The following is a 115,013-nucleotide window of genomic DNA, read 5'->3' on the forward strand; positions in this document are numbered from 1 at the left end:
CTTGGTAAGGACGACACCACGCGTGATCTCGTCCTCGAAGTTCCAGACAAACTCCCCTTTGGGAGCGAGGTGCTCGAGCAGCGCGGCGACATTGCGCGCGTACATCTGGCTCGCCGTGTAGGCCATCTCGCTCGGCAAGTTGAGCGGCCCCATGATGGTGACACCGTGCCGAACCACCGTCTCGCCTGGCACGGTCAGCTCACAGTTTCCGCCCATCTCAGCGGCGAGGTCGACGATCACCGCGCGCGGTCGCATCTGCCGCACGGTCTCCTCACGGATCAAGAGGGGTGCCCGGCGGCCTGGAACCAGTGCTGTCGTGATGACCACATCGGCTTCGACGCAATGGTTGTGGATGAGTTCCTGCTCACGCCGGAGATGCTCTTCGGCGAGCTCTTTCGCGTACCCTCCGACTTCCTCCGTCGTCACACCGAGTTCGAGGAATTTGGCGCCGAGGCTCTCGACCTGCTCCTTGACCACTGGCCGCGTGTCGAACGCCTCGACGATCGCACCCAGTCGACGCGCCGTCGCGATCGCCTGCAGGCCGGCGACCCCGGCACCGAGCACCAGAACTTTCGCCGGGCGAATCGTCCCGGCTGCGGTCATCATCAGCGGGAAGAACTTGGGCAATTCGTTGGCTGCCAGCAAGACCGCCTTGTAGCCAGCCACCGTACTCATCGAGGAGAGCGCATCCATCGGCTGGGCACGCGTGATCCGCGGGATCGTATCCATGCTGACTGCGATCACCCCACGTGCAGCCAGCGCCGCGACCAACTCCGGCGCGATGAGGGGCTGGAGGAAACCGATCAGCACCTGTCCCTCGTGGAGCAACTCGAGTTCCTCAGGTAGCGGGCGTTGCACCTTGATGATCACGTCGGAACGACCGTACAGTTCCGCCACGTCGTCGAGGAGTGCTGCACCAGCTGCCTCGTACTCCTCGTCCGGGAACCCAGCCGCCAGCCCGGCCTCCCGCTCGACGACGACGCGGAAACCGAGACGACCGTACCGGCGTACCGTCTCTGGCGTCGCCGCCACCCGCCGCTCACGTGGCGCCCGTTCCCGCGGTACACCGAGCGTCCGCACCGGTGCTTCGCTACCTTGGTGCTGCACCGTCGCCGCCCCTTTCGTTTGGTTGTACGACTCCCTGCCGAACTGCTCTTCTGTTCCGCTGACTGACGGTATCTCCGCGGTAACTCTAGTCGCCGGCTACTCCCTCGGTCAAGCACCTTTCGGTCGAAACCGAAGAACCCTGAAGCTGGTCGCCGGATTCTGGCCCAGTCCGAACCAGCTGCTGTCAACGACCGCACGCCGGACGATCGAAGATCGAACAGCGCAACCCGAGTTTCGTCGCATGCCTTGCGGGCACTCTCCCGCCCAGCTAGCATAACGCACGAGTCGCATGCCGACATACCGTCTCGTCGGCTTGACTGTTCGCATGAATCGAGCGAGAGGAAGGCGAACGGAATGAGCGAGTGGCTCTGGGCGACGATCCGCTGGTTGCATCTCGTCGCGCTCAGTTTCTGGCTCGGTGGTCAGCTGTTCCTGGTCCTCGTCGTCCAGCCGGTTTTGCGCCTGACCGTTCCCGATCGCGCCCAGCGTCTTGCGTTGACGGCAACGCTCGGTCGCCGGTACTCGCCACTCGCGTGGGTCAGTTTGGGCATCATGATCGTGACGGGTCTCTTGCTCGGTACCCACCGCGGCGTGCAATGGACTGCGCTACTCAGCTGGAATCCAGGCTACGGGCGGACGCTCGCGATCAAAATGCTCTTGGTCGGGATCGTGCTCGTCTTGACGGTTCTGCATGGCCGTCTGATCGGCCCACGCCTGGCCGTGGCAGCTCGTGCACCGCACAACCCGCACGATCGCGGCTATCGACAGCTCGCTCGGTGGTCGCGGGTTGTCTCCAGCCTCAATCTCATGCTGACCCTCGTGATCGTCCTGCTCGCCGCTCGTCTGGTTCCCTAACCCCAGGGAGCCGGCTGAATGCGCAGCATCATGCCATCGAAATAGCCCCAGGAGCGCAGAAAATCGCTCCAGGCGAACGACCGGTATTGCCCGTCACCCGGATCGGCAACGTAGACGCGTTCAGCGTCATACCCATAGACAACCACGGCATGTTCCTGAGGTACGAGCACGAACCGCTCGCCATTCGCCTCTCCCACGAACCGTGGTTGGACCGAGGCCATGTTCGTCATCCAGACGACCACCGGGCGGCCAGCCTGGAGCTCCCGCTTGAGGACATCCGCATCGCCATGTGCGTACACGGCCTCGGCCCGGAAACCGTACCGTTCCAGCAGCGGTACGAGCGGCTCGGCATAGACGCCATAATCGTCGGTACTGCCGAACGCACCGTTCATGTCGCCGCGGAAGCCACGATGCGGATTCGGGTCGTACGGCATATTCTCGATGAACACCCACTCCGAAACCGGCCGTCCCCAGTATGCCGTCACCACACTCAGCGCTGCCGCCTCGCAGCTCAACGGGAGAGACTGCCGAGAGGCCGGTACTCCCTCCAAGCGGATCGCCGCGACAGGGGCGCTTGGCGGAATCACCAGAACTTGCCCGACGAGAAGCCGATCGGGATCCGTGAGGTTGTTCGCTTCGGCGAGCGCGCTGACTGCGACACCGAAACGGTTGGCGATCGCTGTCAGCGTATCACCCGGTTGGACGACGTAGCGCTGGGGTCCGAGTGCTTCCCACGACGCGAGTGCTCCGCGCGGGACGACGAGCGCTTGGCCCACGTAGATTCGGTGTGGATCGGTCAGCCGGTTGGCTGCCACGAGCGCCTCGACTGTGACACCGTAGTGTCGAGCGATGGCAGTCAGCGTCTCCCCCGGCTGGACATGATGCACGACCGCGTCCTGCGCACGCTCCGGAATGACGAGCCGCATACCGGCGAAAATCACGTCAGGGTCCGCGAGTCCATTCGCCCGCACCAGTGCCTCGACTGGAACACCGTAGCGTGCCGCGATACCGCTCATCGTTTCTCCTGCATGCACCACGTGCATCGTCTCGGCCGCGGCGCGTTGGGCAGTCATGACGGTTGCCGCTGCAGCCAGAACACCGATCGCGAGCGTACGCCGAACACGTCGCTCATGACCTGGCAAGCCACGGCCGAACCGACGCGGTGGCCCCGGGTCGGGCACTACGACGAGCTCCAGTTGCTGCCGCCGTCGTAGTCGCTCACGCGCGGCATACCGTTCCACCAGGCTCCCCATGCCTCAGCCCCTCCAGCGAGCACGCCCCTCGTGTGTACGTACACTATACCCGATCCTGGACGGGGAGCCAAGGGGGTGTACGGACACGCTCCCGGTGCAGCGTCGCAGTGCGGTTCTCTTCCTGCGCGCCACGCTCGACGCGAGGCGCCCTATTTGGAGGCAGCGGAGAGCAATCGTACTGCGCTCGGTGAACCGACGACGACGAGATCTGCGAGATCCAGGAACAACCCATGGTCGACGACACCGGGCAGTCGCTTCACCGCCTCGGCGAGCTGCTGCGGTTCAGCGATCGGCCCGAACCACGCGTCGAGAATCACGTTCCCGTTGTCCGACCGAAATGGTCGGCCGTCTTCGCGACGACGCAATACGACGTGCCCACCCATCTCCTCCAACCAGCGCGCGCACCAGCTCCAGCCGAACGGGACAACTTCGACTGGGACCGGATGCCGGGTACCGAGCTGCGGGACGAGTTTCGTCTCGTCGACGACGATCACGACACGGGCCGCGAGCCGTGCCACCAGTTTCTCGCGCACCAACGCGCCACCGCGCCCTTTGAGGAGGGCCAGCGACCGCTCTTCGACCTCATCGGCCCCGTCGATCGCGAGGTCGATCCGTTCGACCTCCTCTGGCTCACGGAGCTCGAGCCCGACGCGCCGAGCCAGCCGTGCCGTACGCCGCGAAGTCGCCACGGTAACGATACGGAGCCCCGACCGTACTCGCTCCGCGAGCGCTCGAACGGCCAGTTCCGCGGTCGATCCGGATCCCAGCCCGACGGTCATCCCGGGCTCGACGAGCGATGCGGCATACCGTGCTGCCTGCTCTTTGCTCCGCTGCGCCCGCATGTCATTGCCGCTCCAGGAGAGCGAGCGCAGCCGCGACGATCCGCTGGCTGGTCAACCCATACTTTTCCAGGAGATCCTCCGGTGCACCCGACTCCGCATAGGTATCGTCGAGATCCACGAACGCCATGGGACACGGCTGCCGCTCGGCTACAGTCATCGCGACCACGCTTCCCAGACCGCCGAAATGCAGGTGCTCCTCGGCCACGACGATGCCGCGTGTTTCACGGGCAGCAGCGACGACGGCCTCCACGTCGAGCGGTCGCACCGTCGCCATGTCGATCACCCGCGCGCTGATTCCCCGCGCTGCCAGTTCCTCCGCTGCGTCGAGCGTCGCGGCGACCATCAAGCCGTTCGCCATGAGCGTGACATCGCTCCCGTCGCGTAGCCGGAAAGCTCGACCGATCACGAACTCGACATCGGGTTCGTAGATCACTGGTACCGGAGGCCTGCCGAGTCGCAGATAGGTCGGTCCCTCCCATTCCAACATCGCCCGTGTCGCTGCTCGCGTCGCGTGCTCGTCGGCTGGAACGAGTACCGCTACTCCCGGCAAGGCGAGCGCGAGAGCGACATCCTCGATACCCATCTGAGACGGCCCGTCTTCGCCGATGCTAATGCCAGCGTGGCTACCGACCAGCTTCACATTGAGATGGGGGAAAGCGACGCTCATCCGGATTTGGTCGAACGCGTTGCAGAGCAGAAAGCACGCGAAACTCGCTGCGACGACCCGCTTGCCGCTCGCTGCCAGCCCCGAGGCCACCCCGACGAGATTCGACTCAGCGATTCCGACATTGAAGAACCGTTCGGGAAACGCGTGTGCGAAGTACTCGGTCCGCGTCGAATTGCTCACGTCACCGTCGACGACAACGAGGTCGGGGTAGACATGCCCAAGATCGCGCAGCGCTTCCCCGAACGCATCGCGTGTCGCTTTCCCCATGCGTAAACCTGCTCGCGTGCCCAGATTCATGCCAGCTCCTCCAGTGCTGCTTGGAGACGATCACGGGGTACGGCTCGGCCGTGCCAGGTGAAATCGCGTTCGAGAAACGACACCCCCTTGCCCTTCACCGTATGGGCGATGATGCAGGCGGGCCCATCACGGTAGGCTTTCGCGAAACGGAGCACCTCATGCACAGCGGCGAGGTCATGGCCGTTCACCTCGCTCACGTGCCAACCGAACGCTCGCCATTTCTCGACATAGGCCCGCGGATCGGTTACGGCCGAGACCGGACTGGTTTGCTGATAGCCGTTGTGATCGACGATGGCGACGAGGTTGTGCACACGCCACTGCGCAGCAGCCATCGCCGCTTCCCACACTTGCCCTTCCTCGATCTCACCGTCACCCAGCAGGACGAAGACATGGTAGTCTCGACCGTCCAACCGGGCTGCGAGCGCATGACCGAGACCGATCGAGAGCCCCTGCCCCAGGCTTCCTGTCGAGGCCTCCACCCCCGGCAGCCGCCGCATGTTCGGGTGTCCCTCCAGCGGGCTGCCGATCCGACGCAAGGTCCGCAAGAGATCTTTCGGGAAGTATCCTGCCTCGGCGAGTACGGCATAGAGAATCGGTGCAGCATGCCCCTTCGAGAGAATGAAGCGGTCGCGGTCCGGCCATGAGGGTTGCGCCGGATCGTAGCGGAGAATACCCCCGAAGTACAGCGCGACCATGATCTCGACGGCAGACATGGAGCTGGTCGGGTGCCCGGATCCAGCCTCGCTCGTCATCATCAACACTTCTCGGCGGAGTTCTTGCGCGAGCGCTTCGAGGCGTTCCAATTCAGCTGGTGCGAGTCCTCGTTCCCGTCCCGTCACAGGTCCCTCCTGCTCGCTCGGCTCCACACACGGACGATTGTAGCCGCACGCGCATCGCAGAGGATCGCCCATCGCTCCGGAATCGCGCTCACTGTTCGAGCACCTGCTGCGCTCTCGCAGCACCTGAAACCGAGTAGCCATGCATGGGACGAATCGACCCTGGCTGTTCGTCATTTCACAACGATACAGTTGTGCGATGCTACTGAGACGGTCACGGACGCAGAGGAGCCGCATGAGTTCATCATCGCGAGATCCAAGAGGGCGAAGAGATTCCGAGATCCGAGCGTGACGTACCGGGCTTGCTCTCTGCGAACTGTTCTGCTAGATTGGGAACGACCATCGGAGGGCGCGTTCGAACGCGGAATCGAAAGGAGTACGCGAACGAATGCGAGTTTTCGTCCGAGGCTGTGCGATCCTCGCTCTCCTGCTCGCGCTCCTCTCACCGACAGCGGTGCAGGCGGAGACGGCGGTTCCCGTCGGAGGAGCGGCTGTGGTCGCGGGGACCAACGGTGACGGCCTCAACCTCAGGTCGGGGCCAGGATACGATCACTCCGTCCTGACCGTGATCCCAGAAGGCTCCTCCGTGCAAGTCGTCGGCGGCCCCGAGCAGGATCGCGACGGCAACCACTGGTGGAACGTTCAGTGGGCTGGTCTGACCGGCTGGGCCTTGGCCGACTACCTGCGACCAGCCGGTGGGGAGACCGGTTCCTCGGCGAGTTTGCAGATGCGTGCGACCTTCCGGATCTACGCCCACCGGCTCGGTCTGGTGGGCCAACGCACTGCGAACGGTCACGTGATCCAGCCCAACGATTCCTTCGTCACCCTGCCCTGCTCGTGTGCACTCTCGAGTAACGGCGGTACCGAGTTTCAGGTCCTCGTCGAGTACCGCGGCCGCAGTCTGGTTCTCCCGGTCTGGGACGTCGGCCCGTGGAACGTGGACGACGACTACTGGAATCCACCTGAGGTCCGAAAGTGGAAAGGGCTCCCCCAGGGCGTACCAGCTGCCCAAGCTGCCTACTTCGACGGGTACAACGACGGCAAGGACGGCTGGGGCCGGAAGGTCCGCAGTCCGGCCGGTATGGACATTGCCGACGGTGCGTTCGCCGCGTTGGGGATGACGCAATCGGACTGGGTCACGGTGACCTTCCTGTGGCTCGTGAAGGACCCGCCCGCTACCCTCCCCACTGCACCGGGGGGATACGAGGGCATTCCGACTGTGCGACCCGGCGAGCGGCCTCCGCTGGATCCGACCCAGCCGCGCGATCCGGCACGCTACGCCTACTTTCCCGAAACCGGGCATAACATGCCGCTCTTTCTGCTGTCGGCCTGGCAGCGTGGTGGTTGGGAACGCTACGGTCTTCCGGTCAGCGAGTTCTTCCGCGAGATTCAGGTCGACGGCTCGGTTCGTTTCGTGCAGTATTTCGAGCGCGCCGTTCTCGTCTATGACCCCAACACCGGTGACGTCGATCGCGTTCGGATCGGCTATTACGCTGCTGCCCCAGCATCGGCCTGGCGACCGATCGACCCGTTTCCTGATTCGGACGAACGTTGGTTCTTCGAAGAAACCGGGCACTCCTTGAGCCACGGCTTCAAAGCCTACTGGCAAGCCAATGGCGGGCGCGACACCTTCGGTCTGCCCATCACGGAGGAATTTCGTGTCGATTTGCCGGACGGACGCTGGTACGTCGCCCAGCTGTTCGAGTATGCTCGGCTGGAGTGGTGGCCCGGTCGCATCGGTCAACCGGACGAAATCACCCGTGGTCGTATCGTCGCCGACCTGATCGCTGCGAGCGGCTGGTGAGACGCGAATCGTACTCCCGCCACTGTCGGGATTGCCGGACGCGACCGATTCTTGTAGACTGAGGGCGTAGTCCTTCGCCTCGGGCTCACGATACCGTCTTCACTGTTCCGGACTCGGCTGCAACTCCTCGGGATGCCCAGGCGGACGACGCCGCGCGGAGAGCGTCGCCCCAGCGGGGGTGTACTGGCTTCGTGGAGCTTTCGATGCGACGTGTCGTGATCGTCACCATTGTCGCGCTCGGTTGCGGGATCGCGTTCTGGAGCTTCGCTGATCCGAGTCTGATCACTGCGACGCTCGATGGTCTTTCGGTCGAGATCGTCCTCGCCCTCCTCGCACTCTTGGGTGTCAACGAACTCGTCAAAGGTCTGCGCTGGGCCTGGTATCTGCGGGCAGCTCAGCTCCCGATCCGTGTCGTGGATGGTCTCACGAGCTACCTGGCATCGCAGGCGGCCTGTTCCCTCCCTGGCGGAGCCTTGCTCTCCGCTCGCCTCGCCGAGGAACACGGTGGCGGGAGGATTCGCCTGCGCCACACCACACCCCCGCTGCTGGTGCAGGGGTTCGGTGATCTCTTTGCCGTCTCGCTTCTCGCGCTCGGGGGCATTGTCCTCACCGGACAAGCCTCGTACCAGCTCGCCGCTCCTGCCGCCGGAGGAGCGATCGTGCTCCTGTTCGTCACTGGTGCACGGAGCGATCGTTTCGGTACAGCCCTGACCGGTCTGCTCGAGCGTTCTCGTTACACTCGTCGCCTCGTTCCCGCCGAGCGAGATGCCCGGATGACGCTCGCGACCCTCTGTACCCCGCGGGCGCTCGCTCCTGGAGTGCTCGCCAGCCTCGTCTCCTCGCTCGTTATCGCGGCCATCCTCGTCGTGCTGGCTGAAGCACTGACACTGCGTGGTCTGCACCTGCACGAAGCAATCTATGTCCATGGCATGACGATGCTCGCGCACTTTTTGGTGCCGATCCCGAACGGGTTCGGTACCAACGAACTGAGCGTTATCGGCCTTCTGAACATCGTCGGCATTGGATTCGGGCGAGCCACCGCCATCGCGGTCACGTACCGTGCCTTCGGTCTGGCCTTCCGTACGGTCATCGGTCTCGCAGTCCTCCTCATCCGGTACCACCGTATCCTTTTCGCGCTGCGGCGCCCGATGCTCCCACAGACTCCGCCAGCACTCCAGCTCGAACTCGCAGCCGAGCGGCGGGAATGAGGCCGGTTCGATTCGTAGCGCTCGTGCACGTCGTGCTACGCTCGTTCCACGACGTGCGAGGTGCGGTCGACCATGCGTCCCTTGATCGTCGTGTTGCACGAGCGGTCGGAACGGGTACTCGCGGGCGCCGCGCGGTTCTGGGACCTTCCCAACGCAGGAGATGCAGCCGAACTCGTCGGGATTCTCTATCCGATCCTGACCGATGCCTGGCAACTCGCGCTCGGTATCGAGCGTATCGGACCCCTCGCCCACCCCATCCTGACGACGCTGGCACATCACCGAACGCCCCTCGATCCGGATACGCTCGCTGGGGTACTCGGCGCGGATGAGTCGTCTGTTCTCGCCACAGCCCGCCAACTGTACATCGCTGGCATTCTGGCGTCGGAATCCTCGGAGCATGGCATACGACTGTTCCTCGCGAACGAACTGATTCGCCTGGTGCTTCGCCTCGAGCATGAGCGAAGCGAGCCACTGCCGTCCGATACACCGCTCTCGACGCTGCTCGAGCGCCTGACCGACCATGAGCTTCTGGAGCTGGCCGAACGGTACGGCATGCCGGTCGTCCCGACAGTGACCACGCGGCAGGAAGCCCTCACCTTCTTGCTGACCCGCATGAGTCGCCCGGACGTTCTGAGCGGAGTGCGAGGACAACTCTCCCCGTCTGCTCAGGTTCTCCTCCACACGCTCCTCCAGGAACGACACCCCGTTCCTCTTCAAGAACTCGTGGAACGGTCACGCGGATCATTCGCCGAACTCCGGTCGACCGTGAGCGAACTCGCTCGGTGGGGATGGATCTGGCGCACTGCATTCCGGGACAAGCTCGCTATCCTCCTGCCGAGCATGCTCACGACACCACAAGACACACGAGATCTTCGACCTGCACCCGTCTCCGACGCGGTCGAGCCGCTTCCGGCAACAGCACCGCCAGCGACGCTGGCTGATCTCCTGCTCCTGCTCGCCCGCTCGCTCGCGTACCGGTCGGGGCCGATGCAGGCGGAAACGAGCGTGACACCGTCGCCCAGCCGGGCCACTTCGTGGTACTGGATCGATCCGCTTGACCGAGAAGCGTATATCGCGTATCTCGAGCGCGCCGCGCGCTCCCTCAGCTTGCTGCGTGCCGACGGAACCGTCGATCTGCCACGCTTGCGTAGTTGGCTGCAGCTGGGTTTCGCCGAGCAAGCTCGCCGCCTGCTCCGAATCTGGCGATCGGTGCCAGATCCCCGGGAGCGCGCGAGGAGACATCGTGTACTCGAACGACTCCAAGCGCTCGAGAAGAATACCTGGTACGAGTGGTCGAGCCTGGACAGCGAGCACCCTCTCGTCACTGATCGTTCTCTCGATCGTCTGGCGCAGGAATTGGCCTGGCTCGGACTGATCTCTCTCGGCTGGACACGTGCGCGAAGCCTTGTCATCCGGACGACACCCTGGATCACCTGGATCCTCGGCCAGGGCGACGAGACACCACCACTACGGTTCCCGCTGCACCTGCGGCTTACCGGCTATCCCGAGGTGACTTTGGAACGTCCGTCTCCGTTTGCGGTCTGGTTGGCAGCACGGCTCGGTGAGCCGTTGCCGCTCGGATCGGGTATCGCCTGGCACCTGACTCCCGAGCGTATCGCGCACTATGTGCTGCAATCCGCGCAATTGGATGGTACCCCGCCTGAACCGGAGAAACTGGCCCGCGCTATTCTCCGACACTTCGAGCAGGCGACCGATCGCTCCCTCCCACCCGGCTGGCCCGAGAGCTTCGTCGCGCTCTTCACCCAGAGTCACCCTGCAGTCGTACATCACGCGGTCGTCATCGCGTTCAGCAGCCAAACGGACCGCGATCGAGCTCGGGATGTGCTGGAGCGTGCACACTGGACAGTATTTCCGATCGGATCCCGCGAACTCGTCGTCACACGATGCGAACCCGAACGGCGATCGCAACTCGTCACGACCCTGCGCCGCGCTGGCTTCGTCGTCGATTGGTCCGGCTCGACACGGGCACGGGCCAAAAGGAAACGAACGAGCACGCAGCAGCGACCGCTCTAGTGTTTCTCTCCCTTTTCTTCCGTTGTCTGCGCAGCACGCTCGGCGCGAATGAACACCAGCGCCTGTGCCAGGGCCGCTGCCGGGTCGCCCGCGACGACGTTGGCGAGTGTTCGTCCCTGTTCGTCGAAGGCGACGCACGCGTACTCGCCCGAGCTGTAGTCGAGTACGAATGCCGCGCACTCCCGTGACAGATCCGTCAGCAAGCGCTCCAACCGTGGCACGACGACTTCTGCATTCCCGACAACGACCGGCTCCGTCACCACTCGAGCTGCCTGCGGCAACGCACCGCGTGCGACGACCCAGTCACCCGGTTCGGCACGACGATCGCTCGTGAGCCAGCGAGCGAAGCGCTGGCAGAGCGTGACATAGGCTTCACTCGGTCCCGACACCGCATCGCTCCCTTCACGTACCCGACTGTCCGACATCGTGCCCATTTCCCCTTGACACAGGATGCCGTGCCGAGCATCCTACGTGTGGTTGTGAAGGCGCTCACAGAAGGAGCGCCGCGCGCCACCCGCCCGTGACGGGAGAGCCAGGGGCGTCACGGTGCGACGGACGGGAAGGGATGGGCCGAGCTCCCCGCTCGGTGTCGTGGAGGAATGGAGATGACACCGGCAAATGTCACCCCCGCGCAGTGGGAACAGATCCACCAGGCACTGATCTGGTTCTGGGCATTCCTCGCCTGTGTCGTCGCCTTCGCGGCGAATATGCTCGTCGCGTACGCCATTATCCCGTCGCTCGTCTCGACGCGTGATCTTCCCGCGAAGGTCAGCGCGATTCGCCCGATCCTCTTCGTGCTCGCTGCCGTCTTCCTGCTCGCTGCCCTCTATGCCTTCGTTAATATCGTGAACGGCATCCAGGTGCTCTACGAGATCTGGCCGCGTCGCTGGATCTAAGCCCGGGAATACCGAGCGCTCGGCGTGCGGGAGCAGGGAAAGGGAACGGAGTTCGGGGATGCGTTACGCGCGGCTCCTAGTGTTCGTACTCGTCGTGCTCGTCATCATGGCGATTCCGCTCGCGCTCGTGTTGGCACGGAGTTACTTCCTGTCGCCGACCGCGCAACCGGTCAAGGCCCAGCCGATTCAGTTCCCGCACCAGGTGCATGTGCAGGCGATCGGGCTCGACTGCACCTACTGCCACCGCAACGCGACGACCTCGGCGCAGGCGACGCTTCCACCCATCGAGCTCTGCATGCAGTGTCACAAGATCATCCCCGCGCAGGGGCGCCCGGAACTCGAGAAGCTCGTCTCCGCCTTCGAGCAGAACCAGCCGATCCTCTGGAACAAAGTCCACCAGCTTCCCGATCACAGCCACTTTGTGCACTCCGTGCATCTGAGCTTCGGTTTCCAGTGCTCGACCTGCCATGGTAATGTCGGTGCGATGGGGAAGCCTGGCGTGCAGCAGGTTCGCGACTTGCGCATGGGTGACTGCATCACCTGTCATCAGCAGAACGGAGCCCGCGTCGACTGTTCTGTTTGCCACTACTAGTCCGAGGTGACCCGCGAAGAGATTGTGGGGAGGCGGACGTTGGAGAAGGGCATGCGACGACGTGAGTTCCTCAAGGTCGCGGCGACGTCGGCAACCGGTGCCGTGCTCTTCGCTGGGTGCGGCCGGATCGGTGACGGCGTTCCCGAGACCGAGTTCAAGATCGCGCAGCCGGTCCATACGCCGAACGATTGGGTTTACGGTCGGGATGCCTGGTTCGCGACAGCAGCCCCTCCCGACCAGGGAGGTTACGGCCTGATCGTCCGCGTGTTCGAGGGCCGAGCGAAGAAAGTGGACGGAAACCCCGATTTTCCAGGCATCGCCGGGAAGAGCGACGCGCGCGCCCAGGCACTGGTCCAAGAGCTGTACCATCCCGACCGGATCGCGGGACCACAGCGCGCGGCTTCCCGCGGCAGTGGGCAATTCCAGCAGATTTCGTGGGACAGCGCGCTCCAGGAAGTCGCACAGGTCCTCCGCGAGAACGGTGGGGATCGTGCCGTCCTCATAACCGGCCGTCCGTCCAGCTCTCAGGCAGCCATCATCAATGCGTTCCGGCAGGCGACCGGTATCCGTCATGCCATTCTCGAACCGGACGAGTTCGTCGTTCTGCGCACAGCGATGCAGCGCCTGTTCGGCACGAGCATGCTGCCGTATCCGGATCTCGGGAATGCGCCCTTCCTCCTGAACTTCAGTGCCGACTTCTTACACGGCTGGATCGCACCGGTCGCTTTGGCCCGGGCCTACGGCGAATTTCGTCAGGGTCGGCCGGGCAAGCGCGGCCTCTACTATCATGTTGGCCCCCGCCTTTCGGCGACGGCAGCCAACGCCGACCGCTGGTTCCCCATCACACCGGGGACCGAAGGGTTGGTCGCGCTCGCGATCGCCAACGTCTTGCTGACCGAGGGGAGTATCCCGGCTGACACGTTCCGTCCCTACCTCACGGCTCTCGGCATCGACGAGACACGCTTGACCAGCGAGTTCACTCCCGAGCGAGCAGCCGAGACGAGCGGCCTGAACGCTGAGCAGATCCGCGAAATCGCCCACGCGCTGGTCGAGCACCAACCGGCCGTCGTGATCGCGGGTACCAGTGCGGCAGCTGCCACGAACGGCTTCTTCAACCTGGTCGCCTGCTTCGGCTTGAACCTGCTCTTGAGTAACCTCAATCAACCGGGCGGGCTGCTGCTCAACCCGGATCCGCCGCTCGCCGAGTTGCGCGTTCCCCAGGACGCGGTCCTCAGTGAGCGCCAGTGGGCTGAGCTGTTCGAGCAGGTTCGTGCAGGCTCGATCTCGACGGTTCTCGTCTACCGTGCGAATCCGGTCTACAGCTTGCCACCCGCGGTCGGCGCAACCGATGCACTGCGCGCGGCGCAGCATGTCGTGAGCTTCTCACCGTTCTTCGACGAAACCACCCAGCTTGCAGATTTCGTCCTTCCCGACCTGGCCTGGCTGGAGCAGTGGGGCCTCCAGGTTCCCGACCCAGGTCCGGGATATGCGACCGTTGCGATCCAGCAGCCGGTCGTCCAACCGTTCGTCGACGGGCGTGCCTTCGGCGACGTGCTCATCCAGCTCGCGCAGCAGCTGGGGCATGCACTCCCGTGGGGCTCGCAGGAGGAGGCAACCAAAGCTCTGGCGGTGCAGCTGCGCCGACTCAGCGGTGGCAGCGTGCCTGGAGCCAACGACAAGGAGTTTCTCGTTCATCTTCAGGCCCAGGGAGGGTGGTGGAGCGAACAGCTCCGTGGCTCAGCGACGACACCAGCAACCAGGATCACCAGTCCGCGCGGACCGGAATTCATTGGTGACACCAGCCAATACCCATCCGTTCTCCTGCCGTACCCATCGCACACCCTCGGATACGGTGAACTCGCTCACCTCCCGTGGCTGCAAGGGCTGCCCGAACCGATCAGCACCAATGTCTGGCAGACGTGGCTCGAAGTCGCACCGCGAACGGCTGACGAGCTCGGGCTGACGACCGAAGATGTCGTGCGCCTCACGACGCCGCAGGGAACCGTCGAGTTGCCCGTCTACGTCAATCCGGCTGCGCAACCAGGTGTGATCGCGATTCCCTTCGGACAGGGCCACACTGCTTACGGTCGGTACGCCGAAGGGCGCGGGGTCAATCCCTTGACGGTCGTCGCGCCGCAGACCGATCCCGATACGGGCACGTTGGCATGGAGTGCGACGCGCTGTCGGATCGAAAAGACCGGTCGCCGGATGCGTCTCGCCCGCTTCGAGGGGAACGTCCCGGCGTTCCAGCTGGAGGAGTTCCCGATCGTGCGCGTCATGGCGCCATCGGCGTGAGCGGGAAGAGGGGAAAAGGACGGACATCATGCCACGCTGGGGAATGGTGATCGATCTGGATCGCTGCATCGGTTGCGAGGCGTGCGTCGTCGCCTGCCAGGCGGAAAACAACGTGCCGATCAATACGGAGGATGTTTACCACCAGCGCCGCGCTATCGCCTGGATCCGCGTCGAGCGGTACTGGGAGGGCGAATATCCCAACATCAAGGCACGCTACATTCCCGTACCGTGTATGCAATGCACGAACGCGCCCTGCGAGCCGGTCTGCCCGGTTTACGCCACCTACCACACGACCGAGGGCATCAACATGCAGGTCTATAACCGCTGCATCGGCACCCGCTACTGCGCGGTGAACTGCCACTGGCACGTCCGGTTCTTCAACTTCTGGGAACCGAAGTGGCCTGACTCGTTGAAGAACCAGCTCAATCCTGATGTGACGGTGCGCAGTCGCGGAGTGATGGAGAAGTGCAATTTCTGCGTCCACCGTATCGTCAAAGCCGAGCAGAAAGCCAAGGTCGAGAAACGGGCACTCCGCACGGATGAAGTGACGACCGCCTGCGCGCAAGCCTGCCCGACGAACGCGATCGTCTTCGGCGATCTGGACGACCCGAACAGCGCTGTCAGCAAGTTGCTCGCGCAAGCCGAGCAGGAGGGGCGCGTCTATCGCCTGCTCGAGGATCTGGGCACCGACCCGAAGGTCTATTACTTGAAGAAGATCGACGTCGCGGCCGCAGCAGAGCCGGCCGCGACGCACTGATCGGTGGTCGAGAGAAACGGGGTGAGGGCACATGGCGACGCACGGTCACGCACACGGGCACGAACTCCAACGAACCTGGGAGCTCGCTCCGTCCGACGTCCTCAACGCTGCCCTTGGCTGGATCCGCTCGATCGGCGCTGGACGGCGTACGCTCTTCCTCGTCAGTGCGGCACTTTTCGTCCTGGGTATTCTGGCTCTGCTCGCATTCCCGCTGCGTCAGGGTTTCGCTGATCGCCAGGCCTGGACGTATGTCGCGGTCGCCTTTTTGTATCTCATGTCGACTGCAGCCGCAGCACCTGCACTCTCCACCGCACTCCGGGTCGCCCGGAGCCACTGGCGACGACCGGTCAACCGCGCGTCGGAGATCTGGGGCGTGACACTCATCATTCCGCTCATTCTCTACCTCTTGCTCCTCCCGACCTTTCCCGGAACCGAGGACCGTCTGTCCATCTGGTTCGGCTGGCCGCTCTCCCCATGGCTGTGGGGAGCCATCCTGATGCTGGCGCTGACGGGCGCTGGCTATCTCTTCGCCTGGTTCAGCAGTCTGCCGGACCTGGCGATCGTCCGCGACCACGGCTCACCGGCGCAGCGCGGGCTGGCAGCCTGGCTCAGCCGTGGCTGGATCGGGTCGCACCGCCAGTGGCGCATGTACGAGAAGGTCGTCAACAACATCGGCGTCCTCTACGTCCTCATCTACGTGCCGGTCATGACGGTCCTCGCCTCGGACTTCATCATCGCGCTGATACCCGGTTACTTCACCGCCGTGTTCCCGGCGTACTTCACCATCACCTCGTTCCAGGCTGGGATCGCCCTCACGATCGTTACCATGGCGGTACTCCGACGCTGGGGCGGCCAAGCAGACTACCTCGGTCGCGAGCAGTTCTGGGCACTCGGGAAACTCCTCCTGGCATTCTCGTTGCTCTGGTTCTACTTCTGGTGGTCGGAGTTCATCATCTTCTGGTACGGTCGAACGCCCCGTGAGATCAACGTCCTCAAGCTCATCATGGCCGAGACCTACCGCTGGCCCTTCATCCTGTCCTTCGCGATGAATTTCGCGCTTCCGCTCCTGACCCTCATGTGGAACCCCATTCGGCGCAGCATTACCGGCCCCACTGTCGTGGCCTGCATCGTCCTCGTCGGCAATCTGATCGATCGTATCCGGCTCACCTCCGCTGCCTTCTCGCAACCGGATAGTGCCCTCTTGGGACACGCACACGAGCTGCATGAGGTTCCAGCTGCGTACATCCCCGGCATCTCGGACATCGTCATTGTGGTCGGCATGGTCGCTGGCGCCCTCATGCTGGTGCTCTGGGCGACACGCTATCTGCCGTTCCCCTCGGTCGCGGAGGTCGTCGGCGGTCTCTGGTTGCGGGCGCACAAGCCGTTCAAGCACGCCCGCCTGATCGTCATCGGTAAACCGGAGTGAGACGGATCGACACGGAACTGTCGAGAAGAGCGAGGCTGGGGGACAGCGATGCAAGAGCGACACCGGCTCGGTGAAGAAGAAATCACGCGCGAACTCTTCCGGCCGCTGGTCACCACCACACCGATGATGTGGGTCGGCTTCATCGGTCTGGGGGCGGTACTGGCGATCTTCGTGTTCGCGGTCAGCTGGATGTTCTACTGGGGTCTGGGTGTCACCGGACTCAGTCGCCCCAATATGTGGGGCTTCATGATCGTCAACTTCGTCTTCTGGATCGGTATCAGTCACGCGGGCGTGATGATCTCGGCCATCCTGCGCCTCACCCAGGCTGAATGGCGACGCCCGGTCACGCGCGCGGCCGAGGTAATGACCATCTTCAGCCTCATGACCGCGATGCTCCACCCGGTCATCCACACCGGTCGCCCCTGGCGCACGCTCTACTGGGTCTTCCCGTACGACTTCTGGCGAAACCTGTGGCCGGACGTCCGCGGTCCGCTCGTCTGGGACCCGAGCGCGATCCTCACCTACCTCACCGGGAGTACGCTCTTTCTCTACACGACCATGATTCCGGATATGGCGCTCGCGCGCGACCGCACCACCGGCTGGCGGCGGGTCCTCTACACGATCCTCGCACTCGGCTGGCGCGGGAACGAGCGCCAGTGGAAGATGCAGACGATCGCTGGGTTCCTTCTCTCCGGTCTCATCTTGCCGGTCTTCGTCTCCGTCCACTCCATCGTCTCCTGGGACTTCGCGGTCTCGCTCGTGCCGACCTGGCATGCAACCGTCTTCGCGCCCTACTTCGTCATCGGAGCGATTCACTCCGGTGTCTCCGCCGTCGTGACGCTGATGGCACTGATGCGCTGGTTGTTCCGTTTCGACCACTACATCCGACTGGAACATTTCGATGCCATCGGCCGTCTGCTCATCGCGGTCGGTACTGGCTGGCTGTGGTTCTTCCTGCTCGACATCTTCTTCGCGATCTATCCGCAGGAAGCCCGTGAGCTCGAGATCATGCAGTTCCGCCTCTTCCAGTGGCCTTTCAACGTGCTGACGGCGTTGATCTTCATCTTCGGGTACTTCATTCCGGTTCCCATCTGGATCTTTCAGCGCTTCCGCCGCAACGTGAAGATCATGTTCTGGACGTCGATCCTGGTGAACGTCGGCATGTGGGCCGAGCGGTACTGGCTCATCAAGCCTGGTCTCATGCGGAAGTACGAATTTACCTTCGACTGGAACTGGTACCGACCGTCGATCGTCGAGCTCAGCATCGTCCTCGGTTCCTTCGCGCTCGTTGGATTCCTGTTGCTCGTCTTCTCCAAGATCTTCCCGCCCATCTCGGTCTGGGAAGAGAAGGAGGGTCAGCACTTCGCACAGCAGCTGCAGGTCGGTAAGCGTGTCGTCAACGCGATCGTGCGCGAGTTCTAGGCGGACGGGCAGGCAAGGGAAAGCGAGGCAACTATGGCGATCCGTGAAGTACTCGGTCTCTACCGCGATCTCGACTCTGCTGTCGCCGCGGCCGACGCGCTGCGCGAGGCGGGCTTCAGTCGGAGCGAGTTCGAAGTGCTCTCCAATGCCCCCTACCCGGAGGGAACGTTCGGAGAGGAATCGGGTATCCACCGGCTGTTCGTCTTCCCGCTCATCGGTGCTGCCTGTGGCTTTGCAGCAGGTCTGCTGATCACGGGCGGGACACAGCTTTCCTTCCCGCTCCTCACGGGCGGAAAACCTCTCCTTTCCATTCCACCGATGATCATCATCATGTACGAGGGCACGATGCTCGGTGCCCTGATCTTCACGGTGCTTGGAGTTCTTTTCGAATCGCGACTCCCCTGGATCGGTCGTGCACTGTATGATCCTCGCATTACTGCGGGATACATCGGCATCCTGGTGCGAACCGCCCCGGAGCGCGAGGCCAAGGCCATCGAAGCGCTTCGCAAGGCGAACCCGGAGGATATCCTGACCGAGAACGGGACTGTCGGGAAGCAGCCGGCACGGAGCTAGCGCGGCCGAGAGAGAGGGACTGGTACGATGGCTCGATACCGTGTGTACGTGCACAAGGCACGACGCCTCGTGCTCGGCCTGCTGGTCGGAACGGCTCTCGCCGTGGTCGCGAGCGCGTGTGCCTCGACGAACACCTATCCGATCGACTTCTTCAGCGAGATGCACTATCAGAAGTCGTTCCGCGCTCAGGAGCCACCACGACTCGATATCCCGGCTGGGGTGGTTCCCACCTCAGGCGGCGAGCCACAGTACACACTCGAGGAAGCCCGTAACCTGCAAAACCCGTTCGCGAACGATCCGCAAGCAGCAGCTCGTGGTCAACAGCTCTATCAAGTGAACTGCGTTGCTTGTCATGGGCCGAACGGTCAAGGCAACGGCCCGCTCTCTGCCTACTGGAAAGCTGCCCAGGGCGCTGTTCCACCAGCGAATCTCAAGGATCCTGCCATCGTCTCCCGCACAGACGGTGAACTGTACTGGATCCTGACTAACGGCTACACCTCACCGCAGAATCAAGTGCAATATCCTGGTGGACTCACGAACATGCCGGCATTCGGGAAGGTACTCACACCCGAGCAACGCTGGGAGCTCGTTTCGTACATCCGGCAACTGCAGCAACAACCATAGGTTCGAACACGAACCGGTTGCACCTCCGCAGACTGCCCGGTCGTAATGGACCGGGCAGCCTGTTCTGCTCGGTCTCGTCCGGTCGAGAAGCCGGGCACGATTCCGCTGTGTCGAACCGAACCTGGCATCCTCGCACCGGAGCGCCGTGCACGGGCCCACGGATGGTGCGGCCTGTTCTTCCCCTATCACCGGATACGACTCTTGCACGCGCGCGCGAGCGGTGCGACAATCCCCCGCGCTGCGTGCAGGAACGAGTGGGGGGCGCACAGTGAGCGAGACGATGTACGATGCGATCGTCATCGGTGCTGGACACAACGGACTGATCGCCGCGGGGTACCTCGCGCGCGCTGGCAGGCGCGTCCTCGTGCTCGAACGTCGTCCCATCATCGGTGGCGCGACCGTGACCGAGGAACACTTTCCCGGTTACCGACTCTCGACCTGTTCTTATGTCTGCAGTTTGCTTCTCCCCGAGGTCGTGCAGGATCTCCACCTCACCGAGTACGGCTACCACGTCCGGCCGTTCGATCCGCAATACTTCGTCCCCTTCCCGGACGGCCAGCATCTGCTGGTCTTTCTTGACGAGCGGCGCACCTACGAGGAACTCGCGAAGTTCTCTCGCCGAGATGCCGACCGGTGGTCGGACTACTGGGCCATGTGGAACCGCATCATCGCTCGCTTCCGCCCCTTCGTCCTCCGGCCTGCACCGACTCTCGCTGAGCTGGAGACAGCCTTTTCGGGACCAGTGGGCCGCGATGACCTGCGAACGCTGCTCGTTCGGAGTATCGCAGACGTACTCGATACTTTCTTCGAAAGCGAGTACATCAAGGCACCGCTCTGTACCGGCGGTGTCATCGGTGTCAACCTCGGACCGCGAACGCCCGGTAGTGCCTATGTGAAGCTCCACCACCTCCTCGGTAATCTGAACGGTCACCAGGGTGCCTGGGGTTTCGTGCGCGGCGGCATGGGAGCGATCGCGGAAGCACTCGCTGGCTACTGCCGCGATCACGGTGTGACGATTCTCACTCATGCTGAGGTCGTCGAGATCGAAGTCGAGAACGGTGTCGCTCGTGCTGTCCGACTCGCCGACGGACGGCGCTTCACTGCCCGTGCCATCCTCTCCAACGCCGATCCCCAGCGGACATTCCTGCAGCTGGTGCCGTCCAGCGTGCTCCCTCCATCGTTCCGGGATGCCATCGCTCGCTTGAAGGTCAAGGGGTCCGTCGTCAAGGTCCTCCTGGCGCTCAACCAGCTCCCGGATTTCCGCTGCTTACCTGGAACGCAGGTCGGTCCGCAGCACACCGGCGGTATCGTGATCAACCCATCGATCGACTACCTCGAGCGCGCCTGGGAAGATTGCAAGCACGGACGCCCATCAGCTCGGCCGTTCATGGACTGCTACATCCAGTCAGCGACCGAGGACGGGCTCGCACCTCCTGGGAAACACGTCATGTCGCTCTACGTCCAGTACGCTCCCTACGACCTCGCCGACGGCACCTGGGAAGAACGGAAGGACGAGATCGGGCGGAACATCATCGATACCTTCGCCGAGTACGCCCCGAACATCTGGGACGCGATCGAGCACATGCTCGTTCTCGGTCCACGCGATATCGAAGAGACGATCGGCATAACCGGCGGCAACATCTTCCACGGTGAGATCACGCCCGATCAGATGTTCTTCGGGCGTCCGACCCCTGACTTCAACGGCTACGAATCGCCGATCGAACGCTTGTACCTCTGTGGGTCAGGCGCCTGGCCGGGCGGCGCCGTCTTCGGCGCGCCGGGTCGTAACTGCGCGCTCCAGGTACTCGCCGATCTCGAAAAGGACGGGAGGTGACGAGACTCAGCAGTCGGCCACTGCCGGCACGACCTCCCGCGCGATCGACTCCAGGGCGTCGCTGTCGTCCAAGTCGAACGTCTGCAGCATGACCCGCTGCACGCCGATCGCCGCGCGTGCCCGGAGTTGCTCGACTATCTCGTCGACCGTGCCAACGAGCCAGGAGCGCTTTCTGGCCTCGACGATGACCTGATCGGCGGGCATTTCCTGCCAGAGCGGGAACCAGTGCTTGAGGCGCTCAGCGCGTTCACGCAATTCGCTCGCATCACGGCCGATCAGATGCGCGACCATCCACGACCGCAGGATCGTGTGCGGATCGCGGCCCAGGACTCGGCAATGTTCGTCGAGCACTTCCATCTTCCGGCGGTGCTCGTCGAGATCGACATTGGTGACGTTCCACTCGGCTGCATACCGTGCGACCATCCGCAGGGTTCGCTGTTCGCCGCGCCCGCCGATCACGATCGGCACGCCGCTCTCGCGGAGCGGGCGCGGCCGAAGCACCGCATCGCGCAATCGGTAGAACCGCCCGTCGAAGGACACGCGTTCCCCGCTCCAGAGCAGGCGAATCACTTCGAGCGCTTCCTCCATACGGTCCATTCGCTCGCGCAGTGAGAGCAAGGGAAAGCCGAACGCCGCATGCTCACGCTCGTACCAACCCGCACCCACGCCCAGCACATAGCGCCCACCCGAGAGGTGGTCGAGCGCGACAGCGTGCTGGGCCAGTTCGACCGGATGCCGGAAGCTGACCGGCGAAACGAGTTGACCGAACGTGATACGTTGAGTCTGAAGCGCCACCGCCGTCAGCGACGGCCAGAGCGCGAGTGTTTCTCGCTGGATCACTCCGAGCACTGAGAACAGATGGTCGGACCGCCAGAGCGAATCGAACCCGACTTCCTCGGCCAACGCCGTGACGCGCTGCCAACGCTCCCACGTCACAGCCTCTTGCCCTTCGACCATGATGCCGATGCGCATGTGTCCCCCTTCGGACTGGACCGAGCGGTGATCTGGCCTGGATACCAGTTTGGCTCACTCCGTGACGAGAGGCACGACCTCGCGCGCGAGCAAATCCAGCCCATCCAGGTCGTCGAGATCGAACATATGGAGCTGGATGCGTTCGACGCCGAGGGCACCCCAATTCCGGATCTGGGCAGCGATCTCCCGAGGTGTCCCCACGAGCATCCAGCGTCGCCGCGACTCCCCGAGGATTCGATCGGGATCGACTGCGCCCGGATCGAGGCCGCGCCAGGCAGCCATCTTGCGTGCCTTCTCGCGGAGTTCGACCTGATTCCGCCCGATGAGGTACGTCAACATCAGCGTCCGCTCGATCATTCGCGGGTCGCGACCGATCGCTCGGCAATAGTCCTCCAGCAAGCGATTCTTGCGAACGAAGCCGTCTGGGTCGGTGAAACCGGGATTCCACTCATCGGCGAACTCAGCCACGATCCGGAGCGTCTTCTGCTCACCCCCGCCGCCGATCAGGATCGGTACTCCCTCGGGGCGCAGCGGTGGCGGCCGCAACACCGCACCATCCAACCGGAAGAAGCGGCCCGAGTACGTGACCGGCTCTCCGGTCCACAACTGCCGGATAATTTCCAAGGCCTCACGAAGGCGAGCCAGCCGCTGGCCCGGGGGCGCTAAGACGAAACCGAAGGCCTCGTGCTCCCGCTGCTGCCAGCCTGCTCCGACTCCGAGGATATACCGTCCCCCGGAGAGGTGATCGAGCGCCACGGCATTCTGTGCGAGCTCGACTGGATGCCGGTACGTCGTCGGCGAGACGAGCTGCCCCAAGCGGACCCGCGACGTCTTCAGCGCTGCTGCCGTCAGTGCCGGCCACATCGCGAGTGACTCCTTGACGAGCCCCGGAATGACGGTCCACACGTGATCCGAGGTCCAAATCGACTCGAATCCGACTCGTTCCGCAAAGTCCACGACACGTAACCAGCCGTCCCAGGTGACGTCCTCCTGGATGGCCACCATCACCCCGAGCTGCATCGCTTCACGCCCTACCCTTCCCGCACCACGACGATCGCATGATATTCAGTATCGAATTACCAGGCGACACGAAGCACCACCAGCATATTAGTCGTCGCCTCGCTTCCTCACGTCACACGTACGGGAGAACGTCTTCGGCCAGTAACTCGATCTGCTCCGTATCGTCGAGGTCAAGCGTCTGCAGCATCACGAGGTCAACTCCGAGCGATCCCCAGTATCGGAGCTGGTCGACGATCTCCGCCGGTCGCCCCACGAACCACCAGCGTCGGCGTAGTTCGGCGAGGAATTCGTCCGGCTCGTATCGCCTCGTGAAGTACAGCGGCTGCTCACCCGTCAAGTAGTCCTGCAGCCGCATGGCGCGCCGCCGGAGCTCGTCATGCGTCCGGCCGATCACATACCCGGCCATCAACGTCCGGCGAATCGTGCTCGGGTCGCGACCGAGTGCCTCACAATACTCTCGCAGGCGCTCGTCCTTCCGTCGGAATCCGTCCGGATCCGTAAAACCCGGATTCCATTCGGTCGCGAATTCGGCCACGAGGCGCAGGGTTTTCCGCTCTCCTCCACCCCCGATCATGATCGGCACGCCGTCCGGTCGACTCGGTCGAGGACGAAGCACAGCGTCCCCGAGCTGGAAGTGCTTGCCCGAAAAATGGACGCGTTCCCCACTCCATAGGAGACGCACGATGCACAGCGCTTCTTCGAGCCGTTCCAACCGTTCCGCTACCGGAGGCAGCCGAAAACCGAAAGCACGATGCTCGCGCTCGAACCAACCAGCGCCGATACCCAGAACATACCGCCCGCCGGAGAGATGGTCGAGTGCCACCGCATTCTGAGCCAGCTCCACCGGGTGTCGGAAGGTCACGGGCGAGACCAGTTGCCCGAAACGGATCCGCCGCGTCCGCAGCGCAACCGCGGTCAGTGATGGCCAGAGCGCCAGCGATCCGCGATCGGCCGCACCGACGACCGAGAAGAGATGATCTGACCGCCAGAGCGAATCGAAACCGAGCGACTCAGCCAGATCGACGATCCGCAACCACCGATCCCAGGTAACGTCCTCCTGCCCTTCGACCATGATGCCGAGCCGCATCGTCCCCCCTTACATTCCACCTGGGAAAGGAAGCCCGAGGCCACCCGCGAGTGCTCCCACTTTCGCGTTCACCTGCTCTTCGACGCGGCGGAGCGCATCATTGATCGCTGCAGCGATCAGATCTTCCAGCATTTCGACATCGCCAGCCTCGACGACACTCGGGTCGAGATGCACACGCTGGACCTGACGAAGTCCGTTCACCTCCACGCGGACTGCTCCACCACCCGCTGACCCTTGCACGACGAGTTCAGCCAGTTCGGCCTGGAGTTTCGCGAGTTGTTCCTGTACCTGTTTCAACAACCGCATATTGGGCTGCACGCATCACCTCCGAACGCTACGCTCTGATCGTACCGATGACCGCACCGGTGCACCCACACCTGTAAGCACCGCCTTCCGTTGCTCGACCCGCTCGATCATCGCGCGGGCATTCGCCAGCGACTCGGGAGTCACTGGGGTACCGTCGAGCATCGCTGCCAACTCCTCCAGCCGCTCCTCACCGTGCAGCAGGTGAACGCGCGTTTCGGTCGTCCCATCCACGACGTGTTTGGTGATCTTGAAGTGCCGATCCGCGAACGCGGCGATTTGCGGTAGATGACTGATCACGATCACCTGGTGCTGGCGCGCCAATTGCCACAAACGCTCCCCGACCACTTGCGCACTCCGGCTTCCGATCCCGACATCGATCTCGTCGAACACGAGTGTCGGTGTGTCATCGACCTCCGACAGAATCGACTTCAAAGCCAGCATCAGGCGTGCCAGTTCCCCACCCGAAGCGATCCGCGCCAAGGATCGCGGCTCCTGTCCCGGATTCGGTGCCATCACGAACTCGATGCGATCCCAGCCGGCTTCGGTACACCGATCGGCTGCAGCGAGTGGATCCGAGATCGCGGGCCCATCTCCAAACGAGACGATGAACACGCCCTGTCCCAGGCGCAGAGCACGCATCGCCTCGCTCATCGCCTCCTCGAGAGCTCGTGCCGCTTCGCGACGACGCTCGCTGAGTTCCTTCGCCAACCGAACCACGGTCGCAGCAAGCTCGGCGATTTGCGCTTCCAGTTGAGAAATCCGTTCTCCGCTCGATTCGAGCGACGCGAGTTCACAGCGCGCTCGCTCGGCATAGTCGAGAATCACCTCGATCGTGTCGCCGTACTTGCGCTTGAGGCGGCGGATCGTATCGATCCGATCCTCGACCGCTGTCAAGCGTTCCGGATCAGCGTTGATCCCTACTACGTACGCACCGATCGTACGCGCAACATCCTGGAGCACGTAGAGCGCGTCGCGCAACTGCTCAGCGAGTGTCTGTTGCCCAGGATCCAGGCGGCCGAGTTCATCGAGGCGAACACTCGCGCGCCGGAGGCCATCGAGTAGTCCGAGCTCCTCCCCCTCGAGAAGCGCCAACACCTCCGTAGCCAGCTGCGCCAACCGCTCGGCATTCTGCAGCCGCGCCCGTTCAGCGAGAAGCTCGTCTTCTTCACCCGGGCGCAAGCGAGCGGACTCGATCTCCTGGATCTGGTACCGTAGAAGGTCCGCTCGATGCTCGCGCTCTCGCTCCTCCGCCCGCAGTTGTTCGAGCTGGCGTCGCACGGAGCGATATTCCTGCACCGTACGCGCGAGTTCCTCGCGGAGACCGAGCAGTCCTGCATACCGATCGAGGAGTTCCAGTTGCCGCTCCGTCTTCAGGAGCGAGAGATGATCGCTCTGGCCGTGAATATCGACGAGCGCGCTGCCGATCGTGCTCAGCACACTCGCTGGTACAGCCTGACCGTTGATGCGGGCTAGACTCCGGCCACTCGCCTGAAGTTCACGCGTCACGATCAACTGGCCGTCCTCGGGCTCGACGCCGTACTCGGCGAGCTGGGAGAGCAGTGCTCCACCTGCCGGCGAATCGGACAGGTCGAAAATGGCCTCCGCCCAGGCACGTGCCGCACCGGACCGTACCAGGTCACTCGATGCGCGAGCACCCAGTACGAGTCCCAGTGCATCGATCAGAATCGATTTCCCTGCGCCGGTCTCCCCGGTGAGTGCCGTCAGTCCGGGTCCGAACTCGAGTTGGACGTCCCGGATGATCGCCAGGTTGCGCACACTCAGCTGCACCAGCATGGGCATAACGATTCGTTCAACCCCTCCGGGCCGAATCACGTCGGCTGTTCGCTTAATTGTACGGCACGCGGCCTCACTGACCGTCGGTTACACTCTCAGCGAATCGAACGCGTACGTGGACGGGGAGGGACAACGTGGTGAACGATCGGATGACCCAGGATGTCTGGCGAGTCGCCCTCGCCCAGGTCGACCCGACAGTTGGCGATTTCGCGGGCAACCTCCGACTCGTCCGTGACTACGCTCGGCAGGCTGCGGAGCTGGGAGCACAGATCATCGCTTTTCCTGAATTGGTCATTACGGGATATCCACCGGAAGATCTTCTCCTGAAGGTCAGCTTCATCGAAGCAGCACGGAGAGCGCTGTTCCAGCTCGTCGACACGGTGCCGGATCGCGTGCTGATCGTCGGCGTACCGTGGGCCCAAGGCGGCATGCTTTTCAACAGTGCAGCTGTGCTCGCCCGTGGCGATCTCGTCGCCGTCGTACCGAAGCACCACCTGCCGACCTACGGCGTCTTCGACGAAGACCGCTATTTTGCGCGCGGCACCGAGACGTTTCGCTTCCTCTGGGGGAATCTCCGCTTCGGTGTGACGATCTGTGAGGATATCTGGTATCCGATCGGACCAGCCAGCAGTCTGGCAACGCACGGTATCGATCTCCTCGTGAACATCAATGGCTCTCCGTATCACCGTGGGAAGTGGCACCAGCGCCAGACCATGCTCCAGACACGGGCCTCCGACTATGGCTGTTACCTGGCGTACGTCAACATGGTCGGGGGGCAGGACGAACTCGTCTTCGACGGGAATAGCCTCGTCCTCGATCCGAACGGCAATGTTCTCTTTCGCGGAGCATCGTTCGAGGAAGATCTGATTGTCGTCGATATCCCGGTTACTCGTGTCCTTTCCAGCTGGCTGCATGACCCGCGCCGGCGCTGGCTGGCTCGCCTCGAGTCCCACGCTCACCTCCCAGTGAGCGACCACCCGATTCCCTTACCGGTTCCCGAGCATCCACTTCCGCCACTGCCGGACCATCTGCGGCGCCCGCGTGTGCCCTTGGACGGAGTAGCCGAAGTCTATCGAGCGCTCGTCACCGGCGTTCGCGACTATGTCCGCAAGACCGGCTTCCGCACAGCGGTGATCGGCTTATCAGGGGGGATCGACTCTTCTCTGACTGCCTGTATCGCGGCTGACGCACTGGGCCCGGAGAACGTCACTGGCCTCTCGATGCCGAGCCGCTATTCCTCGCGCCACAGCATCGATGACGCCGAAGCACTCGCCCGCAATTTGGGTATCCATTTCCATATCGTTCCAATCGAGACGGTGCACCACGCCTTCCGCGAGATCCTGGCTCCGCTCGGCAACCAGCCGGAGGAACCTGACGTCGCGGACGAGAACCTGCAGGCGCGCATCCGTGGCACGATCCTCATGACATACTCCAATCGCTTCGGCCCGATCGTCCTGACCACGGGCAATAAATCGGAGATGGCATGTGGGTACTCGACATTGTACGGTGATATGGCAGGCGGTTTCGGCGTTCTCAAAGACGTACCGAAGTTGCTGGTCTACGAACTGGCACGGTACCGCAACTCGATTTCGCCCGTCATACCAGAGCGAGTCTTCACGAAGCCACCCTCCGCTGAACTACGGCCGAACCAGAAGGACGTCGACACCCTACCGCCGTTCGAAATTTTGGATCCGTTGCTGGAACTGTATGTCGAACACGACATGAGTCGCGAGGAACTGATCCGTCAGGGCTTCGACCCTGCGATCGTCGATCGCGTCATCGCGATGGTCGACCGAGCCGAGTACAAACGTCGGCAGGCACCGCCCGGCGTGAAACTCTCGCCCCGTGCATTCGGCCGCGATCGGCGGCTGCCCATCGCCAACTGGTTCCGGGGCTGAGCCCGGATTTGCACGAAACGACGCGATACTGTACAGTTGCCGCGCACGACGCATTGCAACGCTCGCGTGTATCCGGAACGAACATGAACGGGGGCACAGCAGCGGTGCGCAACGGCGCGGTACCTGACGTCGTCATCCGACGACTTCCACTGTATTTGCGAACCTTGCGCCAGCTCCGGCGAGATGGTTGGCAAGCGATCTCTTCGGAGGAGCTGGCGAAGTTCCTCGGTACGACGGCTGCCCAGGTTCGTCGCGATTTCTCGTACTTCGGTCGATTCGGAAAACAAGGCTACGGCTACGATGTCGAGACGCTCATCCGTGAACTCGAAGCCATCCTGAACCTCGACCGAACCTGGAACATTGCCCTGGTGGGCTACGGCAACCTCGGGCAGGCCATCGCTCACCACCGCGGGTTCGAACCGAACGGGTTCCGGATCGCTGCGATATTCGCGAAGAGCCCTGAGCACGTTGGGCAAGTCGTGAACGGCATCGTCGTCCGGCCTGAGACGGAGATCGAGCGTGTCGTGCGCGAACTCGCGATTCGGATCGGTATCCTCGCTGTACCAGCCGAGGCAGCGCAGGAAGTCGCGGACAAGCTGATCGCGGGGGGAGTGCGTGCTCTCCTCAACTATGCGCCCGTCACCCTCCACGTGCCACCCGGCATTGTCGTCCGCGATATCGACCCGATCGGTGCACTGCAGAGCATGACGTACTATCTCGCATCGCGGGAACCGGGCTTCGACACGGACGGGACACCAGCACCCGAAAGTCTCGACCTCACGACAGTAGTTGCCGAAGTGAAACGTCAGGCATCGCGCTGAGGAACGCGATCAGTAACAAGAGATCGGCGAGGAGAACGATCGCCGAAACAGCGAGTGGGAAGGTGAAACCCAGGCTCTGAACATACTCTTCCAGTCCGCCGATCTGGCTCACGAGTACGAGATAGACCAGCCAACCGATCGCGATCAACACCGCGCCGAGGACGAGTACCGGAGAAGCTGACAAGTCACGCCACGCAAGCAACGCGAGATTCAGTAGCAGCAGGACGATTCCAGGAAATACCAAGCTACCGACCACCATCCAGAGAAGGCGCAGCCCTTCCGAGGACGCCCAACCAGCGGCTGGCCGATGAAGCCGTGGCGACACTCGTTCGAGGAAATCCTCTGTCAGTTCGATCGTGACGAGAAGGAGGGCACTGATGAGAACCAGTAACCATACTCTGAGATCGAGAGACACCTCTCGTCCCTATCCTCGATCCAACGTATCACCCCGCTCCGGCGCCGGATCTCCTCGCTGCCCAGTACCCTACCACGCGCTTGACACACCGGCAATCGTGTCCGTACGACTGGAAACAGCTCTCGGCAGAGTCCTCGATGGGAGCCACGATCACCGGCTCACCGGAAGGGCACCGATACAGAACTGCGCTCCTCACTGGCCATGCTCAACGACCAGCTTCGCCGGGTCCAAATCTCATCCCGAACCTGCCTCGACGTCGCCCCGGGTTGTTTCCCCCTGCGCGTCGACCGGACGTCCCGCCGCGCGGGCGCGTGCGAGTGTCCGCTCCGCCATCCGCAGACTCGCGGCATCCAGCATCGTCGTGCCGATCGCCGTGGCTCCCTGCCCACCCCGCTCCGCTTCTCGATAGCGCTGCACCACACGCCACGCCCACGCGACCTCTTCATCGGTCGGCGTGAACACCTCGTTCACGACTGCGATCTGCGCTGGATGGATACACCACTTCCCATCGTAGCCCAGCGCGCGCGCCCGCAGCGCAGCGCGCCGCAGCCCTTCCGGATCGCGGAAATCCGCATAGGGGCCATCGATTGCCAGCAGTCCAAAAGCACGCGCTGCGACGAGCAAGCGGTGCATGGGGTAATCCAGGCGGGAACCCTCGTACAGCTCGTCCCACTGGTCGAAAGCACCGATCGCGGTCATCGGCATCCCGACCGACGCGGCGTAATCGCCAGGCCCGAAGACGAGCGCACGCAAGCGGTCCGTCGTCCGGGCGATCGCCTCCACCTCGATCAACCCCTTCGCTGTCTCTACCTGTACCTCGAGCGCGATACGCCCCACTCGTCCGCACGCCGCTTCGAGCGTGTCGAGGACCCTTGCAACCGCTTCGACATCAGCCGGGCTGTTCACCTTCGGGACGATGAGGATGTCGACCGACCCATTCGTTCCAGCAACCAGCTCCACCAGATCGCGATACCAATACGGTGAATCGACCGGGTTGATGCGCACCGCCCGCGGCCGTCCTCGCCAGTCGAGCTCCAGTAACGCGCGACAGACTGCTCGACGCGCATCGTCCTTGGCTGTGTCCGCGACCGAGTCCTCCAGGTCCAGAAAGACCAGATCAGCTTCCGACCGGAGCCCCTTCTCGAAGAGCTCAGGACGCGATCCCGGTACTGAGAGGACGCTGCGTTCCGCGCTCACGATTCCCTACTCCTTCATGCTGCACGATTCCTCACGCGCCACCCGTATCGAGCATCCTACTTTCGACGCAGTCCTCGCGTCGGTCTGTACCATGACCACGCAGAGACCGTTCGTCTCGCACTCCAGCCTGAAGTCCGACTACCATCCTCGGAGGGAACGATGGGAACCGACTGGGCGGCTCTGGCAGCAATGTTCCGGGAACGAGTCCGAGAAGCTACCGGTCACGATCTCGACTTCTCGCTCGAGTCGCTCGCTGTCCTCGATGACCTCCTGGACGAGTGGCTTTATCTCGCTCAAGTGTATGGCAGCGAGCGTCCGCATGACTTGAGCGAGCTGGAGCAACCGCTGATCGCGTACGTCGGCGAGACGTTGCGCCAGAACTTCGGAGGCCAGTGGGTCGAGCGACCGACCGGTTCGGTTTTACGTATTTCCCACGCGATCGATCTGGATCTTCGCCCACTCGTACAGGCGACACTCGTACACCAGCATCCACCCAGTTTCGCTCGCCTCGCCAGCGCACTGGAACGTGAACTGGAAGAGCGTGCTTGGAAGTGATCGTCTTCGAGTCTCTGATTGGCATCGACTTCTCCGCAGCGAAAGATGCGAGCAAACGTATCTGGATCGCTCGCGCAACACCGCGCGGAGAGCGACTCCACATCGACGCAGTCCATTCGGCGGCCGAACGCTTCGGTCGGACTCGCCCGCACGCGATCGACGGGCTCGTCTCGTTCCTGGCTACGAGCGCTGGAAGCCTCGTCGCGTGCGATGCCTGCTTCGGCCTGCCTCTTCCACTCGTCGAGCAGCCGTGGAAAGAATGGATCCACACCTATCCCTCCCGGTTCCCGACGGCGGAAACGCTCCGGGCAGCTGGTCGCACGGCCGACGGGCATGAACGCCGTCGCCTTACCGACCGAGTGGCAGGTGCACCGTTCGCTCCGACTAACCTCCGATTGTATCGACAGACCGATTTGTGGCTCCGTTGCATCCTCGGTGAACTCGTCCGGCGAGAGGTGGCCACGATCGCACCGTTCCAGGAACCTGAGCCACCCAAGCCACATCTGATCGAAGTCTGTCCTGCAGTATCGTTACGGACCTGGGGCTTGCCGTACCGCGGCTACAAGGGGAGGGAGCTCGTGCAGCGAGCGATGCGCTCTCGGATCGCTCGGGCCCTCCTCGAGTTCGGCATCGACTGCTCACCCGATGTGCTCGCACGCCTCGTCGAGCAGCCGGGTGGTGATGCGCTCGACGCGGTCCTCGCAGTCGTCACCGCTTGGCTCGTCTCGCGAGACGGATCACTTCAGGTTGTCTTGCCACCCGAAGCCTACCGTGAAGGCTGGATCTTCACCGGTCATCGACCGCCTCCTGCTGCAAGCTCGCGATAGACAGCAAGCAGTTTCTCGCCGACCCGTGGCCAAGCGTATTCCCTCTCCACGAGTTCCCGCGCTGCACGCGCGAGCGACCACCGCTGCTCTCGGTCAGCCAGCAGCTGGATCACTGCTTCAGCGAACGAGACCGGATCGTCAGCGAGAAGAAGGTGTATCCCGTGCTCCACGGCCAAGCCTTCGGCACCGATCCGCGTGGAGACCACCGGTCGTCCCGCGGCGAAAGCTTCCAGGATCTTGAGGCGAGTTCCGCTTCCCGAACGCAAGGGGACGACGACGACGGTCGCGCGAGCGAGCCAGGGTTGCACGTCCGGTACCGTGCCAACCACATCGACGCCAGGCACATCAGCCAAACTGCACACCGATGCAGGCGGATCCATCCCCACCAGACTGCACCGTGCAGCGGGTCGAGCCGCACGGATTCGTGGCCAGATCTCGCGCACGAACCAGTGCACTGCGTCCACGTTCGGAAAATACCGGTAGGTTCCGACGAACACCACGTGATCGGGCTCAGCCGAATCGACGTCCGGGAATGGAAAGCGATCGACATCGACTCCGTTGGGAACGACCACTACTGGCCGCTGCGACGTGCGAGCGATTTCCTCAGCATCCACCTGCGAGGTGGCCAAGCAGAAAGTAGCATGCCGCCAAGCAGTTTCCTCGTCTCGCCGCAAGCGACGCGCCTCCCAGCGCAACCAGGTACGTCGCCACGGGGACACGTGCGCCGCTGTCCGCAGCAGGACTCGATACTCGACGTTGTGCGCATCGAGCACGAGGGGGAGCTGCTCGGCAATCGGCAAGAGCCCGAGCACGCTGTACTCCACCTGGACGACATCGTACACTGCCAAGTCTTCAGGCTGCACCGCGCGCTGCAGCGCCCTCGTGAAGGTCCAGTACTGTGCGGACTGACGGGTGAAGAGCGAACGCACCTGCAGCCACCGCTTCGACCATGACGGTGGTTCGCCCGGAACCCAACCAGCTCTCACGACCTTGACCGTCACAGGAGCCAACGCCTCGCAGGCGCGGCCGATCGCAGTCCCCCGTGGTGCGGCTGCGACCAGCGTTACCTCATGTTCCCTCGCCAGCGCCCGGACAAGATAGGCGATACGCAGTGCACCCCCAGTGTACGGCGGAATAGGCAAGAGCGGGGAAATGACGAGAATGCGCATCACAGTCCTTTCGGAACTCCCATCGGATAAAACAGAAGATGCTGACCCTGAGTAGGCAGGAACTGCTCACTGGTCGAACGGTGCCATCGGCCAGTACCCTTCCAGGAATGAGCACCGCGGCCCCTCGAGGAGGTCACGATGTCAACACCCATTCCGTCAGGCAGCGGGCTACTCCGGCAGGCGCTCGCCCAACTGTACCCGCGTGGAGAAGTCTCGCTGAGCGTCGCCACGCCAGTACCAGCGCTCCAACAGCGAGCTTGGACGATTACCGTCCAGCGAAAGATCTCCGGCACCGTTCGTGAGCACCACTTTCTCGCTTTGCTGCTCTCCTCCTCGAACGGCGTCGACCCAGCGTCAGCGTATGACCGGGCAGCACAGTGCGGCTTGCCCACCCCAACCATTCTCGCGCGTGCGGACGATGCGGAGCATGTTCTGCTCCTCTGTGCACCGCCTCCCGGCGTGACGATCGAGTACATTCTGCGCCACGCGACTGCCCCCTGGAAGGTGAGCGCCGCAGCAGTCAGTGTGGCCCGTTTTCTCGTGGAACTGCACCAATGTTCTCCCGATGCGCTGGGTTTGGCTTCCTCGATGCCGGACGCGACGGAACACCGGCTCGGACAGCTCCGTGTCGATGCAGCGGACTACCCCGCACCGATACGGTCGATACTCGACCGGATGCTCGATTGGATCGACCGGCAGCTCGTGCGTGATGCACCGCTCGCACCGACCCTCAACCCAGTTCGTCTCGCTGCACTTTTCACGACAGGCGGCGACATCGACTGTGTGCTCGGTTGGGAGCATCTTGCCCTGCGCTCCCCGGCTGACGACATCGCCGACCTGGTGTCGGGAATGCAGCACTTCGATCAGGCTGTCCGCGAACAGTTCGTTTCGGTGGTGACAGCAGCGTATGTGCAGCGGTCCACTGCGCCGCTGCAGGATACTCCAGCGCGAGTGCTTCTCGCCCATCTCGAGCGGATGGTGATCGTCACCTCGGCGCGCGCCTCGCGCGCCGCGGAAACCACGTCGATGCCGAACGAAGGAATGACCGTTGCGCTGCAGCGAGCATTCCGTGCAGCGCAAAACGGCCTTACCGCCTTGGCTCGTCACGACTTCACACCGTGACGGGCTCCTCGATGGCATCGCGGACGGAACGTATGCGCCGTACGACGTCGGCGAGCGTCGTCGGGTCGATCGACTGCCGACCGTCCACCAGTGCTGCCTCCGGCTCGATATGGACTTCGACGATCAGTCCATGGGCTCCCGCCGCGATCGCTGCGAGCGACATGGCTGGCACCAGTTCGCGCAAACCGGTGCCGTGGCTCGGATCGACGATCACCGGCAGGTGACTGAGCTGGCGCACGAGCGGCACAGCGTTGAGGTCCAGCATGAAACGAGTCGCCGGATCGAAACCGCGCACGCCCCGCTCGCACAACACCACCTGGTCGTTGCCACCAGCCAGTAAGTACTCGGCAGCCAGGAGCCATTCCTCGACGGTCGCAGCGAAGCCGCGCTTGAGCAGCACCGGCTTTCCCGTCGCCGCTACTTTGCGCAGCAAGGCGAAATTCATCATGTTCCGACTGCCGATCTGCAACACGTCGGCATACTGTGCCACGAGCTCGACGTGCTCGGTATCGAGCACCTCGGTCACGATCGGTAAGCCGGTACGTTCGCGCGCCTCGGCCAGGAGTTCCAGGCCGCGTTCACCGAGCCCCTGAAAACTGTACGGGGAGGTGCGCGGCTTGAACGCACCTCCCCGGAGAAGCGTCGCCCCGGCTTCGCGTACCGCCTCGGCCGTGCGGATGAGCTGCTCCCGCGACTCGACCGTGCAGGGGCCTGCGATGACGACCGGGTCTCGTCCCCCGATGCGGACTGAACCCACCTGCACGACCGTTCCCTCCGGCCGCACAGCGCGCGCAGCGAGCCGATACGCTTTCCCGCTCGCCACAACCGCCTCGACGATCGGCAAGCGAGCGAGATCGTCGGCGAACGCCTCCGGGAGCCCGCGGCCGTTGATCCCGATCACCGGCACCCCACCATCCGTCAGCACCGTGACCTCGAGCCCGTAGTCCCGGAGCACCGTGACCAGCCTCTGCCGCTCATGGGGATCCGCATCGGAGCGAAGCCGGAGAATCATCGCCATTGCCTCCCTTCCCGTGTTCCCATTGACCTTCCCACAAAACGAAGCGAGCAGAGGCTCGTACCCCTGCTCGCCGGCGTCACTGGCTTGTCGGGCTACGGGTTCAGCGCTTCAGCACCCAGCGCCCCGCCAGCAACGCCGGCGGGCTAAAGTAGTACGCAAACCAGACCTGGTGCTGAAGCAGACAACTACCCATAGCAATTGCCACTATAAGCAGCTTCACTGTGCTTGTCAAGAGTCAAGAAGCGCGTGACTTTGTCCTCTCGATCCGACTGAAGACGAGGCGCCGAGACGCACCTACGCGCCCGCTACCAGCAACCACATACCACCTACTGAACTTCCTACCAACCGTACAGTGCAACTCAATCGAAGACGAGTACACCGCGGATCAAACGTCCCTCTTCGAGATCGATGAATGCCTGATTGATCTCATCCAGCCGGTAGCGCTTCGTCACGAGTTCGTCCAGCTTGAGCTTGCCCTCCCGGTACAAACCGAGGAGCTTGGGAATGTCCACACGCGGCACATTATGTCCGAAGATGGTGCCAACGATCTCCTTCGCGAGCAGCATGAAATCGTACGGCGTGATATTCATTCGCTCGATCCGCCGATCCGAGGCCCCGACGATAACTGTCCGACCAGCCTTGCGCGTGGCCCGCACGCCTTGACCGATGATCTCGGCGGTGACAAGCGAGACTGTCAGAAGGACAGCGTCGGCTCCTACCCCATGGGTGATGTCCAGTACCCGCTGGACCGGATCCTCACGCGATGCATTGATCATGTGCGTGGCACCGAACTCCTTGGCCTTCTCCAGCTTCCAGTCCACGAGATCGATGGCGATCACCTTCTCGGCACCCGCCATCGCTGCCCCTTGCACCGCGTTCATCCCCACGCCACCGGTGCCGAAGATGGCGACCGTCTCGCCGGGACGCACCCGTGCCCGGTTGACCGCCGCACCCCACCCGGTCGGGACGGCGCAGCCGACCAGACAGGCTCGGTCGAGCGGCAGATCGGGGTCGATCTTGATCACCGAGTCGACCGGGCAGACCGTGTACTCGCTGAACGCCGACACCAGCGCGAACTGGGCGATGTCCTCACCGCGCTGGTTGTGCATGCGGAACGTTCCGTCGAGCTGCGTCCCCTGCCCGATGAGGATCCCGCGATCGCAAATCGCGCCCAACCCGCTCAAGCACCAGCGGCACTTGCCGCAGGCAGGAATGTAGCAGAGCACGACATGGTCGCCCGGCTTGACTTCGCTGACGCCGGGGCCGACCTTCTCGATGATCCCAGCCCCCTCGTGGCCGACGACCATCGGATAGCGAACCGGCGCCTCACCCTTGGCGAAGTGCCAATCGGAGTGACAGAGGCCGGTCGCCACCAGCTTCACGAGGACTTCGCCCTCTTTCGGCTCGTCGAGCTCCAACTCCTCGATGGTGAACGATCGTGTCGGACCGTAGAGCACTGCCGCCCGCGTCTTCATCCCGACACCTTCCCGATACTCAACCTTTAGACATGAAAAGAACGTATCCGAATCGTACGCTAGCATGCGGCATACGGATAGTCAACGACAGCGTTCGACAATTCTGAACCCGAGAACCCGCCGTCTAAGCGGCTCGCTGCGCGTGGACAGTTGTTGGGTCCTCCCCCCTGGACACTCGCTCCGTGTAGACTGCGGTACACCGCGCTCTTCGGCGGTGTTCGGTTCTGTTCAGTCCCGGCACCGTTCGGTTATGCTTGGAGCGAATGCGAGCCGGGTGCCGAACGCGGCAGCAGCTGAAAGGATGGGGGAACCGGTGTACTACCGCAGTGATGTCGTCGGGAGCCTGCTCAGGCCAGCGTATCTCACCGAGGCGCGTCAGAAGTACGAGGCTGGCGAAATGAGTGCTGCCGAGTTCAAACGGATCGAAGACCGAGCGGTCGATGAGGCGATCAAGCTCCAAGAAGACGCCGGGCTAGAAGTCGTCACCGACGGTGAGCAACGTCGGTACGCGTTCTTTGGTCACCTCGTCGAAGCGATGGAGGGTTTCGACAAGTTCGGCGGGTGGGCCATTCCCTTCCGCGACGAGCAGGGGAACGAGAACATCGTCCGTCGCCCGATCGTCGTCGAGAAGCTCCGCTGGAAGCGCAATATGTGCGCTGAGGAATTCACCTACCTCCGCGCTCGCACCAATCGGATCGGGAAGGTGACGCTTATCAGCACGATGCAAGCGGCCGTCTACTGGGACAAGAACAAGTCAACGGGCGCGTACCCGACGATCGAGAGTTACCTCGCCGATATCGTCGATATCACGCGGCGCGAGATCGAGGAGCTTATCCGGCTGGGCTGCACCTACATCCAGATCGATGCCCCGCAGTACGCTGCACTGCTCGATCCCAAGATCCGCGAGGGCTACCGCTTGCGTGGCATCGATCCGGACACGATCGTCGACCAGACGATCGAACTCGATAACGCGGTCCTCGACGGGTTCGACAAACAGGGAATCGTCTTCGGCCTGCATATCTGCCGTGGTAACAACCAGAGCATGTTCTACGCATCGGGTGGCTACGATCCGATTGCCGAAAAGGTCTTCCGCAAGACGAAGTTCCATCGCTTCCTCCTCGAGTACGATGACGAGCGCTCAGGAACCTTCGAGCCGCTTCGCTTCGTCCCCGAAGACCGCGTGGTGGTGCTGGGACTGGTGACGACCAAGAAGATGCGGGTGGAAAGCGAGGACGAAATCATACAGCGGATCAAGGAAGCGACCAAGTACATCCCGCTCGAGCGACTCGCCCTCAGTCCGCAGTGCGGTTTCGCCTCCACTTGGGAAGGGAACCGCATCACACCGGTGGTTCAGCAGCAGAAGCTGGAACTCGTCGCACGGGTCGCCAAGGCCGTCTGGGGTTGATCGCTGGCTACACGATGATGCGACCCACGGAGCGCGTGCTCCGTGGGTCATCGCTCATCGTCGCTGGAGAACGCCGTCCTGGTGTTCGCCATCGAAGAGTGCACTGCCGGTCCGCATCGGTGACACGATGCGCCGGAGCAGCCAGCCAGCTACCGTGAAAAGCAGCGCAGCCGGAGCAGCGACCCCCAACCAACGTCCACCGAATCGAGCCAGCGCGACCAGTTCCTGTAGGCCCGCCTGCCATCCCTCACCGAAGGCTGCCACGACTCGTCGCCACACGGACGTCTCAGCGCCCTGGAACGCGATCGTGACGCGAGCCATCCGCCGCCGGTCAGCCAACCAGCGCTGCTGTCCTTCCAGACGCTCGATCTCCGAACGGATCCGTCTCAACTCTTCCTCGATGCGCAGCACGTCATGCACGTGCTCAGCACGTTCCAAGAGTGCGAGGTACCGCTCTTCGCTCCTGCGGGCTGCCGAGAGCCTCGCTTCGAGGTCGAGCACCTCACCGGTGACATCTCGTTCCCGGTAGGAAGAACCGATGACAGTACGCACAACCGGTAGCGACCGGATCCGTTCGATGACTGCCGTCACACGCTCGGCCGGGACCGCGAGAACGGCTTGCCCGAACGGGAGCGAACGCTCGAGGGCGAGTTCGAGCGTCAGCACGAACCCTCCGGCTTCCCGGGCGAGCCGTTCGATCTGTGCCGCCGTCTCGGTGATATCGGACACGATCAACCGGACCGTCGCCTCTGCGATCACGGCCCGGTCATGGCTCTCCGGGGCCAGCCCTTCGAGCGACGCGGGACGGCTCTCGGCTGGAGCGCTCAACCGCACCGCACCGACCTCGTACGGGTCATCCTCCAGTGCGAGCCGCGCCCGTCCTTCGCTGTCTACGTCGAACAACCGATCCGTTTTGTCCCGGCGAGGGAGCCTGTTCGTCCATCCCTGACCGTGGATGCGACGGGACAGAAAACCCAAAACCACAGCGAGACAGGTGGCGACGACCCACCCGAGCGTGTTGACGAGGCTCGATCGCGGCATCACACACTCCGTGCTGCGCAACGTGCGAACGGGATTCGACCGACCCTGACTATACCGAACGATCAACGGCGAAACAAGAGGTTGAGGATGATCGTCAGGATGAGACTGAGAAGGAGCATGGTCATGAGGGGGATATAGAGGGTGAAGTTGCCACGCTGGTAGACGATGTCGCCAGGGAGCCGGCCGAGAAATGGCACGCGGCCAGCGAGCAGCAGCAGCACACCGATGCCGACGATGAGGAGCCCCATCAGGACGAGCATACGGCCGAGCGTCTGCAAGGCATCCATGGTTCTCCCTCGCTCGTCAGGAGCGACGCTGTCCGAACAGTTCCCCGAGATGTGCCGCAAGGTCGAAGATCAGCATGAACAGAAACGGTACGAGAAAGACCAACACGGCAAGCAGGACGAGCTTTGCAATTTCCGCAATGGTCTCCATCGCCCTCTCCCCGCGAGAAGAGTGCGGGGGAGCCCGCCATGGGCCCCCCGATCCGCCTCACGCGACCACTTCCGCCTCGGCCAGCATCGACCGGATGCTCAAGTGACCCTGTTCGTCGACGTCGACGATGACCGTATCACCGTCGCGTACCTCGCCACGCAGGATCTTGTTCGCCAGCTGATCGAGCAGCTCCCGCTGGATGACCCGCTTGAGCGGGCGTGCCCCGTACACCGGGTCGTAACCGCGCTCGGCCAGCCACTCCTTCGCACGCAACGTCACCTGCAGCGTGATGTTGCGCTGCTTGAGGCGCTGCCGGACTTGCCGCAGCTGGATGTCGACGATCTGCGACAGCTGCTCGCGCGTGAGCGGCCGGAACATGATGATCTCGTCGATCCGGTTCAAGAACTCCGGCCGGAAGTGCGCCCGCACCGCCTCCATCACGCGCTGGTATGCCTCTTCTTCGCGGTACGGGAGCAACGCCTGGATGTACTCCGACCCGAGGTTGCTCGTCATGATGATCACCGTGTTCCGGAAGTCGACGGTACGGCCCTGACCATCGGTCAAGCGCCCATCGTCGAGTACCTGGAGCAGAACGTTGAAGACTTCCGGATGCGCCTTCTCGATCTCGTCGAACAGCACCACCGAGTACGGCCGGCGCCGCACCGCCTCGGTCAACTGGCCACCCTCCTCGTACCCGACGTACCCCGGCGGAGCGCCGATCAGGCGCGAAACGGTGTGCCGCTCCTGGTACTCCGACATGTCGATCCGCACCATCGCTCGCTCGTCGTCGAACAGGAACTCAGCCAGCGCGCGTGCCAGCTCGGTCTTCCCGACGCCCGTCGGCCCCAGGAAGATGAAGCTCCCGAGCGGCCGATTGGGATCCTGCAGCCCAGCCCGCGCACGGCGGATCGCGTTCGAGACTGCCCGCACCGCCTCGTCCTGGCCGACGACCCGCTCGTGCAGACGCTCCTCCATGTGGACGAGCTTCTCCATCTCGCTCTCCATGAGCTTCGCCACGGGAATGCCCGTCCACTTGCTGACGATCTCGGCGATATCGTCGGCGTCGACCTCTTCCTTGAGCAGGCGCCCTTGGCGCTGTATCTCAGCCAGCCGACGCTCCTCCTCGCGGAGCTGGCGCTCGAGTTCGACCAGCCGTCCGTACTGGAGCTCCGACGCGCGCGTGTAGTCAGCGACGCGCAATGCCTGCTCGATTTCGATGCGCGTCTGCTCGATCTGTTCCTTGAGCGCATTGATCCGCTCGAGCGCCTGGCGTTCCTGCTCCCACTGCGAGCGTAGCACTTGTTCCTGCTCGCGCAGGTTCGCCAGCTCGCGTTCCAGCTCGGCCAGCCGCTGTCGCGAAGCCTCGTCGCGCTCCTTGCGCAAGGCTTCCCGCTCGATCTCGAGCTGCGTGATCCGCCGCGTCAACTCGTCCAGTTCAGCCGGCATGCTGGTGATCTCCATCCGCAAGCGCGCCGCAGCCTCGTCGACGAGGTCGATCGCCTTGTCGGGCAAGAACCGGTTGGTGATGTACCGGTGCGACAAGACCGCCGCAGCGACGAGTGCCGAGTCGAGAATCCGCACCTTGTGGTGCAGCTCGTACCGCTCGCGCAGACCGCGCAGGATGCTGATCGTATCCTCGACCGACGGCTCGTCGACGTAGACCGGCTGGAACCGACGCTCGAGAGCCGGATCCTTCTCGATGTGCTTCCGGTACTCGTCGAGCGTGGTCGCACCGATGGCGTGCAACTCGCCCCGCGCGAGCATCGGCTTGAGCATGTTCGCAGCGTCCATCGCCCCTTCGGCGGCACCGGCACCGACGACCGTGTGCACCTCGTCGATGAAGACGATGATTTCGCCTTCCGAGGCTCGAATCTCGTCGAGAACCGCCTTCAGACGCTCTTCGAACTCACCGCGGTACTTGGCACCGGCGAGCATCGCTGCCAAGTCGAGCTGGACGATACGCTTGTCGCGCAGCCCTTCCGGCACGTCGCCCCGGACGATCCGCTGGGCAAGCCCCTCGACGATCGCCGTCTTCCCGACACCCGGCTCGCCGATCAGGACCGGGTTGTTCTTGGTACGCCGCAGCAGCACTTGGATCACGCGGCGGATTTCTTCGTCCCGGCCGATCACCGGGTCGAGCTTGCCTTGACGAGCCAGTGCCGTGAGATCGCGCCCGTACCGCTCGAGCGCCTGGTAGGTCGACTCGGGGTTCGGCGACGTCACCCGTTGCGCACCGCGGATCTGGCTCAAGGCGCTCAGCACGCGCTCACGCTGTACACCGAGCCGCTGCAACGCCTGCACGGCCGGAGAACGCGGTGCAGCTTCCAGGGCAGCCAGAAGCAGATGCTCCGTGCTGATGTACTCGTCACTGAAGCCCTGGGCCTCCACCTGGGCCCGCTCGAGCACACGCCGCAGCGTGGGTGCGACCGTCGGTTCGGCCGCATACTGCAGGCGTGGCAACGTGTCGAGCACACGTTCGAGTTCCTGTGCCACCCGCCGTGGATCGAGTTGGAGGCGCAGGAGCACCTGCGGCACCACACCGTCAGACTGGGTGACCAGAGCGTAAAGGAGATGTTCCACATCGAGCTGGCTATGGTTTCGTTCTGTCGCGAGCCCTTGCGCTGCGACCAGTGCTTCTTGAGCCTTTTCCGTAAACTGTGGTCGTCCCATGACCCTACCTCACCAGTGCGTGATCTGTTCTCGCAGGAGGAGCGGTATCACTCTATGACTCGGTTTCACTCGACGCACCGAGCAGGTTCAGCATCGCGTCGATATCAGCAACAACCGAGTCGAAGATACGGTCGTACTGCTCGGAGATCGCCAGACAGCGCTCGCGCAGGCGACGCAGCTGCTGCGTCAACGAGAGCGCGAGCTGCACGCCTGCCAGGTTCACCCCACGCTCTTCGACGAGGTACTTGACCTGCCGCAAACGCTCCAGGTCTTCCGCCGAATAGAGACGCAGGTTCCCGCGCGTTCGCGAGGGCGTGACAAACCCCTCACGCTCGTACTTTCGGAGCGTCTGCGGGTGCAATTCGAGCAACCGCGCTGCCACACTGATCACATAGAGCGGCTCGGACCGGCGCATCGTCGCCTCCCGTACCTCTCCTCCTGCACTCGACCGCAGTATAGCAGCTGATACGGATCGTATCAAGATCGAGGCAAACGGGGTACTGTGAGGACGGCGACCGGCACCTCGTTCCACTGTCGCGGTAGGCTCGCGAGTTCCTCTCGGATGACTGGCACGGCGCCGAAGCTGATCTGTGCGACAGTCAGTAATGTCCGGGCATCGCGCACTCGGCCGACTCGGCGATAGGCCCGCGCGGCTGCAACGACCCCAACTGGCGACATCGTCCAGAATTCCGGTGTCCGAGTGAGGTCAAATGCTGGGTTCGCGCGTAACGCTTCGACGAAGTGTGCCTCGGCCACGGCGGCATCTCCACGCCGGCCAGCCCGCACCGCGCGTTGCGCCACCGCGGTTGCCGGGTCGAACGCGATGATTCCCGATTGCCGAATCGCCTCAGGTCGTCGAGGAGTGACCGATGCTCCACGCGCTCCTCCGAGACTCCTCGGTGTCGGTTGTGCTCCGACATTGTGCCGCCTTACAGATCGCCGTACCGCATTCCCATGCCGCGAGCGCCGAGCGGCTCGTTGACGACGAGTCACGACCACCGCCATCACCAGAGGGAGGCCAGTCAGGATGACGCCACTCGCCACGACAGCCGTCATCGCAGACATCGGCCAGAACCATGCTCGCTCGACCTGCGGATCAGTCGCGGGAACCTGGAGGACGAGCGCACGTGGCTCTGTCGTCGCGGTTGCGACCGCCACCTGCATCGCGGTCACGCTGATCGCTCCGGTCGCCGGCCGGTCGAGCGGCCCGAACATCGCGAGCTTCTCGAATCCGTAGTCCAGGAGCTTCACCGCATCGTCGTACCAGGCCTCGTGCGTGCTACCGAGGACGACTACGATCACCGTGTGCCCATCCCGTTGCGCCGCCTCGATCAACGAGTAACCAGCCGCATCCGTGATACCGGTCTTGCCGCCGATGAGCCCGGGATAGTTTCCGAGCAACCGGTTCGTCGTCCTGACACTGAACGCTCCATCCGAGTACGCCGGTGTCTCCAGAATTCGGCGGAGTTCCGGCCGCTGCAGGACTGCACGCGTGAGTCGTGCGAGGTCATGAGCGGTCGTGAGGTGCCCTGGTTCGTCCAACCCATGCGGGTTGCGGAACGTCGTGTGCTCGAGTCCCAACCGCTGGGCCACGAGGTTCATCTGCCGGACGAAACGGGCGACTGCTACTTCGGGAGTATCGCCCGGCAAGGCGCTCAAATTGCGAGCGATCACCATCGCTGCATCGTTCCCGGAAGCGAGCAGGAGTCCGTAGAGCGCCGCCTCGAGCGTGAGCTCGTCTCCCGGGTGCAGGCCCATCGATGCCTCGCCGACGAGATCAGCGCTCGATACCCGCAGAACCGTGTCGAGCGGCGCGAGGTCGATCGCCGTCAGCGCTGTCGCGAGCTTCGTGAGGCTCGCTGGAGCACGCGGCTCGTCCGCGTTCTTGTCGAACAGGACGGTTCCCGTCGTGGCGTCCAGGACGATCGCTGCACTGGCGACGATCGTTGGCTCGGCAAGCGGTGCGGCATGGATGCTCGTGCCTGATTGGATAACCCAGCTCACGAGTACGACGACCACAAGGCACGCACGTACCCCTGCTCGTACCACAGCCCCTCCTCGACATACCGGCGGCCACTCGTCGCTCTGACTGTCAGGCACATCCTAGCAGTCCAGCGGGTGTACGGACAAGGCCTGTTCTGTCGACCGGGACGAATGGGCGACCCTGTGCTAGCATCGAACCGGACATGACCAGGAGGCGAGCGATGAGCGCATTCCCGGGCAAAGGAAAAGTCGCTGTCGTCCGTACGACACCGCAGACGGTTCTGGCCGATATCGGCCGCGCCATGCTGATGGCCGGCTATCGCGAGGCACTGCCGCGCGACCGCGATACGATCCTCAAGATCAACATCACCTGGGACACGTGGTACCCTGGCTGCTCGACGACGCCGTGGCAACTCGAAGGCGTGATCCGTCGGCTGAAAGCCGACGGCTATGGGCATCTGATCGCAGCGCACAACCGCACGGTCGTCGTCGACGCCTACAAGGGCGAGCGGAACAACAAGCACAAGTACGTCGTCGACAAGTACGGCGTGGAGAACGTCCATCTCTACGAGCCGCACGTCGAGTGGGTTCCTTATGAGCCGAAGGGGGAACTCCTCGTTCTCCACAAGATCTTTCCGGAGGGGATCCGCATACCGAAACTCTTCATCGGTCGGAACATCATCCATCTGCCCACGGTCAAGACGCACGTCTTCACGACGATCACCGGCGCCATGAAGAACGCCTTCGGAGGGCTTCTCAACGAGCGCCGTCACTGGACGCACGCAGTCATCCACGAGACACTGGTCGATCTCCTGACGATCCAGCAGGAGATCCATCCAGGCGTCTTCGCCGTCATGGACGGCACGTTCGCCGGTGACGGACCAGGCCCGCGCGCCATGCGTCCGCACGAGAAAGACATCATCCTCGCGAGCGCCGATCAGGTGGCGATCGATGCGATCAGTGCCAAGCTCCAGGGCTTCGACCCGCTTTCCATCCCGTTCATCCGCATCGCGCACGAGCGTGGGCTCGGGGTGGGCGATCCGCGCGAGATCGAGATCGTCGGCGAAGATATCTCCAACGAGTCCTGGGGCTTCATCGCCGGCGACACCTTCGCGAGCCGTGGCCAGAAACTGATCTACCACGGCCCACTCAAGCCGTTCGAGAACCTGCTCCTGCGATCGCCGCTCGTCCCCTGGTCGTACGTCGCCTCGAACGTCTATCACAACGTCTACTGGTATCCGGTTCACGGACGACGCCGAGTGAAGGAGGCGCTCCGCACCAAGTGGGGACAGCTCTTCCTCAGCTACGACGACGGGAAGGTCGTCCTGCCTGGACCGGACCCAGTGGGCACAGCGATCGTCGCGGGCAGCCTCGCAGCACTCCTGGCCGGCACACTCACCGCAGCACGCTGGTGGCGCCGCCATCGCTAGGCACTCGAACGACCGGCAAACCGAGCAGACGGGCTGCCGCAGCGACCCGATCGTCCGGCCCATCCGGTACCACTGCGAGCGTTCCCTCGGGAAGCCGGACGATGTGGACGACGATCCGAAACCCCGCCTTGGCGATACCGCGAGCCGAGGCGACATTGGGGGGCGTCGTAGCCGATCCAGAAACGCTCTCCATCCCCCTCGAGTCGTAGGATGGCCTGGAGGAGACGCAGGTAGATACCCCGGCCTCGCCACTCCGGCACGGTGAAGAGGTCGCAAAGGTAGCGCTCGCCTGGAGGCACCCGGAACGACAGCCCGAGCGCACCGATTTCGGGTTCCCGCGTCGCGACCCAACCGAGAGCCACCGGCTCGCTCCCGAGGCGTGCGACGTACGGGCGATATCCCGCGCGCCGTCGTCGGGCCAGCTCCTCGGGCTCGTACCCACCGACACGCTCCAGCCATACGTCGCGTCCCGGCTCGACCCGCATGGCCGCGAGCGGTGGAAGAGGTAGCAAGGGATCACCACACCACCGAGCACACGAAAGACCGAGAACGACCGTCGATACTCCCAGGTTGGGCCGTCATCAGGAAGGCAGACCAGCGTGGGAAGTGGGTGCAACGGGCTCCTTCCGAGACGCGCAACGCTCCCGGTACAAGCCGCGATACGGTTCGGGGAGAAGCCGGGCGATCGCGAGCATGACGTCGTCGGCCAGTTCCTCCGGGGTTCGCTCGCGCCCCTCGGCGTCCCGCACGGTAACCTGAATCGGTGCCCCGATCCGCACGGTAACGCGTGGCCAGCCCCGCAACGGCTTACGTCCCTTGGCCCCGTTGAACGGCAACACCTCCGTACCCCAGATCGCGACTGGGATGACCGGTACGTCGGGGTTTCGGCGGATCAGCAAGCCGACGCCAGGATGCGGCGCTTGCAGTGTCCCGGTTCGGCTGCGCGTTCCTTCCGGGAAGATGCCGACCAGCATCCCCTCACGGAGCAGCTTCTCGGCATGCCGCAAAGCCTGGCGATCCGGACGCCCGCGATCGACCGGGAAAGCACCCGACTGGCGCACGAACCAGCGTATCACCGGGATACTGAACAGTTCCTTCTTGGCCATGAACAGGACCGGCCGTGTGAACGCCGCGATGATCAGCACCGGATCGGCATTGTGCAGGTGATTCGCTGCGACGATCGCCGGACCGATCCGCGGGACATGCTCGAGCCCCTCGATCCGGAAGCGGATCAGCAGACGCAACAGCGGCACCACGAAGACGCGTGCCGTCAAGAAAATCAACGTTTTGAGCTTACGGCGACGGGACAGTCGCCACGCGAGAGGAATCGGCTCCATGGTCCGCACACTCGCATCGCTCGCGCACGATCGCGAGCACCGACTCCACAACGTCTTCGATCGATCGTCCATCCGTTTCGACGATCACCGCGTCCTCGGCTGGACGCATCGGCGCGACGGCTCGGGTCGCATCGCGGAGGTCACGTTCAGCCAGCTCGGCGATGATGGCCTCGAGTGGTTGCACGATCCCCCGACGAGCGAGTTCACGCTGACGACGCCGGGCCCGTTCCTCGAGCGAGGCATGCAACCAGATCTTGACGGGAGCATCCGGCATCACCACCGTACCGATATCCCGTCCGGCCATCACCACGCGCCCGTCCCGAGCGATCTCGCGTTGGATCCGGAGCAGTGCCCGGCGGACCTCCGGATGCGCTGAGACAACCGATGCGAGACGATCGATTTCCGGCGTCCGAATCGCCCAGGTGATGTCCCGGCCATCGAGCCGGACGTCGTACAGGCGTCCATCCGCGACGGACGGCGGGCCGACGCGAAGCGAAAGGGATCGAGCCAGTTCGACCAAGCGATCGGCGTCATCCGGCGACACACCACGCTCGGAAGCGACGAGTGCGAGCGTTCGGTAGACGACGCCGGTATCGAAGTAGAGTGCCCCGAGCCGCCGTGCGACCTCAGCGCCGACGGTACTTTTGCCCGAGCCGGCCGGGCCGTCGATCGCGACCACGAAGCTGCACGGTTCTGCCACGGTCAAGCTCCCGCTCCTTCGTCTTCACCCCAGCAGGAGTTTCCGACAATCCGACTGCCCGCCGCAAGGCCGCCAGCTCTTCCGGCGTCAAATCGCGCCATTGTCCGGGAGGAAGGTTCCCGAGCCGGAGTGGACCGACCCGGACGCGATGCAAGCGCAGCACCGGGTAGCCGACCCGCTCGAAGACGCGTCGGATGATCCGGTTGCGCCCTTCGTGAATCACCACGCGGTAGACTGTGCCTTCCGGCTCGGTTCGGATCGCTTCGAGCCGTCGGATCTGAACCGGTCGACCGTCGACCGGCACACCGCGCCGCAGAGCCTCTTCGACCTCCGGGGGCGGGAAGCCGTCCACGAGAACCTCGTATTCTTTCTCGAGTTCGTACCGCGGGTGCGTGATCCGATAGATGAGATCACCGTCGTTCGTCAGCAGGAGAAGCCCGGACGAATCACGGTCGAGACGACCGACAGGGACGACGCGCTCGGGCACCTGCACGAGGTCGAGCACCGTCCTGCGTCCGTACTCGTCGACAGTCGTCGTGATGTACCCGACCGGCTTGTGCAGCATGATGTACCGCAGCGGCTCCGGGCGCACCGGTTCACCGTCGACGCGGATCTCCTGCCGTTCCGGGTCGACTTTCGTCCCGAGTTCGCGAACCACGACCCCATCCACGGTCACGCGACCAGCGAGGATCAACTGCTCGGCCTTGCGGCGCGAGGCGATTCCGTATGCTGCAAGAACCCGCTGCAAGCGCTGCTCGGCCATCGCCCACTCACCCGCGTACTCGCCCCTCGGTCTGGTATCGCAGGTCGATCAGCGGCGACACGACCAGATCGACGGTTCCGAAACGCAATCGTACCCTACCTCGCACCCGCGCCGCTGATGGTGCTTCCGCGATCTCGAGCTGCAGGTGATCGAGTTGGTCAGCCGGTGCGAGAACCGTCGGTGCGAGCGCCGGCACGATTCCCCGTTCAGCCAGTGCTGCTAGTTGGGGAAACGATGCGCCATCCAGCGTTATCCAGCGGAAACGTGCATCCATCCAGTCGAGGATCGCCTGTACGTCACCATACCGGTCGACACTCCCCAGCACCACGACTAGGACCGTATCGTGACCGCGCCGCACACCCAAGACGAGACATTGGCCGGCTGCTGGACTCGTGCCGGTCTTGACACCGACCACGTCCGGCGTACCAGCCAGCTGGTTCGTGTTCAGCAGAACTAGCTGCCGGGCATTCGGTCCCTCGACAGTGATCTCCCACGTTGTGGCAGCCACGATCGAGGCCAGCGCCGGATCGGCGAGCAGGTGGGCAGCTGCGATCGCCAGGTCGCGTGCCGTCGTAACCTGCCCAGGAACATCTCGGCCATCTGGAGTGAGGAAGTGGGAATGCCGGAGGCCGAGGCGCACCGCCTCCTGGTTCATCGCCGTCACGAAGGCATCGAGCGGGGAATCGGAAGCTGGGGAGACTCGTTCCCCAGTGACGCGGGCGAGCGCCTGGGCAGCATCGCCTGCTGAAGCGACGAGCAGTGCCGCCAAGAGATCGTGCACAGTCAGTCGATCACCCGGTAGCAACCCCGCGTGGCTGTAGATCGCCGGATCGACTAGATCCTGTTCGCGAATGGTCACCCACTCGTCCAGGGCGAGAAAGCGCCGCACGGTCAACGCCGTGATGATCTTCGTCGTGCTCGCTGGTGGCAACGGATCGTCTGCATCGACACTCAAGAGTTCCGCGCCGGCAGTGATATCGACGACCAAGACGGCGCGCGCCGAAATTGCAGGAAGCGTCGCGACCTCGCTGTCCGCTGGCTCGCCGATGGAGCGTTCCGACCACACGACAGCACGGGCCGGGGCGCTCGACAGGACGACGAATATCAGCAACACGACGAGGAGCGGCAGTTGCCTGCAACACACTTGGCACACCGATCGTCACTCACGGTACGCTTTTCGCCAGGCACGATGACACCGCAGGGGGTGATCGTGGAAACGCAGAGGAGACTTCGTGCGACCGTCGAGAACACCATCGAGTATCTTCCCGTCGAAAGTTTGGAAACGATCGCTGAGCGATTGGGCGTCCCACCGGAACAGGTCGCGAAGCTCGATGCGAACGAGAACCCGTACGGCCCTCCGCCAACAGTCATCGCCGCACTCGCGACACTGAGCGATCTGCATCTCTACCCCGACCCCGATCAGCGACGAGCACGCCGCGCCCTGGCTGAGTACACCGGCGCTCCGTTCGACCGGATCCTCCTCGGCAACGGTTCCGATGAGCTGATCGATCTCCTCCTGCTCGCTGTCGTGGAACCAGGCGACGACGTCATCGTTCCCGTTCCCAGCTTCGGTGTCTACCTGTCCCGGCCACCGCTCTTCGGTGCTCGTGTGGTCACCGTACCACGAACCGAGACGTTCACACTGGATCTCGCAGCGATCGAACAGGCCATCACACCCCGCACGAAACTCATCTTCCTCGCCTCGCCGAACAATCCGACCGGGAACCTCGTCACCCCCCATGAACTCGAGCGCTTGGTCCGAACTGGCGTCCTCCTCGTCGTCGACGAAGCCTACTATGAGTTCGCAGGCACGACACTGCAAGCCTTCACCGATCGGTACGACAACGTGATCGTGCTCCGGACATTCAGCAAGTGGGCTGGACTCGCCGGCCTCCGCATCGGGTACGGCATTTTCCCACCGCACATCGCACGCGCGCTGTGGCGCGTCAAGCAACCGTTCAACGTGAGCGTCGCCGCGCAAGCAGCTGTCGAGGCCGCTCTGGCGGACCGCGAGTGGCTGATGGAGCGCGTCGAACGGATCCGGCGCGAGCGCGAGCGTCTCTACGCTGCCCTCCTGCGGTATCCGTTCCTCCGCCCCTATCCTTCGGAAGCGAACTTCATTCTCTGCCGCGTGCACGATGGTCGCGCCCACGAGTTGCATGCGCACTTCCTGCGGGCAGCGATCGTCGTGCGACGGTACGACGATGAATGGCTCCGCGATGATCTCCGGATCACGGTCGGCACGCCGGAACACGTGAATCGCATTCTGGAAGCACTGGATACCTTTCCCGCATGACGTCGGAGGACGAGCGATGAACGGGGCGCGTGTCGCGAAAATCGAACGCACGACCGCCGAGACAACAGTGACTGTCGAAATCGCGCTCGATGGCTCGGGGCAAGCCAGCGTCGACACTGGTATCGGTGCGCTCGATCACTTTCTCACCCTCTTCGCGCGCCACGGGTGCTTCGACCTAACCGTCCGGGCCCGCGGTGACTTGCACGTCGACGGACACCACACGGTCGAAGACGTTGCGATCTGCCTGGGCCAGGCGGTGCGCCGGGCTCTCGGCGACTGGCGTGGCATCCGCCGCATGGCCGATGCAGCGGTACCGATGGACGAGGCGCTCGCACACGTCGCGCTCGACTGTAGTGGGCGCGGCCTCTTCATTCACCGTGATCCGTTCCCACCGGGATCGGTCGGCCAGCTCGAATGCGACCTCGCGCGCCACTTCCTCGAAACGCTCGCCCGCGAGGCACGCATCACGATCCATCTCGTGACCCTGTACGGGCAGAATGCTCACCACCAGCTCGAGGCGATCTTCAAGGCCCTCGGCCGGGCACTCGACCGGGCAACACAACTCGACCCCCGTATCGCTGATCGGTTACCGAGCACGAAAGAGCATCTGGAGGTCGAAAGCTGACTCGCGTTACGGAAGCTGAAGCGCGCGCCGCTGAGCGACCATCAGCTCGCTGATGCCGCGTTCAGCCAGTTCGAGTAAGCGATCGAGGATGTCCCGGCCGAAGGGCTGTCCCTCAGCAGTTCCCTGGAGTTCGACGAATTCGCCGCGGTCGGTCATCACGACGTTCATATCGACCTCGGCCCGGCTATCTTCGGCGTATTCGAGATCGAGCCGCGGCTCGCCCGCGACGATGCCGACGCTCACCGCCGCGACTTGCCGCACGATCGGCAGCGCCGGCAGTTGTTCGGCTTCCACGAGCCGACGGACAGCCAGATAGAGCGCGACCCATCCACCGGTGACCGCTGCTGTACGGGTACCGCCATCAGCACGGATCACGTCACAGTCGATGATGATCGTCCGCTCACCAAGCGCAGTGAGGTCGGCGGCAGCGCGCAAGGAGCGGCCGATCAATCGTTGGACTTCCGCCGTTCGGCCTCCTGGACCGGCACGCTCGCGCGGGATCCGCTCCCGGCCGCTCCGGGGAAGCATGCCGTACTCGGCGGTGATCCACCCCTGTCCGGTGCCGGCGAGGAAACCTGGCACGCGTTCCTCGACGGTCGCCGCGCACAGGACGTGCGTGTTGCCGAGCATGATCAGCGCCGAGCCTTCGGCATACGGAATGTAATCGGGAACGATTTCCACTGGCCGGAGCTCGTCGTTCGCCCGATTCTGCCGGACCGGCACCTCGATCGTATTCACGGTCGCTCCTCATCCGCTCCAGATCGTTCCCCTGGCTCGTTCCGTCGCGCCCGGATCGCCGCCAAACGCTCCCGCACGCGCGCCTCCCAACCGCGCTCCGTCGGCTCATAGTATCGCCGGCCACGCAAGCGCGGTGGCAGATATTCCTGTCGCCCGATCCCATCTGGCTCATCGTGCGGGTACCGGTAACCGGCACCCCAGCCCAGCTGGCGCAACAGCGCAGTCGGCGCATTGCGGAGGTGCAACGGCACTGGATCGTTGCGCGTCTCGGCTACGTCCCGCCGTGCCGCCTCGTAGGCGCGATAGAGCGCGTTCGACTTGGGTGCGAGAGCGAGGTAGACGGCTGCCTGCGCGAGAGCCAGTGCACCTTCCGGTAGACCGACCACATGGACTGCCTGTTGCGCAGCGACGGCGACGACGAGCGCATGCGGATCGGCCAATCCGATGTCTTCGCTCGCCGCGCGAACCAATCGCCGGGCGATGAACAACGGATCCTCCCCGTTCTCGAGCATCCGGGCGAGCCAGTAGAGTGCTGCATCCGGGTCGGATCCACGAATCGCCTTGTGCAGTGCTGAAATCGTATCGTAGTGGACATCACCAACACGGTCATAGACCGTTGCGCGACGCATCGCTGCCTGGCGAACAATATCCACTGTGACTCGTCCTCGGCGCGCGCCGGTCACAGCGAGCTCGAGCGTGTTCAAGGCCATGCGCGCGTCACCGTTCGCCAGGTTCACGATCGCTTCGAGTGCTTCGGGTTCGACTTCGACTGCGAGCCCACCGAGACCGCGCTCGGTGTCAGTCAACGCTCGCTCGAGCAGCGACCGGATCGCCTCGTCGGAGAGCGGCTCAAGCACCACCACGCGGCAACGCGAGAGGAGCGGCGCGTTTACCTCGAACGACGGATTCTCGGTCGTCGCGCCGATCAATACGATCGTCCCGTCCTCGACGGCCGGAAGCAACGCATCCTGTTGGGCACGGTTGAACCGATGGATCTCGTCGATGAAGACGATCGTACGCTGCCCGAGCTGACCCAGGCGCTCCCGAGCCTCGTGTACTGCGCGGCGGACGTCCGCGACGGTCGCCGTGACAGCTGAGAGGGGAACGAACGCAGCCCGGGTCTGTTCGGCGATAACCCGAGCGATCGTCGTCTTCCCACAGCCCGGAGGTCCCCAGAGGATGAGCGAGACGAGGCGATCCTCTTCGATCATCCCGCGGAGCAATGCCCCGGGCCCGAGCAGGTGCGTTTGCCCGACGATCTCGTCCAGTGTCCGGGGACGCATCCGCTCGGCGAGCGGTGCGAAACGCTGTTGGAGCTCGCGCTCACGAGCCGAGAAGAGGCTTTCCATAGGCATCCGTCGTCAGTTTGGACCAAGCCATCCGGTATCCGGGGCGCCTGGTTCGTCGATGTGGCGTTCCAGCATCTCGAGTTCTCGCTGGACATCCTCAGTAGTTCGAACACCGCGCCGCAAGAGTTCGCCGACGATTTCTCGGAGTTCCTCGGTGCCGGGCTCCGTCGCGAGGGCGGCCTGCAACGCGTCGAGCGTCTCGAGACTGCGCTCCTTGAGTTCCTCGAGCACCTCCTCGAGGGCGTCCAGCCGCAACAGCAGTTCGTACAGGTCGCCTTCCTGGGAATCGTTCACGGCCCACCTCGCGTGCGCAGCATACCCCAAATGATAACCGCCAGCGCCAGACAGGCCATCGCCCCGTACTCCAGCACGGTACGCCAGCTCGAGGTGCGCTCGATTCTGGCGAGTATCAGCCCAGCGACGACATGGAAGACCGCGAGGAGCGCTGCACCACCGAGCCATCCCGTTGCGGGCCAGTAGTTCAGAACCCAGGTCGCTTCCGCGAGGACGAGCCCACCGACCATCGCATACAGAACGCGACGATCGAGCTGCACGTCAGCCGCCTCGGTCAGCTGCAGGAACAGGACACCTGCGATCAGGAACATCGCTGTCGCCGAATACAAGCTGCGAAGTTTGTGGATATAAATCATCGCGAACGCAATGAACGCCAATCCGTACAGCAACAACGTATGCGTCACCCGCCCGAAGATCCGCACACGTTGCTCCACGCTGTACAGCGCCAGACGCGCCAGTTCCCCGACCAAGAGCGCGATGAAACCGAACAGCACCACGACGAGTCCGGCGAGCGCGGAATGGTAGGCACTCAGGATGAGCGCTCCCGCCGCTAGCGTCGCGAACGGTAATCCCCAGCTCGTCGGCCATTCTGGAACCGGCTCGTAGCGGACCCCCCGGCGGGGAGCAGTCATGGTCGCGATCTGCGGCATCGGATCGAGCACCTGAAAGACGACTGCACCGACGAGACACACGATGATCGCTGCGACCCAGAACAGCCTCCCCTGTTCCGTCAAAAGTGGAACCAGGCCGACCGGAGGCTGGAGACGATAGGCGAGCACAGCGAGGAGCGCGAGCAAACCGGCAACCAGTAGACTCGCGAGTGTGAGACGCGTGGCGATGGGCCGCATCATCGCACGTGTCGCCTTGCCTCAGCTGTTCTGCTCCGGCTGTCCCGTGAACATGACCGCACCTCGCGCACACTCAGCTGCCTCGGGTCTCGCCAGGAGCGACACGATCGCGTGCGCTGCCGGTACTGCATTCGCCTCGACGCACGGTTGCGCGAGCCGAACACGTCCGGCAGCCGCGTCCTGGAGTACCTGCCGCAACTCGCCCGCGTCGCGGATCCAACGCGCCGCGTGCGCTCGCTCCATAGTGCGGGCATTCAGGACTCCATGTCCAGCGATCGGGCGATAGATCAGAATCGGCAAACCTCGCGCGATGGCTTCCAGGCACGTCAGTCCACCGGCATTCTGCACTAAGCAATCAGCCGCAGCCATGAGTTGCGGCAAGGTATCGGTCCAGCCAAGTACGCGCACCTTCGGATTACCGCTGTACTGTCGTTGCAGACGACGCGCCAGGTGCTCGTTCTTGCCACACACGACGATCGTGCGCACGTCGCACACAGCGACATCGTGCACGATGGCTTCGACATAGCCGATACCCCAGGCCCCTGCCACGATCAGCGTGACGAACTCGTCCGGCTGCAAACCCAAACGCTCACGGGCTTGCAGCCGGTCGATCGGTTCTCGAAAAGCAGGACGGGCGAGCGGTTCCATCACCAGAACCGAGCCAGTCGCATCCTCAACTTGCGCAGCAGAGACTGACGACGGCACGAGGTGTAGGTCGATACCAGGAGCCGTCCAGAGCCGATGAACACCGAAGTCGGTGACGACCGCTACGGTCGGAACAGTGAGCCGCCGCTGTTCCCGGAGGGTACCGAGTGCCTGCGTCACGAGCGGATAGGTTGAGACAACAACATCCGGCCTGAGCTCTATGCACAGCCGCTCGAACGCATCAGCAGCCAGTATGCTGTAGAGGCTGCGCCAGAACCGTGTCCACTCGCGGCGGTGCGACAAGCTGAACTGCCAATCGTAGAGCCACGGAGCGTAACGCAGCTGGAGAGGATACGACCAGGCGAAGTACCGGCTCACGAGCGGCGTGGCGAACGCAAAACCATCCAGGACCGTCACGCGGCACCCGAGTGCCTCGAGATCCTGGCGGAGAACAGCCGCAGCAGCATTATGTCCCCCACCGATCGAAGCCGAGAGAATCAACACGTGGGGTCGTTCCCTCGGAAAATGGAACGACCGCATCAGGTGCTGAAGCCGCCGAGACTGGCGCTGTCGCTGGGTCAGTCCACCCGCCGCGAGCGCTCCTGCCGCACCGATCAACAGCCACTCTCCCAACACCGGTTCGTACCGCCCGTCCTCATTCGATACGTAACCACCGCCGAGAGTGTCCTCTCTGAATGCACAACACGTCAATGCTGCCGAACCGCTCCGAGCACCGGCAGCGTGACAACTCGTCACGATTCACGGAGAGCCTGCTCGATGAGCGCCGGGTCCAGTACCCCCCGACGCAAGACGCAGATCTTCCCGCCTTCCAGCGCAACGACAGTGGACGGAATGCCACCCGGTGTTCTCCCTCCGTCCACGTACAAGTCGACCGCCTCGCCGAGCGCAGCGATCGCTTCCTCGACCGTACATGCTTCACGCTCACCGGAGCGATTCGCCGACGTCGTCGCCACCGCTCCTCCTGCCGCCCGGATGATCGCGAGCGCCACCGGGTGGTCCGGCATACGCAACCCAACTGCGCCGGTATCGCGGACGATCTCGACCGGGAGCCAGGGCTGGGCTGGCACGACGACCGTCAGCGCGCCCGGCCAGAACCGGCGGGCCAGTCGCCAGACCGCCTCGTTCACCTCGCTGGCCAACCGCTCGAGCTGATCGAGATCGGCAATCAACACCGGTATCGGCCGGTCCAACGGTCGACCCTTCGCGACGTACAAGCGGGCGACCGCATCGGGCCGGTCGACAGCCGCCCCGACGCCGTAGACCGTATCGGTCGGGAAAACGACCAATCCTCCCTCGCGCAGCACGCGAGCAGCTTCGTCGATCGCGATCGCATCGTGGGCCGCGATCACTCGCACCGTTCATGCCCCTCCCAGTTCCATTTTGATCCGCTCCGCGAGCGTCCGACTGATACCGGGCACAGCTGCGATCTCCTCGACGCTCGCTTGCCGGATACCCTCGACCGAGCCGAAGCGACGGAGCAGCTCCCGCCGCCGGCGCGGTCCCACGCCGGGGATGTCGTCCAGGAGCGAGTGCAGGGTCGATCGCGTTCGCCGCGAGCGATGGAAGGTCACCGCGAACCGGTGCGCCTCGTCTCGGATACGCTGGACCAGGAAGAGCGCTTGCGAATCCCGCGGCAACACGATCGGCTCGCTCCGGCCAGGCACGTACAGCTCCTCGTGTTCCTTGGCCAGCGCCGCGATCGGGAGATCCAGTCCCAGTGCGGTGAGCGCCTCGCGCGCTGCGTTGAGCTGCCCCTTCCCACCGTCGATCAAGACTAGATCGGGAAGTGTCTGCCAGGCTTCGGTCTGCTCGGTAGCCAGCGCACGCCGGTACCGCCGCAGCACTACCTCCCGAATGGCTGCGAAGTCGTCTTGCCCTTCGACCGTCTTGATCTGGAACTTCCGATAGTCGCTCTTCTTCGGCTTGCCGTGCTCGAAGACGACCATGCTGGCGACCACGTTCGTGCCCTGCAGCTGCGAGACATCGAAGCACTCGATACGCCGGGGCAGGCGATCGAGACCGAGCGCATCCGCCAGTTCCTCGAGCGCGAGCGTCGTCCGCTGCTCGTCGTTCAGCCAGCGAACACGGTATTGCTCGAGGTTCTGCTGGGCACTCTTCGCGATCATGTCCACGAGTTCGCGGCGGAGTCCTTCGACCGCGACGCTCAATCGTACTGGCTCACCTCGCCGCTCGGTCAGGAACGCGACGATCGTATCGGACTCGTCGAGTGGGTGCTGCAGAACCAGTTCCGGCGGAACGCTCGAAGCTTGTGCGTAGTACTGCTGCACGAACGAGGTCAGAATCGCACTCGGCGGATCATCGACCCGTGCACCGGCCATGAGATAGTGCTCCGAGCCGAGCAGCTTCCCGTTGCGCACGAAGCCGATCTGGACGCAAGCATCGCCACCAGCACTCTGCGCCACGGCCAGCACATCGAACGATTCGTCGCTCCCGGTCACGATCTTCTGCTGCTGGAGGACCTGTTCGATCGCTCGCAACTCGTCGCGCAGACGGGCAGCCCGCTCGAATTCCAGGCGCTCCGCCGCTGCTTCCATCTCGGTTCGCAGACGCGCGACCACGTCATCAGCACGCCCCTCCAGGAAGAGCACAACATTGTCGATGACTTGGCGGTACTCTTCCCCCGAGACTGCACCGATACAGGGACCGACGCAGCGGCCGATGTGGTAGTAGAGGCAGGGACGCGCGGCGTTCCCGGTGATCTCGATATCGCAGGCCCGGTAGGGGAAGAGTCGCTTCAGGAGATCGAGCGTGCGATGGACCGCTCCCGCGCTCGGGTACGGACCGAAGTATCGGCTCCCATCCTGAACCACGCGACGCGTCGCAATGACTCGGGGGAACGGTTCGTTGGTGATCCGGATGAACGGGTACGTTTTGTCGTCCCGCAACATGATGTTGTAGCGCGGCCGATACCGCTTGATCAGCTCGTTTTCGAGGATGAGCGCTTCGGTCGGCGTATCGGTCCGGATCACTTCGAAATCCGCGATGTGCTGGACGAGCTCGCGCGTCTTGGCATCCATCCCAGTCTGCGAGCCGAAGTACGAGCGCAGCCGGTTCCGGAGGGAACTCGCCTTCCCGACGTAGATCACCTTCCCCTGAGCATCCTTCATGAGATACACGCCCGGAGCTGGCTCGATCGCTGCCAGGCGGGCCCGGAGCATGTCCAGCCGGTGGGTTGTCGCTCGCTGTCCGCTCATGAGCCGTACCAGTCTCGATCAGTCGAAATCGAGGAGCTCCTCCAGGAAGTGACGCAGCTTTTTCTTTCGCTGTTTGCGCGGATAGGCGGGGCCGGAATCATCGTCCCAGTCAGGTGGACGACGGTAGTAGGCACCCTCGGCACGAATCAGCTGTTCCAGCTCGCCACGGTCGAGAAACACGCCGCCACATTCCTCGCATCGTTCGAAGACGACATGGTGACGTTCCACTGTACGCATTCGACCGAGACACTTGGGACAGACCAGATCCGCCATTCGTAACTCCCGGCCCATCGCTCCACGTCACGGATGAGCATACCATTGCTCTCGCCATCCTTCCGTCGACCGCGGACGCCCCCAAAGGGGAAACGATCGCCCCGACACAGCGGCATAGGCCAAGTCGGTGTCCTCTCGCGGCCCCTCGCCGAGCTGCCCGTCCACTTACGCGTCGCACCAGCCTGGCAGGATCGCGTGCACCCCGTTCAACAATACAGAACGCCCTACTTGCCGCATTATGCCTAAAGGGCTACACTGCGCAGTGGCACGGGGAGCGACTCCAGGGGAGCGCTGTCCGGAACGGACCGGAGCTACCGTCGGCGGTGGCGTTCAGGGATACCGGCCACGTTCCCCTTATCCGCGTGCAGTGAGTCGTTGCTGGATGCACAGGGAGGCAGGTTCTATGTCCAACGGTACAGCAAAAAATCTCCAGCAGATCCTGGACCAGGTTCCCAACATTCAGGAGTACCTGTACAACAACCAGACGGGTGCACGGGTCTATCCGGTCGTGCCCCCCGAGTTCACCAACTGGCGCGACGAGCAGCACGCCTGGCGCGAGACCGTCTGCCTCTTCGACCTCTCCTACCACATGACCGACCTCTTCCTCCGCGGCCCCGACGCCTTCGCCCTCCTGCGCCAGCTCGGCATCAACTCCTTCGAGGGATTCGAGCCCGGCCAGGCCAAGCAGTACGTGCCTGTCTCCCCCGAGGGGTACGTGATCGGTGACGTCATCCTGTTCTACCTCGAGGACGGCACGTTCCAGCTGGTCGGCCGCCCCTCGGTGCACAACTGGGTGCAGTTCCATGCCGAGACGAGCGGGGCCAACGTCACCGACGAGCGCGACGAGTGGTCGGTCGCCGATCCCCACAAGCCACGCAAGACCTTCCGCTTCCAGATCCAGGGGCCCAACGCCCCCAAGGTCCTGGAGAAGCTGCTCGGCGGCCCACCCCCGGAGATCCCCTTCTTCCACTTCACCCGCGTCCAGATCGCGGGTAAAACCGTCGGACTCCTCCACCACGGCATGAGCGGTGTCTCCGGCGCCGAGTTCTTCGGTGACTTCGCCGACGGCCCCGCCGTCAAGGCCGCCATCCTCGAGGCCGGTAAGGAGTTCGGCATCCGCCACGTGGGAAGCCGCGCATACGCGACCAATACGCTCGAGTCGGGCTGGATTCCGAACCCGCTGCCGGCGATCTACACCAGCCCGGAGCTGCAGCGGTACCGCGAGTGGCTGCCAGCCAACGCCTACGAGGCGGTCGGCTCACTGGGTGGAAGCTTCGTCAGCCCCAACATCGAGGACTACTACCTCACGCCGTGGGATCTGGGGTATGGGCGCCTCATCAAGTTCGACCACGACTTCGTTGGGCGGGCTGCGCTGGAACGGCTGAAGGACCAGCCGCACCGCAAGAAGGTGACGCTGGTCTGGGATCCGGACGAGGCAGCGCGGGTGCTCTCCAGCCTGGTCACCAAGCCCAAGGGGCAGCGCTACAAGTACTTCGACCTGCCGCTGGCCCAGTACGCCACCTGGATGTACGACGCGGTCCTCAACGATGCCGGTGAGGTCGTCGGGTTCGCCATGTTCACCGGCTTCAGCTCGAACGAAGAGCGTGTTCTCGCGCTCGGCATGGTGAAGCCTGAGTACGCCAAGGAAGGCACGCGGCTCCGCATCGTGTGGGGTGAGCCGAACGGTGGGTCACGCAAGCCCTCGGTGGAGCGGCACGTGCAGACCGACGTGTGGGTCACCGTCGGCCCCGTGCCGTACGCCGAGCCTGCCCGCCGCTACCGCGAGCAGGTGGCGAAGGCGCGCAAGTAGCACCACGAGAACGGATACCCCAGATCCGAGGGACTTCCCGGTAACCGGGAAGTCCCTCGCTGTTCTCGGCGGGCTGGCACGGAACCCATTGTGTCCGTACACTTCGGAAGCGAGGGGAAGGCACGGTGAGCACCGATTCGGTCGCGTCCATCCGCGAACTGCTCGAGGCGCGCGAGGAAGCCTGGCTGCATCCAGCCGGCACACGCAGCCGTGGCGCGACGCGCCCGCGGGCAGAACCGGAATGCCCCTTTCGCACCGCCTTCCAGCGTGACCGGGATCGGATCATCCACTCCAAAGCGTTCCGTCGCCTCAAACACAAGACGCAGGTCTTCATCGCACCGAGCGGTGACCACTTCCGCACTCGGCTCACGCATACGCTCGAGGTAACGCAGATCGCTCGCACGATCGGTCGCGCCTTACGTCTCAACGAGGATCTCATCGAAGCGATCGGACTCGCTCACGATCTGGGTCACACCCCATTCGGGCATACCGGGGAGCGGGCGCTCGCAGCTGTCTTCCCCGGCTTCCGCCATAACGAGCAGAGTTTGCGCGTTGTCGACCGGATCGAGCGGGACGGCCGAGGGCTGAATTTGACCGATCCGGTACGCGACGGTATCCTGCGCCACTCGAAGACGATCGAAAGCATCTCCAGTCCGGTCGCTGGCTGGCCGCGCACGCCCGAGGGGCAAGTCGTGAAGATCAGCGACGGCATCGCGTACATCAACCACGATCTCGACGACGCCCTCCGCGCCGGCGTCATCCGGCTCGAAGACGTGCCGCGGGACATCCTCGATACGCTCGGCTGGACACATGGTGAACGGATCCACCGCCTGGTGGCCGACGTCATCGCCACCTCCCAGCCACTGCTCGACGCACCTACCAGCGAAACAGCGGTTGTCAGGCTCTCTCCCGACATGGAAGACGTCGCCAATCGCCTGCGTCGCTTCCTCTTCGAGCGGGTCTACGAACCCCTCAACCAGCTGGACTCGACTCGGAAGGCCGAGCGGATCATCCAGTTCCTCTTCGAGCATTTCGTCCGCCACCCGGAGGAAATCCCGGCGGACTTCCGCTCAGCCCTGACCGATGAGCCGGTCGAGCGTATCGCTGCCGATTATGTTGCGAGCATGACCGACCGCTTCGCGCTGGCCTGCTTCGAAGCGATCTGGGTGCCGCGCTTCTGGTCGTTCCTCGGGTGAGACGATGGCACGCGAAGACGTCGAGCGGGTACGAGAAGCCATCGATATCGTCGAACTCATCGGGAGCAGCATCCACCTGCAAAAGGCCGGAAAGAACTTCAAGGCGCTCTGCCCGTTCCATCAGGAAAAGACGCCCTCCTTTTACGTCTTTCCGGATACACAGTCCTTTTACTGCTTCGGTTGCGGCGCGAGCGGCGACGCCATCACCTTCGTCATGCGCACCGAGCAGCTGGGTTTCCGGGAAGCACTGGAGCGGCTGGCCGAGCGAGCCGGTATCACGCTTCAGTCGTACCGCACCCAGGAGCACGAAGGAGACGAGCGACGCCAGCGACTCCTCGAACTCAATCGCCTAGCCGCTGCCTGGTTCGCCCATATTCTCTGGTCGACCGCTTTCGGCGAACCTGCTCGGGCCTATCTCGATCGCCGCGGCGTCGACCGGGCGACAGCCGAACGCTTCGGACTCGGGTTCGCGCCCGATGCTCCGGCGGCATTGCTCCGCTACTTGACACAGCGTGGTGCAACGGTCGACGAACTCGTCCAGGTCGGTCTCGTCGTGCGACGCGACGACGGTTCGGTCGTCGATCGCTTTCGGAATCGCGTGATCTTCCCGATTCGGGATCGGCAGGGTCGCATCCTCGGTTTCGGTGGCCGGACGCTCGGTGATGTCCAGCCGAAGTACCTGAATTCACCGCAGACACTCCTGTTCGACAAAAGTAGCGTGCTCTACGGGCTCGATCTCGCCGAGGAGGCGATCCGCGCCCAGCGTACCGCGATCGTGGTCGAGGGATACCTGGATGCCATCACTGCCCACCAGTTCGGGTACACGAATACCGTCGCCTCGCTCGGCACCGCACTGACGGAACGGCAGGGCAAGCTGCTCCGCCGCCTGGCTGATCGGATTCTCCTAGCCCTGGATGCCGACGCTGCCGGGAGGCAAGCGACACTGCGCGGGCTCGAACTCCTGCGTACCGCGCTCGCTGACACCGAGCGGCCAGTCGCCGATCCCCGTCAACTCATCCGGTTCGAGCGAACGCTCGGCATCGAACTCGCGGTCGTCGTCCTGCCGGAGGGTTTCGACCCGGACGAGCTGATCCGGCAGGATCGTGCCCGCTGGGAGGCAGCACTCACTCAGCCAGTACCGCTCGTCGACTACTACCTCGATGCCGTGCTGGGGTCGCAACCGCCGGCACACCCGCGGGCAGCGGCAGAACTCCTGGAACGCGTCGCACCCCTGCTGCTCGAACTCGGCGATCCGGTGCAGCTCGACCTGTACACCCGTGTCGTCGCGTTCCGTCTGCGCCTACCCGAAGAGACGGTACGGCGGTTCCTCGCCTCGTACCGCCGTCGACCAGCCAAGACGAGCACCACCGCGAACGGCCAGCAGCCCAAGCAGCGACCACTGACGACCGAGCAGCAGTTCGTCGCACTCCTGCTACGCTACCCGGACGCCGCCGTTGCCTTCCTCGACGAGATCGATCAGGAGAGCCTGCTCGACGTGCGCCATCGTGAGATCGTGGACACGCTCCGGCGCACACCGAGCCAGCTCGACCCCAGTTGGCCCGAGGACCTCGCCGACTATGTCACGTTTCTCCGCGAACGAGTCGCCGCGCAACCCGACCTGCCGCTGCCGCTCGCCCGACAAGCGCTGCGCGATGCGCTCCGTCGGCTCCGCCGCGAACGGCACGACGAGCGACTCCGCTCCCTCCTGAGCGACGTGCGTGCCGCCGAGCAGAGCGGCGATCGGGCAGCCTTGCGGAACGCGCTGAAACTGATCGAGGCACTCAAGCAGCGCTTTCCGGAGTTCTATCCAGACCGTAGCCCCTATTTCCGCGACACGCGCGACCCGGTCACGTGATCCCGAGGGCGCGCCGGATCGCCGTGACGAGCACCCTGTCCTGTTCGGGAAGCACGGTCCGGGCATCGAGCATGAGGCGCTCGTCCTCCACCCGACCGATCACCGGAGGACGACCGAGCCGAAGGCGCCGGGCGAACTCCTCGAGCCCCAGTCCGTAGCGAGCCTGCAGACTGACCGCAGGGATCGCCAAAGCGACGCTCGGCAGCGTCTCGCCGGGAAGCGACCCACCCCCGACCGTCGCCTCGGTCGCGACGACCGAACAGTCGACCGACGCAGCGAGTTCCGCGGCCCAGTTACGGCATCGCTCTTCCAGTGCCGCAACGGGTGCAGCGATCATGCGCCAGACCGGTATTTTCTCCATGGCTTCACCGCGCACGTAGTGCCGCAACGTTGTGGCGAGCCCAGCGAGGGCCGTCTTGTCAGCACGGATCGCCCGGGCGAGCGGGTGCCGCTCGAGACGCTCGATGAGCGACCGCCGGCCGACGATCAGTCCCGCTTGCGGCCCACCCAGAAGCTTGTCGCCCGAAAAACAGACCAGGTCGGCACCAGCTGCGATCGCCTCCTGAACGGTCGGCTCGTGCGCGAGCCCGAACTGTGCCGTATCGAGCAGCGCACCGCTCCCCACATCCTCGATCAGGAGCAAGCCGTGCGCGTGGGCCAACTCGGCCAGTTCCTCGAGCGACGGCTGGTGCGTGAACCCGATGATCCGGAAATTGCTCCAGTGGACGGAGAGAATCGCTGCCGTCTCTTCGCTGATCGCCGCCTCGTAGTCCCGAACATAGGTGCGGTTGGTGGTGCCGACCTCGACCAGTCGCGCACCGCTCTGGCGCAGGACGTCCGGAATCCGGAAACCGCCGCCGATCTCGACTGCCTGGCTGCGCGACACCAAGACAGCACGACCGGCACAAAAGGTGCTGAGCACGAGCAGCACGGCCGCAGCATTGTTGTTGACAGCCAGCCCGGCTTCAGCACCGGTGAGGAGGGAGAGCAAGCGGCTGATCTCGGCCATTCGCCCACCGCGCCGCCCGGTTTCCAGTTCGATTTCCAGCGCCGTGTACCGCCGGGCAGCATCGGCCATAGCCTGCGCTGCTTCTTCACTGACCGGTGCGCGGCCAAGATTGGTATGGATCACGACACCGGTCGCATTGATCACCGGTTCGAGACGGGGTCGAGCCAGCTGCTCGAGCTCCCGGAGAAGAGCAGTGAGCACGTCACCGGCCTGCCCGGTCGTCAGGATCGTCTGGCGAGTCGCTGCGAGGACTTCCTGGATCACGGGCACCACTGCTCGCTCACCGAGCTCGTCCACGAACGGCCGCACCGCGGGATGCTGGCACAGCGTCGAAACCGCCGGAAGGCTGCGCAACAGCCGTTGTCGCTCCGCATCGAGCGCACCAGCTGACGAGCGATCCATCGTGACGCTCCTGCTGCAGACGAAAAAGGCCGGCGGAGCCGGCCTACCTGTCGGGGAGAGAGGATTCGAACCTCCGACCTCCGCGTCCCGAACGCGGCGCGCTAACCGGGCTGCGCCACTCCCCGCTCATCCGGCGGGAGTATAGCACAGGCACAACGCCACCGGCAAGCGATCGCCTGGCGCATCCTCCAGCGCGTCGGTTAGAATTGACGATGCGCTGGGTGTTCTGCCCGCGTAGCTCAGGGGAAAGAGCCGGGGCGTCCTAAGCCCTGTGGTCGGGGGTTCGAGTCCCTCCGCGGGCGCCGCGATCGCGTCCAGCCGCTCGCCACCGGCACGGGCGTCGGTGGCATTCTTGCTTACCAGCCGGCTGGAGCGCGAGAAGGGAGCCACACGGCGGTGCAAACCGAACTGGAGCGGAGTCGGTTCTTTCCGAAGCCCGCTATCGAGCGGGTCGCGATGATCAGCGTCCACACGTCTCCCCTGGCACAGCCCGGAATCGGCAATGCTGGTGGCATGAACGTCTATATCCGCGAACTCAGCCGTCATCTCGCTGAACGCGGCGTCGAAGTCGACATCTTCACGCGACGCGAGGACCCTGCCACCCCGGCGGTCGTCGAGCCACGTCGCGGCGTGCGCGTCTACACGCTGGACGCCGGCCCCGCAGCTCCGATCGCCAAAGATCAACTGTTCTGTTATCTACCGGCCTTTGTCTCCGAGCTCGCCTACCAGGTCTACCGCGATCGGCGCTCGTACGACTGCATCCATGCGCATTACTGGCTTTCCGGTTGGGCTGCCTATCTCTTGCAGCGCTATTGGAACATCCCGTTCGTTCAGATGTTCCACACGCTCGCTGCCCTCAAGAACGCCGTCTCCTCTGGACCGCTCGAATCGGTCCTCCGACTCCAGGTCGAACAAGGGCTGGCTCGTGTCGCCGACGCGATCATCGCGGCGAATCCCGACGAGCGCTCGACGATCGAGCAGCAACTCGGGGCAACTGCTGCAAGCGTGTGCACCGTGCCACCCGGTGTCGACGCCGAACACTTTCGCCCGCTCGACCGCGCTGCTGCCCGCGCGGTGCTCGGCATCGAGCCAGGTCGACCGACTGCGCTCTTCGTCGGGCGTATCGACCCGATCAAAGGGATCGATGTGCTCCTGCGGGCCTGGCAGCGTGTCGTCGCAGATCTCTCGCACCAGCGGCCGCTCCTGCTGTTTCTCGGGGGAACATTCCAGACCGGTTCCGGCGCACCGCGACCGGACGACGCGCTCGCCCGCGTCATCGCTGAAGCAGCCAGCCTCGGTCTCGGCGAAACGATCCGATTCGTCGGGTCGCGGCCGCAAGAAGAACTCCCGCTCTTCTACAATGCTGCCGATATCTGTCTGATCCCCTCGTTGTACGAATCGTTCGGTTTGGTCGCCGTCGAAGCCATGGCCTGTGGCACACCGGTCGTGGCGAGCTGCGTCGGTGGGTTGCGATTCAGCATCGAGCACGAGATGTCCGGGTTGCACGTGCCACCAGCGGATCCCGAGGCGTTCGCAGCCGCAACGATCCGGGCACTGACCGACCACCAGCTCCGGTCGCACTTGCAGGTCGGGGCGCGACAGGCGGCGCTCCGGTACTCCTGGCACCGCGTCACGACGATCGTCGCCCGCGTCTACGAGCGCGTGGCCCGGCGCGAAGCATTGCACCCCTGTTGTGCTGGTCCGTGAGGGGAGCGATGAGCCGGTTCCGGATCGCACGGGAGGTCTTCGAACGGTTTCCCGACTATCTCGTCGTGGTGCTCGTGGTCGAAGCGCTCGACAATCAGCGAGCGCCCGAGCAGGCACGGGCACTCCTCAGCGAGAGCATCGCGCAGGCACGCGAGCAGTACGGTACTCGCGATCCTAAAGATCTCCCGGCGATCGCTGTCTGGCGCCACGCGTTCCGCACCCTCGGTTGGTCGGCGAGCACCTACCAGAGTTCGGTCGAGGCGCTCCTGCGGCGGACGCTCAAAGGCAACCCGCCGCCGAGTATCAACCCAACCGTTGACCTCGTGAACGCTGCCTCGCTCCGTTTCCTCGTTCCGGTCGGTGCGCACGACCTCGACACAGCCCCGGAGGGAATCACCGTCCGGCCGAGCGAGGCCGGGGATCGCTTCCTCCCCCTCGGGGAGGGAGAACCGGAAATCCCCGAGCCCGGCGAGATCGTGTACGCCCACGACCACGAAGTGCGAACGCGCCGTTGGGTCTGGCGGCAGAGCCGGATCGGTCTCGTAACCCCCGAGACGCGACGGGTCTTCGTCCCGATCGATGCGTTCCACGGGGTCACAGCAGACGCTGCTCTGGAGGCTGCCGAGTGGCTCGCGGCACAGTTCGAGCGGCTCTTGGGGGCAACCATACGCCGTGACCTCGTCGACCGCGCTCGGCCTGAGATCGTGCTGGAGCGCTGACGCTTCTTCTCAGCATCGTCACCCTAACACGCGCTGCAGTCGCTGTGTGCCTCACCACACGCACCGGAGCGCGCTCGACACGAGGGCACTCTGCCCAAGGAATATTCCGTCCAGCGGAAGCGGTAACCAGCGTCGAGTGGAACGCCGCTCGCTCGCACGACAGCGAGGCGACGGCTCGCTCCGCCGGCACGGCGACGGTTCTGCCGCCCGGGCGCTTGCGACGTCGTGACACGATCTCCGCCCGATGGACCTGTTCCAGTATTCGTGGGCACGCTGCACCCACAACCTTCTTGACAAGACGATGCAGAGCTGCTAGCATGTGCAGGGTGGGGCTCACTGGATCGGAGTACGTGCCCATGACCGACGGTAGGCGAGCCCAGACGATCTCGCAGTACGCCGCGAGCTGGTCTGCCCAGTTCCTCGTTGTACCCCGTCGTGTCTATCCGCTGAAACGCCATTCCCCCGTTCGGTAGTTCCTCCAACGCACGAGCCAGACTGCGCGTCCGACACCGATCCCGGTGGACGTTGCGGCGTGGAAGCCACGCCATAGTGTGCCATCGGAAGACCGGAGACCGTGTTTCGACGTCGGTGGATACTGACGAGGGGGATGGCATGCTCGAGGGAACGTTCGTCGCACTCATCACGCCGTTCACGAGCGAAGGGATCGACGAGCGAGCGCTCGCTCGCCTCGTCGACTGGCTCATCGATCAGGGAGTCGACGGCCTCGTTCCGTGCGGGACGACCGGCGAGACACCCAGCCTCACCGAAGACGAGTGGCGGCGAGTCGCTACACTCGTCATCGAGCGCGCGGCGGGGCGCGTCCCGGTCATCGTCGGTACCGGCACCAACTCCACCACGACCTCGATCGCTCGGACGCGAGCGGCGCGGGAGCTGGGCGCTGACGCCGCGATGGTCGTGACGCCCTACTACAACAAGCCGCAACAAGAGGGACTCTTCCGGCACGTCGTCGCTATCGCGGACGCGGTCGACCTTCCGCTCGTCCTTTACAACGTCCCAGGCCGAACCGGCGTCAACCTCGCACCGGAGACCGCTCGGCGGATCGTCGAGCAAGCACCGGTCATCGCGATCAAGGAGTCGAGCGGATCGCTCGACCAGGTCAGCGAACTCGTCCTGGCACTCGGCGACCGTTGTGCGGTGCTGAGTGGTGACGACTCGCTGACGCTCCCCATCATCGCGGTCGGGGGCCGGGGAGTCATCTCGGTCGTCGCCAACGTCGCACCCCGAGCGATGTCGGACCTCGTCCGCGCTGCGCTGCGAGGAGATGTCGAGCGCGCTCGGGCACTCCACCACGAACTCTTCCCCTTGGCCCGGGCCTTGTTCCTCGAGACGAATCCTGTTCCCGTCAAGGCGGCTGCCGAACTGCTCGGGCTGTGCAACGGTTCCGTCCGGCTTCCGCTCGCTCCGTTGAGCGAAGGCAATCGCCAGTGGCTCGCGCATGTGCTGGCCACTTGTCCCCACACGGCACCACTGCTGGCCAATCGTCTCGGGGAGGCCGCCTGATGCTCCGGATCGGCGTCATCGGCATCACCGGGCGAATGGGTCAGGCGGTCCTCGACGTCGCGGCGGGCACTCACGACATCGCGGCGGTCGCTGGCTTCGTCCGCCCCGGCCGGGATACCACGGCCCTGCGACGATCGCTGCCACCGTCCCTGCTCCTCACCGATGCACTTCCCGATCTCATGCGCCTCGTCGACGTGGTGATCGACTTCAGCCATCCTGACCTCACGCTGGCCGCAGCGCGAGCTGCGGCTGCATCCGGCGTGCCGCTGGTCACCGGTACCACTGGTCTCGCTGAGGCACACCGAGCTGCCCTGTGCGAAGCGGCACAACATGTACCGATCGTCCATGCTGCGAACTTCAGTGTCGGAATTGCCGTGCTGCTCCGTCTCCTTCCCGAACTGGCGCGGACGCTCGCAGAGTGGGACATCGAGGTGATCGAGCGGCACCACCGGGCCAAGCGCGATGCGCCGTCCGGCACCGCCATCAGGCTCGTCCAGGCGATGAGCCGCGCGCGGGCCGAGACACCGCTGACGTACGTCTACGGGCGCGGACCGGGCGAAGCACTGCGACAACCGGGCGAGGTCGGACTGCATGCCGTCCGCGCCGGTGGCGAAGTGGGACGACACACCGTTCTCCTCGCCAGCGATGACGAGGGACTGGAGATCACGCACTGGGCACAGAGCCGTCGCGCCTACGCGCGCGGTGCGCTCGAGGCAGCGCGTCGCATACGCAACCGGCCGCCTGGTCTCTATAGCTTCAGTGAGCTGCTTTTCAGCTGATACCCAAGGTTCTCCCAGCCCCGCTGGGTGTCGCCCGACGCTCAGCGGGGCTATGCTTTCGCTCGGCTGGAGAACAGGCGGGCAACGATCGCGCAGGGAAGGGGAAGAGCCGTGCGGTTCGGGATCCATGTCGGCCCACAGAACACGACGATCGACGAGCTCCGCCGGCTGTGGCAGTTCGCCGACGAGCATGGTTTCGACTGGTTTTCCGTCTGGGACCATTTCTATGCACGCACGTCTGACCGTATCCCCCACTTCGAGGCCGTGCCTCTCCTCGCGGCGATCGCTTGCGACACGCAACGCATCCGCTTCGGGTGCATGGTCTTCGCCGTGCAGTTCCGGAATATCGGCCTTCTCGCGAAATCGATCGTGACGATCGACCACCTGAGTGGGGGACGACTCGAGGTCGGCCTCGGCGCCGGCTGGCACGAGCCGGAATACCGGGCTTTCGGCTACCCGTTCTTGCCGGACCGCGAACGGCTCGACCAGCTCGAAGAGGGGATCCAGGCGCTGCGCCGTCTCCTGCAAGAGGACGCTGTCACCTTCGAGGGGCGTTGGATCCAGCTCCGCGAGGCACGCGTCCTGCCCAAGCCGGTGCAGCCGCGGTTGCCGCTGTGGATAGGCGGCGCGGGGGAACGCCGCACGGCTCGTATCGCTGCCCGCCATGCCGACGGGTGGAACATCCCCTATGTCGATCCCGAAGGCTTTCAGCGCAAGAAGGCAGCGCTCGAGCACTGGTGTACCGTCGAGGGACGCGATCCGACCACGATCCGGATCGCCGTCCAGGTCGGCCTGTACATGGCACCGGAGGACGACGAAGGCGCGGTGGCCCGCCTGCGCGAACGGCTGGCCGAGCAAGTCGGGCCCCAGGCACTCCAGCAGCCAGGGTGGCTCGTCGGTGGCCCGACCGCGGTCGCCGAGCAGCTCGCAGCCTACCGCGAAGCCGGAGCCGACTGGATCAACCTGACCGTCCGGCCCCCGGTCGATTTCGCGGCGCTCGAAGCCTTCGTCGAGCACGTCATGCCCGCCTTTCGCTGAGTGCCCGCAGCGGCCTCACTAGGCAACGGGCTCGGCTGGTGTACGGCGACCGTACTGGACCGAACGCCGCGCACCGCGGTGGCTGACCTGGAAACCGGGGACGACACAACCGTAAGATTACGTCAGAGATGAGCCGCGCACGGAGGCGCGATGCGGACGATGCCTACTCTCTTTCCACTGCTTCCAGGGTTCCTGCTCATCGTCGCGCTCTCGGCTGCGCTCCTGACGCCGACGGACTGCTCGTGCGGCGCGGAGCTTCCGCACCCGCACGCGTTGTTCGAGCTGCCTGGCCACACCCACACGCATCGTCACGGTCCGTCTGCTGGGACCACGCACGGCGCCGAGCAGCCCAGCGGGCCGGTCCTCACCCTGCCGGCCGGACCGCTCGCCATCGCGAGTACGCTCCCGATCCTCAGTGCATCGCTCCTCCTCCTGACGTTCCTCGCCACCGAGTGCCGGTCTCACGCGCCTGACTTCCTCACTCCGGACGGCGTGACACTCGTCCCGCTCGATCCGCCACCGCGCCGGTAGTCTCGGGCGGAGTGTCGTTCGTCACCTGTTTCGTCCAGGTGTCTCAGTCATATCGGAGCTGGTGAGAGATGGTTCGCCGTATCGCGCTCGTCATCGTGTTGCTCGCCGCGACGTTTTCCGTCGTCTGGAGCGCGCTCGCCGCGCCGCGCGTCCTGCCGCGACTCCGGGTCGCACCCGGGTTCGGCCTGGTCGACGCAGCGGGAAATCGCGTCTCCAGCGACGACCTACGCGGGCAGATCGTGCTGGTCACCTTCGGACCGGTACGCTGCGACGAGCGCTGCACGGAGTGGAGCTCCCGCCTCGCCGAGGCGTTGGCAGGGGATACCAGCGGGCGCTCGATGCGAGCGATCTGGATCGTGACCGAACCGAGCGATGCCACACGCCTCGCGACGCTCCAGCGAGAACTCGCCACATCGGGTTTCCCCTGGCTCGTCCTCGGAACGAGTGATGAACGCGAACTGGAACTCGTTCTCGCTGGATTCCGGGTTCCCCGGCAGGTATCGCAGCACGGTACCACCGTCGACCCGGTGCTCGTCGTCGTCGATCCGGTCGGTATCGTCCGGGCCGAATACCGGACGGCTCCGACCGCGACGGTGCTTCAGGGTGACCTCGCGGCGCTGGCTCAGGAAATCCGGAACAGCCGAGGTGCGCGCCGGTACCTCTACGAAGCGGCCCATCTCTTCACCTGCAACCTCGGAGGAGCATGACCGATGCCGACTCGACCGTGGCTCCGTCGACTCGTCTTCGCCGAACTCATCGCGATCGCCCTCGTCCTGCTCGTCACCGGTTGGTTCTACTGGCGATCCCGCGCCACGACACTGAACGGGATCGAACTCGACCCGCCGCAGGACATCCCGAGCGTCACGCTCCAGGGGAGCGACGGGCAAGCGCACACGCTCGGCGATTTCCGAGGGAAGCTCGTCGTCGTCTTCTTCGGCTACACGCACTGCCCGGACGTCTGCCCGACCACCGCTTCCACGATGGCACGCGCTCGAGCCCTCCTCGGGAACGATGCCGGTCGTGTCCAGCTCGTCTTCGTCTCGGTCGATCCCGAACGGGACACGCCCGAGCGGTTGGCGGGCTACCTCGCCAAGTACGACCCGACCTTTCTCGGGTTGACCGGTGACGAGACGGCGATCCAACAACTCGCGACCGCCTTCGGTGTCCACTATGCCAAGGTCGAGTCGAACTCGGCACTGGGCTACCTGGTCGAGCACACGTCGTCGACCTTCGTGCTCGACACGGAGGGACGCCTCCGTGCCGTCCTGCCCTTCGGACTGACACCGGAGCAAGTGGCGAGCGACCTCCGCGCACTGCTGAAGTCCTGAAAGACCAGCCGGTACAGGAAGGTTGCGAGGAGGGATCGCGATGCCATGCCTCTCGTCACTGCGGGCCAGCTGGCTCGCCGGAATCGTTGCTGCGCTCGGGTTACTGGTTTCCGTCGCCTGCGGGAGTGCAGCCACCCCCACACCGGCGCCTGCACCGTCACCGACGCCGATGGCCGCCAGCACACCCGAAAGCTCAGCAGCGACCAGTCCGGCACCGACAGCCGCACCGACACCCACCAGCGCTCCGACACCGACGATGGCGATGCAGGCAACGCCGACCATGGGACACGGCATGCATGGCACCCCGACAGCGATGGGCACGCCATCGGTGCAGAACGAATTCCGGAGCGACTCGCTCGTCATCCGCAACGTCTGGGCGCGCGCAGCCAGCCAGGCCGACGGTGTGAGCGCGGTCTATATGGTGATCGAGAACGCTGGCGACCAGCCGGACCGGCTGCTTCACGCGCACTGCGACGCTGCGCAGACTGTCGAACTTCACGAAACCACGATGGAAGGCGGCGTGATGAAGATGCAGCCGGTCGACGGGATCGACGTTCCCGCGCACGGATCGGTCGAGCTGAAGCGGGGCGGCCTGCACGTCATGCTCATCGGTCTCACCCGCGATCTCAACCCCGGGGACGAACTCGAACTCGAGCTGCATTTCGAGCACGCCGGCCACGTGACGGTTCGGGCAATAGTGCAAAAACCATAGGATTGCGCCCGACAAGGAGTCGCCACTGTTGCGGGGGCGAGCATTCGCCCCCGTATTCGCCTGGGGAAGCAGGATCTCGCACCCGCGTGCGCAAAACCAAGCACCTGCGCACCGCGGTACGCAACCAACTACCGCTTGACAGCCGATTCGGGTCTGCTAGAGTATGGACGAGGTGGTGAAGTTCGGTGCCAGTTTGCACGGTGTGCTTGGACGTGTCCATGCGCCACTGCGCGAGTCCATCGCGAAACCGAGCGCTCGCGATCCTGTTGCTCCTCACCATCCTCGTCGCTGCTTGCAACCGGGCGACGTCGACCCCGACACCAGCGTCACCCTTGCCGCAACCGGAAGGCTGGAGGGCTGTCGGACCGAGCGCACCGCTCGACCCCACCCAGACGACGTCCGTGCACCTGCGCCTGGAGGTCCCTCCGGAGTCGACGGTCCGGTCGGTCGAGCTGCGCCTCGTGGCGCCCAACGGCGAGCAGGTGCTCGCTGAACAGTATTCGGTGAGTCTGGGGCAACCGCTCGACATCGAAGTGGACCTCCACGATGTGGGAACACCGGTCGCCCCGGGCACCTGGCGTGCGGAGTGGGTCGATGCCGACCAGCCCGACCGGATCCTCGCGACGGTATCCTTCCGTGTCCAACCCTCGGCGGCGATCGCCTGGCAGACCAGCGCACCGCGCCAGCCAGTCCCGGCTGGGGACTGCCGGTCGACCCGCCCGATCGTGGAACTCGGCATCCGCGCGCGACAGGCCGAGCCAGCGCAGCAGCTGCCCGTCTATGCCGTCGTCACCGCGCCGAACGGACAAGAAATCGTTCTCCGCCCCATCCAGACGACCGGTGACGACTGGGGAACGATCCGTGTTTCCCTCTGCAGCATCGTCCCCGAGACCAGCCAGGTCGGGACCTGGACCGTTCGCTGGTATCGGAGCGATGCGAGCACACAGCCGATCGCGACGGATCGCTTCCAGGTTACGCTTCCTCCGACACCGACGCCCACACCGTTGCCCACGCTCGAATGGCGCGTTCCCACCGAGCCGGTCCAGCCGCAGGATTGCGGAGCGACCGTCGATATCCAGGTCAGGAACGCAGCCGGAACGGCCGGGCAGCGCGTCGCGGTCGTCGTGCAGGCCGTCCCGCCGGGTAAGAGTCCGGTCGACCTCGCCACGGTCGAACTCCAGGGAACGGACTGGACGACGGTCGGGCTCACCTACTGTCAGGTCGCAGGCGGCAACGCCATCGCGGGTACCTGGACAGTCCGTGCAGTCGATGCCGCCTCGCGCCAGGCCGTTCTCGGCCAAGCGACCTTCGAAGTGCGAGCGCTCCCAACACCGCCGCAGCCGGCGCCTCCGCCACCACAACCACGACCGCAGCCGCAACCACAGCCCCAACCGCCGCCACCGCCGCCATCAGCCGATACCGACGGCGACGGCCTGCCCGACGACGAGGAGTTGAGTTTCGGTACCGACCCGTACAACTCGGACAGCGATTCGGACGGCCTTTCGGACGGTTCCGAGGTCTATGTCTACGGAACCGACCCTCGGAAGGAAGACACCGACGTCGACGGCTACTCCGATTTCGACGAGATCCTGGTCGGCAGCGATCCGTGGGATCCCTGCAGTCCCTGGCAGTTCGCCTACAACTGCCAGCAGTAGGAGAGGAAGATTACGGTACGGACACGTTCCAGCGATCGCGGAATCGACCGTCCAGCGAGACGATCGACCGTGTCCGATGGTTGGGCCACTCAGGTCTGCGAATGGTCCAAGTTGCAGAGAGGCACCGCGCAGCAGAACCTCGACAGTCAAACCCTCGAGCGACGGCTTTCCGAAGGCCGCCTGTACCAGTCGCGTTCCAGCGGACGCACCGAAATCGAAGGATACCTTTCCCCCTTGCCTTCTTCGAACAACTTTCCGATGTCCTCGAGGAGGAGTTCAGGCACCAGACGGGGGCGGACGGGGACGGCATGTGCCTCTGAAGATTCTGGAAGAGGAAGGGCCACACGATGCTGCTGATCGAGCATCAGGCGTCGTGCGCTGTTCTCTCGCAGACGAGGCAGGCTAGTCCAGGATTCGCCGGCAGGCCGGGAGTCTGGGCCAATAGTTCACAGGTACAGTGCAGGCTTCCGCCCGGTTCCCGCCGAGGAGTGATCGCACAGAGATCCCGGATGGCTCGACAGCCTTCCACCCCGGGGCCGAAGGGGAGATCGGGAACGCTCCGGCTGAGAACCAGCTCCAAAACAGGAATCCCCGCTCCCGAGGGAGTCACCAGGCAATCTCGATACTCGGTGCCGTGCCAACGCAATGGCTCCAACCATGATGCGAACCGCACGGGGCGCATCCAGCCTGCTGGGCAGATGGATCGGTTCCCTTGCCCGCGCAGGAGAAATTCTGGTAAAAGGTAGAGCCCCGTTTCGATCGATCGGTGAGGTCTTGCGGTACAGGAGACACACGTCCGATAATGCAGGGACCCGACAGGGGACGAAGGGGGCGAGAGCCTTCCCGGCAGCCACGACTCGACCGAGTTCCAATCCCTATTCGGCGAGGGAAGGCTTTGTCACGAGGGAGACAGGGGGGATCCTCTCTCGTCTTTTCTCGAAAACGGCCGATGCGCTGTGGGGACGGATCGGCTCGAGCACACGAGACGATACGGACGAACCACCTGAAGCAGCGGTGCAATATCCTCTGCAGCGAGGAGATGCCCTCGCGGACGAGAGCGGAGACACTGGTTATACTCCTGGCTGGAACCATCAGGTCTCGGGTATATCCGACCATAACCATCCTCACCGAATGCGCAGGAGAATCAATGTGATTGCACCCAGTTTCTACACGAACCAGCTTCGGGCTCGGCTGACTTTGCCTGGCTCGGGTCCGCGCACCGGCTATGCAACCGGTATTCCGAATCTGGCACGCATGTGTCGGAGCGCCTGCTATCCCTGGCCCACCCCACGACGAACAGCGCGGGATCACCCGCAGGTGACAGGTGTTCGACGAGAAACTCGGCATGGAGAAGCCGCACGAGGCGGTGCTCGAAACGCTCTTCGAACCACCACTCCTCGACCTGATGACCGTCACAGAGCGTTGCGGACGATCGTATCGCTCCATTCTGAGGAGGAACGCAGCGATGAGCGACCTGCTCTTCAAGAAGGTCGACTACACCGTCGGCAAACTGGTGGAGGACATCGCCCTCGGTGAGATCGGCCTGCCCGACATCCAGCGACCCTTCGTGTGGGACACGACCCGCGTACGCGATCTCTTCGACTCGATGTACCGCGGCTATCCGATCGGGACGCTACTCTTCTGGGAAAACGGCTATCCCGGCGAGTATCGGATCATCGGGGAGGGCAAGAAGCAAAAAGCACCTCGTCTACTCATCGTGGACGGCCAGCAACGGCTCACGGCTCTCTATGCGGTCATGAGAAACGTACCCATCGTGGACAAGAACTTCGACCGAATCAGGTTACGCATCGCCTTTCACCCGGTAGAAGAAAAGTTCGAGGTGACCAATACGGCTATCGAACGCGATCCCACCTGGATCGCGGATATTAGCCGTTTCTGGCAACCCGATTTCGATCACTACGACTTCGTCTCTACTCTCCTCGAGCGTCTGGAGGAGCGCCGCCGACTCACTCCTGAAGAGCGCAAACGCATTCCCCAGGCTATCCAGCGACTCGTCAACCTCATCAACTACCCCATGACCGCCCTGGAAATTTCCGTCAATGCGTCGGAAGAGCAGGTCGCCGAAATCTTCGTGCGTATCAATAGTCAGGGCCGGACGCTGAACCAGGCCGATTTCATCCTCACGCTGATGTCCGTCTTCTGGGACGAAGGGCGGAAGCAGCTGGAAGAGTTTTGTCGTGAGGCCAAGCGTCCGCCGGTGGACAACCACCCTTCGCCCTATAATCCGTACTTTCACCCTCAGCCCGACCAGTTGCTCCGCGCTGACGTAGCGCTCGGGTTCCGCCGCGCGCGGCTCGAGCACGTGTATTCCATCTTGCGCGGCAAAGACTTGCAAACGGGCGAGTTCTCCCCGGAGCGCCGAGATGCCCAGTTCGCCTTGCTCGAGAAGGCACAGGCTGAGGTCCTCGACCTGCAACACTGGCACGACTTCTTCAAAGTCATCAAGCGGGCCGGCTACATCCATCCCAGTTTGATCACGTCCGAAACGACCCTCGTCTATACCTACGCCCTCTGGCTCATCGGCAAGCGAGATTTTGCGCTCGATCCGCACACCCTGCGCAACCTCATAGCCCGCTGGTTCTTCATGAGTTCGCTCACCCGCCGGTACACTGGCTCGCCGGAAACTCGCATGGAGCAGGATTTGGCCCTGCTGCGCGGCTGTTCTCAGCCGAGCGAGTTCGCGCAGACGCTGGAGCAAGAAATGGCCGCGGTGCTCACATCGAGCTACTGGGAGATTACCCTACCCAATGAACTGGCTACGGCCTCGGCACGGAACGTCGGACAGGCAGCCTTTTTCGCTTCCCTCTGCCTCCTCGACGCGCCGGTGCTCTATTCCCACTTAAAGGTACGCGACTTACTGGACCCTACCTCGAAGGCCCAAAAGTCGGCCCTGGAGCGACATCACCTCTTCCCGCGTAAGTATCTGGAGCGGCAAGGCGTCACCGATCGGCGCGACATCAACCAAGTGGCCAATTACGCGCTGGTGGAGTGGCACGACAACATCGACATCAGCGCCCGGCAACCAGCCGAATACGCGCCCAAATACGAACGTCGGTTCCCACCCGAAAAGCTGCGAGAGATGTATCGGTACCATGCCCTTCCCGAACGATGGTATGATATGGAGTATTCGACGTTCTTGGAGGAGCGCCGTCGCCTCATGGCCGCCATCATACGCGAAGGATTCGAGTCCTTGCGGTGAGTTGCCGGGTTCTCCCACCGAGCGCCAGACCGCGCTCCCCCGATCCGCGCCGCTCGGAAAGCTGGCTGGACCCACCTGCTACCGGAGGACGGCCATTTCCGCGCCGGCGCGTGCTCAGCTCGGTACTCCACGCTGTCCTCCTCGAAAGGCGTCGAGAACTCGACGCGGGCGTGGATGAGCACGCACTCGGCGTCGCGGAGCACCTCCAGTATGCAACCCTGCTCTCTCAACGGCTGGAGTACGTGCCGTACCGCGCAGCTCGCCAGACGGACCCGTTTCGGAAACGCTGTCTCCGCACGAGGTTACCCGCGAGCCTTGCGATCGAACTCGCTGATCGGAAGTCTCTCGAGGACACCGGGTGCTCGAGACTACCTGACCCGCAGGCGAGCGACGAGCCCAACGTCGGCGAGTGCTCCCACAACGGGGTCGGCCACCGGTATCCACCCGTAGCGCCAGCCAGGCCTACCCTCCCTGGAGTCGGCAAGAGTGCTTAGGCCAGCCGGGGTGCGAGATCGCATGCCAGCTTCGAGGCGAAGCCGGTGGTACCGCCGAGCGCCAGTCCGACGACGAGCATGAGTCCGCCGACCCACCACGGTGCCGCTCCTGGCTCGACGAAACCGCGCACGAGCGCCGTCACGCAAGCTCCTAGCACCGCGGTTCCGAGAAACTCGGCGAACAGACTCGCCGGCCACTGTCGAATCGCCGGGCGCGTGCAGAACACACCTCGCTTCACCTCAGGGTCGGTCGCCTCGTCCGAGTGCAGCCAGCACGCCACCCAGACTCGTATCGCCCCAAAAAAACCGCCGGCAGACTGAGCGAGAACGTCTCCTCCCACGCGTTCTGCTGGAAGGAATCCCCACATCGCCAGTCCGACGGTCACCCCCGATTCGCGTGCTCACCACTGACTGGCCCAGTCAGACCGACCGCGAACACGACAGCCAGCACGGAGCCGGTTGCGACCCTGAGCCACCCGCCTCGAGGACCGTGCACCACAGGCCACTGGGAAGTCACGGCTGTTCCAACAGTCAAGCGGACGAGCAGTATCGCTCCGAAGAACTCCGCAGCGAGTTCAACGCATCTCAGACTCCCGCCCTCCTCGCTCGCCGAACCATCCCCCAGCGCCGCACTCGCACCGCGATCGTCGCTTCGTGCGCACACCCACGGGTGAGCAAAGCATGAACGACGGTACGCCCACCTCCCGGTCGGACTGCACGAGGTCAACTTGACCGCGCCGAAACTGAAATCAGCAGGAGACGTTTCTCTCACGCAAGCCTTCGGCGTGGCCAGGCACAGCGAGCCGCGCACAGCGAGAGGCCTCACCGCACAGCGCAGCAGGCAGACCGCTGGACCGAGCAGGACGCGCTCTGCAAGTGGAGGCAAGTCTTTCGGACGGTGAGGAACACGGTCCCTCCGGCAACGGTCCGACGGCAGTTCGCTGCAGTGCAACTTGGCATTCACGACCGATACCGAGGAACCTCGCGACGCACCGCTACGAACGAGTCGAACCCGTCTTCGCTCCCAAACTCATTTCTCTTAGACCGCAACAGTACTTGTACTTTTTCCCGCTGCCGCACGGGCACGGATCGTTCCGGCCGACCTTCTGCTTCTTCCGTGCTGGACCCGCACCGTCGCCACCGCGGTTCGGCGTCCCGACCTGCATGACCGGCCGCTGCAAGGCAGGAGCGAGCTGCACGCGGTAGATGAGCCGCGCCACGTCGTACTCGATGTTCTCCAGCAACTGCTGGAACATCCGGTAGCCCTCGCGCTTGTACACGACGAGCGGGTCGAGCTGGCCGTACGCCTGCAGCCCGACCTCGTGCCGCATGTGCTCCATCTCGGTCAGGTGCTCGATCCACAACCGGTCCATGACCTGCAGGAGCACCAGCCGCTCGATGGTCCGCATCGTGTCGGCACCGAACTCCTGCTCCCGCCGCTCGTACCGCGCCAGTGCCCGCTCCCAGAGCAACTGGACGAGTTCGTCCTCGTCTCGCTCTTCGAGGTCGCGCGGTGTCAGGCCATCCGCGTCGCCGACGATGCCGACGAAGGCCCGGAGGATCTCCTCGGGGTCGGGCTCGTCGCTCGACTCGAACGCCTGTTTGACCGCCTTCTCGAGCTGACGGCGCACCATGCCGAGCACGTGCTCGCGCATGTTCTCGCCCATGACGATCTTCCGGCGGTCAGCGTAGATCACCTCGCGGTGCTTGTTGATCACGCTGTCGTACTCGACGAGATGCTTCCGGAGGTCGAAGTTGTACCCTTCGATCTTCTTCTGCGCTTCTTCGATCATGCGACTGACCAGCGGATGCTCGATCGGATGCTCGTCGTCCATACCCAGCCGCTCGAGCAGTCCCTGGATCCGATCGGTCCCGACCCGCTTGAGGAGCTCGTCCTCGAGCGAGACGTAGAACCGGCTCGATCCCGGATCACCTTGCCGGCCCGCACGACCACGCAGCTGGTTATCGATCCGCCGCGCCTCGTGCCGCTCCGTACCGATGACGTGCAGACCACCGAGTTCCGCGACGCCCGGTCCCAGCACGATGTCCGTTCCGCGGCCAGCCATGTTGGTGGCGATCGTTACCGCGCCGCGTTGCCCGGCTTTCGCGACGATGAGTGCCTCACGCTCGTGGTGCTTGGCGTTGAGCACCTCGTGCGGGATCCCTTCTCGCTTGAGCAGCTGGCTCAGGTACTCGCTCTTCTCGATCGAGGTCGTCCCGACCAGCACCGGGCGGCCGAGCGCGTGCATCTCCTTGATTTCCCGCACGACCGCACGGAACTTTCCCTCTTCCGTGCGGTAGATCACGTCCGGGTAGTCGATCCGGATCATCGGCTTGTGCGTCGGGATCACGACGACCTCGAGGTTGTAGATGGTCTGGAATTCCTCGGCCTCGGTCGCCGCCGTACCGGTCATCCCGGCCAGTTTCTCGTACATCCGGAAGTAGTTCTGGTACGTGATCGTCGCCTGCGTGACCGTTTCCTGCCGGACGCGCAAGCCCTCCTTCGCTTCGATCGCCTGGTGCAACCCCTCGCTGTAACGGCGGCCCGGCATCATGCGCCCGGTGAACTCGTCCACGATGATGACTTCGCCGTCGCGGACGATGTAGTCCCGGTCGCGGAGATACAGTTCCTTCGCCTTCAGCGCCTGCTCGAGATAGTGGACAGCATCGGAGTAGCGGTCGTCGTAGAGGCTGTGCCCTTCTGGGATACCGAGTAGCCGCTCTACCCGATCGATCCCGGCTTCCGTCAGCGTGACCGTGCGGTGCTTCAAGTCCACCGTATAGTGCACGTCGCGACGGAGTTGCCGGGCGATCTGCGCGAACTGGTAGTAGCGGTCGACGGTGTCGCGCGCCGCCCCCGAGATGATCAACGGTGTCCGCGCTTCGTCGATCAGGATGTTGTCCACTTCGTCGACGATCGCGTAGTACAGCTCGCGCTGCACGATGTCCTCGGGCCGGTAAACCAAGTTGTCGCGCAAGTAGTCGAAACCGAACTCGTGGTTCGTCCCGTAGGTGATGTCGGCGAGGTACGCCTCGCGCCGGCTGACCGGACGCCAGTGGTTGAGGCGATCGTCCGGACTCGGATCTGGTGCCATGTAGGTCGGATCGTAAATTCCCGCGAACTCGTGCGTGATGACGCCGACCGAAACTCCGAGGAAATGATAGATCGGCCCCATCCAGCCACCGCCGACCCGCGACAGGTAGTCGTTCGGCGTCACCAGGTGGCAACCGCGGCCCAAGAGGGCGTTCAGGAAGAGCGGCAAGGTCGCCACCAGCGTCTTTCCTTCGCCGGTCTTCATCTCGGCGATCTTGCCCTCGTGCAGCACGATACCGGCCATCAGCTGCACGTCGAAGTGCCGCATGTTGAGCGTGCGACGCGCCGCCTCGCGCACGGTCGCGAACGCCTCGACCAGGATGTCGTCGAGCGTCTCGCCGTACTCGAGCCGGGCCTTGAATTCGTCGGTCTTGGCACGCAGTTGCTCGTCGCTGAGCCGCTGGTATTCCGGTTCCAACGCGTTGATCTCGTCGACGATCCGGCGTAGGCGCTTGAGTTCTCGCTCGTTCGGGTCGCCGAAGATCTTCTTGAGGACATTTCGCATGGACTCGTCTCCCACTGTCGGACTGCGCGGATGCGTTGACGGCACCCGTACCCGTCAAGTCTACTGCTCGACCGAGGAGAGTGACGAACGCCTTCAGCAGCCTGGAAGCAGGAGAGGAAAGGAAGCACAGGATGACCGAAAGCCGATCCGTACTCGACCGCTTGCTCCCGCTGGCCCATCGCAGCGAACTCATCGCAGCCGGTTTGGCCACCCACCTCGCCTTCAACGTCGTGGCTGCCCTGGCCTTCCGGCTCGCGGCACAGAGCAGTAGCTGGTTCGCGTTCCTCCTCTGGCAAGTCGTCGGGAACCTGGCTGGCTTCCTCACTGTCGTGGCTCTGACGATCCTGCTCCGCTTCATCCCCTTGTCGGTCGCCTATCCGATCACGACCGGTCTCTCGGTCATCGGCGTGCAGGTGATCGCGGCGAGTCTCCTGCTCCACGAGCCGCTTCCGCTCCGCGTCTGGCTCGGTACGCTCCTCATCGTCCTCGGTATCCTGTTCGTAGGAGGGCGGATCTAAGGTCATGGGCACTCGGAAGGGAAACCCGCGCTCATCACCGTTCGCCGAGCGGGTCTACGCCATCGTCCGGCGTATCCCGCCAGGACGGGTGACGACGTACGGCCGCATCGCCCGAGCCGCTGGCCTGGCCAGCTCGGCGCGGCTCGTCGGCTGGCTCCTGCACGAGGCACCGCCCGATATCGCTGCGGTCGCGCACCGCGTCGTCAATCGCAACGGCGAGTTGACCGGCGGCTGGGCCTGGGGACATCCGAGTGTGATGCGGGCACTCCTGGAAGACGAAGGCGTGACATTCATCGACGAATACCGCGTCGATCTCGAACGACACCTCTGGGACCCCGAGGACGAGCTCTTCGATACGCTCTGACGCAAGCGAGTTCCGCCATGGCTCCGCTCCGACCGGCTCTGGCCTGATACGTCCTCACCCACCACCGACGAAATGGACGACCTCGAGCACGTCACCGTCGCGGAGCTCGCGCTCCTCGTACCGGTCGCGCGGCACGATCTCGCCGTTGTGCTCCACGGCGACGAGCCGCGGATCGAGCCCGCGCGTGCGGAGGAGATCGGCAATGGTTCGCACGCCGTCCAGGTCCACTCGCTTCCCGTTGAGCGTCACCCGGACCGTCATACTTCTCCCACCCCGTCCAAGGCTGCGCGAAACGCCTGCACCGTAGCGACCGGATCGGTAGCAGCCAGGATAGCGCGGATAACCGCGACACCATGGGCTCCAGCTGCCAGCACCGCCGGCACCCGCTCCGGCGTGATCCCACCGATCGCGACCACCGGGCAGGATACCGCTCGCACCACGGCCTGGAGTGCCGCGAGACCGGCTGCCGCCCGACCGGGCTTGCTCGCCGTCTCGTACACGTTCCCGAAGAGCAGGAAGTCCGCTCCCACCTGCGCGGCCCGTTCCGCTGCCGTCACGCTGTGGACGGAGCACCCGACCAGACGACCGCGCCCCAGGAGACGTCGCGCGCCTTCGGGAGGAAGGCCACGCTCGGGAAGCTGCACACCGTCCGCTTCGCTCAAGAGGGCGACGTCGACCCGGTCGTTCACGAGCAAAACGGCTGGCGGCACGATCAGGCGGCGAGCGACCTGAGCCACTGCGAGCAGTTCGCCAGCGGCACGGTCGGGCGCTCGCACGTGGACAGCGTCGACCCCAGCAGCCACCAGATCCGGAAGCAATGCGAGCAGACGATCGAAGGGACAAACATCAGGATCGGTCACCAGGTGGAGCTGCGGGACACGCATCGGTCACGCACCCCGCTCGGCAAGCGCTGTATCCACCACCTCCCGGAGCTGCCTCGCCGCACCCCGGATATCCTCGGCACCGACGACTGCCGAGATCACCGCGACACCGACTGCACCCGCACGGATCACCGCTGCGGCGTTCGCAGCCGTGATCCCACCGATCCCGACCACCGGGATGCGTACCGCCCGAGCGATCCGGGCCAGGTGCTCGAGTCCGACTGCTGGGCCGGCGTCCGGCTTGGTAGTGGTCGGATAGACTGGCCCCACACCCAGGTAGTCGGCACCAGCTGCTTCGGCTTCCAAGGCCTGTTCGAGCGTCTCCGGCGAAAAACCGACGACCATCGACTCGCCGACCAGCTTTCGCGTCTCCGGAACCGGTAGGTCGCTCACACCGACGTGGACGCCGTCCGCCTCGAGAGCGAGTGCCAGGTCGACCCGGTCGTTGACGACGAAGAGGACGCCAGCCTCGCGGCAGAGTGCCCGCAACGCACGTCCGACCTGGAGTTCCTCGCTCAGCGGTCCGGTCTTCCAGCGCAGCTGGAGCGCTGTCGCCCCGCCAGCGATCGCCTCCCGCGCGATCTCGATGTCCGGGCGCGCGCCCGCGAGCGCTCGATCGGTGATCACGTACAGGCGCAGCGCCTCGCGGAGGCGTGCCCCTCGCCAGTTGGCCACACCCATCTCCCTAACGTACGACGCCTTCCAGTGGAGAACTCGCCGACGCGTACGGCTTCTTGGGAATCCGGCCAGCGAGGTAACAGAGTCGCCCGGCTTCGATCGCCAGTCGCATCGCCCGGGCCATCTTCACCGGGTCGCCGGCCTGGGCGATCGCGGTATTGATGAGACAGGCATCGGCACCGAGCTCCATCGCCAGTGCTGCGTCCGAGGGCGCACCGATCCCGGCATCGACGATCACCGGAACGCTCGCCTGCTCGACGATGATCTGGAGCCAGCGGAAATCCGGCAGCCCCTGACCGGAGCCGATCGGTGAGGCGAGCGGCATCACCGTGGCGCAGCCGATCTCCTCGAGTTGCTTCGCCAGCACCGGATCCTGGTTGATGTACGGAAGGACGACGAATCCTTCTTTGACGAGCACCTTCGCTGCCTCGAGCGTCCCGATCGGGTCCGGCAAGAGATACTTCGGGTCCGGAATCACTTCCAGCTTGACCCAGTTGGAAAGGCCCATCGCTCGGGCGAGTCGCGCCACCCGGACCGCTTCCTCGGCTGTCCGGCAACCAGCAGTGTTCGGGAGGATCTGGTACTTGTTCCAGTCGATCACCTCGAGGATACTCCGGCTCTTCGGGTCGTCGAAGTCGATCCGACGGAGTGCGACAGTCACCATCTCGCAGCCCGAGGCCTCGAGTGCCGCCAGCATCTCTTCGTTCGAGCGCCACTTCCCGGTACCGAGGATGAGGCGCGAGCGGAACTCGCGATCGGCGATCTTGAGCGGTTCGTCCTCCAGGATCGTGCTGGCACGTTCCGCGGTCTCAGCCATCGCGCACCTCCTGTGTTTCCGGCACCGGTGCCCACCAGGCATGGAAGTGATGGACCGGCGATCGTCCCCGACCGATCGCGAAGGCCGCCTCGAGCGCACGGTGGAGATATCGCTTCGCCTCCCACACAGCAGTCGATACGTCGAAACCGCGCGCCAGGAACGCAGCGATCGCCGCGGAGAACGTGCAGCCGGTCCCGTGGGTGTGGGGCGTCGCGACCCGCGGGAGTGCGAAGCGTTCGAAGTGCGTTCCGTCGAAGAGGAGGTCGATCACCTGGCCTCCCTCGACGTGCCCGCCCTTCACGACGACATAACGCGGCCCGAACGAATGGATGATGCGCGCCGCCTCGCGCATCTCGTCTTCGTTCCGGACCGGCCGGCCACACAGCACCTCGGCCTCCGGCGCGTTCGGCGTCACGATGAACGCGAGCGGCAAGAGCGTCTCGCGCAGCGCGGTCACCGCGTCCTCCCGGAGCAGCCGGTCACCGCTCTTGGCGACCATCACCGGATCGACGACTAGCCGCTCAATCCGGTGTCGCCGCACACCGTCTGCGACCGTCTCGATGATCGCGGCCGAGCTCAGCATGCCGGTCTTGGCGGCATCGGCACCGATGTCCTCCATCACCGCATCGAGCTGCGCCGCGACGATGTCGGTCGGGATCTCGTGGACTGCCGTCACGCCGAGTGTGTTCTGCGCGGTGATCGCAGTGATCACCGTCGAGCCGTAGACCCCGAGCGCACTGAAGGTCTTCAAGTCTGCCTGGATGCCGGCACCGGCACCCGAATCGGACCCAGCGATCGTGAGCGCTTTGGGAATCCGCGTCGACATCGCCATCTCCCGTCACTCCTCGCGTCACGGGACGAGGCGGCGGAAAAATCGATCCGCCGACCCGACGGGGCGGCGGGTGAGGGAAGAGCTGAGGAGCGGTGCCGTCCCTGCGCTGGCATTACCCAGATCAGGTTCGGAGGGTTGGCCGACCGTCCGTCGACCTCTCAGCGCTTCCGCGCACCCCTGGCACCCGTTAGACCCAGCATAGCACTCGTCCCCGGTTCGGACAACGTCTCAGCGTTCGGCCTGGCGCGGATCGAACGCATCCCGCAACCCGTCGCCCACGAACGTGAAGGCGAGCGTGATCAACGCGACTGCCACCGTCGGCGCGATGAGCATCCAGGGTTGCGACTCCCAGGCCTTCGAGCCTTCGAGGATCATGCTGCCCCAGCTGGTCGGAAACGGCGCGTCGAGACGCACCGTCGGTCGGATGCCGATACCGAGGTAGCTGAGGATCGCCTCGGAGATGATCGCCCCTGGGACGATGTAAGCCGCGACCACGATGATTGGCCCCAAGGTATTCGGAACGATATGGCGCAAGACGATCGACACGCCGTTCGCCCCGATGGCCCGAGCCGCCTCGACGAACTCTTTCTGCTTGATGGCAAGCACCTCGCCGCGTACCAGTCGGGCGACGGTCACCCAGCTGACGAGCGACAACGTAATGAAGAGCAGCACGAGTCCGTTCAGCAGCTTGCCGATCCACGCGTCCTGAAAAGCAACCTGCATGATGATGAACAGCAAGAGATCCGGAAAAGCATAGACGACATCAGTGAAACGCATCAAAATGTTATCGACTCTCCCACCCAGGTAGCCAGCTGTGACACCGATCACCATGCCGATGGTTACGGTGAAGAACATCGGGACGAACCCGACCACCAGAGACACGCGTGTACCGTAAACCAAGCGACTGAAGACGTCCCGTCCGACCGAATCCGTTCCGAGTGGATACTCCCAGGTGCCAGTCCGCATCGGGTTCGGATCCCGTATCCAGGCAGCCTGACGGAACACGCCTGCCCGCGCGACATCGCTCCGCACCGGGTTATGCGGTGCGATCACCGGTGCCGCGATGGCGACGATAGCGAGGAACGCGATATAGGCGAGCCCGACGAGCGCCAGGCGATTCTTCCGGAAGCGTCGCCAGGCATCGCTCCACAAGCTCCGCGGCGGTCGCCGGAGCGCGAGATCACGATCGAGTTGCCGTGCAGTGGCTGTAACGGTCATGGTGCCCAACCTCTCACACCCGGATCCGTGGATCGAGGACACCGTACATGATGTCCACCCAGATATTCGCGACGGCCACGAAGAGGGCGTACATCAAGGTGGTCCCCATGATCATCGAGTAGTCTCGTGCCGCGATCGCCACCACATACTCGCGCCCCATACCTGGCACATTGAAGATCGTTTCGATGATGAAGGATCCCGTCACCAGCGCAGCGACGGCCGGTCCGAGCACCGTCACGACCGCGATCAGCGCATTGCGGAGCATATGCCGGGTCACCACGCGGAACTCGCTCAGGCCTTTCGCACGGGCAGTCCGCACGTAGTCCTGGCGAATCACTTCCAACATCGATGATCTGGTCAGCCGGGTCAGATACGACATCGTCCCGAGCCCGAGCACGATACCCGGTGCGAGATACGCAGTCGACAGACCCTGCCATTCTTCAGGTGCGCGGATCGGCTTCACCCCGAACAGCTGGCTCAACAGAATCACAACCAGCACACCGATCACGAAGCTGGGGACCGAGACACCGAGCGTGGCGACTGTGAGACTGATGTAGTCGATCCAACTATTCTGCTTCAGCGCGCCCAACACGCCGAGTGGGATCCCGACGAAGACCGCGAAGACAGTCGCGACCACTCCGACTTTGGCCGTCGCCGGGAACTTGCGCCAGAGAATGCTCTGCACCGATTCCGTTCCCTTGGAGCGATAGGATGGACCGAGATCGAAGTGAGCGAGCCCCCAGAGGTAGTGGAAATACTGGCTGTCGAGGAACGCCTGCGCGAGGCGCAACGGGTTCCGCTCGCCGCTCCGCCACCGCTCGCGGACGGCCGCCCCATTGAACCAGACGGGCTTGTCGAGGCCGAACTTTTGATTCAGCGCCTGCAGCGTCGCGGCTGCGACCGGCTTCTCACGATCCCACGGGCCACCTGGCGCCTGATGCATCAGGAAGAACGTGATCGTGGTCACGACCAGGATGACCGGTATCAGCCACAAGACACGCCGTACAACGAACGACAGCAGCATACCCTTCCTCCTGGCGAGGAGCCGGGCCGGGGAAATTCCCCGGCCCGGTACTGCATGCTACTTCTGAATATCGAGCGTCATGAGCGAGGCGAATTCGCCGGGGAAGGCATCATCGCTCGGCGTCGGGTTGTAACCGGTGACGTACGGTTTCACCAGCCAGATATTGAGCGGGTTATAGAGGAACGGTCCCGGTGCATCGTCGATCAGGATCTGGTGTGCCTGCTTGTAGAGTTCGATGCGCTTCTGTTGGTCCAGCTCCTGATCCGCCTGCGTCACGATCCGGTCGAACTCTTTATTGCAATAGCCGAAGCGCTGCGCGAAGGTCGCGTCGCACTTCCAGTACACGCTCAACCAGTTCTGGGGATCAGGATAGTCCTGGATCCAGCCAGCGAGCGTCATCTGCGGGTAGGTGCTCGGATCCTTGCGCATGGCGACGAGGGTCTTCCCGTCGACCGGCTCGAGCGTGATGTTCACGCCGAGGATGTCGCGGTACTGTCCGGCGATCCACTCCACGCGCGGGCGCGCTGCCGGATCGTCGCTGTTGTAGGTCAACTTGATCTCGGGGAGCTTGTCCGGGCCACCATAGCTCGACTCGGCCAATGCTTGCTTGGCCTTGGCTGGGTCGAACGCATACTTGTTCGTGCCGATGTGCCCCGGAATTCCCGGTGGAATCCATTCGAGCGTCGGAGTGCAGTCGCCGTTACGGATCTGTTCGCAGTACGTCTTCCGATCGAAGGCGTAGGCGAACGCCTCGCGCACCTTCTTATCGGTGAACGGTTCCTTGGTCAGGTTGAACGAGAGCTGGATCGTCGTCGCGGCCGGATAGGTGACGAGCTGCTTGGAGAGCTCAGGATCGCTCTTGATCGCCGGGAGCTGCGAGGGATCAGGCGAGAACATGTCGATCTGGCCAGCTTTGTAGGCTTCGAGCGCGACCGAACTCTCCTTCTGATAAATGATCTCGACACCGTCCAGCTTCGGCTTACCTTCCCAGTAGTTCGGGTTCGCGACGAAGCGGATACGCTGGTCCTCGACCACCTCCACCATCTGGAACGGCCCGTTGCCGATCTGGAGCTTCGGGTCCTTCCACCAGTTCTCCCCGCCCTGCTCGATCAGCTCCTTGCGAGCCGGGTAGAAGACCCAGAGCGAGGCGATCGTCGGGAAATACGGGGCAGGATGCGTCAAGCGGACGACCAGCGTGCGATCGTCCGGTGCCTCCACACCGAGCTTCTGCCGTGCGGCTTCATACGCAGCTTGGTCGTTCGGGTCCGTCTCGGCGAACTCCTGACAACCGACGATATCGAACAGGATCGACTGGTATTCCCCAGCTGTCTTGGGGTCACACGTCCGCTCCACGGCATACCGGAACCGCTCAGCGGTCAGCGGTGTTCCGTCGCTGTACTTCAGCCCAGCGCGCAGGTGGAAGGTCACCACCGTCCCGTCCTGGTTGAATTCCCAGGACTCAGCAGCAGCCGGGACAGTATTCAGATTCTGGTCGAGTCGCGTGAGGCCCTCGTAATTCATGTGCAAGACGGCGATTTCGTTCGAGAAGGAACTCTTCTGCGGATCGAACACGTCGGGATAGGTGTACTCGTGAATCCGCAGAATCTTCTCACCACCGGTCGTCGTCACCGCTGCAACTGGCGTTTGCCCCGCTTGTGGCGATTCAGCAGCTTGCGGCGTTCGGCCGCTCGGGACAGGTGTCGGAGTCGCCTGCGAGCGCGCGCAAGCAGCCAGAACGGGGAGCGCGAGCACGAGCAACGAAAGCATGTGCCAAACTTTTCGAGATTTCCGCATCTCACACCTCACGGACTAGCACCTTCACCACCGACTCTTTCTCGCAGGCGCGACCACTTTCCGGGGGACTGCGTGATCGCTGAGGCACCATGCTCCACCCCGACCTGCCCGGCCGTACTCTACTCCTCAATGCCGATTAAGTCAATAGAAAGTTACCGATTAAGCACGAAACAATACCTGCTGTCGACCGGGCTCGCTGGTGACCCGATTTCGGCGTCCTTTCTGCGCGTCGGCCTATACTTGCCCTCACGACCAGCCGATGGTCGGTCGATGCAGGGAAGGAGAACAGGCCGCATGCGCGATCTCCGTCGGCTCCATTTGCGGTTCGCCAGCCGCGCTGTCCATGCCGGTGAACGCCCGGCACCGCGCGACGTCGTCCCGACGGTCACTCCGATCTATCCAGCGTCGACGTTCCTCTACGAGGATCTCGACCGGATGGATGCGGCGCTCGGAGGAGCTGAGGGGCTCTTCGTCTACGGTCGCTACGGGAATCCGACCACGGAGGCTCTGGAGTCCGCGGTCGCCGCACTGGAAGAGCAGGAAGCGGCCCTGGCGTTCGGTTCCGGCATGGCTGCCCTCCACGTGGCACTGCTCTCCTGCGTCGAAGCGGGCGATCGCATCGTCGCGTCGCGCGATCTCTACGGACAGACGATCACCTTGCTCCGGCTCGTGTTCGGTGCGCTCGGCGTCGAGACCGAGTTCGTCGACATCCTCGACCTCGACCAGGTGGAAGCTGCTCTCGCCAAGGGTCGCGTGCGCGCGGTGCTCTGCGAGACGATTTCGAACCCACTGCTCCGGGTCACCGACCTCCCAGCGTTGGCCGAGTTGACGCACCGTTACGGAGCACGGTTGATCGTCGATAACACCTTCGCGACTCCGTATCTGGTTCGACCGGGCACATACGGCGCCGACCATGTGGTGCACAGTGCGACGAAGTACCTCGCCGGCCACGGCGACGTCACTGCTGGTGTCGTCGCGACTTCGGCCGAGCGTCGCTGGGAGTTGAACGAACTCAACAAGACCGTGGGCAGTATCCTCGGACCGTTTGAAGCCTATCTGGTCCTACGCGGGATCAAGACGCTCCCCTTGCGGATGCAGCGCCAGTGTGCGAATGCCGTCCGCATCGCCAACTGGCTGGCCGAGCACCCACTGGTCGAGCGTGTCTACTATCCTGGTCTTCCCACGCATCCTAGTCACGAGACGGCCGTCCGGCTCTTACCCCCCGGCGAGTACGGAGCCATCGTCTCTTTCGACATCCGCGAGGGAACACGCGAGCGGGTCTTGAGCTTCCTGCGTAGCCTCCAGCTCATCATCCCGGCCACGACACTCGGCGACGTGTACTCCGAGATTCTCTATCCCGTCATGGCATCCCATCGCGGTCTCTCGCCCGAGGAGCGTCAGGCGATCGGCATCGGCGAGGGGCTCGTGCGGCTTTCGGTCGGGATCGAGGATCCGGAAGACATCATCGCCGATCTCGAACAGGCACTCGCCCGCCTGGCCTGAACGAAGAGCACATCGTCCCGTGCCTCCCACCGCGCGACCAAAGTCCACACGGGCTGCTGCTTCTCGCGATCTCACCGAGGCTGGTACGCTCGTCTGCGCTCCGAACCGGATCGACTCCGTGTAGGACCCGGTTGACGTACCGGGGCACCTGCGGTACACAGCCGACATCGGCATGGGACGTACGCCACGGACAGGAGCGTCGAGTATGTCAGAGCAGGACAAGGTACGAGCGATCCGCGCCGCGATGCCAGCCGTTCTGGAGCATGTCTACCTCAATACCGGCACTTTCGGCCCGCTCCCACGAGTCGTCATCGACGCGATGCGCACCGAGAGCGAACGGGAACTCATCGACGGGCGCATCACGATGACGAGCTACGAGCGCGCGACCCAGCTCAAGCAGCTCGCCCGCGAGGAAGTCGCTCGTCTCCTGCGCTGCCGAGCTGACCAGGTTGCCTTGACACGCCACACGACCGACGGAATCAACCTCGCCGTCATGGGGCGGAACTGGCAGCCCGGCGACGAGATCGTCACCACCGACATGGAACATCCCGGTGCGCAGGGACCGATCTTCAATGTGGCGCGTCGCTTCGGCGTCGTGGTTCGGACGGCACGGCTCGGTACCGGTGCTGGCGACGTCGCGAGTGTGATCGCTCGACTCATCGGCCCGCGAACCCGGATGGTCGTGCTCTCGCACCTGACCTGGAACACCGGTGCGATCCTTCCCGTGGCCGAGATCGCAGAACTGGCGCACCGCGTCGGCGCCTTGGTCGTGGTCGACGGTGCACAGTCGGCCGGTTCCATCCCCGTCGATGTCCGAGCACTCGGGGTCGATGTCTACGCTATTCCCGGTCAGAAGTGGCTGTGCGGGCCGGAAGGGACCGGCGCGGTCTATTTCTCGGACGATGCGCTCGACCAGCTGCAGCTCACGATCGTCGGGTACGCCTCGCTCGCTCCGAACGGCCTGGAGCCGATCGGGGGCTACTTCGTCCCCAAGGCGACGGCCGAACGGTTCGAAGTCGGCGGTGCCCACCTGCCAGCGATCGCTGGGCAAGTCGCCGCACTCCGCTGGTTGCGCGAAGAGGTGGGCTACGACTGGATCTTCCAGCGGATCAGCGAACTCGGGCGCTACGCCGCCCAACGTTTGGCCACCCTCGACGGTGTCGAGGTGCTGACACCACCGGGTCGGATGGCTGGTCTCGTCAGCTTCACGGTGCGCGACGCCGATCCGCAGAAGCTCGTCGAGGCACTCGCCCAGCGCAACGTGATCGTCCGCTGGATCACCCACCCCTATAGCGTCCGCCTTTCGGCGGGTTTCTACAATACGGAAGAGGACATCGAGCGACTCATCGAGGCGCTCACCGAGGTTCGCGCCGAGCGAGCGAGCACGCGGAGTGCGGTATGACGAAGCACGTCACCGTCTGGCCAGCCGGTCACCGGGCCGCGCTGGTCATTTCGATCGATGTCGACGGCGAGTACGGCGTCATCGCTGAACACGGTGAGGACGACTGGTACTGGCGCGGCCAGGCGAAGTACGACCTCGAGGCTGGCCTTTGGCGCCTGCTCGAGCTGCTCGACGACTACGCCATCAAGGCGACCTTCTGCTGGGTCGGTCTGGCCGCCCAAGAACGCCCGGATGCCCTGCGCGCCGTCGTCGAGCGCGGGCACGAGATCGCGACCCATGGTTGGGATCACCGTGTCTACCAGCGGATGTCGCGGACCGAGCAGCGGGAGGACCTCATTCGAACACGAGAGATACTCGCCGAACTCACCGGCGTGACACCGGTCGGGCACAAGTCACCCTTCTGGCGCCCCACAGCTGAAACCGTGGCACTGCTCCAGGAACTCGGCTTCCACTGGAATATGGATCTGGCTCTCGGCGATCTTCCGGTCGCGATGCGCCCCGATCCGGCGCGTCATCCGGTGATCCAGCTCCCGCCGTCACGTTGGTGGGACGACTATCCGTTCTTCATCGAGCAGTCGCTGCCACCGCGACTGGTCGCCGAATTTTGGCGCGAGGACTTCGAGGTCGTTCGTGCCGAAGGCAAGCTGATGTGCCTCACTCTGCATCCATGGATTTCCGGGCGGCCAGGTCCGTCCCGAGCACTGGCGCAGTTCCTCGACAGCGTGATCGCTCTCGGCGACGTCTGGATCGCCCGAGCCGATCACGTCGCGCTCTGGTGGCGCGAGCGGGAGCGCGACCTCGAGGAGGCAAGCCGCACCGCATCCGAGTCGTGAGGACACGACCAGGACCTGCGCGGTCCGCTGGACAGGCACCCTCGACAGAACGGATGAGAATTTTCGCTGCTGCGCTGGTCACCTACCGTGCGAGCATCCCGCGCGCTGGTCACCGGGTCGATCGTCGCAGCCGTGCTCGTCGTCTCGGCATGCCGCATCGCCGCCAGCCCCACGACGCCAGCTGCTCCGACCACGACACCCACGAACGGTCCGTCGACAGCGATCGCGTCGCCTGCTCCGATCAGGCCGACAGCGACCGCCACCGCGCGCCGGCAGCCGGCTCCGAAGCCGGTACCGAGCCCCAAACCGAAGACGGCGCCCACACCGACGCCGACTCCCGGGCCGACACCGGTTCCCGACCGCGTCTTCCTCGAGCCGATGTCGCACGAATACCAGACCTGGAACAATTGCGCTGCCGTTTCCACCGCGATGGTGCTGTCCTCTTTCGGCATCCAGCGGACGCAGGCTCAGCTCGGGCCGCTGCTTCGACCGAATCCAGGGGACAAGCACGTCGAGCCACACCAGATCGTGGCGCTTCTCGAACAGTTCGGTCTGCGGGCACGTGTCCTGGAGGGCGGAACGGTCGAGCGGGTCAAGCAGTTCGTCGCTGCCGGGTTCCCTGTCATCACACCACAGTGGCTCGACCACAAGCCCGACGCGATCGGGCACTACCGCGTCGTACGCGGGTACGACGACAGTCAGGACGTCTTCTTCGTCAACGATGCGACGATCGGCGCCGGCATCGCGATGCCCTCCAGCGAATTCGAGGAGCTGTGGCGCGCGTTCGCTTTCCGCTCCATCCCCGTGTACCGTCCGGAGGACGAGCCACGCGTTCGCGCGATTCTCGGCGAGGATGCCGATCCGCAGCGCAATCTCGAGCACGCACACGCACATGCAACAGCTCGTCGAGGAACATCCGAACGATGCCTATCTTCGGTTCTCTCTCGGTACCACCGAGTACCTCCTCGGGAACGTCGACGCTGCGCTCGCTGCCTACGAGCGTGCCGCAGCCATCGGCCTCCCACCCGAGATGCTGTGGTACCAGTTCTGGCCGGTCTCAGCCTACGTCGATGCTGGTCGGTACGAGGAAGCACTCACGCTGGCAGCAGCCCAGATCGCGAGCGCCGGTGTGTTCGGCGAGATGCACTACGAGCGAGGACGGGCGTTCGAGGCACTCGAGCAGGTCGGTGCCGCGATCGCCGAATACCGGCGGGCACTCGAGGACGACGCCAATCTCGAAGCGGCCCGCCAGGCCCTGCGTCGGCTCGGCGCGGAGCCGTAGCGCAACCGTTCTTCTCGTGCTAGGCTGCGAGCGAAAGCGGAACGGAGTAGAGCCGGATGGAAGCGACGCTCGCCTTATTCGGTGGTCATGTCGTCACCGCAGGCGCCACCACACCGCCCGCGACCGCCATTGCGCTCGCTGGCGATCGCATTCTCGCTGTGGGCTCCGATGCCGACGTACGCCGGTTCGTCGGTCCACGCACCGAAACGATCGATCTCCGTGGGCGAACCGTCACACCCGGCTTCGATGATGCACATTGTCACCCGATCGCGCTCGGGCTGAGTCTGCGCGAGGTCGATGCCCGAACCCCGCCGAACCGGAGCGTCGCCGATATCATCGCCCGGATCGCCGAGCGTGCCGCCACGCAGCCACCCGGCACGTGGATCGTTGCTCGCGGGTACGATCAGGCCCAGCTCGCTGAACGGCGGCACCCGACACGCGAGGATCTCGATCGGGCGACGAGCCAGCACCCCGTCTTGCTCATCCGGGCATGCGGCCACATCGGTGTCGCCAACAGTATGGCACTCGCCCGCGCTGGCATCGGCCCCGGTACGCCGGATCCACCAGGCGGGACGATCGACCGTGCCACCGACGGGACGCCGACCGGTGTCCTGCGCGAAGCCGCACTGCAACGCGTCCGCGCGATACTTCCGGAACCGACGGTCGCGGACCTCGCTGCAGCGCTGGAGGAAGCTGGCTCGCTGTTCCTGCGTTACGGTGTCACGAGCGTGCAGGAGGCCGGAATCAGGCGCGCGGAGGAGTTCCAGGCCTACCAGATACTGACACGCGACCGGCGCTTACCGGTCCGCAGCACGCTCATGATCCTGATCGATCCTCTGCTCGAGACGGTGCGGGCGCTCGGTATCCGTACCGGTTTCGGAGACAGCTGGCTCCGGATCGGCCCCGCCAAACTCTTCTTGGACGGGAGTATCGGTGGCCGCACCGCACGCATGTCGCAACCGTACCTCGACCGGGACACGTTGGGCCTCTGGATGGACGATCCGGAGACCATGAAGAGAAAGATCGTCGCAGCGCACTGTGCTGGTTTCCAGTGCTGTGCGCACGCGATCGGTGACGCCGCGATCGAACTCCTGTTGGACTCCTTCGAGGAAGCGTTACGTCTCCAACCGCGGCACGATCACCGCCACCGGATCGAACATTGCAGCATTCTCCGGCCCGACCTGATCGACCGCATCGCGCGACTCGGCGCGGTTCCGATACCCGGTACGACGTTCCTCCACGATTTTCGTGAGGTCTACCTGAGCGGCCTCGGGAGCGAGCGGCTCCGCTATGCTTACGCCCTCCGGACGTTCCTGGACCGCGGTATCCTCGCGGCTGCCAGCAGCGATGCCCCGGTCTGCTCACCGAACCCGATGCTCGGGATCCAGACTATGATCACGCGCAAGGACGCGTCCGGCCAGGCCACCTGGCCGGAGGAATGCATCTCGCTCGAGGAGGCGATCCGGGTGTACACGTTGCACGGCGCCTACGCGAGCTTCAGCGAGCACGAGAAGGGGACGCTCGAGCCAGGGAAATTGGCCGACCTCGTCGTCCTGGAGACCGACCTGCGCACCGTTCCACCGGATGCGCTCGCTCAGGTACGCGTCGACTACACCATCGTCGATGGAAGGGTCGCCTACGCTCGGCCAGGCGCTCCATAGGAACGGGAGGAGAGCGATGGTCGCCGACCTGGTATTGCGGAACGCGAACGTGCTCACACTCGATCCGGCTCAGCCACGGGCGCAGGCGCTCAGCGTCTGGCGCGGTCGCATCCTCGCGGTCGGTGACGAGGATCGGGTGCTGGAGGATGCTGGACCAGGGACACGCATCCTCGACCTCGCGGGTGCGACGGTGTTGCCAGCGTTCGATGACGCGCACTGTCATCCGATCGGGCTCGGCCTCGCCCTGGAGTGGGTCGATGTATCCCCCGAGGCCGCTCCCACGCTCGCGCGGCTACTCGACCGCCTGGCGGAAGCTGCCCGCTCGCTTCCACCCGACCGCTGGCTGCTGGCGCGCGGGTACGACGACTCGCGACTGGACGTGCGACGCCATCCCACGCGCTGGGAACTCGATACCGTCACCGGTGACCGCCCAGCCATCGTGATCCGGACTTGTGGGCATATGCTGGTCGCGAACAGTGCGGCGCTCGCACGTGCCGGCATCACGCGCGAGACACCGGATCCCGAAGGTGGCCGGATCGTCCGCGACGAGACCGGCGAACCGACCGGTCTTCTCCAAGAGCGAGCCCAGGAGCTGGTACGGCAACTCCTCCCCGAGCCGACCATCAGCGATCTCGAGCGTGCCCTCCGGCGAGCCGGCGAGCGCTTCCTCTCGCTGGGTATCGCCAGCGTCACCGAGGCCGGTATCGGTCGCCCCGAGGAGCTCCTGGCTTACCAGAACCTCCGCGAGCGCGGGGAGTTGCCGGTACGCAGCCGCGTGATGCTGCTCATCGACCAGCTGCTGGAACCGGCTGAACGGCTCGGGCTCCGCAGCGGTTTCGGTGACGACTGGTTGCGGATCGGCCCCTTCAAGCTGTTCCAAGATGGCGCTGGTGGTGCGCGCACGGCTGCGATGAGCGTCCCCTACCCCGGAGAACCGCAGAACTACGGTATCGCCTACTACACGCAAGAGCAGCTGGACGACGCGTTCCGGCGTGTCGCCCGGCTGGGCTGCCAGGCCGCCGCTCATGCCATCGGCGATCGGGCGATCGAGATGGTCCTGACCGCCTACGAGCGTGCTCTGGCAGACTATCCGCTCGCCGATCACCGTTGGCGCATCGAGCATTGTGGGATGCTCCGGCCCGATCTTTTGCAACGCTTGGCGCGACTCGGTGTCGTCGCTGTCCCGCAGCCCGGCTTCGGCTACTACCTCGGCGATGCGTACCTGCGCAACTTCAGCGACGAGTGGCTGGCACTCGCCTACCCGACACGCGCCTGGCTGGAACGCGGCATCGCGGTCGCTTTCAGTTCCGATGCACCGGTCATTCCACCCGATCCCTGGGTCGGCATTCAAGCCGCGGTGCTGCGCCGCACGCGCACGGGACAACCGTTCGGGCCGCAGCAGCGCGTCGACACGCTGGAGGCGCTCCGCCTGTACACCGCCGGCGGAGCCTATGCGCACTTCGAGGAAGACCGGAAAGGTCGGATCGCACCGGGCTTCCTCGCCGATCTCGTCGTCGTCGACCGTGATCCGCTGGCCGTCGACCCTGAGGAGCTTCCGGCGATCCGGACGCTCGTCACGATCGTCGACGGGCGAGTCGCGTGGGAAGCCTGAAGCACAGTATCCTGTGTTCGAGCAGATCGTACCGAGCGCGAAGGGAGGGTCGTCAGCGATGGCAGTCACCGTGCGGTATCTCGGGCACGCGGCATTCGCACTGGAAGCGGACGGCAAGCAAGTCGTTATCGACCCCTTCCTCACGGGGAACCCGAAGGCAGCAGCGCGACCCGACGAACTCAACCCGGTCGCGATCCTCATCACGCACGCGCACGCTGACCATGTCGGCGATGCAGTCGCCATCTCCAAGCGCACGAAGGCGCCGGTGATCGCGACGTTCGAGTTAGCAACGTTCCTCCAGCAGCAGGGCGCTGAAGCGATTCCGGCGAACCACGGGGGAACGGTCCGCTTCGACGGTGGCACAGTCAAGCTGGTTCCGGCCTGGCACACCTCGTCCTACGGCGAGCAGTTCCTCGCACCGGGCGTCCCAGCCGGCCTCGTCGTGCGCATGGGCGGGAAGACGCTCTACTTCGCGGGTGACACCTGCCTCTTCGGTGACATGGCGCTCATCGGGGAGGAAGGGCTGGACTTCGCCGCCCTGCCGATCGGCGACCACTTCACGATGGGGCCGGCTGATGCCGTGAAAGCGGTCAAGCTGCTCAAGCCCCAGATCGTGGTGCCCTGCCACTACAACACGTTCCCGTTGATCGAGCAGGATCCGGTCGCTTTCGCGCAAGCGGTCATGGCGCAAACGAGTGCCCGGTGCATCGTGCTCCAGCCCGGCGAACAGTTGACGCTCCAGTAAGCACCATGGACCGGCAAGCACGCGCACGCGAGTGGGCACAGTGGGTCCTCTCGACGCCCGGTATCGTCATCGTCGATACCGAGACGACCGGCCTCGGCCCCTACGACGAAGTGATCGAAGTCACGGTACTCGACGCGCACGGGCGTGTGCTCCTGGACTCGCTCGTGCGCCCGACGTGCCCGATCGACCCCGGCGCAGCTCGCGTGCATGGGCTCGGCGAGATGCATCTGGCGCGTGCCCCGGAGTGGCCACTGGTCTATCGCGAACTACTCGGTATCCTACGACGAACCCGCTGTGCCGTCACGTACAACGCGTCGTTCGACCGCCGGCTTCTCGAGCAAACCTGCCGTCGGCATGGACTGCCGCCTCCGCAGCTCGACTGGCACTGCGCGATGCGCCGCTTCGCCGACTACGCTGGCCGACCGGTCGTCGATTCCTGGCGTGCCTATCACCGACTGGCCGAGGCACTCGAACGCCTCGGCCTCGTCCATCCTGGCACCCACCGTGCGGCGGCTGATGCCGAGGCATGCCGGAGACTGATTCACGGCATGGCAGCCGGTCGACCGCTGCGCTTCTGAGCCCAACGCGGGCGTATCATCGACGCGAGCACGGGGTCGAGCGGAGCAGGGGTATGGGCAGCGAACAGCCGAGAGTGCCTGCGGGGCGACCCGAGCGCGAGGAACTCACTGCCGAAATGACCCGCACGGCCTTCCAGCGGCGCGTCGTGACACGGGCGAGCCCGGAGGAGGTGCTCGAGCGAGCGATCGCTTTCTTCTCCGAGCGAGGGTACCGGGCGGGCCGCACCGGACGACCGAATCAGGTGTACGTCATCGGGAAACGAGAGGGAATCCTTCCGCGAGTCACTGCCGAAATTCTCGTCCAGCCGAACGTCGGACGAGGAGGCGTGACAGTCGTGACGGTGAGCGGTTTCGGCCCGCAGCTCCGGGAGCACCTCGCAGCGTTCGTCGCCGAACTCCGGCGCGAACGCCGGTCGACTGCCGATCAGTGATCGGTTGCCGTGTTCTCGAGGGGTACATCTCCAGTGACGATACCGAACCGTGCGTTCTCTGCCTCGACCACCTCGAGCCCTGCTTCGCGGCGCAGGCGGTCACGGAGGTACTTGGTGACGGCAGCCTTGAGCGTCCCGAGCGCGAGCGTCGCGCAGCGCGGGCGCATCTTGACCGCTTCTTCACCGATCAGCTCCTCCATCAGGTGGTAATCGGTCTCGAGCACCTCCTCGAGTGTCCAGCGCTCCTCATTGACGACGTCGAGCAGGATATCGGCTGCTGCCTGGCTGATGGTACACCCTTCTCCCTCGAACGATGCCTGTGCGACGACGCCCCCCTCGGGATCGACTTTGAGATAGATGGTCACGATGTCGCCGCAACCGGGGTTGCCGCCCGGCATGGTGACGTCCGCATCGGGCAGAGGATGGCGGTGGCGTGGACGCCGGTAGTGCTCGACGATCTGTTCCATGAGCTCTTGCTTGTCCATACCGACCCCTTCGACGGTTGACGAATTCCGAGCGACGCAGTAAGGTATAGCACAGGTGAGAACGAGAATCATTCTCAACTGGGAGCGAGTCACCGACCATGTTGCCAGCCGGATTCCGGATGACGCCACAGCGGATGGCGATCCTGGCCGAGGTGCAGAATGCCGAGCGGCATCTCACCGCGGCGGAAATTTACGAGCGTGTCCGACGCAAGTACCCGACGATCGCCTATGGCACGGTCTACCGGACACTGCACCTTCTGGCCAAGCACGGCTTGATCCAGGAGTTCCCCTTCGGGGACAACGCGAGCCGGTTCGATCGCCGGACCGATCGACACGATCACGTGCACTGCATCGTGTGCGGTGAACTGGTCGATGTCGAGGTACCGATCGCGCTCCTGGCACGGCAGGTGGCAGCAGAGCAGACCGGATTCCAGATCATCGACCACCAGACGGTCTTCACCGGTATCTGCCCCGCCTGCCAGGAGATGCAGGACCGCAGCGCGGAACGGAGCCGTGCCACGGCGAGCCGCTGAGGATGTCCCGGTACGAGCCGGGTTCACTCCCAGCACGTTTCGAAACGTTGTGGTAGAGTAAGTAGGACTGGCGGTCGCCCGTGAGGGCAGGACGAAGGAGGGACACAGCGGGATGGCTGAGCACACGCCGCTTTTCGTGATCGAGAATCTGCGCGCAGGGATCGAAGGGAAGGAGATCCTGCGCGGGGTGAACCTGACGATCGAGCGAGGCGAGATTCACGCGCTCATGGGGCCGAACGGCTCTGGCAAGAGCACGCTCGCCTACGTCATCGCGGGTCACCCGAACTACGAAGTCTACGAGGGACGGATCCTCTACAAGGGGGAGAACGTACTCGAGCTCTCGCCGGACGAGCGCGCTCGGCTCGGGATGTTCCTCGCCTTCCAGTATCCGACTGCGATTCCTGGTGTGACAATGGCGAACTTCCTACGCCTCGCGGTCAACTCGGTACGCAAGGCACGCTACGGCGAGGACAAGGCACTCAGCCCGCGCGAGTTTCGCCGTCTCCTGCGCGAGAAGCTCGAGTTGCTCCGCATGGACGAGTCGTTCGCCAGCCGGTACTTGAACGAGGGCTTCTCCGGCGGTGAGAAGAAGCGCGCCGAAATTCTGCAGATGGCCATGCTCGAGCCGGAGTTCGCTGTCCTGGACGAGACCGACTCGGGTCTGGATATCGACGCGCTCCGGACGGTTTCCGAGGGTGTCAACCGGCTGTTCAACCCGAATATGGCCTTGCTCGTGATCACCCACTACCAGCGGATCCTGAACTACATCAAGCCGCACTTCGTCCACGTGATGCTCGACGGGAAGATCGTGGTGTCCGGTGGCCCCGAGCTGGCACACGAGCTCGAGGAGAAGGGTTACGACTGGGTCAAGGGACAGTACGCCGAGGCTGCGTCCTGAGGACGCGCCGCGGAAGGAGGCGAAATCATGGCAACGCCAGAAGTCGAACTCAAGCGCTTGGGGAGCGAGTACGCCGAGAAGTACGGGTTCCGCGACCCCGAGCAGTACGTCTTCAAGGCCCGCAAGGGGCTCGACCGGGAGGTCGTGGAACAGATCTCGTGGATCAAGAACGAGCCGGACTGGATGCGGGAGTTCCGACTCAAGGCGCTCGAGTACTTCCAGCGCCGGCCGATGCCCACCTGGGGCGCCGATCTCTCGGAGCTGAACTTCGACGAGATCGTGTACTACATCAAGCCGACCGAGCGGAAGGGCTCGAGCTGGGACGAGCTCCCGGAGCACATCCGTCGCACGTTCGACCGGCTCGGGATCCCCGAGGCCGAACGGCGGTTCCTCGCCGGTGTGGGTGCCCAGTACGAGTCGGAGGTCGTCTATCACTCGCTCCGCGAGGAACTCAAGCGACTGGGTGTCATCTTCTGCGATATGGACACCGCAGTCCGCGAGTACCCCGATCTCGTCAAGCAGTACTTCGGCACGATCGTCCCGCCGAACGATAACAAGTTCGCGGCCCTCAACTCGGCCGTCTGGTCAGGCGGCTCCTTCGTCTACGTTCCGGAGGGCGTGCGTGTCGAAGTGCCCTTGCAGGCCTACTTCCGCATCAACGCGGAGAACGTGGGGCAGTTCGAGCGCACGCTGATCATCGTCGAGCCGGGTGCGTACGTGCATTACGTCGAAGGCTGTACGGCGCCGATCTACAGCGCGGCCTCGCTGCACAGCGCCGTCGTCGAGATCATCGTCAAGGAAGGCGCCCGCTGCCGTTACACGACCATCCAGAACTGGTCGAAGAACGTGTACAACCTGGTCACCAAGCGGGCGGCAGCCTACCGCGACGCGACGATGGAGTGGGTCGACGGGAACCTCGGCTCCAAGGTGACGATGAAGTACCCAGCCGTCTGGCTGATGGAGCCGGGTGCCCGCGGCGAGGTGCTCTCCGTCGCCTTCGCCGGTGACGGGCAGCACCAGGATGCCGGTGGCAAAATGGTGCACGTGGCACCGTACACGTCGTCGCAGATCATCTCGAAGTCGATCTCCAAGGGCACCGGGCGCGCCAGCTACCGTGGCCTGGTGAAGGTGCACCGTGGCGCGCATCACGTGCGGGCCAACGTCGTCTGCGACGCGCTTCTGCTCGACGAGCAGAGCCGCACCGATACGTACCCGTACATGGAGATCGAGGAAGAGCAGGTCTCCATCGGCCACGAGGCCACGGTGAGCAAGGTGGCGGAGGAACAGCTCTTCTACCTGCAGAGCCGCGGACTGACCGAGGCCGAAGCGATGAGCATGATCGTCAACGGCTTTATCGAGCCGATCACCAAGGAACTCCCGCTCGAGTATGCCGTCGAGCTCAACCGCTTGATCGCGCTCGAGATGGAGGGTTCGGTCGGATGACGAGTCGCGGGTTCGGGGCGCTTCCCTGAACCCGCGCAGCGCACTGTTTCGAGGGGAGTCTATGAGCACCAGGGTAGCCGAGCGAACACGCGGCTTTACACGCGAAGCAGTCGAAGAGCTGTCTCACCTCCTGGGCGAGCCGGACTGGCTGCGCGAGCGGCGGCTCGCCGCCTGGGAAGTTTACGAACGCACGCCGATGCCGAGCCGCACCGACGAGGAGTGGCGGCGCACCGATATCCGCCGCCTCCCGATCGACGAGGTGTTCCCGTTCGCTGACTTGCGCGAGCGCGTGAGCAGTCCGAATGCGCTCCCGCAGGCGCTCTTCGAGATCCTCGGCGACGCGGCACTCCGCTCCGGCCTGTTGGTACAGGTCGACGGGTCGGTCGTCTACGCGCAGCTCGATCCGGGTCTCGCCGGGCAGGGAGTGATCTTCACCGATCTCCTCACCGCTGCCCGCGAGATTCCGGAACTCGTCCAGCAGTACTTCATGACTGAGGCAGTGACGCCGCAGGACAACAAGTTCGCGGCGTTGCACGGAGCCTTCTGGAGCAGCGGCACCTTCCTGTACGTGCCGGAGAACGTCGAGGTCGCACTCCCGCTGCGGAGCTTCGTCTGGGCCGAGACGCCAGGGGCGGGTATCTTCGCACACACCCTCTTGATCGCCGAGCCCGGTTCGACCGTCGTCCTCATCGACACCTGGGCCTCGCCGACGGTCGAGGAACCGCTGATCGCATCCAACGTCGTCGAGATCATCGCGAAGGAAGGGGCGCAAGTCCGGTACATCCAGCTGCAGGACTGGGGGCGGAGCCTCTGGAACTTCACGACCCAGCGCGCGCTGCTGCACCAGGACGCGGTGGTCAACACGCTCAACGTGAGCCTGGGCTCCAAGTTGAGCAAGGCCTTCATCGCCAGCAACCTGATCGGCCCCGGCGCGACAGCTGAAATGCTCGGTCTCTACTTCGCGGACGATGCACAACACCTGGATCACCAGACGCGACAGTGGCACGTGGCGCCGTACGCGACGAGCGACCTGCTGTACAAGGGAGCCCTCAAGGACCGTGCCCGCACGGTCTTCAGTGGCCTCATCAAGGTGTTCCCACAGGCCCAGCGAACCGACGCCTATCAGGCGAATCGGAACCTCATTCTCTCGCCGAACGCGCGTGCCGATACGATCCCGAACCTGGAGATCGGTGCGAACGACGTGCGCTGCACCCACGGCGCAACCGTCGGCCAGGTGGAGGAAGAGTACATCTTCTACTTGATGAGCCGCGGCATCAGCCGGCCAGAAGCCGTCAAGCTGATCGTCGACGGCTTCTTCGACGAAGTCATCGAGCGCGTACCGGTCACCGAGGTCCAGGAGACGGTGCGCACAGCGATCGCACGGAAGATCGGGCTATGAACGCACGGGCGAGCGCGCAGCCACTCGACGTCGAACGGATCCGGGCCGATTTCCCGATCCTGCAGCGGACGGTACGTGGGGGTAAGCCACTGGTCTATCTCGACAGCGCGGCCACCTCTCAGAAGCCAGCGAGCGTCATCGAGGCGCTCGCTGGCTTCTACCGCAGCAGCAACGCGAATATCCATCGTGGCATCTATGAGCTCAGCGAGGAAGCCTCGGCCCTGTACGAGGAGGCGCGAGCGAAGGTGGCTCGGTTCATCGGTGCCGCCCGAGCCGAGGAGGTCATCTTCGTCCGCAACACGACCGAGGCGATCAATCTGGTCGCGCGCGTCTGGGGCACGACGCAGCTCCGGGCCGGTGACGTGGTCGTCACGACGATCCTCGAGCACCATTCGAACATCGTCCCCTGGTACCAGCTCGCTGCCGAACGCGGTGTCGTCGTCCGCTTCGTCGACATCGACGACGATGGGCGTCTCCGCCTGGAACAGCTGGAACAGCTGCTCCGGAACGAATCCGTCAAGCTGGTCGCCGTTACGCATGTCTCGAACGCGCTGGGAACGATCAACCCGATTCGCGAGATCGCCCGCCTGGCACACGACGCTGGAGCCTTGCTTCTCGTCGATGGAGCGCAGAGTGTCCCACATCTGCCGGTGAACGTGCGAGAGTTGGGAGCGGACTTCCTCGCCTTCTCAGGTCACAAGATGCTGGGACCGTTCGGGATCGGTGTCCTCTGGGCACGGTACGAGCTGCTCCAGGCTCTTCCCCCGTTCCTCGGCGGTGGCGGCATGATCCGCACAGTCACCACCGAAGGGTTCACCCCGGGGGATGTCCCGGCGCGCTTCGAGGCCGGAACACCGAGCGTGGCTGACGCGGTCGCGCTGGGTGCGGCGATCGAGTATCTCGAAGCGACCGGCATGGCAGCGATCCGCCAGCACGAGCAGGCGCTCCTCGCGTATGCGTTGCCGCGGCTCGAGGAGATTCCTGGGATCCGCCTCTTCGGCCCGGTCGGTGACGATCGTGCGGGCGTCATCAGTTTCACGTTCGGCGACGTCCATCCGCACGACGTTGCGGCGATCCTCGATCAACACGGTGTCGCCGTGCGCGCCGGCCATCACTGTACCCAGCCGCTCATGCGACGTCTCGGCGTCGTCGCGACCACACGGGCGAGCTTCTACCTTTACAATCACGAGGGAGATGTCGACCGACTCGTCGAGGCACTCGAAGAGGTCCGGCGAGTCTTCGGGGTCACCGGTTGACCCTTCCAGCGGAGGCACGAGCGTGTCCGACCTCTATCGCGAGCACATCCTCGACCACTACCAGCGTCCGCGGAATTACGGAACCCTGGAGCATCCGGACCGATCGTTCGAGGACTCCAATCCGCTCTGCGGCGATCGCATCCGCATCGATCTCAAGTTGGCCGGCGATCGGATCGCCGATATTCGCTTCACGGGCCGTGGTTGCGCGATCAGCCAAGCAGCGGCTTCCATCCTCACCGAGATGGTGAAAGGCAAATCGCTCGAGGAAGTCAAGCAACTCGGTGCCCAGGACCTCCTCGAGGAATTGGGTGTACCGATCAGTCCAGCACGGCGGAAGTGCGCGCTCCTGAGCCTCAAGGTGCTCAAGGCGGCGGCCTACGGGCTGAACGAATGGCCGAGTTGAACGGAAGTAGGCGCACACGATGAACGAGCGACAGGAGCATCTCCTCCGGCGACTCTTCGATCGAGCACGGGAGGGTCACATGGCGAAGTTCACCGAGGAAGATGTCCGCGAGCGGCTCAAGCAGGTCATCGACCCTGAACTCGGCGTCGACGTCGTCAATCTCGGGCTGATCTACGGAATCGATCTGGTCGACCGTGAGGACGGCAAGACCGACGTGATCGTCACGATGACGCTCACCACCTTCGGCTGCCCATTGGGACCGATCCTCACCGAGGAGGTCAACTACGCGTTGCGTGACCTGCCCGACCTCGGTACCGTCGATGTCAACCTCGTCTGGAGTCCACCGTGGACGCCGGACATGATGAGCGAGGAAGCCAAGGACGCCCTCGGCATATGGTGAGGGGCTGTGGCGGTCGGTGTCTCTGCGCGCTCCTGTTCGGGCTCCTGCTCCTCGCCTGCCGCGGGCCAGCTGTCTACCCGAGCCCGACACCGACGGTGTCACTCGTACCCGGTCCCTCGACGCCTGCACAACCCTCACCAGCACCCTCACCGACTTCGCCGGGCACACCGTCACCGGTGCCGACACCGACCGTGCTCCCGACTCCCTCGCCGACACCGGTGCCGCCGACAGCGACTCCCACACCGACCGCGCTCCCTCCGACCGCAACACCGCCAGCAGGTGCCGAAACCGCGCGCGTGATCTCGCGGCTTCCCACCGCTGATGCCGTCATCGCACTCACCTTCGATTGCGGCGCTGACCGGGGGTACGCCGAGCAGATCCTCGACGAACTCGCCCGTCACGGGATCCACGCCACGTTCGGGATGACCGGCGCATGGGCGCGCGCCAACCCCGACCTGGTCGCTCGGATGCTGCGCGAGGGACATGTCCTGATCAATCACAGTGACTCGCACCCGTCCTTCACCGGTTACTCGACCGGCTCGGCAGCGCTCTCCGCCGAAGAGCGTGCGACCGAAATCCGCGCAGCCGAACAGGCCGTGGCCGCGATCACCGGCAGCGAGGAAACCCTGCGACCGTTCTTCCGGCCCCCGTACGGTGACTACGACGAGGCGTTGCTCGAGCAATTGCCAGAACTGGGATACGACGCCCTCCTGCTGTGGACGGTCGATTCCCTGGGCTGGCGCGGCCTTCCGCCCGAGGAGGTCGTCCAACGGGTCGTCGCTGCTGCTGGACCCGGTGCAATCGTCCTCATGCACGTCGGTGCACAGTCGACCGATGCCGCGGCACTACCGATGCTGATCGACGCATTGGCAACAGCAGGATATCGATTCGCCACCGTTCAGGAGTTCCTCGGCTGAGACACTGGCTGTCAGGGAAACTTTGACATCCTCTGGCCAGGAAGGGTATCTGAGAGATTGCTTTGGCATACTACGCTTCGGAGCTGCGCCCGAAGCGCAGCGTACAGGTACAGCGTCAGTATCGGGTTCGTTCTGTGCAGGGTTCTCGAATCCCTGCCGAGTGAGGAGGCTTGGGCGATGACGGAACGGTACAGTGAGCGTGTCACGCGACGTGCGCTCCTTCGCCGAGCGACAGGTCTCGCTGTCGCATTGCCGGCCGTGAGTCTGCTGCTCGCTGCCTGCGGTGGTGGCGGTGGCGGTGGTGGCGGCACCAGCAGTGGCGGCGGTGGTGGGAAGATCACCATCGAGATGAGCGAGTACAAATTCAATCCATCGACGATCACCGTCTCACCCGGCGCGAGTGTGACGGTGACGCTCAAGAACGTCGGGACTCTGCAACATGATTTCCATGCAGATCAGATCAACCCACAGACCTCGCCCCTGGTCGATCCGGGTAAGTCGGTCGACTTCACCTTCACTGCCCCCAGTCAGGCAGGTACCTACGATTTCTGGTGCACCGTGCCTGGTCACAAAGAACTGGGTATGGTCGGCAAGCTCGAGGTCAAGTAATTCGGGAACACGCTCGTAGCACGTGGACGAACCGGCGGCTCGCCAGCGAGCCGCCGCTTGGTTTGTCTTTCCCGCGCCTGCACGACCGCACGGCGGTGTGCTACGATGTCGGCGGTCACGCACGGGAGCGCGTCTGTCTCGGTACCGTCTCGGATCGGGACTACCTCGGGCACGGTCGCTTCCGCCAGGCCTCAGGCAGGCAAAACACCACACAGGCAGGGAGAGGAGGATCGCGATGGTATCCCACCAGGCTGGGACCAACCGGGACGGGCAGATTGCGATGCCATTGCCCACCGCGATCCACGACCTGCTCGATCGATCGACACTCATCATCGCTTCCAACCGCGGCCCGATCGAATTCCACGAAACGAGCGACGGCGAAATCGTTTCCAAGCGCGGGACCGGAGGCGTCATCACGGCGATGAGTGCCGCCGCGCGCTATGCCGACGCGATCTGGGTCGCCTGTGCGATGACGCCGGCTGACCGGCTGCTCGCCGAGAAGATGCAGGAGGAGCAGCAACCGTTCATCGAGCACCCAGATCTCGAGGGCTTTCGCGTCCGCTTCGTTCTCCCCGATCTCGAAGCCTATCGCGGCTACTATTACCGGATCGCCAACCCCCTTCTGTGGTTCCTCCAGCATTATCTCTGGGACACCCCGCGCGCACCCGATATCGACTACGAGACCTGGCAGGCGTGGCACCATGGGTACGTCGTAGTCAATCGCTTGTTCGCCGAGGAAATCGTCGCTGCCGCCGAGGCCGCCCCACGCGAGCCGATCGTGTTGCTCCAGGATTACCACCTCTACTTGGCCCCAGCATTTATCCGCGAGCGATGCCCGGATCTCCTGCTCTATCATTTCATTCACATCCCATGGCCCGATCAGGACTACTGGCGATTGCTGCCGATGGAGATGCGCCGGTCCATCTGTGAGGGACTGCTCGCGAACGATATCGTCGGCTTTCAAACACCGCGCCATGCCCGCAGCTTCCTCAATACGGTCGACGTCAACCTGCCGGATGCCGAGGTCGATTACCGCCGTCGTGAAGTGACCTATCGTGGACGCACGACGCGCGTCCGTGTCTACCCGATCTCGATCGATCCGGAACTGGTGCGGCAGGTCGCCGCGAGCGAGGACGCACGCCGGCACGAGGAGCATCTTCGCGCGTTCCGGAACGAGTACACCATCGTCCGGGTCGATCGTGCCGAGCCGAGCAAGAACGTCGTCCGCGGCTTTCTCGCCTATGATCGCCTGCTGGAGGCACATCCCGAACTGATCGGGCGGGTGAACTTCCTCGCCTTCCTCGTCCCGACGCGGATGGAAGTCGCAGAATACATCAACTACCTGGACGAGATCAACGCAGTCGTGGGGCGTATCAACGCGAAATACGCAAACGCCGCTCAGATCGAGGGGATCGACTGGCAACCCGTGCACCTGTTCGTCGGCGACGACTACCCGCGAGCGCTCGCAGCGATGAAGTTCTATGACGTGCTTCTCGTCAACGCGATCTTCGACGGGATGAACCTCGTCGCCAAGGAAGGCGCGCTCCTCAACGAGCGGAATGGCGTCCTGATCCTGTCCGAGGGTGCCGGCGCGTATCAGCAGCTCGGGCCCTGGGCCCTTACCGTTTCCCCCACCGACATCGAAGGAACCGCCGAAGCGCTCTGGCGGGGATTGACCATGCCGGAGTCCGAACGTGCCTGGCGTGCCCAGCAGCTGCGCCAGCACGTGCTCGAGCACGACCTGCGCCGCTGGCTGATCGACCAGCTCCAGGACATCGCCGAACTCCGGGCAGAGCGAGAGACCGATCCCGTGCGCACGCCCTCATGAGCCACCGCGGAAAGCCCGGCCAGCGGTTGGTTTGGTACAACTCTCCTGGTAGGGTCGAAGCCGACCCGGGAGGGTGACGGTGTTCGCGCGTATCGGTCGGTTCTCGTTCCGCCACCGCTGGTGGGTACTCGCCGGCTGGCTCCTGGCTGTCCTCGCCGCTCTCCCGCTCCTCCCGCGCGTCAGCGGTGCGTTGGAAGTGGGCGGATTCTCGAGTCCCCACACCGAGGCGGCTCGGACACGCGAGCTGCTCCGGCAACGCATCCCCGGGTACAGCCCGAGTTCGATCATCGTCCTCTTTTCCCATCCCACGCTGCGCCCCACCGATCCCGAGTTCGTCCGGCAGGCACAGGAAGCGCTCCACGCGGTTCCCGCCGTACCCCACGTTACGGGCATTCAGTGGTTCACCGACAACCCGACGCAAATCGCGCCGGACGGCTCGCTCGCCTACGCGGTCATCGAACTCGACCTCCAACCCGAGGAAGCGCAGCGCGTGCTCGACGAGATTCAGGCTGCGATCCAACCGACCGGCCTCACGATCCAGCTGGCCGGCGCCCCCGCCTTCTACGCTGATCTCGAACGGGTCACCGAGCGTGATCTCCGTCGTGCTGAGGTCATTGCCTTCCCGTTCGCCCTCGTCGCCTTGCTCTACGTCTTCGGGTCAGCGGTCGCCGCCGCGGTTCCGCTCTTCATCGGCGGGGTCACCGTCGCACTCGTGCTCGGTATCGTCTATGCGCTGACACGGATCACCGAACTGTCGATTTTCACCTTGAACGTCGCCTCTCTGCTCGGACTCGGCCTCTCGATCGACTACTCGCTCTTCCTGGTCAGTCGCTTCCGCGAGGAGCTCGCGCAAAACGGACTCGAAGAAGCCGTCGTGCGGACGACGACGACCGCCGGTCGAGCTGTGTTCTTTTCCGGTTTGACCGTGCTGATCGGGCTTTCCGGGCTCGGCTTCTTCGAATTCTTGTTCATGCGCTCGGTCGGCATCGCTGGCGTCCTCGTCGTCCTGGTCGCCGTGAGCGCGAGCCTCACGCTCCTTCCAGCCCTGCTCGGCATTCTCGGTCCACGCATCGATGCCTTGCGTGTCATCCGCCGTGGCGTCGAAACAGGCCGGTTCTGGCACTGGGTCTCCGATTTCGTCATGCGCCGTCCCTGGCAAATCGCGATTCCCGTCGTGACCGCGCTGATCGTCCTCGGCTTACCTTTCCGCCATGTCGAACTGAGTTCTCCAGATGCGACGATCTTGCCGACTTCGACACCTTCCCGCCAGGCACTCGAGACCTTCCGGCGCGCCTTCGGTGACGGCGCACTCTCGCCGCTGGTCATCGCGGTCGAGACCGAGCGTCCGGTCAACGATCCTGCGACGATCGCTGCACTCTACGACTTCACCCGCAAGCTCGCCGCCGACCCACGTGTCACGCGGATCACCAGTATCGTCACCATCGATCCGCGTATCTCGCTCCAGCAGTATCAGCTCCTGTACGCCGACCCCACGCGGGTCCCGGACCCGCTCCTCCGCCGCGTCTACGACCAGCTCGCCGGGGACCACTTGACAGCGATCTACGTGTATACTGATGCGCTCCCTGCGAGCGACCGCGCGAAGCAGCTCCTGCACGATATCCGTACGCTGGATCCCGGCCCTGGCCTGAAACTCTGGGTGGACGGCGGTACAGCTGAGATCGTCGACGTGGTCAACCGGATGTACAGCGAGTTTCCCCTGGCAGCACTGACCGTCGTCCTCGCCACCTATGTCGTCTTGTTCGTGCTCCTGCGATCGGTGCTCCTCCCGCTCAAAGCGATCGTGCTGAATGTGCTGAGCCTGACCGCAAGCTACGGAGCGCTGGTGTTCGTATTCCAGGAAGGTCACTTCAGCTCGCTCCTGCGCTTTTCGCCGCTCGGCTTCACGGAAGCCTCGCTCCCGATCGTCATGTTCTGCATTCTCTTCGGTGTTTCGATGGACTATGAAGTATTTCTGCTGAGCCGAATGCGCGAGGTCTGGGATCGGACACGCGATAATCGACTCGCTGTCGCGACCGGACTCGCCCGGAGCGGTCGCATCATCACTGGCGCAGCGCTCATCCTCGTCGTCGTCGCAGCGGCATTCGTTACCGCTGACGTAGTGCTGATCAAGGCGCTCGGGCTCGGTATCGCGCTGGCGGTCGCGCTCGATGCGAGCGTCGTCCGCACCTTGCTGGTACCCGCAACGATGCGCCTGCTCGGCCAGTGGAACTGGTGGGTACCGCGCCGGATGGAGCGAGCCCTCGAGACGGTTAGGCTGGAGCACTGATGCGACGGCGCACGTTCCTGTCCTGGTTCAGTCTCCTGCTCGCCGCCTGCCGAGCGGAGACCGCGCCGGGGGCATCATCGTCGACCGCTGAACCGAGCCCTCGTCCAGCCAGTCTCTTCCTGACACCGCCACCAGCGCCCGGTCCGGTCGTGTTCCCGCGCGATTTCGGGTCGCACGACGCCCTGACCGAGTGGTGGTACTACACCGGGCATCTCCAGGCGACGACAGCCGAACGCTTCGGCTTCGAGTTCGTGGTCTTTCAGGTCCAGCGCTTCGGTTACCCGGTCGTCTATGCCGCCCATGCGGCTGTTACCGTTGTCGAGGAGCAAGCGTTCCGCTGGGACGAGCGCCTGGCTTCGGCGCCGCAGCGGCAAGCGAGCTGGCCGCTCGAGCTGCGCGTCGGCGACTGGGCGCTCACCAGTGATGGCCAGTCCGACCGGATTATCGTGCACAGCTCGTCGTTCGCCTTCACAATCGATCTCCGATCGACGAGACCACCGGTTCTCCATCACGGGGGCTACTTCGAATGGGCTCCTGCCACCGGATCGTACTACGACTCGCGGACGCGCTTGACCGTCGAGGGACGACTCGAGGTCGACAGTCGCTCGCTCGCCGTGACCGGGCTAGCCTGGAACGATCACCAGTGGGGCAACTTCCTCCTCGGAACCGGTGGCTGGGACTGGTTCGCGCTGCAACTCGACGATGGAACGGATATCATGCTCTGGCAATCGCGCGACAGCGCGCAACGACCGATCGAACGACGCGGGACGGTCGTCTTCCCGGACGGTACCGCGCATCCGCTCGAAGCTGCCGATATCCAGATTCGTGTCTCCGGCACCTGGAGGAGCCCGCATTCAGGCGCGACGTACCCCAGTGGCTGGGAGATTGCCTTGCCACCGCTCCATCTCACCGCCGCCGTGACTCCTTTAGTCCGTGACCAGGAGTTGCAGACCGTACGTTCGACCGGTGTGGTCTACTGGGAGGGTGCCGTTGCCGTCCAGGCCCAGCGGGATGGAGCGCGAATCGGTGGACAGGGGTACGTCGAACTGACCGGTTACGCCGCGCCGGTCGCGGGAGCGTAGGCCGGACGATCCCTGTCACGAACCCGCGGTGCCGTGGCGCACGAGCGCACGTGCAGTGCCGGCGTCCCGCTCGTGACCGCTACGCCAGGACACTGCCGACGATCGATCGCACGTCCTGCACAGCGGGCAACGTGAAGGCAACGACCGGCCTTTCAGTCCAGCAGACCTTGACAACTGGCACACGAAACCCTAGAATAGGCGCCAACAATCGAGAGGCCGGCGCTCATCCAGAGCGGTGGAGGGAACGGCCCGACGAAGCCCGGCAACCAGCGCAGGCCACTGCGCCAGGTGCCAATGCCGGCGGAGCAGAGAGGCTCCGCACGATGAGCGCGGTCCATGCAGCGATGCAGGACCCTCCACCATGATGTGGGGGGCTTCTTCGTATCCCTCCACGCGGACAGATGAGCTTTGCCGAAGGCGCATTCCTACGGGGTTTCTGCGCTCCGGGGGTGTGACCATGAGCGGAGGGAAGACTGTGACGACGACCGTGCCGTGTACGTATCGCATCGCCCGTATCGCGACGCCGGAACAGCCGTTCGTGACCGAACACGGTGACATTCTGCCGGTCGTCGATATCGCTTATGAAACCTGGGGAACGCTGAGTCCGACTCGGGACAACGTCGTCCTCATTTGCCACGCATTGACCGGAAGTAGCCACG

Annotated in this window: 107 protein-coding genes, 2 tRNA genes, 1 pseudogene and 2 riboswitches (2 of these 112 only partly in view); of the genes and pseudogenes, 62 read left to right on the forward strand and 48 right to left on the reverse strand. The window is 64.3% G+C overall.

All coding sequences use genetic code 11. From position 1 onward, the window contains the following. On the reverse strand, positions 1-1,107 hold the 5' portion of the coding sequence (locus tag OO015_RS02625; RefSeq protein ID WP_265939501.1) for a Re/Si-specific NAD(P)(+) transhydrogenase subunit alpha. It extends 57 nt beyond the left edge of the window; the window shows 1,107 of its 1,164 coding nt (coding positions 1-1,107); it begins with the start codon at positions 1,105-1,107; the stop codon falls past the left edge of the window. Positions 1,108-1,461: 354 nt separating this feature from the next. Here OO015_RS02625 and OO015_RS02630 point away from each other — a divergent pair, with 354 nt between their 5' ends. Further along, entirely contained in the window at positions 1,462-1,962 is a 501-nt protein-coding gene (locus OO015_RS02630; protein WP_265939503.1) for a DUF4149 domain-containing protein, read from the forward strand. On the opposite strand, the gene OO015_RS02635 is transcribed toward OO015_RS02630, so the two are convergent. The 4 genes from OO015_RS02635 to OO015_RS02650 all read right to left on the reverse strand — a co-directional run bounded on the left by OO015_RS02635 (position 1,959) and on the right by OO015_RS02650 (position 5,860). Continuing rightward, positions 1,959-3,215 (reverse strand): LysM peptidoglycan-binding domain-containing protein, encoded by a 1,257-nt coding sequence (locus OO015_RS02635; RefSeq protein ID WP_265939506.1) that lies wholly within the window; start codon positions 3,213-3,215, stop codon positions 1,959-1,961. The genes OO015_RS02630 and OO015_RS02635 overlap by 4 nt on opposite strands. 149 nt (positions 3,216-3,364) lie before the next feature. Next, positions 3,365-4,057: a ribose-5-phosphate isomerase RpiA gene (gene rpiA / locus OO015_RS02640; RefSeq protein WP_265939508.1), complete on the reverse strand. Its 693-nt coding sequence runs from the start codon at positions 4,055-4,057 to the stop codon at positions 3,365-3,367. A 1-nt stretch (position 4,058) separates the two neighbouring features. Continuing rightward, positions 4,059-5,021, reverse strand: a complete 963-nt coding sequence (locus tag OO015_RS02645) for a transketolase family protein (RefSeq protein ID WP_265939509.1) — start codon at positions 5,019-5,021, stop codon at positions 4,059-4,061. Further along, the gene (locus OO015_RS02650; protein WP_265939511.1) at positions 5,018-5,860 is read right to left on the reverse strand and encodes a transketolase; all 843 of its coding nucleotides are present in this window, start codon (positions 5,858-5,860) and stop codon (positions 5,018-5,020) included. The genes OO015_RS02645 and OO015_RS02650 overlap by 4 nt, the downstream gene beginning before the upstream one ends. A 385-nt stretch (positions 5,861-6,245) precedes the next feature. Between OO015_RS02650 and OO015_RS02655 the strand changes: the two genes are divergently transcribed. The 3 genes from OO015_RS02655 (at position 6,246) to OO015_RS02665 (ending at position 10,903) form a co-directional block, all read left to right on the forward strand. Then, complete coding sequence (locus OO015_RS02655) at positions 6,246-7,661, forward strand: SH3 domain-containing protein (RefSeq protein WP_265939513.1); 1,416 nt, start codon at positions 6,246-6,248, stop codon at positions 7,659-7,661. 203 nt (positions 7,662-7,864) lie between these two features. After that, positions 7,865-8,869 (forward strand): lysylphosphatidylglycerol synthase transmembrane domain-containing protein, encoded by a 1,005-nt coding sequence (locus OO015_RS02660; protein WP_265939515.1) that lies wholly within the window; start codon positions 7,865-7,867, stop codon positions 8,867-8,869. Positions 8,870-8,941: 72 nt separating this feature from the next. Beyond that, positions 8,942-10,903 (forward strand): hypothetical protein, encoded by a 1,962-nt coding sequence (locus OO015_RS02665; RefSeq protein ID WP_265939517.1) that lies wholly within the window; start codon positions 8,942-8,944, stop codon positions 10,901-10,903. Here OO015_RS02665 and OO015_RS02670 read toward each other — a convergent pair. Then, on the reverse strand, positions 10,900-11,292 hold the full coding sequence (locus OO015_RS02670) for a hypothetical protein (RefSeq protein ID WP_265939519.1): 393 nt from the start codon (positions 11,290-11,292) through the stop codon (positions 10,900-10,902). The two genes, OO015_RS02665 and OO015_RS02670, sit on opposite strands and share 4 nt — an antisense overlap. Before the next feature lie 216 nt (positions 11,293-11,508). Here OO015_RS02670 and OO015_RS02675 point away from each other — a divergent pair, with 216 nt between their 5' ends. The 9 genes from OO015_RS02675 to OO015_RS02715 all read left to right on the forward strand — a co-directional run bounded on the left by OO015_RS02675 (position 11,509) and on the right by OO015_RS02715 (position 21,322). Beyond that, complete coding sequence (locus OO015_RS02675) at positions 11,509-11,799, forward strand: hypothetical protein (RefSeq protein ID WP_265939522.1); 291 nt, start codon at positions 11,509-11,511, stop codon at positions 11,797-11,799. A 58-nt stretch (positions 11,800-11,857) separates the two neighbouring features. After that, positions 11,858-12,391 (forward strand): cytochrome c3 family protein, encoded by a 534-nt coding sequence (locus OO015_RS02680; protein ID WP_265939524.1) that lies wholly within the window; start codon positions 11,858-11,860, stop codon positions 12,389-12,391. 51 nt (positions 12,392-12,442) lie between these two features. After that, positions 12,443-14,686, forward strand: a complete 2,244-nt coding sequence (locus OO015_RS02685) for a molybdopterin-containing oxidoreductase family protein (RefSeq protein WP_265939525.1) — start codon at positions 12,443-12,445, stop codon at positions 14,684-14,686. 28 nt (positions 14,687-14,714) lie between these two features. Next, entirely contained in the window at positions 14,715-15,443 is a 729-nt protein-coding gene (locus OO015_RS02690) for a 4Fe-4S dicluster domain-containing protein (RefSeq protein WP_265939526.1), read from the forward strand. 31 nt (positions 15,444-15,474) lie between these two features. Beyond that, positions 15,475-16,869, forward strand: coding sequence for a hypothetical protein (locus OO015_RS02695; RefSeq protein ID WP_265939528.1), 1,395 nt, complete (start codon positions 15,475-15,477; stop codon positions 16,867-16,869). Positions 16,870-16,917: 48 nt separating this feature from the next. Beyond that, positions 16,918-18,291 carry an NrfD/PsrC family molybdoenzyme membrane anchor subunit gene (gene nrfD / locus OO015_RS02700; RefSeq protein WP_265939530.1) on the forward strand — a complete coding sequence of 458 codons (1,374 nt, stop codon included), beginning with the start codon at positions 16,918-16,920 and terminating at the stop codon, positions 18,289-18,291. A gap of 33 nt (positions 18,292-18,324) precedes the next feature. Beyond that, a complete protein-coding gene (locus OO015_RS02705; protein WP_265939532.1) occupies positions 18,325-18,864 on the forward strand; it encodes a DUF3341 domain-containing protein in 540 nt (179 codons plus the stop codon). 27 nt (positions 18,865-18,891) lie between these two features. Continuing rightward, positions 18,892-19,488, forward strand: coding sequence for a c-type cytochrome (locus OO015_RS02710; protein WP_265939535.1), 597 nt, complete (start codon positions 18,892-18,894; stop codon positions 19,486-19,488). A 268-nt stretch (positions 19,489-19,756) separates the two neighbouring features. Continuing rightward, positions 19,757-21,322: an NAD(P)/FAD-dependent oxidoreductase gene (locus OO015_RS02715; protein WP_323053840.1), complete on the forward strand. Its 1,566-nt coding sequence runs from the start codon at positions 19,757-19,759 to the stop codon at positions 21,320-21,322. A gap of 6 nt (positions 21,323-21,328) precedes the next feature. Here OO015_RS02715 and OO015_RS02720 read toward each other — a convergent pair whose 3' ends face one another. The 5 genes from OO015_RS02720 to recN all read right to left on the reverse strand — a co-directional run bounded on the left by OO015_RS02720 (position 21,329) and on the right by recN (position 26,507). Beyond that, a complete protein-coding gene (locus OO015_RS02720; RefSeq protein WP_265939538.1) occupies positions 21,329-22,294 on the reverse strand; it encodes an LLM class F420-dependent oxidoreductase in 966 nt (321 codons plus the stop codon). Positions 22,295-22,348: 54 nt separating this feature from the next. After that, positions 22,349-23,314, reverse strand: coding sequence for a TIGR03560 family F420-dependent LLM class oxidoreductase (locus tag OO015_RS02725; protein WP_265939540.1), 966 nt, complete (start codon positions 23,312-23,314; stop codon positions 22,349-22,351). A 112-nt stretch (positions 23,315-23,426) separates the two neighbouring features. After that, positions 23,427-24,401 carry an LLM class F420-dependent oxidoreductase gene (locus tag OO015_RS02730; protein ID WP_265939542.1) on the reverse strand — a complete coding sequence of 325 codons (975 nt, stop codon included), beginning with the start codon at positions 24,399-24,401 and terminating at the stop codon, positions 23,427-23,429. 9 nt (positions 24,402-24,410) lie between these two features. Beyond that, positions 24,411-24,707, reverse strand: coding sequence for a YbaB/EbfC family nucleoid-associated protein (locus OO015_RS02735; protein ID WP_265939544.1), 297 nt, complete (start codon positions 24,705-24,707; stop codon positions 24,411-24,413). A gap of 15 nt (positions 24,708-24,722) precedes the next feature. Next, complete coding sequence (recN, locus tag OO015_RS02740; RefSeq protein WP_265939546.1) at positions 24,723-26,507, reverse strand: DNA repair protein RecN; 1,785 nt, start codon at positions 26,505-26,507, stop codon at positions 24,723-24,725. A 131-nt stretch (positions 26,508-26,638) separates the two neighbouring features. Between recN and OO015_RS02745 the strand changes: the two genes are divergently transcribed. Both OO015_RS02745 and OO015_RS02750 read left to right on the forward strand, forming a co-directional pair. Continuing rightward, a complete protein-coding gene (locus OO015_RS02745) occupies positions 26,639-28,399 on the forward strand; it encodes an NAD+ synthase (protein WP_265939548.1) in 1,761 nt (586 codons plus the stop codon). An 83-nt stretch (positions 28,400-28,482) separates the two neighbouring features. Continuing rightward, the gene (locus OO015_RS02750) at positions 28,483-29,220 is read left to right on the forward strand and encodes a redox-sensing transcriptional repressor Rex (RefSeq protein WP_265939551.1); all 738 of its coding nucleotides are present in this window, start codon (positions 28,483-28,485) and stop codon (positions 29,218-29,220) included. Here the strand turns inward: OO015_RS02750 and OO015_RS02755 are convergent. Both OO015_RS02755 and OO015_RS02760 read right to left on the reverse strand, forming a co-directional pair. Further along, positions 29,177-29,635: a hypothetical protein gene (locus tag OO015_RS02755; RefSeq protein WP_265939553.1), complete on the reverse strand. Its 459-nt coding sequence runs from the start codon at positions 29,633-29,635 to the stop codon at positions 29,177-29,179. The genes OO015_RS02750 and OO015_RS02755 overlap by 44 nt on opposite strands. 234 nt (positions 29,636-29,869) lie before the next feature. Further along, positions 29,870-30,832: an HpcH/HpaI aldolase/citrate lyase family protein gene (locus tag OO015_RS02760; RefSeq protein WP_265939555.1), complete on the reverse strand. Its 963-nt coding sequence runs from the start codon at positions 30,830-30,832 to the stop codon at positions 29,870-29,872. A 159-nt stretch (positions 30,833-30,991) separates the two neighbouring features. Between OO015_RS02760 and OO015_RS02765 the strand changes: the two genes are divergently transcribed. Beyond that, on the forward strand, positions 30,992-31,387 hold the full coding sequence (locus tag OO015_RS02765) for a hypothetical protein (RefSeq protein ID WP_265939557.1): 396 nt from the start codon (positions 30,992-30,994) through the stop codon (positions 31,385-31,387). Then, positions 31,384-32,214, forward strand: coding sequence for a DUF429 domain-containing protein (locus tag OO015_RS02770; RefSeq protein ID WP_265941009.1), 831 nt, complete (start codon positions 31,384-31,386; stop codon positions 32,212-32,214). The genes OO015_RS02765 and OO015_RS02770 overlap by 4 nt, the downstream gene beginning before the upstream one ends. Here the strand turns inward: OO015_RS02770 and OO015_RS02775 are convergent. Continuing rightward, complete coding sequence (locus OO015_RS02775; protein WP_265939559.1) at positions 32,181-33,383, reverse strand: glycosyltransferase family 4 protein; 1,203 nt, start codon at positions 33,381-33,383, stop codon at positions 32,181-32,183. The genes OO015_RS02770 and OO015_RS02775 overlap by 34 nt on opposite strands. Positions 33,384-33,521: 138 nt before the next feature. Between OO015_RS02775 and OO015_RS02780 the strand changes: the two genes are divergently transcribed. After that, a complete protein-coding gene (locus OO015_RS02780) occupies positions 33,522-34,505 on the forward strand; it encodes a phosphotransferase family protein (RefSeq protein ID WP_265939561.1) in 984 nt (327 codons plus the stop codon). Here the strand turns inward: OO015_RS02780 and aroF are convergent. Together aroF and OO015_RS02790 are read right to left on the reverse strand one after the other, a co-directional pair. Continuing rightward, complete coding sequence (aroF, locus tag OO015_RS02785) at positions 34,495-35,517, reverse strand: 3-deoxy-7-phosphoheptulonate synthase (RefSeq protein WP_265939563.1); 1,023 nt, start codon at positions 35,515-35,517, stop codon at positions 34,495-34,497. The genes OO015_RS02780 and aroF overlap by 11 nt on opposite strands. Positions 35,518-35,882: 365 nt before the next feature. Further along, positions 35,883-36,998, reverse strand: a complete 1,116-nt coding sequence (locus OO015_RS02790; RefSeq protein WP_265939565.1) for an NDMA-dependent alcohol dehydrogenase — start codon at positions 36,996-36,998, stop codon at positions 35,883-35,885. A gap of 301 nt (positions 36,999-37,299) precedes the next feature. Between OO015_RS02790 and OO015_RS02795 the strand changes: the two genes are divergently transcribed. Next, on the forward strand, positions 37,300-38,403 hold the full coding sequence (locus OO015_RS02795; protein WP_265939567.1) for a cobalamin-independent methionine synthase II family protein: 1,104 nt from the start codon (positions 37,300-37,302) through the stop codon (positions 38,401-38,403). 54 nt (positions 38,404-38,457) lie between these two features. Here the strand turns inward: OO015_RS02795 and OO015_RS02800 are convergent, their stop codons facing one another. The 6 genes from OO015_RS02800 to OO015_RS02825 all read right to left on the reverse strand — a co-directional run bounded on the left by OO015_RS02800 (position 38,458) and on the right by OO015_RS02825 (position 44,598). Then, entirely contained in the window at positions 38,458-39,444 is a 987-nt protein-coding gene (locus OO015_RS02800; RefSeq protein WP_265939569.1) for a DUF4349 domain-containing protein, read from the reverse strand. Between the two features lie 62 nt (positions 39,445-39,506). After that, a complete protein-coding gene (locus tag OO015_RS02805) occupies positions 39,507-39,731 on the reverse strand; it encodes a DUF2905 domain-containing protein (RefSeq protein WP_265939571.1) in 225 nt (74 codons plus the stop codon). Positions 39,732-39,747: 16 nt separating this feature from the next. After that, positions 39,748-39,879 carry a hypothetical protein gene (locus tag OO015_RS02810; protein ID WP_265939574.1) on the reverse strand — a complete coding sequence of 44 codons (132 nt, stop codon included), beginning with the start codon at positions 39,877-39,879 and terminating at the stop codon, positions 39,748-39,750. A 57-nt stretch (positions 39,880-39,936) separates the two neighbouring features. Then, complete coding sequence (clpB, locus tag OO015_RS02815) at positions 39,937-42,549, reverse strand: ATP-dependent chaperone ClpB (protein ID WP_265939575.1); 2,613 nt, start codon at positions 42,547-42,549, stop codon at positions 39,937-39,939. 52 nt (positions 42,550-42,601) lie between these two features. Then, positions 42,602-42,964 (reverse strand): heat shock protein transcriptional repressor HspR, encoded by a 363-nt coding sequence (locus OO015_RS02820; RefSeq protein WP_265939576.1) that lies wholly within the window; start codon positions 42,962-42,964, stop codon positions 42,602-42,604. Between the two features lie 62 nt (positions 42,965-43,026). Continuing rightward, on the reverse strand, positions 43,027-44,598 hold the full coding sequence (locus OO015_RS02825) for a D-alanyl-D-alanine carboxypeptidase family protein (RefSeq protein ID WP_265939578.1): 1,572 nt from the start codon (positions 44,596-44,598) through the stop codon (positions 43,027-43,029). A gap of 155 nt (positions 44,599-44,753) precedes the next feature. Between OO015_RS02825 and OO015_RS02830 the strand changes: the two genes are divergently transcribed. Next, positions 44,754-45,962, forward strand: a complete 1,209-nt coding sequence (locus OO015_RS02830; protein WP_265939581.1) for a DUF362 domain-containing protein — start codon at positions 44,754-44,756, stop codon at positions 45,960-45,962. Here OO015_RS02830 and OO015_RS02835 read toward each other — a convergent pair. The 5 genes from OO015_RS02835 to OO015_RS02855 all read right to left on the reverse strand — a co-directional run bounded on the left by OO015_RS02835 (position 45,928) and on the right by OO015_RS02855 (position 49,906). After that, positions 45,928-46,155: a hypothetical protein gene (locus OO015_RS02835; RefSeq protein WP_265939583.1), complete on the reverse strand. Its 228-nt coding sequence runs from the start codon at positions 46,153-46,155 to the stop codon at positions 45,928-45,930. The genes OO015_RS02830 and OO015_RS02835 overlap by 35 nt on opposite strands. Positions 46,156-46,543: 388 nt before the next feature. Then, entirely contained in the window at positions 46,544-47,299 is a 756-nt protein-coding gene (locus OO015_RS02840; RefSeq protein ID WP_265939585.1) for a lysophospholipid acyltransferase family protein, read from the reverse strand. Further along, entirely contained in the window at positions 47,256-47,999 is a 744-nt protein-coding gene (gene cmk / locus OO015_RS02845) for a (d)CMP kinase (RefSeq protein WP_265941010.1), read from the reverse strand. Before cmk ends, OO015_RS02840 begins: the two co-directional genes overlap by 44 nt. Further along, positions 47,926-48,762 carry a pseudouridine synthase gene (locus OO015_RS02850; protein ID WP_265939587.1) on the reverse strand — a complete coding sequence of 279 codons (837 nt, stop codon included), beginning with the start codon at positions 48,760-48,762 and terminating at the stop codon, positions 47,926-47,928. The genes cmk and OO015_RS02850 overlap by 74 nt, the downstream gene beginning before the upstream one ends. A gap of 7 nt (positions 48,763-48,769) precedes the next feature. Beyond that, the gene (locus OO015_RS02855) at positions 48,770-49,906 is read right to left on the reverse strand and encodes a D-alanyl-D-alanine carboxypeptidase family protein (protein ID WP_265939589.1); all 1,137 of its coding nucleotides are present in this window, start codon (positions 49,904-49,906) and stop codon (positions 48,770-48,772) included. A gap of 66 nt (positions 49,907-49,972) precedes the next feature. Between OO015_RS02855 and hisC the strand changes: the two genes are divergently transcribed. Continuing rightward, positions 49,973-51,058 (forward strand): histidinol-phosphate transaminase, encoded by a 1,086-nt coding sequence (hisC, locus tag OO015_RS02860; protein WP_265939591.1) that lies wholly within the window; start codon positions 49,973-49,975, stop codon positions 51,056-51,058. A gap of 16 nt (positions 51,059-51,074) precedes the next feature. Further along, positions 51,075-51,683: an imidazoleglycerol-phosphate dehydratase HisB gene (gene hisB / locus OO015_RS02865; protein ID WP_265939593.1), complete on the forward strand. Its 609-nt coding sequence runs from the start codon at positions 51,075-51,077 to the stop codon at positions 51,681-51,683. A gap of 6 nt (positions 51,684-51,689) precedes the next feature. On the opposite strand, the gene rph is transcribed toward hisB, so the two are convergent. The 8 genes from rph to OO015_RS02905 all read right to left on the reverse strand — a co-directional run bounded on the left by rph (position 51,690) and on the right by OO015_RS02905 (position 59,066). Next, positions 51,690-52,421 (reverse strand): ribonuclease PH, encoded by a 732-nt coding sequence (gene rph, locus OO015_RS02870; RefSeq protein WP_265939596.1) that lies wholly within the window; start codon positions 52,419-52,421, stop codon positions 51,690-51,692. Next, positions 52,418-53,776, reverse strand: coding sequence for a replication-associated recombination protein A (locus OO015_RS02875; protein ID WP_416236564.1), 1,359 nt, complete (start codon positions 53,774-53,776; stop codon positions 52,418-52,420). Before OO015_RS02875 ends, rph begins: the two co-directional genes overlap by 4 nt. Positions 53,777-53,782: 6 nt before the next feature. Next, positions 53,783-54,064 carry a hypothetical protein gene (locus OO015_RS02880; protein WP_265939600.1) on the reverse strand — a complete coding sequence of 94 codons (282 nt, stop codon included), beginning with the start codon at positions 54,062-54,064 and terminating at the stop codon, positions 53,783-53,785. Then, on the reverse strand, positions 54,061-54,915 hold the full coding sequence (locus OO015_RS02885; RefSeq protein ID WP_265939602.1) for a hypothetical protein: 855 nt from the start codon (positions 54,913-54,915) through the stop codon (positions 54,061-54,063). The genes OO015_RS02880 and OO015_RS02885 overlap by 4 nt, the downstream gene beginning before the upstream one ends. 18 nt (positions 54,916-54,933) lie before the next feature. Continuing rightward, the gene (locus tag OO015_RS02890) at positions 54,934-56,193 is read right to left on the reverse strand and encodes an MGDG synthase family glycosyltransferase (RefSeq protein WP_265939604.1); all 1,260 of its coding nucleotides are present in this window, start codon (positions 56,191-56,193) and stop codon (positions 54,934-54,936) included. 116 nt (positions 56,194-56,309) lie between these two features. Continuing rightward, positions 56,310-56,933, reverse strand: coding sequence for an L-threonylcarbamoyladenylate synthase (locus OO015_RS02895; RefSeq protein ID WP_265939607.1), 624 nt, complete (start codon positions 56,931-56,933; stop codon positions 56,310-56,312). Between the two features lie 3 nt (positions 56,934-56,936). Continuing rightward, positions 56,937-58,793: an excinuclease ABC subunit UvrC gene (gene uvrC, locus OO015_RS02900; RefSeq protein ID WP_265939609.1), complete on the reverse strand. Its 1,857-nt coding sequence runs from the start codon at positions 58,791-58,793 to the stop codon at positions 56,937-56,939. Positions 58,794-58,811: 18 nt separating this feature from the next. Continuing rightward, positions 58,812-59,066 (reverse strand): zf-TFIIB domain-containing protein, encoded by a 255-nt coding sequence (locus OO015_RS02905; protein WP_265939611.1) that lies wholly within the window; start codon positions 59,064-59,066, stop codon positions 58,812-58,814. Positions 59,067-59,469: 403 nt separating this feature from the next. On the opposite strand from OO015_RS02905, the gene ligM reads away from it, so the two are divergent. The 3 genes from ligM (at position 59,470) to dnaG (ending at position 63,927) form a co-directional block, all read left to right on the forward strand. Further along, positions 59,470-60,876, forward strand: coding sequence for a vanillate/3-O-methylgallate O-demethylase (ligM, locus tag OO015_RS02910; protein WP_265939613.1), 1,407 nt, complete (start codon positions 59,470-59,472; stop codon positions 60,874-60,876). A 125-nt stretch (positions 60,877-61,001) separates the two neighbouring features. Next, positions 61,002-62,072, forward strand: coding sequence for a deoxyguanosinetriphosphate triphosphohydrolase (locus tag OO015_RS02915; RefSeq protein WP_265939615.1), 1,071 nt, complete (start codon positions 61,002-61,004; stop codon positions 62,070-62,072). A 4-nt stretch (positions 62,073-62,076) separates the two neighbouring features. Next, complete coding sequence (gene dnaG, locus OO015_RS02920; RefSeq protein WP_265939617.1) at positions 62,077-63,927, forward strand: DNA primase; 1,851 nt, start codon at positions 62,077-62,079, stop codon at positions 63,925-63,927. Here the strand turns inward: dnaG and selA are convergent. Both selA and OO015_RS02930 read right to left on the reverse strand, forming a co-directional pair. Beyond that, positions 63,920-65,338, reverse strand: coding sequence for an L-seryl-tRNA(Sec) selenium transferase (gene selA / locus OO015_RS02925; protein WP_265939618.1), 1,419 nt, complete (start codon positions 65,336-65,338; stop codon positions 63,920-63,922). The two genes, dnaG and selA, sit on opposite strands and share 8 nt — an antisense overlap. Positions 65,339-65,388: 50 nt before the next feature. Next, positions 65,389-65,463, reverse strand: a tRNA-Pro gene (locus tag OO015_RS02930). 103 nt (positions 65,464-65,566) lie between these two features. On the opposite strand from OO015_RS02930, the gene OO015_RS02935 reads away from it, so the two are divergent. The 12 genes from OO015_RS02935 to OO015_RS02990 all read left to right on the forward strand — a co-directional run bounded on the left by OO015_RS02935 (position 65,567) and on the right by OO015_RS02990 (position 78,548). Beyond that, positions 65,567-65,640: transfer RNA gene (locus tag OO015_RS02935), tRNA-Arg, on the forward strand. A gap of 94 nt (positions 65,641-65,734) precedes the next feature. Then, entirely contained in the window at positions 65,735-67,045 is a 1,311-nt protein-coding gene (locus tag OO015_RS02940) for a glycosyltransferase (RefSeq protein WP_265939619.1), read from the forward strand. 8 nt (positions 67,046-67,053) lie between these two features. Beyond that, the gene (locus tag OO015_RS02945) at positions 67,054-67,764 is read left to right on the forward strand and encodes a B3/4 domain-containing protein (protein WP_265939621.1); all 711 of its coding nucleotides are present in this window, start codon (positions 67,054-67,056) and stop codon (positions 67,762-67,764) included. A gap of 612 nt (positions 67,765-68,376) precedes the next feature. Then, positions 68,377-69,285, forward strand: a complete 909-nt coding sequence (dapA, locus tag OO015_RS02950) for a 4-hydroxy-tetrahydrodipicolinate synthase (protein ID WP_265939623.1) — start codon at positions 68,377-68,379, stop codon at positions 69,283-69,285. Then, positions 69,285-70,064, forward strand: coding sequence for a 4-hydroxy-tetrahydrodipicolinate reductase (gene dapB / locus OO015_RS02955; RefSeq protein WP_265939625.1), 780 nt, complete (start codon positions 69,285-69,287; stop codon positions 70,062-70,064). The genes dapA and dapB overlap by 1 nt, the downstream gene beginning before the upstream one ends. Before the next feature lie 111 nt (positions 70,065-70,175). Next, complete coding sequence (locus tag OO015_RS02960; RefSeq protein ID WP_265939627.1) at positions 70,176-71,102, forward strand: LLM class flavin-dependent oxidoreductase; 927 nt, start codon at positions 70,176-70,178, stop codon at positions 71,100-71,102. A gap of 150 nt (positions 71,103-71,252) precedes the next feature. Beyond that, entirely contained in the window at positions 71,253-71,633 is a 381-nt protein-coding gene (locus OO015_RS02965) for a hypothetical protein (RefSeq protein WP_265939629.1), read from the forward strand. Between the two features lie 68 nt (positions 71,634-71,701). After that, the gene (locus OO015_RS02970; RefSeq protein ID WP_265939631.1) at positions 71,702-72,340 is read left to right on the forward strand and encodes an SCO family protein; all 639 of its coding nucleotides are present in this window, start codon (positions 71,702-71,704) and stop codon (positions 72,338-72,340) included. Positions 72,341-72,343: 3 nt separating this feature from the next. Further along, complete coding sequence (locus tag OO015_RS02975; RefSeq protein ID WP_265939633.1) at positions 72,344-72,961, forward strand: SCO family protein; 618 nt, start codon at positions 72,344-72,346, stop codon at positions 72,959-72,961. A 40-nt stretch (positions 72,962-73,001) separates the two neighbouring features. Beyond that, entirely contained in the window at positions 73,002-73,673 is a 672-nt protein-coding gene (locus OO015_RS02980) for a copper chaperone PCu(A)C (protein ID WP_265939635.1), read from the forward strand. A gap of 218 nt (positions 73,674-73,891) precedes the next feature. Beyond that, positions 73,892-75,328, forward strand: coding sequence for a thrombospondin type 3 repeat-containing protein (locus tag OO015_RS02985; protein WP_265939637.1), 1,437 nt, complete (start codon positions 73,892-73,894; stop codon positions 75,326-75,328). A gap of 1,465 nt (positions 75,329-76,793) precedes the next feature. After that, positions 76,794-78,548, forward strand: coding sequence for a GmrSD restriction endonuclease domain-containing protein (locus OO015_RS02990; protein ID WP_265939639.1), 1,755 nt, complete (start codon positions 76,794-76,796; stop codon positions 78,546-78,548). Between the two features lie 490 nt (positions 78,549-79,038). Here the strand turns inward: OO015_RS02990 and OO015_RS02995 are convergent, their stop codons facing one another. Beyond that, positions 79,039-79,410 (reverse strand): aquaporin, encoded by a 372-nt coding sequence (locus OO015_RS02995; protein ID WP_265941011.1) that lies wholly within the window; start codon positions 79,408-79,410, stop codon positions 79,039-79,041. A 627-nt stretch (positions 79,411-80,037) separates the two neighbouring features. After that, positions 80,038-82,641, reverse strand: a complete 2,604-nt coding sequence (gene secA / locus OO015_RS03000) for a preprotein translocase subunit SecA (RefSeq protein WP_265939641.1) — start codon at positions 82,639-82,641, stop codon at positions 80,038-80,040. A gap of 131 nt (positions 82,642-82,772) precedes the next feature. On the opposite strand from secA, the gene OO015_RS03005 reads away from it, so the two are divergent. Beyond that, the gene (locus tag OO015_RS03005) at positions 82,773-83,159 is read left to right on the forward strand and encodes a hypothetical protein (RefSeq protein ID WP_265939644.1); all 387 of its coding nucleotides are present in this window, start codon (positions 82,773-82,775) and stop codon (positions 83,157-83,159) included. A 4-nt stretch (positions 83,160-83,163) separates the two neighbouring features. Further along, complete coding sequence (locus tag OO015_RS03010; protein WP_265939646.1) at positions 83,164-83,523, forward strand: MGMT family protein; 360 nt, start codon at positions 83,164-83,166, stop codon at positions 83,521-83,523. A 54-nt stretch (positions 83,524-83,577) separates the two neighbouring features. On the opposite strand, the gene thiS is transcribed toward OO015_RS03010, so the two are convergent. The 8 genes from thiS to OO015_RS03050 form a co-directional block, all read right to left on the reverse strand. Beyond that, the gene (gene thiS / locus OO015_RS03015) at positions 83,578-83,784 is read right to left on the reverse strand and encodes a sulfur carrier protein ThiS (RefSeq protein WP_265939648.1); all 207 of its coding nucleotides are present in this window, start codon (positions 83,782-83,784) and stop codon (positions 83,578-83,580) included. Beyond that, entirely contained in the window at positions 83,781-84,407 is a 627-nt protein-coding gene (gene thiE / locus OO015_RS03020) for a thiamine phosphate synthase (protein ID WP_265939650.1), read from the reverse strand. Before thiE (OO015_RS03020) ends, thiS begins: the two co-directional genes overlap by 4 nt. A 3-nt stretch (positions 84,408-84,410) precedes the next feature. Continuing rightward, on the reverse strand, positions 84,411-85,079 hold the full coding sequence (thiE, locus tag OO015_RS03025; protein WP_265939652.1) for a thiamine phosphate synthase: 669 nt from the start codon (positions 85,077-85,079) through the stop codon (positions 84,411-84,413). A 10-nt stretch (positions 85,080-85,089) separates the two neighbouring features. Beyond that, entirely contained in the window at positions 85,090-85,899 is an 810-nt protein-coding gene (locus OO015_RS03030) for a thiazole synthase (protein WP_265939655.1), read from the reverse strand. Beyond that, positions 85,892-86,725 (reverse strand): bifunctional hydroxymethylpyrimidine kinase/phosphomethylpyrimidine kinase, encoded by an 834-nt coding sequence (gene thiD / locus OO015_RS03035; protein ID WP_416236584.1) that lies wholly within the window; start codon positions 86,723-86,725, stop codon positions 85,892-85,894. Before thiD ends, OO015_RS03030 begins: the two co-directional genes overlap by 8 nt. Positions 86,726-86,811: 86 nt before the next feature. Beyond that, positions 86,812-86,920, reverse strand: a riboswitch (TPP riboswitch). Positions 86,921-86,959: 39 nt separating this feature from the next. Continuing rightward, on the reverse strand, positions 86,960-87,949 hold the full coding sequence (locus tag OO015_RS03040; protein WP_265939659.1) for an ABC transporter permease: 990 nt from the start codon (positions 87,947-87,949) through the stop codon (positions 86,960-86,962). A 13-nt stretch (positions 87,950-87,962) separates the two neighbouring features. Then, complete coding sequence (locus tag OO015_RS03045) at positions 87,963-88,973, reverse strand: ABC transporter permease (RefSeq protein WP_265939661.1); 1,011 nt, start codon at positions 88,971-88,973, stop codon at positions 87,963-87,965. Between the two features lie 57 nt (positions 88,974-89,030). Next, a complete protein-coding gene (locus OO015_RS03050; protein WP_265939663.1) occupies positions 89,031-90,767 on the reverse strand; it encodes a peptide ABC transporter substrate-binding protein in 1,737 nt (578 codons plus the stop codon). A 294-nt stretch (positions 90,768-91,061) separates the two neighbouring features. On the opposite strand from OO015_RS03050, the gene OO015_RS03055 reads away from it, so the two are divergent. The 10 genes and pseudogenes from OO015_RS03055 (at position 91,062) to OO015_RS03095 (ending at position 100,814) form a co-directional block, all read left to right on the forward strand. Further along, positions 91,062-92,270, forward strand: coding sequence for a trans-sulfuration enzyme family protein (locus OO015_RS03055; RefSeq protein WP_265939664.1), 1,209 nt, complete (start codon positions 91,062-91,064; stop codon positions 92,268-92,270). Positions 92,271-92,475: 205 nt separating this feature from the next. Next, complete coding sequence (locus OO015_RS03060) at positions 92,476-93,672, forward strand: aminotransferase class V-fold PLP-dependent enzyme (protein ID WP_265939666.1); 1,197 nt, start codon at positions 92,476-92,478, stop codon at positions 93,670-93,672. Further along, on the forward strand, positions 93,669-94,505 hold the full coding sequence (locus OO015_RS03065; RefSeq protein WP_265939667.1) for a polysaccharide deacetylase family protein: 837 nt from the start codon (positions 93,669-93,671) through the stop codon (positions 94,503-94,505). Before OO015_RS03060 ends, OO015_RS03065 begins: the two co-directional genes overlap by 4 nt. Before the next feature lie 378 nt (positions 94,506-94,883). Beyond that, positions 94,884-95,276: pseudogene (locus OO015_RS14135) on the forward strand (C39 family peptidase); the annotation flags it as partial. Positions 95,277-95,397: 121 nt separating this feature from the next. After that, positions 95,398-95,787: a tetratricopeptide repeat protein gene (locus tag OO015_RS03070; protein ID WP_265939669.1), complete on the forward strand. Its 390-nt coding sequence runs from the start codon at positions 95,398-95,400 to the stop codon at positions 95,785-95,787. A 56-nt stretch (positions 95,788-95,843) separates the two neighbouring features. Then, on the forward strand, positions 95,844-97,448 hold the full coding sequence (locus OO015_RS03075; RefSeq protein ID WP_265939671.1) for an amidohydrolase: 1,605 nt from the start codon (positions 95,844-95,846) through the stop codon (positions 97,446-97,448). A 16-nt stretch (positions 97,449-97,464) separates the two neighbouring features. After that, positions 97,465-99,060, forward strand: coding sequence for an amidohydrolase (locus tag OO015_RS03080; RefSeq protein WP_265939673.1), 1,596 nt, complete (start codon positions 97,465-97,467; stop codon positions 99,058-99,060). Positions 99,061-99,118: 58 nt separating this feature from the next. Further along, positions 99,119-99,805 (forward strand): metal-dependent hydrolase, encoded by a 687-nt coding sequence (locus OO015_RS03085; protein ID WP_265939674.1) that lies wholly within the window; start codon positions 99,119-99,121, stop codon positions 99,803-99,805. Between the two features lie 5 nt (positions 99,806-99,810). Continuing rightward, the gene (locus OO015_RS03090; RefSeq protein ID WP_265939676.1) at positions 99,811-100,383 is read left to right on the forward strand and encodes a 3'-5' exonuclease; all 573 of its coding nucleotides are present in this window, start codon (positions 99,811-99,813) and stop codon (positions 100,381-100,383) included. A 53-nt stretch (positions 100,384-100,436) separates the two neighbouring features. After that, positions 100,437-100,814, forward strand: a complete 378-nt coding sequence (locus tag OO015_RS03095; protein WP_265939678.1) for a hypothetical protein — start codon at positions 100,437-100,439, stop codon at positions 100,812-100,814. Here the strand turns inward: OO015_RS03095 and OO015_RS03100 are convergent. Next, positions 100,808-101,299 (reverse strand): iron-sulfur cluster assembly scaffold protein, encoded by a 492-nt coding sequence (locus OO015_RS03100; RefSeq protein ID WP_265939680.1) that lies wholly within the window; start codon positions 101,297-101,299, stop codon positions 100,808-100,810. The genes OO015_RS03095 and OO015_RS03100 overlap by 7 nt on opposite strands. A 119-nt stretch (positions 101,300-101,418) precedes the next feature. Between OO015_RS03100 and OO015_RS03105 the strand changes: the two genes are divergently transcribed. The 13 genes from OO015_RS03105 to metX form a co-directional block, all read left to right on the forward strand. Further along, the gene (locus tag OO015_RS03105; RefSeq protein WP_265939682.1) at positions 101,419-101,832 is read left to right on the forward strand and encodes a Fur family transcriptional regulator; all 414 of its coding nucleotides are present in this window, start codon (positions 101,419-101,421) and stop codon (positions 101,830-101,832) included. A gap of 112 nt (positions 101,833-101,944) precedes the next feature. Continuing rightward, a complete protein-coding gene (sufC, locus tag OO015_RS03110) occupies positions 101,945-102,730 on the forward strand; it encodes a Fe-S cluster assembly ATPase SufC (protein WP_265939684.1) in 786 nt (261 codons plus the stop codon). Positions 102,731-102,757: 27 nt separating this feature from the next. Continuing rightward, on the forward strand, positions 102,758-104,173 hold the full coding sequence (gene sufB / locus OO015_RS03115; protein ID WP_265939686.1) for a Fe-S cluster assembly protein SufB: 1,416 nt from the start codon (positions 102,758-102,760) through the stop codon (positions 104,171-104,173). Positions 104,174-104,234: 61 nt separating this feature from the next. Further along, a complete protein-coding gene (sufD, locus tag OO015_RS03120) occupies positions 104,235-105,572 on the forward strand; it encodes a Fe-S cluster assembly protein SufD (protein WP_265939688.1) in 1,338 nt (445 codons plus the stop codon). Further along, the gene (locus OO015_RS03125; protein ID WP_265939689.1) at positions 105,569-106,828 is read left to right on the forward strand and encodes a cysteine desulfurase; all 1,260 of its coding nucleotides are present in this window, start codon (positions 105,569-105,571) and stop codon (positions 106,826-106,828) included. The genes sufD and OO015_RS03125 overlap by 4 nt, the downstream gene beginning before the upstream one ends. Positions 106,829-106,850: 22 nt before the next feature. Then, complete coding sequence (sufU, locus tag OO015_RS03130; protein WP_265939690.1) at positions 106,851-107,231, forward strand: Fe-S cluster assembly sulfur transfer protein SufU; 381 nt, start codon at positions 106,851-106,853, stop codon at positions 107,229-107,231. A 79-nt stretch (positions 107,232-107,310) separates the two neighbouring features. Next, the gene (locus OO015_RS03135; RefSeq protein WP_416236585.1) at positions 107,311-107,631 is read left to right on the forward strand and encodes a metal-sulfur cluster assembly factor; all 321 of its coding nucleotides are present in this window, start codon (positions 107,311-107,313) and stop codon (positions 107,629-107,631) included. Further along, entirely contained in the window at positions 107,625-108,548 is a 924-nt protein-coding gene (locus OO015_RS03140; protein WP_265939693.1) for a polysaccharide deacetylase family protein, read from the forward strand. The genes OO015_RS03135 and OO015_RS03140 overlap by 7 nt, the downstream gene beginning before the upstream one ends. A 177-nt stretch (positions 108,549-108,725) precedes the next feature. Further along, complete coding sequence (locus OO015_RS03145) at positions 108,726-109,157, forward strand: plastocyanin/azurin family copper-binding protein (protein WP_265939695.1); 432 nt, start codon at positions 108,726-108,728, stop codon at positions 109,155-109,157. A gap of 235 nt (positions 109,158-109,392) precedes the next feature. Next, positions 109,393-110,985 (forward strand): alpha,alpha-trehalose-phosphate synthase (UDP-forming), encoded by a 1,593-nt coding sequence (locus OO015_RS03150; RefSeq protein ID WP_265939697.1) that lies wholly within the window; start codon positions 109,393-109,395, stop codon positions 110,983-110,985. A 79-nt stretch (positions 110,986-111,064) separates the two neighbouring features. Continuing rightward, positions 111,065-113,272 (forward strand): MMPL family transporter, encoded by a 2,208-nt coding sequence (locus OO015_RS03155; protein WP_265939699.1) that lies wholly within the window; start codon positions 111,065-111,067, stop codon positions 113,270-113,272. Then, on the forward strand, positions 113,272-114,354 hold the full coding sequence (locus OO015_RS03160) for a lipocalin family protein (protein ID WP_265939701.1): 1,083 nt from the start codon (positions 113,272-113,274) through the stop codon (positions 114,352-114,354). The genes OO015_RS03155 and OO015_RS03160 overlap by 1 nt, the downstream gene beginning before the upstream one ends. A gap of 220 nt (positions 114,355-114,574) precedes the next feature. After that, positions 114,575-114,684, forward strand: a riboswitch (SAM riboswitch). A 127-nt stretch (positions 114,685-114,811) separates the two neighbouring features. Next, a protein-coding gene (gene metX / locus OO015_RS03165) for a homoserine O-acetyltransferase MetX (RefSeq protein WP_265939703.1) crosses the window boundary here: on the forward strand, positions 114,812-115,013 show its beginning. Its footprint extends 929 nt past the window's final position; 202 of the gene's 1,131 nt are visible here — the first part of the coding sequence; it begins with the start codon at positions 114,812-114,814; its stop codon lies off the right edge, out of view.

This window comes from Thermomicrobium sp. 4228-Ro (assembly GCF_026241205.1).
Taxonomy (GTDB): domain Bacteria; phylum Chloroflexota; class Chloroflexia; order Thermomicrobiales; family Thermomicrobiaceae; genus Thermomicrobium.

What these genes read in the sequence shown, in the direction of transcription:
- OO015_RS02875 (WP_416236564.1), bottom strand. Translation starts at nt 53,776, where the DNA reads ATGCCTATGGAAAGCCTCTTCTCGGCTCGTGAGCGCGAGCTCCAACAG.
- OO015_RS02810 (WP_265939574.1), bottom strand. Translation starts at nt 39,879, where the DNA reads ATGGAGACCATTGCGGAAATTGCAAAGCTCGTCCTGCTTGCCGTGTTG.
- OO015_RS03075 (WP_265939671.1), top strand. Translation starts at nt 95,844, where the DNA reads ATGGAAGCGACGCTCGCCTTATTCGGTGGTCATGTCGTCACCGCAGGC.
- OO015_RS02805 (WP_265939571.1), bottom strand. Translation starts at nt 39,731, where the DNA reads ATGGATGCCTTGCAGACGCTCGGCCGTATGCTCGTCCTGATGGGGCTC.
- OO015_RS02705 (WP_265939532.1), top strand. Translation starts at nt 18,325, where the DNA reads ATGGCGATCCGTGAAGTACTCGGTCTCTACCGCGATCTCGACTCTGCT.
- OO015_RS02800 (WP_265939569.1), bottom strand. Translation starts at nt 39,444, where the DNA reads ATGCCGCGATCGAGCCTCGTCAACACGCTCGGGTGGGTCGTCGCCACC.
- rpiA (WP_265939508.1), bottom strand. Translation starts at nt 4,057, where the DNA reads ATGCGGGCGCAGCGGAGCAAAGAGCAGGCAGCACGGTATGCCGCATCG.
- OO015_RS02840 (WP_265939585.1), bottom strand. Translation starts at nt 47,299, where the DNA reads ATGGAGCCGATTCCTCTCGCGTGGCGACTGTCCCGTCGCCGTAAGCTC.
- OO015_RS03040 (WP_265939659.1), bottom strand. Translation starts at nt 87,949, where the DNA reads ATGACCGTTACAGCCACTGCACGGCAACTCGATCGTGATCTCGCGCTC.
- thiD (WP_416236584.1), bottom strand. Translation starts at nt 86,725, where the DNA reads ATGTCGACGCGGATTCCCAAAGCGCTCACGATCGCTGGGTCCGATTCG.
- OO015_RS02850 (WP_265939587.1), bottom strand. Translation starts at nt 48,762, where the DNA reads ATGGCCGAGCAGCGCTTGCAGCGGGTTCTTGCAGCATACGGAATCGCC.
- OO015_RS02635 (WP_265939506.1), bottom strand. Translation starts at nt 3,215, where the DNA reads ATGGGGAGCCTGGTGGAACGGTATGCCGCGCGTGAGCGACTACGACGG.
- OO015_RS03090 (WP_265939676.1), top strand. Translation starts at nt 99,811, where the DNA reads ATGGACCGGCAAGCACGCGCACGCGAGTGGGCACAGTGGGTCCTCTCG.
- OO015_RS02645 (WP_265939509.1), bottom strand. Translation starts at nt 5,021, where the DNA reads ATGAATCTGGGCACGCGAGCAGGTTTACGCATGGGGAAAGCGACACGC.
- OO015_RS02765 (WP_265939557.1), top strand. Translation starts at nt 30,992, where the DNA reads ATGGGAACCGACTGGGCGGCTCTGGCAGCAATGTTCCGGGAACGAGTC.
- OO015_RS02655 (WP_265939513.1), top strand. Translation starts at nt 6,246, where the DNA reads ATGCGAGTTTTCGTCCGAGGCTGTGCGATCCTCGCTCTCCTGCTCGCG.
- OO015_RS02980 (WP_265939635.1), top strand. Translation starts at nt 73,002, where the DNA reads ATGCCATGCCTCTCGTCACTGCGGGCCAGCTGGCTCGCCGGAATCGTT.
- nrfD (WP_265939530.1), top strand. Translation starts at nt 16,918, where the DNA reads ATGCAAGAGCGACACCGGCTCGGTGAAGAAGAAATCACGCGCGAACTC.
- OO015_RS02885 (WP_265939602.1), bottom strand. Translation starts at nt 54,915, where the DNA reads ATGATGCGGCCCATCGCCACGCGTCTCACACTCGCGAGTCTACTGGTT.
- OO015_RS03005 (WP_265939644.1), top strand. Translation starts at nt 82,773, where the DNA reads ATGACCGAAAGCCGATCCGTACTCGACCGCTTGCTCCCGCTGGCCCAT.
- dnaG (WP_265939617.1), top strand. Translation starts at nt 62,077, where the DNA reads ATGGCACGCGAAGACGTCGAGCGGGTACGAGAAGCCATCGATATCGTC.
- OO015_RS02835 (WP_265939583.1), bottom strand. Translation starts at nt 46,155, where the DNA reads ATGGAGAGCGTTTCTGGATCGGCTACGACGCCCCCCAATGTCGCCTCG.
- OO015_RS02750 (WP_265939551.1), top strand. Translation starts at nt 28,483, where the DNA reads ATGAACGGGGGCACAGCAGCGGTGCGCAACGGCGCGGTACCTGACGTC.
- OO015_RS02730 (WP_265939542.1), bottom strand. Translation starts at nt 24,401, where the DNA reads ATGCGGCTCGGCATCATGGTCGAAGGGCAGGAGGACGTTACCTGGGAT.
- OO015_RS02720 (WP_265939538.1), bottom strand. Translation starts at nt 22,294, where the DNA reads ATGCGCATCGGCATCATGGTCGAAGGGCAAGAGGCTGTGACGTGGGAG.
- OO015_RS02685 (WP_265939525.1), top strand. Translation starts at nt 12,443, where the DNA reads ATGCGACGACGTGAGTTCCTCAAGGTCGCGGCGACGTCGGCAACCGGT.
- OO015_RS02680 (WP_265939524.1), top strand. Translation starts at nt 11,858, where the DNA reads ATGCGTTACGCGCGGCTCCTAGTGTTCGTACTCGTCGTGCTCGTCATC.
- OO015_RS03050 (WP_265939663.1), bottom strand. Translation starts at nt 90,767, where the DNA reads ATGCGGAAATCTCGAAAAGTTTGGCACATGCTTTCGTTGCTCGTGCTC.
- OO015_RS02990 (WP_265939639.1), top strand. Translation starts at nt 76,794, where the DNA reads ATGAGCGACCTGCTCTTCAAGAAGGTCGACTACACCGTCGGCAAACTG.
- OO015_RS03010 (WP_265939646.1), top strand. Translation starts at nt 83,164, where the DNA reads ATGGGCACTCGGAAGGGAAACCCGCGCTCATCACCGTTCGCCGAGCGG.
- OO015_RS02710 (WP_265939535.1), top strand. Translation starts at nt 18,892, where the DNA reads ATGGCTCGATACCGTGTGTACGTGCACAAGGCACGACGCCTCGTGCTC.
- OO015_RS02945 (WP_265939621.1), top strand. Translation starts at nt 67,054, where the DNA reads ATGAGCCGGTTCCGGATCGCACGGGAGGTCTTCGAACGGTTTCCCGAC.
- OO015_RS03125 (WP_265939689.1), top strand. Translation starts at nt 105,569, where the DNA reads ATGAACGCACGGGCGAGCGCGCAGCCACTCGACGTCGAACGGATCCGG.
- thiS (WP_265939648.1), bottom strand. Translation starts at nt 83,784, where the DNA reads ATGACGGTCCGGGTGACGCTCAACGGGAAGCGAGTGGACCTGGACGGC.
- OO015_RS03085 (WP_265939674.1), top strand. Translation starts at nt 99,119, where the DNA reads ATGGCAGTCACCGTGCGGTATCTCGGGCACGCGGCATTCGCACTGGAA.
- OO015_RS02690 (WP_265939526.1), top strand. Translation starts at nt 14,715, where the DNA reads ATGCCACGCTGGGGAATGGTGATCGATCTGGATCGCTGCATCGGTTGC.
- OO015_RS02660 (WP_265939515.1), top strand. Translation starts at nt 7,865, where the DNA reads ATGCGACGTGTCGTGATCGTCACCATTGTCGCGCTCGGTTGCGGGATC.
- recN (WP_265939546.1), bottom strand. Translation starts at nt 26,507, where the DNA reads ATGCCCATGCTGGTGCAGCTGAGTGTGCGCAACCTGGCGATCATCCGG.
- aroF (WP_265939563.1), bottom strand. Translation starts at nt 35,517, where the DNA reads ATGATTCTCCGGCTTCGCTCCGATGCGGATCCCCATGAGCGGCAGAGG.
- OO015_RS02780 (WP_265939561.1), top strand. Translation starts at nt 33,522, where the DNA reads ATGTCAACACCCATTCCGTCAGGCAGCGGGCTACTCCGGCAGGCGCTC.
- OO015_RS02790 (WP_265939565.1), bottom strand. Translation starts at nt 36,998, where the DNA reads ATGAAGACGCGGGCGGCAGTGCTCTACGGTCCGACACGATCGTTCACC.
- OO015_RS02735 (WP_265939544.1), bottom strand. Translation starts at nt 24,707, where the DNA reads ATGCGGTTGTTGAAACAGGTACAGGAACAACTCGCGAAACTCCAGGCC.
- OO015_RS02965 (WP_265939629.1), top strand. Translation starts at nt 71,253, where the DNA reads ATGCGGACGATGCCTACTCTCTTTCCACTGCTTCCAGGGTTCCTGCTC.
- OO015_RS02830 (WP_265939581.1), top strand. Translation starts at nt 44,754, where the DNA reads ATGAGCGCATTCCCGGGCAAAGGAAAAGTCGCTGTCGTCCGTACGACA.
- OO015_RS03080 (WP_265939673.1), top strand. Translation starts at nt 97,465, where the DNA reads ATGGTCGCCGACCTGGTATTGCGGAACGCGAACGTGCTCACACTCGAT.
- OO015_RS02675 (WP_265939522.1), top strand. Translation starts at nt 11,509, where the DNA reads ATGACACCGGCAAATGTCACCCCCGCGCAGTGGGAACAGATCCACCAG.
- OO015_RS02665 (WP_265939517.1), top strand. Translation starts at nt 8,942, where the DNA reads ATGCGTCCCTTGATCGTCGTGTTGCACGAGCGGTCGGAACGGGTACTC.
- OO015_RS03140 (WP_265939693.1), top strand. Translation starts at nt 107,625, where the DNA reads ATGGTGAGGGGCTGTGGCGGTCGGTGTCTCTGCGCGCTCCTGTTCGGG.
- OO015_RS02975 (WP_265939633.1), top strand. Translation starts at nt 72,344, where the DNA reads ATGCCGACTCGACCGTGGCTCCGTCGACTCGTCTTCGCCGAACTCATC.
- secA (WP_265939641.1), bottom strand. Translation starts at nt 82,641, where the DNA reads ATGCGAAATGTCCTCAAGAAGATCTTCGGCGACCCGAACGAGCGAGAA.
- OO015_RS02795 (WP_265939567.1), top strand. Translation starts at nt 37,300, where the DNA reads ATGGGGGAACCGGTGTACTACCGCAGTGATGTCGTCGGGAGCCTGCTC.
- OO015_RS03150 (WP_265939697.1), top strand. Translation starts at nt 109,393, where the DNA reads ATGGTATCCCACCAGGCTGGGACCAACCGGGACGGGCAGATTGCGATG.
- OO015_RS03105 (WP_265939682.1), top strand. Translation starts at nt 101,419, where the DNA reads ATGACGCCACAGCGGATGGCGATCCTGGCCGAGGTGCAGAATGCCGAG.
- hisB (WP_265939593.1), top strand. Translation starts at nt 51,075, where the DNA reads ATGAACGGGGCGCGTGTCGCGAAAATCGAACGCACGACCGCCGAGACA.
- OO015_RS03070 (WP_265939669.1), top strand. Translation starts at nt 95,398, where the DNA reads ATGCAACAGCTCGTCGAGGAACATCCGAACGATGCCTATCTTCGGTTC.
- sufC (WP_265939684.1), top strand. Translation starts at nt 101,945, where the DNA reads ATGGCTGAGCACACGCCGCTTTTCGTGATCGAGAATCTGCGCGCAGGG.
- OO015_RS02970 (WP_265939631.1), top strand. Translation starts at nt 71,702, where the DNA reads ATGGTTCGCCGTATCGCGCTCGTCATCGTGTTGCTCGCCGCGACGTTT.
- OO015_RS02995 (WP_265941011.1), bottom strand. Translation starts at nt 79,410, where the DNA reads ATGTGGGGATTCCTTCCAGCAGAACGCGTGGGAGGAGACGTTCTCGCT.
- OO015_RS03095 (WP_265939678.1), top strand. Translation starts at nt 100,437, where the DNA reads ATGGGCAGCGAACAGCCGAGAGTGCCTGCGGGGCGACCCGAGCGCGAG.
- OO015_RS02820 (WP_265939576.1), bottom strand. Translation starts at nt 42,964, where the DNA reads ATGCGCCGGTCCGAGCCGCTCTATGTGATCAGTGTGGCAGCGCGGTTG.
- OO015_RS02985 (WP_265939637.1), top strand. Translation starts at nt 73,892, where the DNA reads ATGCGCCACTGCGCGAGTCCATCGCGAAACCGAGCGCTCGCGATCCTG.
- OO015_RS03145 (WP_265939695.1), top strand. Translation starts at nt 108,726, where the DNA reads ATGACGGAACGGTACAGTGAGCGTGTCACGCGACGTGCGCTCCTTCGC.
- OO015_RS03160 (WP_265939701.1), top strand. Translation starts at nt 113,272, where the DNA reads ATGCGACGGCGCACGTTCCTGTCCTGGTTCAGTCTCCTGCTCGCCGCC.
- OO015_RS02630 (WP_265939503.1), top strand. Translation starts at nt 1,462, where the DNA reads ATGAGCGAGTGGCTCTGGGCGACGATCCGCTGGTTGCATCTCGTCGCG.
- clpB (WP_265939575.1), bottom strand. Translation starts at nt 42,549, where the DNA reads ATGGGACGACCACAGTTTACGGAAAAGGCTCAAGAAGCACTGGTCGCA.
- dapB (WP_265939625.1), top strand. Translation starts at nt 69,285, where the DNA reads ATGCTCCGGATCGGCGTCATCGGCATCACCGGGCGAATGGGTCAGGCG.
- sufD (WP_265939688.1), top strand. Translation starts at nt 104,235, where the DNA reads ATGAGCACCAGGGTAGCCGAGCGAACACGCGGCTTTACACGCGAAGCA.
- OO015_RS03060 (WP_265939666.1), top strand. Translation starts at nt 92,476, where the DNA reads ATGTCAGAGCAGGACAAGGTACGAGCGATCCGCGCCGCGATGCCAGCC.
- OO015_RS03030 (WP_265939655.1), bottom strand. Translation starts at nt 85,899, where the DNA reads ATGGCTGAGACCGCGGAACGTGCCAGCACGATCCTGGAGGACGAACCG.
- OO015_RS03135 (WP_416236585.1), top strand. Translation starts at nt 107,311, where the DNA reads ATGGCGAAGTTCACCGAGGAAGATGTCCGCGAGCGGCTCAAGCAGGTC.
- OO015_RS02905 (WP_265939611.1), bottom strand. Translation starts at nt 59,066, where the DNA reads ATGGCGGATCTGGTCTGTCCCAAGTGTCTCGGTCGAATGCGTACAGTG.
- dapA (WP_265939623.1), top strand. Translation starts at nt 68,377, where the DNA reads ATGCTCGAGGGAACGTTCGTCGCACTCATCACGCCGTTCACGAGCGAA.
- selA (WP_265939618.1), bottom strand. Translation starts at nt 65,338, where the DNA reads ATGGATCGCTCGTCAGCTGGTGCGCTCGATGCGGAGCGACAACGGCTG.
- OO015_RS03100 (WP_265939680.1), bottom strand. Translation starts at nt 101,299, where the DNA reads ATGGACAAGCAAGAGCTCATGGAACAGATCGTCGAGCACTACCGGCGT.
- OO015_RS02695 (WP_265939528.1), top strand. Translation starts at nt 15,475, where the DNA reads ATGGCGACGCACGGTCACGCACACGGGCACGAACTCCAACGAACCTGG.
- ligM (WP_265939613.1), top strand. Translation starts at nt 59,470, where the DNA reads ATGTCCAACGGTACAGCAAAAAATCTCCAGCAGATCCTGGACCAGGTT.
- OO015_RS03065 (WP_265939667.1), top strand. Translation starts at nt 93,669, where the DNA reads ATGACGAAGCACGTCACCGTCTGGCCAGCCGGTCACCGGGCCGCGCTG.
- thiE (WP_265939650.1), bottom strand. Translation starts at nt 84,407, where the DNA reads ATGCGTGTCCCGCAGCTCCACCTGGTGACCGATCCTGATGTTTGTCCC.
- OO015_RS02775 (WP_265939559.1), bottom strand. Translation starts at nt 33,383, where the DNA reads ATGCGCATTCTCGTCATTTCCCCGCTCTTGCCTATTCCGCCGTACACT.
- uvrC (WP_265939609.1), bottom strand. Translation starts at nt 58,793, where the DNA reads ATGAGCGGACAGCGAGCGACAACCCACCGGCTGGACATGCTCCGGGCC.
- OO015_RS03045 (WP_265939661.1), bottom strand. Translation starts at nt 88,973, where the DNA reads ATGCTGCTGTCGTTCGTTGTACGGCGTGTCTTGTGGCTGATACCGGTC.
- sufB (WP_265939686.1), top strand. Translation starts at nt 102,758, where the DNA reads ATGGCAACGCCAGAAGTCGAACTCAAGCGCTTGGGGAGCGAGTACGCC.
- OO015_RS03055 (WP_265939664.1), top strand. Translation starts at nt 91,062, where the DNA reads ATGCGCGATCTCCGTCGGCTCCATTTGCGGTTCGCCAGCCGCGCTGTC.
- OO015_RS02725 (WP_265939540.1), bottom strand. Translation starts at nt 23,314, where the DNA reads ATGCAGCTCGGGGTGATGGTGGCCATCCAGGAGGACGTCACCTGGGAC.